This window comes from Pantoea sp. FN0307 (genome assembly GCF_050113815.1).
GTDB lineage: Bacteria > Pseudomonadota > Gammaproteobacteria > Enterobacterales > Enterobacteriaceae > Mixta > Mixta alhagi.
On the sequence record NZ_JBNJSO010000002.1, the window covers coordinates 229,709 to 338,395 of the forward strand.

General features: G+C 53.1%; 125 protein-coding genes, 2 tRNA genes and 3 pseudogenes (2 of these 130 only partly in view). 85 read left to right on the top strand and 45 right to left on the bottom strand.

From position 1 onward, the window contains the following. Together diaA and dolP are read left to right on the top strand one after the other, a co-directional pair. Positions 1-203, top strand: partial view of a DnaA initiator-associating protein DiaA gene (gene diaA, locus ACQE3Z_RS08545; protein ID WP_426973305.1) — the 3' portion only. 385 nt of this gene lie to the left of the window's left edge; only the last 203 of its 588 coding nucleotides appear in the window; its start codon lies off the left edge, out of view; it ends in the stop codon at positions 201-203. Positions 204-216: 13 nt separating this feature from the next. Further along, positions 217-789 carry a division/outer membrane stress-associated lipid-binding lipoprotein gene (gene dolP, locus ACQE3Z_RS08550; RefSeq protein WP_426973306.1) on the top strand — a complete coding sequence of 191 codons (573 nt, stop codon included), beginning with the start codon at positions 217-219 and terminating at the stop codon, positions 787-789. Between the two features lie 39 nt (positions 790-828). Here dolP and ACQE3Z_RS08555 read toward each other — a convergent pair whose 3' ends face one another. Continuing rightward, a complete protein-coding gene (locus tag ACQE3Z_RS08555) occupies positions 829-1,533 on the bottom strand; it encodes a pirin family protein (RefSeq protein WP_426973308.1) in 705 nt (234 codons plus the stop codon). A gap of 132 nt (positions 1,534-1,665) precedes the next feature. Here ACQE3Z_RS08555 and ACQE3Z_RS08560 point away from each other — a divergent pair, with 132 nt between their 5' ends. Beyond that, positions 1,666-2,565, top strand: coding sequence for a LysR family transcriptional regulator (locus ACQE3Z_RS08560; protein ID WP_085069943.1), 900 nt, complete (start codon positions 1,666-1,668; stop codon positions 2,563-2,565). An 80-nt stretch (positions 2,566-2,645) separates the two neighbouring features. Here the strand turns inward: ACQE3Z_RS08560 and ACQE3Z_RS08565 are convergent, their stop codons facing one another. From ACQE3Z_RS08565 to ACQE3Z_RS08610, 10 genes are all read right to left on the bottom strand, one after another. Then, positions 2,646-3,632: a glutathione S-transferase family protein gene (locus ACQE3Z_RS08565; RefSeq protein WP_426973310.1), complete on the bottom strand. Its 987-nt coding sequence runs from the start codon at positions 3,630-3,632 to the stop codon at positions 2,646-2,648. A gap of 69 nt (positions 3,633-3,701) precedes the next feature. Further along, on the bottom strand, positions 3,702-4,094 hold the full coding sequence (locus tag ACQE3Z_RS08570) for a DoxX family protein (RefSeq protein WP_426973312.1): 393 nt from the start codon (positions 4,092-4,094) through the stop codon (positions 3,702-3,704). A gap of 204 nt (positions 4,095-4,298) precedes the next feature. Next, positions 4,299-4,586 carry a YqjK-like family protein gene (locus ACQE3Z_RS08575; protein WP_426973313.1) on the bottom strand — a complete coding sequence of 96 codons (288 nt, stop codon included), beginning with the start codon at positions 4,584-4,586 and terminating at the stop codon, positions 4,299-4,301. Beyond that, positions 4,583-4,981 carry a phage holin family protein gene (locus ACQE3Z_RS08580; protein ID WP_250650930.1) on the bottom strand — a complete coding sequence of 133 codons (399 nt, stop codon included), beginning with the start codon at positions 4,979-4,981 and terminating at the stop codon, positions 4,583-4,585. The genes ACQE3Z_RS08575 and ACQE3Z_RS08580 overlap by 4 nt, the downstream gene beginning before the upstream one ends. A gap of 2 nt (positions 4,982-4,983) precedes the next feature. Beyond that, complete coding sequence (locus ACQE3Z_RS08585; protein WP_085069951.1) at positions 4,984-5,289, bottom strand: DUF883 family protein; 306 nt, start codon at positions 5,287-5,289, stop codon at positions 4,984-4,986. 42 nt (positions 5,290-5,331) lie between these two features. Beyond that, on the bottom strand, positions 5,332-5,703 hold the full coding sequence (locus ACQE3Z_RS08590) for a DUF1090 domain-containing protein (RefSeq protein WP_157130164.1): 372 nt from the start codon (positions 5,701-5,703) through the stop codon (positions 5,332-5,334). 185 nt (positions 5,704-5,888) lie between these two features. Beyond that, a complete protein-coding gene (gene mzrA, locus ACQE3Z_RS08595; protein WP_426973315.1) occupies positions 5,889-6,263 on the bottom strand; it encodes an EnvZ/OmpR regulon moderator MzrA in 375 nt (124 codons plus the stop codon). Then, positions 6,263-6,940, bottom strand: coding sequence for a DedA family protein (locus ACQE3Z_RS08600; protein ID WP_426973316.1), 678 nt, complete (start codon positions 6,938-6,940; stop codon positions 6,263-6,265). Before ACQE3Z_RS08600 ends, mzrA begins: the two co-directional genes overlap by 1 nt. A 339-nt stretch (positions 6,941-7,279) precedes the next feature. Further along, positions 7,280-8,050 (bottom strand): transcriptional regulator ExuR, encoded by a 771-nt coding sequence (exuR, locus tag ACQE3Z_RS08605; RefSeq protein WP_426973317.1) that lies wholly within the window; start codon positions 8,048-8,050, stop codon positions 7,280-7,282. A 161-nt stretch (positions 8,051-8,211) separates the two neighbouring features. Then, on the bottom strand, positions 8,212-9,516 hold the full coding sequence (locus ACQE3Z_RS08610) for an MFS transporter (protein ID WP_426973319.1): 1,305 nt from the start codon (positions 9,514-9,516) through the stop codon (positions 8,212-8,214). A 421-nt stretch (positions 9,517-9,937) separates the two neighbouring features. On the opposite strand from ACQE3Z_RS08610, the gene uxaC reads away from it, so the two are divergent. Genes uxaC through ACQE3Z_RS08625 form a run of 3 tightly spaced genes read left to right on the top strand, consistent with a single transcriptional unit; the run spans position 9,938 to position 14,310 of the window. Continuing rightward, a complete protein-coding gene (gene uxaC, locus ACQE3Z_RS08615; RefSeq protein WP_426973320.1) occupies positions 9,938-11,347 on the top strand; it encodes a glucuronate isomerase in 1,410 nt (469 codons plus the stop codon). Between the two features lie 14 nt (positions 11,348-11,361). Further along, complete coding sequence (locus ACQE3Z_RS08620; protein ID WP_426973322.1) at positions 11,362-12,807, top strand: tagaturonate reductase; 1,446 nt, start codon at positions 11,362-11,364, stop codon at positions 12,805-12,807. Between the two features lie 12 nt (positions 12,808-12,819). Further along, positions 12,820-14,310, top strand: coding sequence for a UxaA family hydrolase (locus ACQE3Z_RS08625; protein WP_426973324.1), 1,491 nt, complete (start codon positions 12,820-12,822; stop codon positions 14,308-14,310). Between the two features lie 60 nt (positions 14,311-14,370). Here the strand turns inward: ACQE3Z_RS08625 and sstT are convergent, their stop codons facing one another. The 3 genes from sstT to ACQE3Z_RS08640 form a co-directional block, all read right to left on the bottom strand. Further along, on the bottom strand, positions 14,371-15,609 hold the full coding sequence (sstT, locus tag ACQE3Z_RS08630; protein WP_426973326.1) for a serine/threonine transporter SstT: 1,239 nt from the start codon (positions 15,607-15,609) through the stop codon (positions 14,371-14,373). Between the two features lie 243 nt (positions 15,610-15,852). Then, on the bottom strand, positions 15,853-16,830 hold the full coding sequence (locus tag ACQE3Z_RS08635) for a TerC family protein (protein ID WP_426973328.1): 978 nt from the start codon (positions 16,828-16,830) through the stop codon (positions 15,853-15,855). 260 nt (positions 16,831-17,090) lie between these two features. Continuing rightward, the gene (locus ACQE3Z_RS08640; protein WP_426973329.1) at positions 17,091-18,083 is read right to left on the bottom strand and encodes a Gfo/Idh/MocA family protein; all 993 of its coding nucleotides are present in this window, start codon (positions 18,081-18,083) and stop codon (positions 17,091-17,093) included. 158 nt (positions 18,084-18,241) lie between these two features. On the opposite strand from ACQE3Z_RS08640, the gene ACQE3Z_RS08645 reads away from it, so the two are divergent. Further along, entirely contained in the window at positions 18,242-19,927 is a 1,686-nt protein-coding gene (locus ACQE3Z_RS08645; RefSeq protein WP_426973331.1) for a chloride channel protein, read from the top strand. Here the strand turns inward: ACQE3Z_RS08645 and ACQE3Z_RS08650 are convergent. Continuing rightward, entirely contained in the window at positions 19,924-20,427 is a 504-nt protein-coding gene (locus tag ACQE3Z_RS08650; RefSeq protein WP_426973333.1) for a M48 family metallopeptidase, read from the bottom strand. The genes ACQE3Z_RS08645 and ACQE3Z_RS08650 overlap by 4 nt on opposite strands. Positions 20,428-20,511: 84 nt before the next feature. Here ACQE3Z_RS08650 and rlmG point away from each other — a divergent pair, with 84 nt between their 5' ends. After that, positions 20,512-21,630, top strand: coding sequence for a 23S rRNA (guanine(1835)-N(2))-methyltransferase RlmG (gene rlmG, locus ACQE3Z_RS08655; RefSeq protein WP_426973335.1), 1,119 nt, complete (start codon positions 20,512-20,514; stop codon positions 21,628-21,630). A 15-nt stretch (positions 21,631-21,645) separates the two neighbouring features. Here rlmG and ACQE3Z_RS08660 read toward each other — a convergent pair whose 3' ends face one another. Continuing rightward, the gene (locus ACQE3Z_RS08660; protein ID WP_426973337.1) at positions 21,646-23,661 is read right to left on the bottom strand and encodes an FAD-dependent oxidoreductase; all 2,016 of its coding nucleotides are present in this window, start codon (positions 23,659-23,661) and stop codon (positions 21,646-21,648) included. A gap of 180 nt (positions 23,662-23,841) precedes the next feature. After that, on the bottom strand, positions 23,842-27,405 hold the full coding sequence (locus ACQE3Z_RS08665; RefSeq protein WP_426973338.1) for an ATP-binding protein: 3,564 nt from the start codon (positions 27,403-27,405) through the stop codon (positions 23,842-23,844). Between the two features lie 518 nt (positions 27,406-27,923). Here ACQE3Z_RS08665 and ACQE3Z_RS08670 point away from each other — a divergent pair. Then, positions 27,924-28,625, top strand: a complete 702-nt coding sequence (locus ACQE3Z_RS08670; RefSeq protein WP_426973339.1) for a response regulator — start codon at positions 27,924-27,926, stop codon at positions 28,623-28,625. Between the two features lie 75 nt (positions 28,626-28,700). On the opposite strand, the gene ACQE3Z_RS08675 is transcribed toward ACQE3Z_RS08670, so the two are convergent. Continuing rightward, positions 28,701-29,417, bottom strand: coding sequence for a polyphenol oxidase family protein (locus ACQE3Z_RS08675; protein ID WP_426973340.1), 717 nt, complete (start codon positions 29,415-29,417; stop codon positions 28,701-28,703). 665 nt (positions 29,418-30,082) lie between these two features. Between ACQE3Z_RS08675 and ACQE3Z_RS08680 the strand changes: the two genes are divergently transcribed. The 3 genes from ACQE3Z_RS08680 to ACQE3Z_RS08690 all read left to right on the top strand — a co-directional run bounded on the left by ACQE3Z_RS08680 (position 30,083) and on the right by ACQE3Z_RS08690 (position 33,862). Continuing rightward, entirely contained in the window at positions 30,083-30,727 is a 645-nt protein-coding gene (locus ACQE3Z_RS08680; RefSeq protein ID WP_426973341.1) for a carbonic anhydrase, read from the top strand. Further along, positions 30,724-32,199, top strand: a complete 1,476-nt coding sequence (locus tag ACQE3Z_RS08685) for a SulP family inorganic anion transporter (protein ID WP_426973342.1) — start codon at positions 30,724-30,726, stop codon at positions 32,197-32,199. The genes ACQE3Z_RS08680 and ACQE3Z_RS08685 overlap by 4 nt, the downstream gene beginning before the upstream one ends. A 229-nt stretch (positions 32,200-32,428) precedes the next feature. Then, the gene (locus tag ACQE3Z_RS08690) at positions 32,429-33,862 is read left to right on the top strand and encodes a diguanylate cyclase (protein WP_426973738.1); all 1,434 of its coding nucleotides are present in this window, start codon (positions 32,429-32,431) and stop codon (positions 33,860-33,862) included. A gap of 71 nt (positions 33,863-33,933) precedes the next feature. Here the strand turns inward: ACQE3Z_RS08690 and ACQE3Z_RS08695 are convergent, their stop codons facing one another. Then, positions 33,934-34,146 (bottom strand): hypothetical protein, encoded by a 213-nt coding sequence (locus ACQE3Z_RS08695; protein ID WP_426973344.1) that lies wholly within the window; start codon positions 34,144-34,146, stop codon positions 33,934-33,936. 309 nt (positions 34,147-34,455) lie between these two features. Beyond that, complete coding sequence (locus ACQE3Z_RS08700) at positions 34,456-35,880, bottom strand: PLP-dependent aminotransferase family protein (protein WP_426973345.1); 1,425 nt, start codon at positions 35,878-35,880, stop codon at positions 34,456-34,458. Positions 35,881-36,184: 304 nt separating this feature from the next. On the opposite strand from ACQE3Z_RS08700, the gene ACQE3Z_RS08705 reads away from it, so the two are divergent. The 3 genes from ACQE3Z_RS08705 to ACQE3Z_RS08715 are packed head-to-tail and all read left to right on the top strand — an operon-like array spanning position 36,185 to position 38,823. Further along, positions 36,185-37,528 (top strand): aminotransferase class III-fold pyridoxal phosphate-dependent enzyme, encoded by a 1,344-nt coding sequence (locus ACQE3Z_RS08705; RefSeq protein WP_426973739.1) that lies wholly within the window; start codon positions 36,185-36,187, stop codon positions 37,526-37,528. A gap of 32 nt (positions 37,529-37,560) precedes the next feature. Next, a complete protein-coding gene (locus ACQE3Z_RS08710; protein WP_426973346.1) occupies positions 37,561-38,163 on the top strand; it encodes a formyltransferase family protein in 603 nt (200 codons plus the stop codon). A gap of 33 nt (positions 38,164-38,196) precedes the next feature. Further along, a complete protein-coding gene (locus tag ACQE3Z_RS08715; protein ID WP_426973347.1) occupies positions 38,197-38,823 on the top strand; it encodes a LysE family translocator in 627 nt (208 codons plus the stop codon). A 584-nt stretch (positions 38,824-39,407) separates the two neighbouring features. Here the strand turns inward: ACQE3Z_RS08715 and ACQE3Z_RS08720 are convergent. Together ACQE3Z_RS08720 and ACQE3Z_RS08725 are read right to left on the bottom strand one after the other, a co-directional pair. Next, a pseudogene (locus ACQE3Z_RS08720) lies at positions 39,408-40,444 on the bottom strand (phage integrase). A 1-nt stretch (position 40,445) separates the two neighbouring features. Then, a complete protein-coding gene (locus ACQE3Z_RS08725; RefSeq protein ID WP_426973349.1) occupies positions 40,446-41,027 on the bottom strand; it encodes a phage repressor protein CI in 582 nt (193 codons plus the stop codon). A 140-nt stretch (positions 41,028-41,167) separates the two neighbouring features. Between ACQE3Z_RS08725 and ACQE3Z_RS08730 the strand changes: the two genes are divergently transcribed. The 6 genes and pseudogenes from ACQE3Z_RS08730 to ACQE3Z_RS08755 all read left to right on the top strand — a co-directional run bounded on the left by ACQE3Z_RS08730 (position 41,168) and on the right by ACQE3Z_RS08755 (position 44,734). Next, complete coding sequence (locus ACQE3Z_RS08730; protein WP_426973351.1) at positions 41,168-41,389, top strand: regulator; 222 nt, start codon at positions 41,168-41,170, stop codon at positions 41,387-41,389. Positions 41,390-41,419: 30 nt separating this feature from the next. Then, positions 41,420-41,524 (top strand): annotated as a pseudogene (locus ACQE3Z_RS08735) (phage regulatory CII family protein); the annotation flags it as partial. Positions 41,525-41,564: 40 nt separating this feature from the next. After that, positions 41,565-41,990, top strand: a complete 426-nt coding sequence (locus tag ACQE3Z_RS08740) for a hypothetical protein (RefSeq protein ID WP_426973353.1) — start codon at positions 41,565-41,567, stop codon at positions 41,988-41,990. Further along, on the top strand, positions 41,987-42,271 hold the full coding sequence (locus ACQE3Z_RS08745; protein WP_426973355.1) for a hypothetical protein: 285 nt from the start codon (positions 41,987-41,989) through the stop codon (positions 42,269-42,271). Before ACQE3Z_RS08740 ends, ACQE3Z_RS08745 begins: the two co-directional genes overlap by 4 nt. A gap of 158 nt (positions 42,272-42,429) precedes the next feature. Further along, a complete protein-coding gene (locus tag ACQE3Z_RS08750; protein WP_426973356.1) occupies positions 42,430-44,472 on the top strand; it encodes a replication endonuclease in 2,043 nt (680 codons plus the stop codon). Between the two features lie 73 nt (positions 44,473-44,545). Continuing rightward, a complete protein-coding gene (locus ACQE3Z_RS08755) occupies positions 44,546-44,734 on the top strand; it encodes a hypothetical protein (RefSeq protein ID WP_426973357.1) in 189 nt (62 codons plus the stop codon). Here the strand turns inward: ACQE3Z_RS08755 and ACQE3Z_RS08760 are convergent. Continuing rightward, a complete protein-coding gene (locus ACQE3Z_RS08760) occupies positions 44,731-44,994 on the bottom strand; it encodes an ogr/Delta-like zinc finger family protein (RefSeq protein ID WP_426973358.1) in 264 nt (87 codons plus the stop codon). The genes ACQE3Z_RS08755 and ACQE3Z_RS08760 overlap by 4 nt on opposite strands. A 1,144-nt stretch (positions 44,995-46,138) precedes the next feature. Here ACQE3Z_RS08760 and ACQE3Z_RS08765 point away from each other — a divergent pair. From ACQE3Z_RS08765 to ACQE3Z_RS08860, 20 genes are all read left to right on the top strand, one after another. Further along, positions 46,139-46,615: a phage tail protein gene (locus tag ACQE3Z_RS08765; protein WP_426973359.1), complete on the top strand. Its 477-nt coding sequence runs from the start codon at positions 46,139-46,141 to the stop codon at positions 46,613-46,615. Between the two features lie 166 nt (positions 46,616-46,781). Continuing rightward, complete coding sequence (locus ACQE3Z_RS08770; protein ID WP_426973361.1) at positions 46,782-47,936, top strand: DUF2586 domain-containing protein; 1,155 nt, start codon at positions 46,782-46,784, stop codon at positions 47,934-47,936. Positions 47,937-47,938: 2 nt separating this feature from the next. Then, positions 47,939-48,394: a phage protein gene (locus ACQE3Z_RS08775; RefSeq protein WP_426973362.1), complete on the top strand. Its 456-nt coding sequence runs from the start codon at positions 47,939-47,941 to the stop codon at positions 48,392-48,394. 4 nt (positions 48,395-48,398) lie between these two features. Next, a complete protein-coding gene (locus tag ACQE3Z_RS08780; RefSeq protein ID WP_426973363.1) occupies positions 48,399-48,689 on the top strand; it encodes a holin in 291 nt (96 codons plus the stop codon). Continuing rightward, complete coding sequence (locus ACQE3Z_RS08785) at positions 48,686-49,027, top strand: M15 family metallopeptidase (RefSeq protein ID WP_426973365.1); 342 nt, start codon at positions 48,686-48,688, stop codon at positions 49,025-49,027. Before ACQE3Z_RS08780 ends, ACQE3Z_RS08785 begins: the two co-directional genes overlap by 4 nt. After that, entirely contained in the window at positions 49,027-49,389 is a 363-nt protein-coding gene (locus ACQE3Z_RS08790) for a hypothetical protein (RefSeq protein WP_426973366.1), read from the top strand. Before ACQE3Z_RS08785 ends, ACQE3Z_RS08790 begins: the two co-directional genes overlap by 1 nt. Next, positions 49,334-49,507, top strand: coding sequence for a hypothetical protein (locus ACQE3Z_RS08795; RefSeq protein WP_426973368.1), 174 nt, complete (start codon positions 49,334-49,336; stop codon positions 49,505-49,507). Before ACQE3Z_RS08790 ends, ACQE3Z_RS08795 begins: the two co-directional genes overlap by 56 nt. A 1-nt stretch (position 49,508) precedes the next feature. Continuing rightward, the gene (locus tag ACQE3Z_RS08800; protein WP_426973369.1) at positions 49,509-49,775 is read left to right on the top strand and encodes a putative phage tail assembly chaperone; all 267 of its coding nucleotides are present in this window, start codon (positions 49,509-49,511) and stop codon (positions 49,773-49,775) included. A 47-nt stretch (positions 49,776-49,822) separates the two neighbouring features. Beyond that, positions 49,823-49,963 carry a DUF6890 family protein gene (locus tag ACQE3Z_RS08805; RefSeq protein ID WP_426973740.1) on the top strand — a complete coding sequence of 47 codons (141 nt, stop codon included), beginning with the start codon at positions 49,823-49,825 and terminating at the stop codon, positions 49,961-49,963. 74 nt (positions 49,964-50,037) lie between these two features. Further along, the gene (locus ACQE3Z_RS08810; protein WP_426973370.1) at positions 50,038-51,942 is read left to right on the top strand and encodes a phage tail tape measure protein; all 1,905 of its coding nucleotides are present in this window, start codon (positions 50,038-50,040) and stop codon (positions 51,940-51,942) included. After that, on the top strand, positions 51,939-52,268 hold the full coding sequence (locus ACQE3Z_RS08815; RefSeq protein ID WP_426973371.1) for a DUF2590 family protein: 330 nt from the start codon (positions 51,939-51,941) through the stop codon (positions 52,266-52,268). Before ACQE3Z_RS08810 ends, ACQE3Z_RS08815 begins: the two co-directional genes overlap by 4 nt. Beyond that, positions 52,265-53,449, top strand: a complete 1,185-nt coding sequence (locus ACQE3Z_RS08820; protein ID WP_426973373.1) for a baseplate J/gp47 family protein — start codon at positions 52,265-52,267, stop codon at positions 53,447-53,449. Before ACQE3Z_RS08815 ends, ACQE3Z_RS08820 begins: the two co-directional genes overlap by 4 nt. Beyond that, positions 53,442-54,014 carry a phage tail protein gene (locus ACQE3Z_RS08825; protein WP_426973374.1) on the top strand — a complete coding sequence of 191 codons (573 nt, stop codon included), beginning with the start codon at positions 53,442-53,444 and terminating at the stop codon, positions 54,012-54,014. The genes ACQE3Z_RS08820 and ACQE3Z_RS08825 overlap by 8 nt, the downstream gene beginning before the upstream one ends. A gap of 9 nt (positions 54,015-54,023) precedes the next feature. Continuing rightward, positions 54,024-55,973: a phage tail protein gene (locus ACQE3Z_RS08830; RefSeq protein ID WP_426973375.1), complete on the top strand. Its 1,950-nt coding sequence runs from the start codon at positions 54,024-54,026 to the stop codon at positions 55,971-55,973. Further along, entirely contained in the window at positions 55,973-56,410 is a 438-nt protein-coding gene (locus ACQE3Z_RS08835) for a tail fiber assembly protein (RefSeq protein WP_426973376.1), read from the top strand. Before ACQE3Z_RS08830 ends, ACQE3Z_RS08835 begins: the two co-directional genes overlap by 1 nt. After that, positions 56,400-57,122, top strand: a complete 723-nt coding sequence (locus ACQE3Z_RS08840) for a hypothetical protein (protein ID WP_426973378.1) — start codon at positions 56,400-56,402, stop codon at positions 57,120-57,122. The genes ACQE3Z_RS08835 and ACQE3Z_RS08840 overlap by 11 nt, the downstream gene beginning before the upstream one ends. Beyond that, complete coding sequence (locus ACQE3Z_RS08845; protein WP_426973379.1) at positions 57,094-57,660, top strand: hypothetical protein; 567 nt, start codon at positions 57,094-57,096, stop codon at positions 57,658-57,660. The genes ACQE3Z_RS08840 and ACQE3Z_RS08845 overlap by 29 nt, the downstream gene beginning before the upstream one ends. Continuing rightward, entirely contained in the window at positions 57,647-59,293 is a 1,647-nt protein-coding gene (locus tag ACQE3Z_RS08850) for a hypothetical protein (RefSeq protein WP_426973381.1), read from the top strand. Before ACQE3Z_RS08845 ends, ACQE3Z_RS08850 begins: the two co-directional genes overlap by 14 nt. A 490-nt stretch (positions 59,294-59,783) precedes the next feature. Beyond that, positions 59,784-60,104 (top strand): hypothetical protein, encoded by a 321-nt coding sequence (locus ACQE3Z_RS08855; RefSeq protein WP_426973382.1) that lies wholly within the window; start codon positions 59,784-59,786, stop codon positions 60,102-60,104. After that, positions 60,101-61,051 carry a glycosyltransferase gene (locus tag ACQE3Z_RS08860; protein WP_426973384.1) on the top strand — a complete coding sequence of 317 codons (951 nt, stop codon included), beginning with the start codon at positions 60,101-60,103 and terminating at the stop codon, positions 61,049-61,051. The genes ACQE3Z_RS08855 and ACQE3Z_RS08860 overlap by 4 nt, the downstream gene beginning before the upstream one ends. Before the next feature lie 163 nt (positions 61,052-61,214). On the opposite strand, the gene ACQE3Z_RS08865 is transcribed toward ACQE3Z_RS08860, so the two are convergent. Continuing rightward, a tRNA-Ile gene (locus tag ACQE3Z_RS08865) sits at positions 61,215-61,299 on the bottom strand. A gap of 363 nt (positions 61,300-61,662) precedes the next feature. Here ACQE3Z_RS08865 and ACQE3Z_RS08870 point away from each other — a divergent pair. Further along, on the top strand, positions 61,663-62,706 hold the full coding sequence (locus tag ACQE3Z_RS08870) for a hsdR (protein WP_426973386.1): 1,044 nt from the start codon (positions 61,663-61,665) through the stop codon (positions 62,704-62,706). Between the two features lie 130 nt (positions 62,707-62,836). Here ACQE3Z_RS08870 and ACQE3Z_RS08875 read toward each other — a convergent pair whose 3' ends face one another. Genes ACQE3Z_RS08875 through ACQE3Z_RS08885 form a run of 3 tightly spaced genes read right to left on the bottom strand, consistent with a single transcriptional unit; the run spans position 62,837 to position 65,051 of the window. Further along, a complete protein-coding gene (locus ACQE3Z_RS08875) occupies positions 62,837-63,409 on the bottom strand; it encodes a hypothetical protein (RefSeq protein WP_426973388.1) in 573 nt (190 codons plus the stop codon). Between the two features lie 11 nt (positions 63,410-63,420). Next, positions 63,421-64,437, bottom strand: a complete 1,017-nt coding sequence (locus tag ACQE3Z_RS08880) for a phage integrase (RefSeq protein ID WP_426973390.1) — start codon at positions 64,435-64,437, stop codon at positions 63,421-63,423. Positions 64,438-64,445: 8 nt separating this feature from the next. Beyond that, a complete protein-coding gene (locus ACQE3Z_RS08885; protein ID WP_426973392.1) occupies positions 64,446-65,051 on the bottom strand; it encodes a phage repressor protein CI in 606 nt (201 codons plus the stop codon). Between the two features lie 89 nt (positions 65,052-65,140). On the opposite strand from ACQE3Z_RS08885, the gene ACQE3Z_RS08890 reads away from it, so the two are divergent. The 11 genes from ACQE3Z_RS08890 (at position 65,141) to ACQE3Z_RS08940 (ending at position 70,619) form a co-directional block, all read left to right on the top strand. Continuing rightward, complete coding sequence (locus tag ACQE3Z_RS08890) at positions 65,141-65,377, top strand: regulator (RefSeq protein WP_239315397.1); 237 nt, start codon at positions 65,141-65,143, stop codon at positions 65,375-65,377. A 35-nt stretch (positions 65,378-65,412) separates the two neighbouring features. Further along, positions 65,413-65,922 (top strand): phage regulatory CII family protein, encoded by a 510-nt coding sequence (locus tag ACQE3Z_RS08895; RefSeq protein WP_426973393.1) that lies wholly within the window; start codon positions 65,413-65,415, stop codon positions 65,920-65,922. Positions 65,923-65,929: 7 nt separating this feature from the next. After that, complete coding sequence (locus ACQE3Z_RS08900; protein ID WP_426973395.1) at positions 65,930-66,121, top strand: phage filamentation protein Fil family protein; 192 nt, start codon at positions 65,930-65,932, stop codon at positions 66,119-66,121. Next, entirely contained in the window at positions 66,085-66,426 is a 342-nt protein-coding gene (locus ACQE3Z_RS08905; protein ID WP_426973397.1) for a DUF5347 domain-containing protein, read from the top strand. Before ACQE3Z_RS08900 ends, ACQE3Z_RS08905 begins: the two co-directional genes overlap by 37 nt. Before the next feature lie 68 nt (positions 66,427-66,494). Next, on the top strand, positions 66,495-66,725 hold the full coding sequence (locus tag ACQE3Z_RS08910; RefSeq protein WP_426973399.1) for a DUF2732 family protein: 231 nt from the start codon (positions 66,495-66,497) through the stop codon (positions 66,723-66,725). Beyond that, entirely contained in the window at positions 66,725-66,952 is a 228-nt protein-coding gene (locus ACQE3Z_RS08915) for a TraR/DksA family transcriptional regulator (protein WP_426973401.1), read from the top strand. Before ACQE3Z_RS08910 ends, ACQE3Z_RS08915 begins: the two co-directional genes overlap by 1 nt. Beyond that, positions 66,949-67,263 carry a DUF5405 family protein gene (locus tag ACQE3Z_RS08920; protein WP_426973403.1) on the top strand — a complete coding sequence of 105 codons (315 nt, stop codon included), beginning with the start codon at positions 66,949-66,951 and terminating at the stop codon, positions 67,261-67,263. Before ACQE3Z_RS08915 ends, ACQE3Z_RS08920 begins: the two co-directional genes overlap by 4 nt. Next, positions 67,256-69,259, top strand: coding sequence for a replication endonuclease (locus ACQE3Z_RS08925; RefSeq protein ID WP_426973405.1), 2,004 nt, complete (start codon positions 67,256-67,258; stop codon positions 69,257-69,259). The genes ACQE3Z_RS08920 and ACQE3Z_RS08925 overlap by 8 nt, the downstream gene beginning before the upstream one ends. A 100-nt stretch (positions 69,260-69,359) precedes the next feature. After that, positions 69,360-69,548 carry a hypothetical protein gene (locus ACQE3Z_RS08930; RefSeq protein ID WP_316551918.1) on the top strand — a complete coding sequence of 63 codons (189 nt, stop codon included), beginning with the start codon at positions 69,360-69,362 and terminating at the stop codon, positions 69,546-69,548. Between the two features lie 316 nt (positions 69,549-69,864). Continuing rightward, positions 69,865-70,332 carry an STM2901 family protein gene (locus tag ACQE3Z_RS08935; protein ID WP_426973406.1) on the top strand — a complete coding sequence of 156 codons (468 nt, stop codon included), beginning with the start codon at positions 69,865-69,867 and terminating at the stop codon, positions 70,330-70,332. After that, positions 70,326-70,619, top strand: a complete 294-nt coding sequence (locus ACQE3Z_RS08940; protein ID WP_426973407.1) for a DUF1493 family protein — start codon at positions 70,326-70,328, stop codon at positions 70,617-70,619. Before ACQE3Z_RS08935 ends, ACQE3Z_RS08940 begins: the two co-directional genes overlap by 7 nt. An 18-nt stretch (positions 70,620-70,637) precedes the next feature. On the opposite strand, the gene ACQE3Z_RS08945 is transcribed toward ACQE3Z_RS08940, so the two are convergent. Next, the gene (locus ACQE3Z_RS08945; RefSeq protein WP_426973409.1) at positions 70,638-71,684 is read right to left on the bottom strand and encodes a phage portal protein; all 1,047 of its coding nucleotides are present in this window, start codon (positions 71,682-71,684) and stop codon (positions 70,638-70,640) included. Beyond that, a complete protein-coding gene (locus ACQE3Z_RS08950) occupies positions 71,685-73,451 on the bottom strand; it encodes a terminase ATPase subunit family protein (protein ID WP_426973410.1) in 1,767 nt (588 codons plus the stop codon). It abuts the gene before it with no gap. Positions 73,452-73,593: 142 nt separating this feature from the next. Between ACQE3Z_RS08950 and ACQE3Z_RS08955 the strand changes: the two genes are divergently transcribed. The 11 genes from ACQE3Z_RS08955 to ACQE3Z_RS09005 all read left to right on the top strand — a co-directional run bounded on the left by ACQE3Z_RS08955 (position 73,594) and on the right by ACQE3Z_RS09005 (position 79,029). Next, positions 73,594-74,427, top strand: a complete 834-nt coding sequence (locus ACQE3Z_RS08955; protein WP_426973411.1) for a GPO family capsid scaffolding protein — start codon at positions 73,594-73,596, stop codon at positions 74,425-74,427. Positions 74,428-74,443: 16 nt separating this feature from the next. Next, a complete protein-coding gene (locus tag ACQE3Z_RS08960; protein ID WP_426973412.1) occupies positions 74,444-75,499 on the top strand; it encodes a phage major capsid protein, P2 family in 1,056 nt (351 codons plus the stop codon). A 3-nt stretch (positions 75,500-75,502) separates the two neighbouring features. Continuing rightward, positions 75,503-76,153: a phage terminase small subunit gene (gene gpM, locus ACQE3Z_RS08965; protein ID WP_426973413.1), complete on the top strand. Its 651-nt coding sequence runs from the start codon at positions 75,503-75,505 to the stop codon at positions 76,151-76,153. 100 nt (positions 76,154-76,253) lie between these two features. Beyond that, a complete protein-coding gene (locus ACQE3Z_RS08970) occupies positions 76,254-76,718 on the top strand; it encodes a head completion/stabilization protein (RefSeq protein ID WP_426973415.1) in 465 nt (154 codons plus the stop codon). After that, the gene (locus ACQE3Z_RS08975) at positions 76,718-76,921 is read left to right on the top strand and encodes a tail protein X (protein ID WP_150034663.1); all 204 of its coding nucleotides are present in this window, start codon (positions 76,718-76,720) and stop codon (positions 76,919-76,921) included. Before ACQE3Z_RS08970 ends, ACQE3Z_RS08975 begins: the two co-directional genes overlap by 1 nt. A gap of 4 nt (positions 76,922-76,925) precedes the next feature. After that, positions 76,926-77,141, top strand: coding sequence for an HP1 family phage holin (locus ACQE3Z_RS08980; RefSeq protein WP_426973416.1), 216 nt, complete (start codon positions 76,926-76,928; stop codon positions 77,139-77,141). After that, positions 77,122-77,634: a lysozyme gene (locus ACQE3Z_RS08985; protein ID WP_426973417.1), complete on the top strand. Its 513-nt coding sequence runs from the start codon at positions 77,122-77,124 to the stop codon at positions 77,632-77,634. The genes ACQE3Z_RS08980 and ACQE3Z_RS08985 overlap by 20 nt, the downstream gene beginning before the upstream one ends. Then, on the top strand, positions 77,634-78,059 hold the full coding sequence (gene lysB / locus ACQE3Z_RS08990; protein WP_426973741.1) for an Rz-like lysis system protein LysB: 426 nt from the start codon (positions 77,634-77,636) through the stop codon (positions 78,057-78,059). Before ACQE3Z_RS08985 ends, lysB begins: the two co-directional genes overlap by 1 nt. Continuing rightward, the gene (lysC, locus tag ACQE3Z_RS08995; RefSeq protein ID WP_426973418.1) at positions 77,950-78,192 is read left to right on the top strand and encodes an Rz1-like lysis system protein LysC; all 243 of its coding nucleotides are present in this window, start codon (positions 77,950-77,952) and stop codon (positions 78,190-78,192) included. The genes lysB and lysC overlap by 110 nt, the downstream gene beginning before the upstream one ends. After that, complete coding sequence (locus ACQE3Z_RS09000) at positions 78,155-78,580, top strand: phage tail protein (RefSeq protein WP_426973420.1); 426 nt, start codon at positions 78,155-78,157, stop codon at positions 78,578-78,580. The genes lysC and ACQE3Z_RS09000 overlap by 38 nt, the downstream gene beginning before the upstream one ends. Continuing rightward, entirely contained in the window at positions 78,580-79,029 is a 450-nt protein-coding gene (locus tag ACQE3Z_RS09005) for a phage virion morphogenesis protein (RefSeq protein ID WP_426973422.1), read from the top strand. The genes ACQE3Z_RS09000 and ACQE3Z_RS09005 overlap by 1 nt, the downstream gene beginning before the upstream one ends. A 298-nt stretch (positions 79,030-79,327) precedes the next feature. On the opposite strand, the gene ACQE3Z_RS09010 is transcribed toward ACQE3Z_RS09005, so the two are convergent. Continuing rightward, on the bottom strand, positions 79,328-79,726 hold the full coding sequence (locus tag ACQE3Z_RS09010) for a hypothetical protein (RefSeq protein ID WP_426973423.1): 399 nt from the start codon (positions 79,724-79,726) through the stop codon (positions 79,328-79,330). A gap of 144 nt (positions 79,727-79,870) precedes the next feature. Then, positions 79,871-80,524 (bottom strand): hypothetical protein, encoded by a 654-nt coding sequence (locus ACQE3Z_RS09015; RefSeq protein ID WP_426973425.1) that lies wholly within the window; start codon positions 80,522-80,524, stop codon positions 79,871-79,873. Between the two features lie 143 nt (positions 80,525-80,667). On the opposite strand from ACQE3Z_RS09015, the gene ACQE3Z_RS09020 reads away from it, so the two are divergent. The 5 genes from ACQE3Z_RS09020 to ACQE3Z_RS09040 are packed head-to-tail and all read left to right on the top strand — an operon-like array spanning position 80,668 to position 84,289. Further along, a complete protein-coding gene (locus ACQE3Z_RS09020; RefSeq protein WP_426973427.1) occupies positions 80,668-81,246 on the top strand; it encodes a phage baseplate assembly protein V in 579 nt (192 codons plus the stop codon). Beyond that, on the top strand, positions 81,246-81,599 hold the full coding sequence (locus tag ACQE3Z_RS09025; protein WP_426973742.1) for a GPW/gp25 family protein: 354 nt from the start codon (positions 81,246-81,248) through the stop codon (positions 81,597-81,599). The genes ACQE3Z_RS09020 and ACQE3Z_RS09025 overlap by 1 nt, the downstream gene beginning before the upstream one ends. Beyond that, entirely contained in the window at positions 81,586-82,506 is a 921-nt protein-coding gene (locus tag ACQE3Z_RS09030; protein WP_426973428.1) for a baseplate J/gp47 family protein, read from the top strand. Before ACQE3Z_RS09025 ends, ACQE3Z_RS09030 begins: the two co-directional genes overlap by 14 nt. Beyond that, entirely contained in the window at positions 82,503-83,117 is a 615-nt protein-coding gene (locus ACQE3Z_RS09035; RefSeq protein WP_250650645.1) for a phage tail protein I, read from the top strand. Before ACQE3Z_RS09030 ends, ACQE3Z_RS09035 begins: the two co-directional genes overlap by 4 nt. After that, a complete protein-coding gene (locus tag ACQE3Z_RS09040) occupies positions 83,114-84,289 on the top strand; it encodes a phage tail protein (protein ID WP_426973430.1) in 1,176 nt (391 codons plus the stop codon). The genes ACQE3Z_RS09035 and ACQE3Z_RS09040 overlap by 4 nt, the downstream gene beginning before the upstream one ends. Before the next feature lie 206 nt (positions 84,290-84,495). Here the strand turns inward: ACQE3Z_RS09040 and ACQE3Z_RS09045 are convergent, their stop codons facing one another. Together ACQE3Z_RS09045 and ACQE3Z_RS09050 are read right to left on the bottom strand one after the other, a co-directional pair. Continuing rightward, a complete protein-coding gene (locus ACQE3Z_RS09045; protein ID WP_426973432.1) occupies positions 84,496-84,930 on the bottom strand; it encodes a tail fiber assembly protein in 435 nt (144 codons plus the stop codon). A 3-nt stretch (positions 84,931-84,933) separates the two neighbouring features. Next, positions 84,934-85,287: a gp53-like domain-containing protein gene (locus ACQE3Z_RS09050; protein ID WP_426973434.1), complete on the bottom strand. Its 354-nt coding sequence runs from the start codon at positions 85,285-85,287 to the stop codon at positions 84,934-84,936. Between the two features lie 389 nt (positions 85,288-85,676). On the opposite strand from ACQE3Z_RS09050, the gene ACQE3Z_RS09055 reads away from it, so the two are divergent. Continuing rightward, positions 85,677-86,213 carry a hypothetical protein gene (locus ACQE3Z_RS09055; RefSeq protein WP_426973435.1) on the top strand — a complete coding sequence of 179 codons (537 nt, stop codon included), beginning with the start codon at positions 85,677-85,679 and terminating at the stop codon, positions 86,211-86,213. Between the two features lie 51 nt (positions 86,214-86,264). Continuing rightward, positions 86,265-86,606 (top strand): hypothetical protein, encoded by a 342-nt coding sequence (locus tag ACQE3Z_RS09060; RefSeq protein ID WP_426973437.1) that lies wholly within the window; start codon positions 86,265-86,267, stop codon positions 86,604-86,606. Between the two features lie 304 nt (positions 86,607-86,910). Here ACQE3Z_RS09060 and ACQE3Z_RS09065 read toward each other — a convergent pair whose 3' ends face one another. Further along, the gene (locus ACQE3Z_RS09065) at positions 86,911-87,504 is read right to left on the bottom strand and encodes a hypothetical protein (protein WP_426973439.1); all 594 of its coding nucleotides are present in this window, start codon (positions 87,502-87,504) and stop codon (positions 86,911-86,913) included. A gap of 394 nt (positions 87,505-87,898) precedes the next feature. On the opposite strand from ACQE3Z_RS09065, the gene ACQE3Z_RS09070 reads away from it, so the two are divergent. The 9 genes from ACQE3Z_RS09070 (at position 87,899) to ACQE3Z_RS09110 (ending at position 95,661) form a co-directional block, all read left to right on the top strand. Then, positions 87,899-88,531 carry a recombinase family protein gene (locus ACQE3Z_RS09070; RefSeq protein ID WP_426973743.1) on the top strand — a complete coding sequence of 211 codons (633 nt, stop codon included), beginning with the start codon at positions 87,899-87,901 and terminating at the stop codon, positions 88,529-88,531. A gap of 36 nt (positions 88,532-88,567) precedes the next feature. After that, on the top strand, positions 88,568-89,740 hold the full coding sequence (locus tag ACQE3Z_RS09075) for a phage tail sheath protein (protein ID WP_426973440.1): 1,173 nt from the start codon (positions 88,568-88,570) through the stop codon (positions 89,738-89,740). A 10-nt stretch (positions 89,741-89,750) separates the two neighbouring features. After that, the gene (locus tag ACQE3Z_RS09080; protein ID WP_426973441.1) at positions 89,751-90,266 is read left to right on the top strand and encodes a phage major tail tube protein; all 516 of its coding nucleotides are present in this window, start codon (positions 89,751-89,753) and stop codon (positions 90,264-90,266) included. A 57-nt stretch (positions 90,267-90,323) separates the two neighbouring features. Then, a complete protein-coding gene (locus ACQE3Z_RS09085) occupies positions 90,324-90,647 on the top strand; it encodes a phage tail assembly protein (protein WP_426973443.1) in 324 nt (107 codons plus the stop codon). A 14-nt stretch (positions 90,648-90,661) separates the two neighbouring features. Continuing rightward, a complete protein-coding gene (locus tag ACQE3Z_RS09090; RefSeq protein ID WP_084971544.1) occupies positions 90,662-90,784 on the top strand; it encodes a GpE family phage tail protein in 123 nt (40 codons plus the stop codon). After that, positions 90,777-93,803: a phage tail tape measure protein gene (locus ACQE3Z_RS09095; RefSeq protein ID WP_426973444.1), complete on the top strand. Its 3,027-nt coding sequence runs from the start codon at positions 90,777-90,779 to the stop codon at positions 93,801-93,803. The genes ACQE3Z_RS09090 and ACQE3Z_RS09095 overlap by 8 nt, the downstream gene beginning before the upstream one ends. Next, positions 93,800-94,285 (top strand): phage tail protein, encoded by a 486-nt coding sequence (locus ACQE3Z_RS09100; protein ID WP_426973446.1) that lies wholly within the window; start codon positions 93,800-93,802, stop codon positions 94,283-94,285. The genes ACQE3Z_RS09095 and ACQE3Z_RS09100 overlap by 4 nt, the downstream gene beginning before the upstream one ends. Next, a complete protein-coding gene (locus tag ACQE3Z_RS09105; RefSeq protein ID WP_426973448.1) occupies positions 94,282-95,379 on the top strand; it encodes a phage late control D family protein in 1,098 nt (365 codons plus the stop codon). The genes ACQE3Z_RS09100 and ACQE3Z_RS09105 overlap by 4 nt, the downstream gene beginning before the upstream one ends. Before the next feature lie 63 nt (positions 95,380-95,442). After that, on the top strand, positions 95,443-95,661 hold the full coding sequence (locus ACQE3Z_RS09110) for an ogr/Delta-like zinc finger family protein (RefSeq protein WP_426973449.1): 219 nt from the start codon (positions 95,443-95,445) through the stop codon (positions 95,659-95,661). A 29-nt stretch (positions 95,662-95,690) separates the two neighbouring features. Here the strand turns inward: ACQE3Z_RS09110 and ACQE3Z_RS09115 are convergent, their stop codons facing one another. Then, entirely contained in the window at positions 95,691-96,065 is a 375-nt protein-coding gene (locus ACQE3Z_RS09115; protein WP_426973451.1) for a hypothetical protein, read from the bottom strand. A gap of 124 nt (positions 96,066-96,189) precedes the next feature. Further along, a tRNA-Ile gene (locus ACQE3Z_RS09120) sits at positions 96,190-96,265 on the bottom strand. A gap of 213 nt (positions 96,266-96,478) precedes the next feature. Here ACQE3Z_RS09120 and mug point away from each other — a divergent pair. Beyond that, positions 96,479-96,997: a G/U mismatch-specific DNA glycosylase gene (gene mug, locus ACQE3Z_RS09125; RefSeq protein ID WP_426973452.1), complete on the top strand. Its 519-nt coding sequence runs from the start codon at positions 96,479-96,481 to the stop codon at positions 96,995-96,997. A 132-nt stretch (positions 96,998-97,129) separates the two neighbouring features. Here mug and rpoD read toward each other — a convergent pair whose 3' ends face one another. From rpoD to rpsU, 3 genes are all read right to left on the bottom strand, one after another. Next, on the bottom strand, positions 97,130-98,974 hold the full coding sequence (gene rpoD / locus ACQE3Z_RS09130) for an RNA polymerase sigma factor RpoD (protein ID WP_426973453.1): 1,845 nt from the start codon (positions 98,972-98,974) through the stop codon (positions 97,130-97,132). A 278-nt stretch (positions 98,975-99,252) separates the two neighbouring features. Further along, positions 99,253-100,998: a DNA primase gene (gene dnaG / locus ACQE3Z_RS09135; RefSeq protein ID WP_426973454.1), complete on the bottom strand. Its 1,746-nt coding sequence runs from the start codon at positions 100,996-100,998 to the stop codon at positions 99,253-99,255. A 121-nt stretch (positions 100,999-101,119) separates the two neighbouring features. Beyond that, positions 101,120-101,335 carry a 30S ribosomal protein S21 gene (gene rpsU / locus ACQE3Z_RS09140; RefSeq protein WP_001144069.1) on the bottom strand — a complete coding sequence of 72 codons (216 nt, stop codon included), beginning with the start codon at positions 101,333-101,335 and terminating at the stop codon, positions 101,120-101,122. 301 nt (positions 101,336-101,636) lie between these two features. Between rpsU and tsaD the strand changes: the two genes are divergently transcribed. Next, on the top strand, positions 101,637-102,653 hold the full coding sequence (tsaD, locus tag ACQE3Z_RS09145) for a tRNA (adenosine(37)-N6)-threonylcarbamoyltransferase complex transferase subunit TsaD (RefSeq protein ID WP_426973465.1): 1,017 nt from the start codon (positions 101,637-101,639) through the stop codon (positions 102,651-102,653). Between the two features lie 314 nt (positions 102,654-102,967). Here the strand turns inward: tsaD and ACQE3Z_RS09150 are convergent, their stop codons facing one another. The 4 genes and pseudogenes from ACQE3Z_RS09150 to plsY form a co-directional block, all read right to left on the bottom strand. Beyond that, entirely contained in the window at positions 102,968-103,177 is a 210-nt protein-coding gene (locus tag ACQE3Z_RS09150; protein ID WP_426973467.1) for a hypothetical protein, read from the bottom strand. 391 nt (positions 103,178-103,568) lie between these two features. After that, positions 103,569-103,673, bottom strand: a pseudogene (locus ACQE3Z_RS09155) (hypothetical protein); the annotation flags it as partial. Positions 103,674-103,678: 5 nt separating this feature from the next. Continuing rightward, on the bottom strand, positions 103,679-103,966 hold the full coding sequence (locus tag ACQE3Z_RS09160; RefSeq protein ID WP_426973469.1) for a hypothetical protein: 288 nt from the start codon (positions 103,964-103,966) through the stop codon (positions 103,679-103,681). A gap of 356 nt (positions 103,967-104,322) precedes the next feature. Further along, positions 104,323-104,922 carry a glycerol-3-phosphate 1-O-acyltransferase PlsY gene (plsY, locus tag ACQE3Z_RS09165; RefSeq protein WP_426973471.1) on the bottom strand — a complete coding sequence of 200 codons (600 nt, stop codon included), beginning with the start codon at positions 104,920-104,922 and terminating at the stop codon, positions 104,323-104,325. Between the two features lie 107 nt (positions 104,923-105,029). Between plsY and folB the strand changes: the two genes are divergently transcribed. Continuing rightward, complete coding sequence (folB, locus tag ACQE3Z_RS09170) at positions 105,030-105,404, top strand: bifunctional dihydroneopterin aldolase/7,8-dihydroneopterin epimerase (RefSeq protein ID WP_085070019.1); 375 nt, start codon at positions 105,030-105,032, stop codon at positions 105,402-105,404. Between the two features lie 152 nt (positions 105,405-105,556). Continuing rightward, positions 105,557-106,375, top strand: coding sequence for an undecaprenyl-diphosphate phosphatase (gene bacA / locus ACQE3Z_RS09175; RefSeq protein ID WP_426973473.1), 819 nt, complete (start codon positions 105,557-105,559; stop codon positions 106,373-106,375). Between the two features lie 52 nt (positions 106,376-106,427). Here bacA and ACQE3Z_RS09180 read toward each other — a convergent pair whose 3' ends face one another. Both ACQE3Z_RS09180 and ACQE3Z_RS09185 read right to left on the bottom strand, forming a co-directional pair. Next, positions 106,428-107,663, bottom strand: coding sequence for a multifunctional CCA addition/repair protein (locus ACQE3Z_RS09180; protein WP_426973475.1), 1,236 nt, complete (start codon positions 107,661-107,663; stop codon positions 106,428-106,430). 190 nt (positions 107,664-107,853) lie between these two features. Continuing rightward, positions 107,854-108,474 (bottom strand): TIGR04211 family SH3 domain-containing protein, encoded by a 621-nt coding sequence (locus ACQE3Z_RS09185; protein ID WP_085070024.1) that lies wholly within the window; start codon positions 108,472-108,474, stop codon positions 107,854-107,856. A gap of 208 nt (positions 108,475-108,682) precedes the next feature. Here ACQE3Z_RS09185 and ACQE3Z_RS09190 point away from each other — a divergent pair, with 208 nt between their 5' ends. Beyond that, positions 108,683-108,687, top strand: partial view of an inorganic triphosphatase gene (locus ACQE3Z_RS09190; RefSeq protein ID WP_426973477.1) — the start only. It continues 1,300 nt past the right edge of the window; 5 of the gene's 1,305 nt are visible here — the first part of the coding sequence; it begins with the start codon at positions 108,683-108,685; the stop codon falls past the right edge of the window.

A 108,687-nucleotide genomic window follows, 5' to 3' on the forward strand; every position in this document is an offset into this window, starting at 1 on the left:
TAGAAGCGGCGGTCACACGCGATATGACCATCATTGCCCTGACCGGCTATGATGGCGGCGAGCTGGCTGGACTGCTGGGCCCGCAGGATGTGGAGATCCGCATTCCATCACACAGAAGCGCCAGGATTCATGAAATGCATATGCTTACCGTGAACTGCCTGTGTGATTTGATCGATAACACTCTGTTTCCTCATCAGGAATAAACAAGGAGATGTAATGAAGGCATTATCTGCACTGGCAGTGATCTTTGCTGCCCTGTTATTACAGGGCTGTGCCGCCGTTGTGGTGGGCAGCGCGGCGGTAGCGACCAAAAGCGCAACCGATCCGCGTACCGTAGGAACCCAGGTAGATGACAGTACGCTAGAGCTGCGCGTCAGCAACGCGCTGGCGAAAGATCAGCAAATCAAGAAAGAGGCGCATATCGTGGCCACCGCTTATCAGGGCAAAGTGCTGCTGACCGGTCAGGCGCCGAGCGCGGAATTAGCCGATCGCGCGAAGCAGATCACCATGGGGGTTGATGGCGCAGCGGAAGTGTATAACGAAATTCGTCAGGGGCCGAAAGTGACGCTGGGTACCGCCTCTTCCGATACCTGGATCACCACCAAAGTACGTTCACAGCTGCTGGGCAGCGATCAGGTGAAATCTTCCAATGTGAAGGTCACCACTGAAAATGGCGAAGTGTTCCTGCTGGGTCTGGTAACCCAGAGAGAAGCCAGCGCGGCGGCGGATATCGCCAGCCGGGTAAGTGGCGTGAAGCATGTCACTACCGCTTTTACCATTCTGAAATAATCTTGCCGGGGCGGTGTTAGCGTCGCCCCAACTTTCTGCTTAACTCATCAAATCCACTATCAGCGCGCGCAGTGGCGTTTGCGCCTTCAGGCGAATGCTGGTTTCATCGCAGATAAAAGCGCCATCGCCGCAGCCCAACGCTTCCTGTTCGCCATTTGCCGACATCGCCTGAAATTCACCATGAATCGACTGTAGCCAGGCGCGCGAGCCTTGCAGCGGCTGATGCCATTCCTGACCAGGTTCCAGCGTGATCTGATGGATCCAGACCTGCTGGCGCACCTGCAGGCTGCTGTTCTCGCCATCGGGCGAGGCGAGCAGCTGGTGGGGTTGATTTAACGCCAGCGGCAGCTGCTGCACCACGGGATTTTCACGTTGCGGACAAGCGTCCAGCCAGAGCTGAATCCGGGTCAGCGGCGCATCGCGGTTCACGTTTTGCTCGCTCCAGGTGACGCCAGGCTGCGTCGCCAGCAGCAGAGCATCGCCTGCGCTGGCGCGGCAATAATTGCCTTCACTATCGCGATATTCCGCTTCGCCCTGCAGGATCAGGTTAAGGATATCCACGCGTGGATAAGTGCGCGGCTGGAAGGCGGCGCCGGGCGCGAGGACTTCCTGATTCAGTACCCGCAACGAGGCATAACCCAGAAGTTTTGGATCAAAATAGTGGCCAAAGGAAAATGTATAACGCGCCTGCAGCCAGCCGTAATCGGCCTGACCGCACTGTTTCGCAGTACGTGGTTTCATCATTGTAGATTACCTCTCCAGCGCTGGTTTATATCGCCAGGTCATCTGTCAGGTTTCTATGGTAAATATCTGGACGGCGGATTGTTAGCCAGTTAATCTGCCAGGCATATTCAAAATTACTGACAGAGACGTGTTATGGCAAAAGATCGGGCCCTGACTTTGGAAGCACTACGCGTGATGGACGCTATCGATCGGCGCGGCAGCTTTGCTGCAGCGGCTGACGAACTGGGCCGCGTACCTTCCGCCCTCAGCTACACCATGCAAAAACTGGAAGAAGAGTTAGATGTGGTGTTGTTCGATCGCTCTGGCCACCGCACTAAATTCACTAACGTAGGGCGTATGCTACTGGAGCGCGGGCGGGTGTTGCTGGAAGCAGCCGATAAACTCACCACCGATGCGGAAGCGCTGGCGCGTGGCTGGGAAACTCATCTCACCATCGTTACCGAGGCGCTGGTGCCTACTGAAACGTTATTTCCGCTGGTGGAAAAGCTATCGGAAAAAGCGAATACGCAAATGTCGTTAATTACCGAGGTGCTGGCAGGTGCCTGGGAACGGCTGGAGCAGGGACGGGCCGATATTGTTGTGGCGCCGGATCTGCACTTTCGTGCCTCCGCCGAGATCAACACCCGCAAACTCTATAGCATTATGAGCGTGATTGTCGCCAGCCCGGATCATCCGATTCATCAGGAACCGGAGCCGCTTTCTGAAACAACACGCGTGAAATATCGCGGGATTGCGGTAGCGGATACCGCCCGTGAAAGGCCGGTGCTGACGGTACAGCTGCTGGATAAGCAGCAGCGCCTGACGCTCAGCAGCATGGATGATAAGCGCCGCGCCTTGCTGGCGGGCTTAGGTGTGGCAAGCATGCCTTATCCGCTGGTGGAGCAGGATATCGCCGAAGGCCGTCTGCGCGTGGTTAGCCCTGAAACCACCAGTGAAATTGATATTATCATGGCCTGGCGGCGCGACAGCATGGGCGAGGCTAAAGCCTGGTGCCTGCGTGAAATCCCGCGCCTGCTGGCCAAAAAAGGGTAACCAGAGCGCCTCGCGAAATAGTTACCCCGAAAATCGCCATCTGGCAGGCGAGCGGTCATTAACCTTACCCCAGTTGCCAGTCAGGAAAAGCGTTCGTCGCGCCCGTGCGGCTCATCCCAGTCAAAAGCGGGCCCTGTGGAGATCACGCCGCTGGGGTTAATGGTTTTATGACTGCAATAGTAGTGATGGCGGATATGTTGCAGGTTAACCGTCCCGGCAATGCCCGGCATCTGCCAGATATCGCGTAAAAAGCCGTTCAGATTGAGATAGTCGCCGATACGATGCCTGTCGCATTTAAAATGGGTAACGTACACCGGATCGAAGCGCACCAGCGTGGTCCACAACCGAAGATCCGCTTCGGTAAGCTGATTTCCGGTCAGCCAGCGATGCTGACCCAGGATCTGCTCCAGACGATTTAACGAGCGAAACAGCGCCTCTACAGCTTCGTCATACGCTGCCTGTGAAGTGGCAAAACCCGATTTATAGACGCCATTATTCACCGTATCGTAGATCCAGCCGTTCAGCTCATCGATCTCCGCACGCAGTTCAACGGGATAGTAATCCCCGGCGCGTGCGCCGACAGCGTCAAAAGCGGTGTTAAACATACGGATAATATCGGCAGATTCATTGCTGACAATGGTCTGCTGCTGTTTATCCCACAGCACGGGCACCGTTACCCGACCGCTATAGTCTGCATCGGCATGCTGATAAAGCTGATAAAGAAAGTCATGCTGATAAAGCGTATCGCCGGTGGCCGCCGGGAAATCGGTAGCGAACGTCCAGCCATTTTCCAGCATCAGCGGATGTACCACCGAAACGGAAATCATCTGCTCCAGCCCTTTTAACTGACGCATCAACAGCGTGCGATGCGCCCACGGGCAGGCAAGGGATACATAGAGATGATAGCGATCGCGCTCGGCAGTAAATCCCGCTTTTCCCGTTGGTCCCGCGCTACCATCAGCGGTAACCCAGTTACGAAACGCGGACTCGGAGCGCTTAAAGCGGCCGCCGTTTGATTTAGTGTCGTACCAGGTATCCTGCCAGACGCCATCAACCAGTTGTCCCATAAAGCCTCCAAAATCAAAGGGGCGAGAATGCACCATTCTCGCCCGTTGAGAGTTAAGTATAGCCAGCGCTTACCACTTTTTACCAGGCAGGCGGTCGATGCTGTAAGCGCCCGGACCGCTGAGCCCCAGCAGCAGGAAGCCACCCGCGATCGACAGGTTTTTCATGAACATAATTGCATTAACGCCCTCAGCGAAATTGCTGTGGAACAGGAAAGCGGTCAACACCGTAAAAACTGCGGTAAACAGTGCGGTAAAGCGCGTGAGAAAACCGATCAGAATTGCCAGCCCACCGCCCAGCTCAAGCAGGATAACCAACGGCAGAATAAACGCCGGTACGCCCATCGCCTGCATATACTGCGCGGTACCATCATAGCCAGTGACTTTACCCCAGCCAGACACGATAAACAGGATCGGCAGTAGAATCCGTGCTACCAGCAGGCCAATATCTTCGAATTTTTTCATGATGTTTCCCAGCGTTGTTTTTTCTCAGGCCAAAAGCGCCTGAGCAAGTATTTAGTGTGATTGCAGGCGATTACGCGCTGCTCTCGGTAACTGAGGAGGATAATAAGTGGGCGGGGAAAGATTTGTAAGCAAGATAAACTGTCAAAGAGGTTCAATAAAATTGATATTGATTGCCTGCGGGTCGGCAGGCAATCAAAGGAAGCGCTATTTCTTACGCGGCAGATTGGATTTTATCAGTCGCAAGGTGCTCCATAAGCCCAGACCACGCTTCGCCCAACGCATCAAAAAGTTGGGGTTACGTACCGACCAGATCGCTAATGCACTGCTACCGATAGCCAGATAGCTACGCAGACTAAGCAGCGTCATCCAACCGCGATCGTAACGGGCGGTTTCCAACAGCCATTCACGGCGCGCCAGACTAAGATCGAGGCGCTGCTGGTGAATAGTTATTAGCAGATCCGCTTTACGTCGTTCACGGTCAGCACGCGTCATGGGTGGCGGTCCTCCAACATTTGACGGTCAGAAGAGAGCTCTTTCCGTGTATGGTGAAGCAGCGTGGATTTACGTGACTTACGTAGCGTCCAGAGGCCAAAAAACAGCGCCAGCACAAACAGAACGCAAGTTGTAATACCAATGACCATCAGGCGATACTGTGCGTCAACCGCCCAGATAATCAACACCATCAGGCTCATCAGACCAAACGCGGTAAACAGCATAGTCAGGCCAATCATCAACAGCATCTGTATCAGATTAGCCTTTTCCTCTTCCAGCTCGACCACAGCAAGGCGTACACGGGTTTCTACCATGCTAACCAGCGTAGTGACGAGACGCTGTCCGATGTTTATGACCCCTTTGCCCGGGCCGTGGCTCTGCTGAGAATCGGCCATAATTAACGACGCGAAATCAGCATGCCGATGGCCAGCCCGATGGCTGCGCCAATCCCTACGCCGTGCCAGGGATTTTCACGCACGTAATCATCAGCGTGGCTCACCGCTTCACGGGTTGTCTGCGACAGGCGGTCGCCGGTTTCACCGAGACGCAGGCGCGACTCATCCAGCGCGGCACGCGCTTTGCTACGCAGTTTATCCATTTCTGATTTTGATTTATCGGTGGAATGGCTAAGCACTTCTTCCAGCGTATCCGCCAGATTCTTTAGCTCGGCGCGCAGGTGTTCTGACGTAGTATCTTTTGACATGAAACACTCCTTTATTCTCAGGCAATGTACGCTGTAAATGGGTTACCAGGGAGCAGACTGAAGCGCTTTAAGCTCTTCGCGTTCTTCCTGTAATTTTCGTTGGCGTTTAGCGATTTTTTCCTTATCGCCATCTTCTTCGGCATCTTTTAAATCTTGCTCTCGCTCTGCCACTTCCCGCTTTTTCGCGTTGATGTTTTCCTGATGAGCCGCTTTGAGCTTTTCATCAGTGCAGCTGGCGCGGACTTCCGTCAGAGCGCGCTCAAGACCGTTCACCCGGCGTTGATTATCATGTTGTTTAGCAACTGCGATCTCATGCTCAATGTTTTTCTCTTTCTGCAAACAGAGTACGCCAGCGGCGTGGGTAAAGCCGGAAAGGGAAAAAAGAGCCAGAAAAAGCGAGGTACGAAATTTCATCCGATCATGACCTTCCATTGTTAAATTCAGCCGTTTCCTGTGAACGGTAAAGATGCAGCAGCTATAAGGCTGGCAGCCATGCCGCCTCATAACCTTTTGTAAGAATAGACACTCTTTCCGGAAAGCTCAAAAGTGTTGAGGAAGAAAGCCTGTTTTGGGAACAGGAATGACGCTGTGGAACGAGGTTAACCTACAGATTGCGGGCGCAGCGAGATCTTATTCAGCCAGCCACCGCTGTTTTCCATCTGAGCGATATCAAACCCATGCGGCAGAATTTTAAGCAGGGCACGCTGTGCCGCCAGGCTCTGTTCCTGCGACTCAAAGCGCAAAACCAGCGAATCCTGGGCGGGCGTAATACTTTTTACCTGAATCCCCTGGGCGTTAAGCCGCTGCCAGACATAAAATCCATCCGGCAAGGTCACGCCCTGTTCGGCAGCGCGAATTTGCAGGGCGTTCTCATGGCGAAACAGGGCCGGTACCAGCGCAAAGGTAATGATCGCCAGTAATCCAACCAGCAGCCAGCGCAGCGGCTGGCGTACAAGAGACTGTAACCATTGCATTATGGTTGACCTTTTTGCTTGCCGTTACTGTTCCGTTTACGCCACAGTACCACCAGCGAGCCTACCAGCCCAAACACCAGCAGCACCAGCGGCAACAGCATCAGGCAGAACATCAGTTCATCTTCATAGCGGCGGAAGATCGGCGTTTTACCCAGCGCAAAGCCCATCACCGTCAGGATCAACACCCACAAAAAGCCGCTCATCCAGTTAAAGAACTGAAAGCGCGCGTTGCTCAGACCGGAAAGGCCGGCGATGGTGGGCAGCAGCGTACGAACGAAAGCGATAAAGCGACCAATTAACAGCGCAGAGAGGCCGTGGCGGTGAAACAGCTGATGGGCGCGCTGATGATATTGCGCAGGCAAATGGGATAGCCAGTTTTGCACCGTAGGCGTATTGCCCAGCCATCGCCCCTGAATATAGCTAACCCAGCAGCCAAGGCTGGCTGCGGTGGTAAGGATAAACAGGGTAAGCGGAAAATTCATTGTGCCTTTGGCTATCAGCACGCCCACCAGAATAAGCAGGCTGTCGCCGGGAAGAAAGGCTGCGGGAAGCAGGCCATTCTCCAGAAACAGAATCATAAACAGTACGCCATAAATTGCCCAGACCAGCGTCGGATCGGCCAGGGTCTCAAAATCTTGTTGCCATAATGCTTGCAACAGCGCTTTTAAAATATCCATTCATTGTTCCTGAACTTCATTGTTAACACTGGCTCATCGATAAAGAGGCCGGGAGGGCGGATGGGTCGTTTTTGTTAATTGTAGTCGCCGCTACCGCAGGCCAGGTAATCGCCTTTTTGCCTGGATGGCTGATAAAAAACGATGCATTCTTCTTTCCCGCTGCGAAAGGGTAAGAAAAGGTGGATAACTGTAACAAAATCCACCCTGACGAGACAGGGAAAGTTACCACTGACTAAAAGTTTTACCGTTGAAAATCACTGGCTGAAAGGAGCTTTACACTGGCTGACACTAAAGTAAATTAGCTGACTTTAGACGCTTTGTTAGCCAAAGCGTCTGTTTTTAGCGGGAAGAGGAGGTATCGGGCAGGATAACCGGGTTTTCGGCAAACATATAACGGTCAACGTTGAACTCAAAATCGTCGGTTGTGGCGTTAAATAACATCTGGCGGGTATTTTCCAGATGCTGCCACATCGCCAGCTTGGCGGCGGCCGGATCTTTACGCATTAACGCTTTCAGAATCATATCGTGGTCGTTGCACCAGCTGCCAATAGCGCGTTCATCTATATGTTCATGCAGCTTTAGCCAGTAAGGATTATGCGTGCGGTGCAGCCACATTTTTTCCACAATCGCCGCCAGCGCGCTATTTTGCGTCGCCATGGCGATTTGTACATGAAAACGCATATCCCATTCGGAATCGCGAAAGCGATCTTCTTTGCGCGCCTCCTGCTGGATCTCCATAAGCTGCACAATGTCCTGCCTGGTCACACGCGTCGCGGCGAATTCCGCCACGTTACTTTCAATAAGCTGACGCGCCTGTAGCAGTTCAAAAGGGCCGAAATTCGCAAACTCCAGCTGGCTGTTGGTGATAATGCGCGGGTTCTGCTGGCTGGAAATAACATGAATGCCGGAACCCTTGCGCACTTCCACGTAGCCTTCCACCTCCAGCATAATGATCGCCTCACGCACCACGGTGCGGCTGACCTGCATCTCTTCAGCGATTAAACGTTCTGCTGGTAGCTTATCGCCAACCTGATACTGCCCCGATTCAATGCGATTTTTTAGCTCTGAGGCCAGCTGTTGATAAAGACGACGCGGTTCGCTGATTTCCATAATCCATTTCCTGCTGGTGTGTTCTGTAAGTTGTTATACCACTTAGCGGCATGAAGGCCAATCACTCCAGAGGGTAAGAAGAGGGAAATGCGTTGTTGGTCAACCAAGAAAGAAGGGGAGAACAGAGAGGCGCGCATCTGGCGATGCACGCCCTGAAGCAACTAACTACGTACCGGCTCGGCAGCAGGCGCGGCAGGCGTCTGCGCCAGTTCGGCGGCCGGTTTGTTTTTCAGCACTGTCCAAATCACTAACGCACCCAGCAGATCGAATACCGCCAGCGCAGCAAACAGCGGGCTGAAGCCCAGCGTATCGGCCAGCGCGCCAACCACCAGCGCAAACATGGTGCTGGCGGTCCAGGCGGCCATGCCGGTCAGCCCGTTGGCTGTAGCCACCTCATTACGACCAAACACATCAGAAGAGAGCGTAATCAGCGCGCCGGAAAGCGCCTGATGTGCAAAGCCGCCGACGCACAGCAGGGCAATCGCCACGTAGGGACTGGTAAACAGGCCAATGGTGCCGGGCGCTATCATCAATACCGCGCCCATTGTTACTACCAGCTTGCGTGAAACAATCAGGTTAACGCCAAACAGCCGTTGAAATAGCGGAGGCAGGTAGCCGCCAACAATGCAGCCGAGATCGGCAAACAGCATCGGCATCCAGGCAAACATGGCGATCTCTTTCAGATTAAAGCCGTAGGTTTTGAACATAAACAGCGGGATCCAGGCATTGAAGGTGCCCCAGGCGGGTTCCGCCAGGAAGCGAGGCAGGGCAATGCCCCAGAACTGGCGGTTACGCAGGATCTGGCCGGCGCTCATTTTTTTGCCGTTGTCGAGCTGATGGTGCGATTCCTGACCGGAAAGAATATAGTCGCGCTCGCTATCACTGAGTTTTTTCTGCTGCCTGGGATGTTTATAAAATACCAGCCAGCAAAGCGCCCAGATCAGGCTGAGGACGCCGGTAATAATAAACGCCATTTGCCAGCTATGGGCGACGATAGCCCATACCACCAGCGGCGGCGCAACCATTGCGCCAATCGAGGAGCCAACATTGAAATAGCCCACCGCAATAGAGCGCTCTTTTGCCGGAAACCATTCGCTGCTGGCTTTCAGGCCGGCGGGGATCATGGCCGCTTCGGCGGCACCCACGGCGGCACGCGCAATCGCCAGACCGCCCCAGCTGTTTGCCAGTGCGGTTGCGGCGCAGAAGATTGCCCACATAATCGCAAACACGGCATAGCCGACCTTGGTGCCAAGGATATCGAGAATGTAACCGGCCACCGGCTGCATAACGGTATAGCAGGCAGAGTAGGCGGCTACGATATAAGAGTATTGCTGCGTGGTGATATGAAGCTGTGCCTCAAGCGTTGGCGCTGCTACGGCAATGGCGTTACGTGTCAGGTAACCCAGCACGGTACCGATGGTCACCAGACCGATCATATACCAGCGTAGCCCTTTTATTTTACGCATGTCATACCTCTTCCAGTTCTGTTTGCGGCTGTGCCGCTGTTGTTTTTTATTGCGGGTCTGCCGCGGTCAACTGCGTACAGAAAGCATCCGTGAGCAAGACCTTGCCTTTGCCCTTTTCCATTCCTTACCTGTGAGAGAAATTTCTGCTCATCAAAATCTGACCGGCAGACGATAACTTGTCATACCGATTTAAAAGTTGAATGCCATCACAAAACCCATTTTTGCAATGTGGGATACTCAAACCCAAGAAATGTCAGGTGATTACTGGCTTGCAAGGCAGTTGGCCGTCAACCAACGGGCGCGACGTTGTCTGATATGTGAGCTGTATCGCAAAATAATCGCTGCTATCGCTTTAATTGGTATGATAACTTTTTGCCATCAGGTGAACGCATCGATAACGTTCATGTAAAAGGAGATCGGAATGTCCCGTTTTATGACCGAAGATTTTTTGCTGGATAGTGAGTTTGCCCGCCGTCTGTATCATGACTACGCGGCCGATCAACCGATCTTTGATTACCACTGTCACCTGCCGCCGCAGCAGATCGCTGATAACTATCGCTTTAACAACCTGTACGACATCTGGCTTAAGGGCGATCACTATAAATGGCGCGCCATGCGCGCTAACGGCGTGCCGGAAGCGCTTTGCACCGGCGATGCCAGCGATCGTGAAAAATTTAACGCCTGGGCACGCACCGTTCCGCATACCATCGGCAATCCTCTTTACCACTGGACGCACCTTGAGCTGCGCCGTCCGTTTGGCATCACCAATGTGCTGTTGTCAGAAAAAACCGCCGATCGCATCTGGGACGAGTGCAACGCATTGTTGGCGCAGGATGACTTTAGCGCACGCGGCATCATGCAGCAGATGAACGTGCGAATGGTGGGAACCACCGATGATCCGGTAGACGATTTACAGCATCATCATCGCCTGGCGCAGGATGAAAGCTTCACCATTAAGGTGTTGCCGAGCTGGCGTCCTGATAAAGCATTCAATATCGAAGCCGAAGGCTTTGCTGACTATATGCATAAGCTTGGCGCCGTCGCGGATACCGATATCCGCCGCTTTGAGGATTTACGCCGTGCGTTAAGCAAGCGCCTCGATCATTTTGCCGCGCACGGCTGCAAGGTTTCCGATCATGCGCTGGATGTGGTGCTGTTTGCCGAAGCGGACGATGCCACGCTGGATGAGATTCTGGCGCGTCGCCTGCAGGGAGCGCAGCCTTCGGAACAGGAGATAGCGCAATTTAAAACCGCAGTGCTGGTATGGCTGGGCGCAGAGTACGCCCGTCGCGGCTGGGTGCAGCAATATCATATCGGTGCGCTGCGCAATAATAACCGCCGTCAGCTGCAGCTGCTGGGGCCGGACGTCGGTTTCGACTCCATCAATGATCGTCCGCTGGCTGAGCCGCTGGCGCGTCTGCTTGATGCGCAAAACCGCAATAACGCCTTACCGAAAACCATTCTTTACTGCCTCAACCCGCGCGACAACGAGGTGCTGGCGACGATGGCCGGCAATTTCCAGGGTGAGGGCGAGCCAGGCAAGATGCAGTTTGGTTCCGCGTGGTGGTTTAACGATCAGCTGGATGGCATGCAGCGTCAAATGACGCAGCTGGCGCAGATGGGTCTGCTGAGCCGCTTTGTCGGCATGTTAACCGATAGCCGTAGCTTCCTTTCTTACACGCGTCATGAATATTTCCGTCGTCTGCTCTGCCAGATGATTGGGCGCTGGGTAGAAAACGGCGAAGCGCCGGCGGATATCGATCTGTTGGGCAACATGGTGAAAAACATCTGCTTCAACAATGCCCGCGACTATTTTGGCATTGAGCTTTAATCCGGGGAAATGTCATGCAAACACTGAATCGCAAAAATTTTCCTGGAGCGCAATATCCAACCCGCATCATCCAGTTTGGCGAGGGTAACTTTCTGCGCGCCTTTATCGACTGGCAGATCGATCTGCTTAACGCCCACAGCGATCTGGCTGCGGGCGTAACGGTCGTCAGGCCGATCGATCGTCAGGTCGACTATACGCTTAACCATCAGGACGGACTTTATACCGCCCTGATCCGTGGGCTGAATGCGCAGGGGGAGGTGGTGAGCGAGCCGCGCCTGATCCGCTCGATAAACCGCGAGATCCAGCCGTATCGGCAGTTTGATGAATTTATCGCGCTGGCGCAGGACGCGCATATTCGCTTTATGTTTTCCAATACCACCGAAGCGGGCATCGCTTTTAACGCCGACGATCGGTTGGAAGATCGCCCGGCGCGCTCGTTCCCTGGCAAGGTTGCCCAGCTATTGTGGGCGCGCTGGCGGCATTTCTCCGGCGCGGCGGATAAGGGCTGGATCATCCTGCCCTGCGAGCTGATCGATAATAACGGCGACGCGCTGCGCGAGCTGGTGCTGCGCTATGCCGAGTGCTGGCAACTGCCAGCGGATTTCAGCGCCTGGGTGAAGCAGCACAATATTTTCTGCAACACGCTGGTGGATCGCATCGTTCCCGGCTATCCGGCGGCAGAGGCTGAAGCGCTGTTTGTGGAGCTTGGCTACCGCGATCCGATGCTGGTGGCGGGTGAGGTGTTTTACCAGTTTGTGATTCAGGGCCCACAGCAGGTAGCCGATGAACTGCGGCTGTCGGCGCTGCCGCTTAATGTCCGGCTGGTGGAAGATATCAAGCCGTGGAAAGAGCAGAAAGTGGCGATCCTTAACGGTGCGCATACGGCGATGGTGCCGGTAGCCTGGCTTTCCGGGTTGGGTACCGTCGGCGAGGCGATGAGCGATAATGGCATTGCACATTTTATCGATGCCATGCTGCGCGAAGAGGTGATCCCAACGCTGGATCTGCCTGCGGAGGATCTTCACCGCTTTGCGGATGCGGTGCAGGGCCGTTTCCGCAATCCTTTTATTCACCATCAGCTTTCGTCGATTGCCTTAAACAGCATGACTAAATTCCGCACGCGTCTGTTACCGCAGCTGCTGACCAGCTATCAGCAAAACAACCGCTGGCCAACGCGCATCACATTTGCGCTGGCGGCGCTGCTCGCTTATTACCGTGGCGAACGCGACGGCGAGCGTTATCCACTACAGGATGATGCGCGCTGGCTGGATCGCTTTGCCACGCTTTGGTCGCAGCAGGCGCAGGGCACTATCTCGCTGCCGCAGCTGGTTGCAACGGTGCTGAGCGATGAGCAGCACTGGGGAAGCGATCTCAGTGAGCAGCCTGGCCTGGTGGAGGCCGTTACCCAACACCTGCAAAACATCACCGCTCACGGCATGCGGGCGGCGTTACCACAATGAGGAATACCGGCTATGCAACAAGCGATTAAAATAGCGCCGCGCGATAATGTCGCCGTTGCGCTCAGCGATCTGGACGAAGGTAGCGTGCTGACGCTGGAGCAAGTGACCGTCACGTTGCGTCAGCCGGTAGCCCGCGGACATAAGTTTGCGCTGCGGTCGATCGCCGTCGATGAACACATTATTAAGTATGGATTGCCAATCGGGCACGCCACGCAGCCGATCGCGGCGGGTGAGCATGTCCATGCGCAAAATGCGCGAACCAACCTCAGCGATCTGGACGAATATCAATATCAGCCCGATTTTATAACGCTGCCGCCGCAGGCTGCTGACCGAGAAGTGCAGGTTTACCGGCGCGCTAACGGTGAAGTCGGTATTCGTAATGAGTTGTGGATCCTGCCGACCGTTGGCTGCGTCAACGGCATCGCCCGTCAGATCCTGCAGCGCTTTTTGCGTGAAAGCGGCGACGCTGCCGGTATCGATGGCGTTCATCTGTTCAGTCATCCTTTTGGCTGCTCACAGCTCGGTCAGGATCATGAGAATACCCGCACCATGCTGCAAAATATGGTGCGCCATCCCAATGCCGGCGCGGTGCTGGTGATTGGTCTGGGCTGCGAGAACAATCAGGTTGATGCGTTTCGCGATACGCTGGGCGGCTATGATAGCGATCGCGTCAGCTTTATGATCTGCCAGCAGCAGGAAGATGAAGTCGAGGCGGGGCTGGAACGCCTGCATCAGCTTTATCAAACCATGCGCCACGATCGACGCGAGCCGGGAAAGCTAAGTGAGCTAAAATTCGGACTGGAATGCGGCGGCTCAGATGGTTTCTCCGGCATTACCGCCAACCCGCTGCTGGGACGTTTTTCCGATCGCATGATCGCTAACGGCGGAACCACGGTGCTGACCGAGGTGCCGGAGATGTTTGGCGCGGAACGCATTCTGATGAGCCGCTGTCGCGACGAGGCGACGTTTGAAAAAACGGTCGCGATGATTAACGACTTCAAACGTTATTTTATTACGCATCAGCAGCCAATTTATGAAAACCCGTCGCCGGGCAATAAAGCGGGCGGCATTACCACGCTGGAAGAGAAATCGCTGGGCTGTACGCAAAAGGCTGGCCAAAGCCAGGTGGTGGATGTGTTGAAATATGGCGAACGTCTGCGTCAACCGGGGCTTAATCTGCTTAGCGCGCCGGGCAATGACGCGGTTGCTACCAGCGCGCTGGCGGGCGCGGGCTGTCATATGGTGCTGTTTACCACCGGGCGCGGTACGCCTTACGGCGGCTTTGTGCCAACGGTAAAAATCGCCACCAATAGTGAGCTGGCAGAGCGTAAGCCGCACTGGATTGATTTCAACGCCGGTCCTCTGGTGCTGGACACGCCAATGGAAACGCTGCTGGAGCACTTTGTTGATTATATCGTTGAGGTGGCGAACGGCAGGCAGACCAACAATGAACGCAACGATTTCCGCGAGCTGGCGATCTTTAAAAGCGGGGTCACGCTGTAAAAGAGGCGGCCTGATGGCCGCCTCTGTAATTGCGCTTTTTTGCTCAGAAACCCTCAGCGGTCAGCTAAGGCTCTTTGATGCAGTGCGCTGTTCTTCCGCCTGACAAACGGCAGCGGTAAACAGAATATCGGTGGATGAGTTCAGTGCGGTTTCCGCTGAATCCTGTAATACGCCGATAATAAAGCCAACCGCCACTACCTGCATGGCGATGTCATTAGGAATGCCAAACATATTACAGGCCACCGGAATCAGCAGCAGCGAGCCGCCAGCCACGCCGGATGCGCCACAGGCACACAGTGAAGCGACCAGGCTGAGCAGTACGGCTGTGAGCACATCAACCTGAATGCCCAGCGTATTTACCGCCGCCAGCGTCAACACGGTAATGGTAATGGAAGCGCCCGCCATACTAATGGTTGCACCCAGCGGGATGGAGACCGAATAGGTATCTTCATCCAGATTCAGTCTCTTCGCCAACGCCATATTCACCGGAATATTGGCTGCCGAGCTGCGGGTGAAGAAAGCGGTCACGCCACTTTCACGCAGGCAGGTAAACACCAGCGGAAAGGGGTTGCGGCGGATTTTCCACCATACCAGCAGCGGGTTAAACACCAGCGCCATCAGCAGCATACAGCCAATCAGCAGGGTAAGCAGATGCGCATAATTCCACAGCGCGGAGAAGCCAGTTGACGCCAGAATCGAGGCAACCAGACCAAAGATGCCCAGCGGCGCGCAGCGGATCACCATGCGTACCACCCAGGTCACTGCATGGGAGGCATCACTAAGCAGTTGCCGGGTATTGTCGCTGCTGTGGCGAAATGCAATGCCCAAGCCAATTGCCCAAACCAGGATGCCAATATAGTTAGCGTTCATTAAAGCAGTAAATGGATTCGCAACCATGCTCATTAGCAGGCCGTTTAATACCTCAGCGATGCCGGATGGCGGGGTAATTTCCGTTTGCACCGCGCTCAGGGTCAGCATCTGCGGATAGAAATGACTGCAAACCACCGCGACTACTGCCGCAAAGAAAGTGCTTAACAGATACAGCAGGATGATCGGGCGGATATTACTTTTTTGCCCATGTCGGTGATTAGCAATCGAGGAGATGACCAGCACCAGCACCAGCAACGGCGCTACGGCTTTCAGGGCGTTAACAAAAAGCGAGCCGAGTAAGCCCACCGCCAGCGCTGCATCTTTGGAGAACCAGGCAAGCGCAATACCGGCCACCAGGCCTACCATAATTTGTTTTACCAGACTGCCGCCGAACAGACGCGCAATCAGCGTGGAAGAACTTTTTTCCATCGTGAGAACCAGTAATAGTTATTGTGGCCGTCGCCGCCTTATCAGACCACGAGCGGCATGAGTGTTTGCCTGGAGGAGTATAAGGAAATGCGTTGGCAGGAAAAGCAGAAATTATGGCTATCAGGGCGGGATCAACTTTTTTTGTTTCTGTTTATTGGAATTGTGACAGTGATTCCAATTGCTCGATGTTGTTTGAGCGGAATAATTAACGGGGCGCTAAGCGCCCCGCAGCATATTAATTTGTTACTCTGCTTTGCTTATTTTATTGCGATCGTTTCGGTGATTAACCCAGGCGTTGATCAACAGCGTCAGGCCAAGGATGGACCCAACCACAGTCAGTGAAACTGAAACCGGAATATGCCAGATATCAACAATCAGCATCTTAATACCGATAAATACCAGCACAATCGCCAGGCCATACTTCAGCATAGAGAAGCGTTCTGCCACGCCCGCCAGCAGAAAATACATGGCGCGCAGGCCAAGGATCGCAAACAGGTTAGAGGTCAGCACAATAAAGGGATCGGTGGTAACGGCAAAAATGGCCGGGATACTGTCGACGGCAAAAATCACGTCGCTCAGCTCTACCATAATCAGTACCAGCAGCAGCGGCGTGGCATACAGCAGGCCGTTGCGACGAACGAAAAACTTCTCGCCTTCCAGATTATCCGTCATACGTAAATGACTGCGCAGCCAGCGCACCACCGGTTTATCACCGACAGAATTTTCATCTTCCTCTTTGCTGAACGCCATCTTGATACCGGTAAGCAGCAGAAAGGCACCGAACAGATAGAGGATCCAACTAAACTGAGTGACCAGCCAGCTACCAGCGAAAATCATAATGGTACGCAGGACAATGGCGCCCAGCACGCCGTAAATCAGCACCCGACGCTGATAGGCAGCCGGTACGGCGAAATAACCGAACAGCATCAGCCAGACAAAAACGTTATCCACGGCCAGCGCTTTTTCCAGTACATAACCGGTCAAAAAAGCCATGGTTTGGGTATTCGCCATTTCACGGCCGGCAGAGCCATCGAGATACCACCAAAAAGCGGCGGAGAAGAGCAGGGAAACAGAAACCCAGACCAGCGACCAGACTGCCGCTTGTTTAAGCGTCATGGCTTGTGCGCCGCGCCGTCCCTGTAAAAAGAGATCGATCGCCAGCATGATTAGCACGACAACGGCAAAGCTGCCCCAGAGTAACGGTGTGCCAACGGTTTGCATAAATAATATCCTGTCAGTAAACAAAAACGGCCAACGTCGGAAGACGTCAGCCGCGCTGTTTATCGCAAGCAAAACCCCGCCTTCCGGCAAGGTCTCACTTACAACGCAGAAATAATTCCGGGTTGCCCGATGACCGGATGCATAACGCATCGTAATGACGATCGATCGGCTAACAAGTTACTCCCCTTTGCTGCAAAGAAAGATAGAAGAGCACCAGTCAATAAGCAACGTATCTAAAGTAATATTTTGAAATATTTACACTAAGTGGATCTGATCGCTTTATCAGCCGGAAAAACCACACCGGTTTGCCGACGGATCTCTGACAACAGGCGCGCTGTGCTGCACGCCAACGACAATCCTGCATGCTCGACGTGCCGCTTAGCGACCAGCTCTGCGAAATGCTCAGCTTCATAACGCATCGTGTTACTGTGCTGCGCTGGCGTCAGATCCTGCGCTGCGCCGCCGCGAGGGATAAAGGTAATGCGTTGGACTTCAGAGAGTTTTTCTATCACCAGCGAGCCCGCCTCGCCCTGAATTTCGCTGGGAATATGCGAGTCGCTGACTTTGGAATGCAGCAGCGTGACATCGAAATCGCCGTAATGCATCAGCACCGCACCGTGCGCATCAACGCCGCTTGCCAGTAGTGCGGCCTGCGCCTGTACCCGTTGCGGCTCGCCCCATAGCGCCAGCGCGCTGGCCAGGCAGTAATAGCCAATATCCATAATGGAGCCGTTAGACCAGCGCGGATCGAAAGTATTGGGATGCTCGCCGTTCAGGTAACGCGGATAGCGGGAAGAGTACTGACAATAGTTGAACAGCGCCTTACGCAGCCTGCCAAGCTGCGGCAGGGCCTGTTGGATCACCTGAAAACCCGGCAGGCAGGCAGTTTTAAACGCTTCAAACAGCACCACCTGATTTTCAGCGGCGCAGGCGATCATCTGTTCAGCTTCCTGAAGAGTAGAGGCGAGCGGCTTTTCACAAATCACATGCTTGTTATGACGCATGAACAGCAGCGCCTGCTCACAATGCAGGGCATTAGGGCTGGCGATATAAACCGCGTCAATCTCAGCGCAGGCTGCCATCTGCTCCAGTGAGATAAAGAGGTGATCGGCCGGACAATCTTTAGCGAACGCCAATGCCTGTTCCAGCGTGCGCGAGTAAATGGCGGTCAGCTTCATGTTGCCGGTTTCATGGGCAGCCTTCACAAACTGCCGGGTAATCCAGTTAGTGCCTACAATAGCGAAGCGAATCATAAAAATTCTAACTCCTGAGCTTGAGTGCAGAAGGGCAGAGTAGCATGCGCGTTGGGTTGCGCTACGGCAAAGCGCTACTGCTGATTTGATCCTGCGATCCGCCTTCCAATATCATGGCTTCTTTCCTGGATGCAGGAACCGTAACAGAAGGATGCGATGTGAGCGTTAAACATGTTCTTAACTGGACCACTATTCTGGTCGCGATCCCGGTAGGCTGCGCGGCATCGCTGGTAACGCTAGGCTTCCGTCATCTAATTGAATTGATTAATCAATTACTGTTTCATAGCGATCGCGATATTACCGTGGCGATGACCGTCTGGCCCTGGTACTGCTGGCCGCTGATTGTTGGGACAGGCGGCATTATTGCCGGTTTTTTTCTGCGCTATGCCGTCAGTCTCGAACAGCAGCAAATCAGTAAAACCGACTATCTGGATGTCATCAACGCCCGGCTGGATGCGGTGCCGACCAGAACTTCATTGTTTCGTGCGATCTCATCAATTGCCAGTATTGGCAGCGGTGCCTCTATTGGTAAAGAAGGGCCGATGGTGCAGCTTTCGGCGCTGTGCGGCAGCCTGATGGGGCGTTTTTGCTTTAAATCGGTCGCTATCAATAACAGTGAAATTGTTGCGATGGCCGCCGCCGCCGGGCTGGCCTCGGTTTATCATGCTCCGCTGGCCTCGGCAATTTTCGTGGCGGAGATCGCTTTTGGCATCACGGCGCTGCAGCGGCTGATCCCGCTGATTATCGCGGCCGCCACGGCGGTCATGACCATGTGGTCGCTGGGGCTGCGCAATGCGCTTTATCCCTTTGCCGAGGTCGCGTTTCAGCTGGATCCGACCACGCTGCTGTTGACGGTTGCCGTTGGCCTGTTATCCGGCCTGCTTGGCTGGCTGCTGATTAAAATGATCGGCCACAGCAGGCAGCTTTTTTCTCATGTTCGGTCGCTGCCGCTGCGTCTTGGATTAGGGGGGCTGCTGGTGGGCACGCTGGCGCTGGTTTCCACCGATATCCTTGGCAACGGCTATGAAGTGATCGTGAAGATTATGGCCGGACACTATCTGCTGCCCGCGCTACTGCTGCTGCTGGCGTTGAAAATGAGCGCAACGGCGTTGTCGGTGGGATCGAATGCGGTGGGCGGATTATTTACGCCCTCGCTATTGGTAGGGGCGCTATTGGGCGTAATCATCGCTACGCTGGCGCGACAGGCCGGGCTGCCGGTAAGCAACACGCTGCTGTTTGCAGTGGTGGGCATGGGGGCAGTGCTGGCTGCGGTCAGTCAGGCTCCCCTGATGGCGATGCTGATGGTGCTGGAAATGACTTTAAACAGCAGCCTGCTGTTTCCGGTAATGATCGCTACCGTGCTGGCGGCAATGGTCGCCTGGCAGCTGCAGGCGACCAGTACCTATCCCGTGGTAACGCAGCATTTTAATCGCGCTGATGCCAAGCTCGATTTTGATAACAGTATTATCGAGCAGCTGATTGTACCCGGCGCCGCGCTACAGCCGCATGAATCGGTAGGGCGCGCGCTGGCGGTCAGCTCGCTGAAAAAAGAGCGCTATGTCTATGTAATTAACGACCTGGGGCATTTTCTTGGCGTGGTTTCGATTCACGATATTTCGCGCAAAATTCTCGATCATGAAATTACGCTCGATTCGCCGGTGATTCTGGTGATGGATGCACAGTTTCCCTGTGTGTTCCGCAATCAAACGGTGCGCGAGGGATGGGAAGCTTTTGCACAGGTCACGCTGGAGCGTCTGCCGGTATTAAATAATCCACAGGATCGTAAATATCTTGGCGTATTGACCAAAACCAGCCTGATTAGAAAGGCGAAAGCGTTTATTTAATCGGGGTTGCCCAACTGAGCCTGATGAGTTAGCCACAGTCGGGTATCGAACTCCAGTTGATGATAATCTGGCTCCATGTGGCAGCAGAGCTGGTAAAACGCTTTGTTGTGCTCTTTCTCTTTGATATGCGCCAGCTCATGCACCACGATCATGCGCAGAAAGGCTTCCGGTGCCTGACGGAACAGCGTGGCAACACGAATTTCCGCCCGCGCTTTCAGCTTGCCGCCCTGCACCTGTGAGACAGCGGTATGCAGGCCAAGCGCATGTTTTATGACGCGGATTTTACTGTCATAGATCACTTTATTCAGCGGCGCGGCGTTGCGTAAATAGCGGTTTTTAAGCGCCTGCGTATAGTCATACAGCGCTTTGTCACTGGTGATATTGTGCATGGCGGGATAGCGCTGTTGTAGCACTTCGCCAAGGCGCTGCTGATCAATAAGGGTCTGGACCTGGCGCAGCAGCGTTTCAGGATAGCCCTGCAGATAAATTAACGACGACATGACGCGGCTCGAATAAAAAGGCAGTATACTGCGCCCCCGCTTTCGGGGCGAAAAGATGCGCAATAGTACCACGCCGAGGAATCCATGAGCCAATTAGAACTGAGCCAACGCACGCTGACCTTACACCGCTTCCCGCGTATGCAGGAAGAAAACCCACTCCAGGCGTGGGATTCGGCCGATGAGTATCTGTTGCAGCAAACGCTGCCGGAGCAGGGACCACTGCTGGTATTTAACGACAGCTTTGGCGCACTCGCCTGCGCGCTGGATCGCCCACTCTACAGCATTAATGATTCATGGATTAGCCAGCAGGCGACGCGTCAAAATCTGCGTGACAACCAGCTGGATGAGGATCGGGTGACCCTGCTTGACAGCATGGCACCGCTGCCTGCTGCCCCCGCCTGCGTGCTGATTAAGATCCCCCGCACGCTGGCACTGCTGGAGCATCAGCTGCGTCAGCTGCGTGAAGTGGTGACGCCGGAAACCGTTATTATTGCCGGTGCGCGCGCGAAAGATATCCATACCTCCACGCTGCAGCTGTTTGAACGTATTCTTGGCCCAACGAAAACCTCGCTGGCGTGGAAAAAAGCGCGCCTGGTTTACAGCACTTTTGCCGCGCCGGAACTCAAGCCGCAGGCGGAGACGCTGAGCTGGCCGCTGGATGGCACCGCGTATCAGATTCATAATCATGCCAACGTCTTTTCCCGCAGCGGGCTGGATATTGGCGCGCGTTTCTTTATGCAGCATCTGCCGGATAATATCACCGGCGAGATTGCTGATCTTGGCTGCGGAAACGGCGTGATTGGTCTGCTGGCGCTGGAGATGAATCCACAGGCGGAAGTGCATTTCATTGATGAATCCTGGATGGCGATCGCTTCCAGCCGCATGAACGTTGAGCTTAACCGTCCGCAGGATATGGCGCGCAGCCATTTTCAGGTCAATAACGCGCTGAGCGGTTTTCCGGCCGATCGTCTGCATGCGGTGCTCTGTAATCCTCCTTTCCATCAGCAGAGCGCAGTGACCGATCATATCGCCTGGCAGATGTTCCGGGACGCGCGCCGCTGCCTGCAGTATGGCGGCGAACTGCGTATCGTTGGCAACCGCCATCTGGATTATTATCGCAAAATGAAAAAGCTGTTTGGCAACTGCACCACCGTGGCGTCAAATAACAAGTTTGTGGTGCTGCGCTCGGTAAAGCTGCGTTGAGATTGCCAGCGTGGATCAGATGGCCAGCGCCAGTTCCGTTCCCTGGGCGATAGCGCGGCGCGCATCCAGCTCCAGCGCCACATCCGCGCCACCGATAATATGCACTGGCTTACCTGCCGCCTGCAAGGGAACCGCCAGTGTCCGGTCAGGCTCCTGACCGGCGCAGATAATCACGTTATCCACCGCCAGCGTGAGCGGTTGGCCGTCGCGCAGGATATGCAGCCCCTCATCGTCAATGCGCTGATACTGCACATTGCCCCACATCTCTACGCCGCGCGCCAGCAGAGTGCTGCGGTGGATCCAGCCGGTGGTTTTCCCCAGCCCGGTGCCCGGCTTGCCCGCTTTGCGCTGCAGCAACCAAATCTGACGCGGGCTGCCGACGGGCTGCGGCGTGGTTAACCCGCCGCGCTGCTGCAGACTTTTATCGATCCCCCACTCCTGGCAGAAGGCATCAATATTCAGGCTGCTGGCATTATCGCTGTGGCTGAGATAGCTGGCGGTATCGAAGCCGATGCCGCCAGCGCCAATAATCGCAACGCGTGCACCCACCGGTTTTTTATCGCGCAGCACCTGCAGATAGTTCAGCACCTTGCTGTGCGATATGCCTTCAATCGCTGGCGTACGCGGCACGATGCCGCTGGCCAGGATCACCTCGTCAAAATCGTGCAGCATTTCCGCGTCGGCACGGCAGTTCAGGCGGGTCTCCACGTTGTAGCGCTGTAGCTGGGTACGGTAGTAACGCAGCGTTTCATTAAATTCTTCTTTGCCAGGGATCTGGCGCGCCACGTTAAACTGACCACCGATAGCGCTGGCGGCATCGAACAGTGTGACCTGATGGCCGCGCATGGCGGCATTTACCGCAAACGCCAGACCAGCGGGGCCTGCGCCAACCACCGCCAGCTTTTTCTGCTGGCGGGCGGGCGTCACCGGCATCAGTGTTTCATGACAGGCGCGTGGGTTAACCAGACAGGAAGTCACTTTGCCCGCAAAAATTTGATCGAGGCAGGCCTGATTGCAGCCGATGCAGGTATTGATCTCGGCAGCGCGGTTGGCCTGCACCTTAGCGACAAAAGCAGCATCCGCAAGGAAAGGCCGTGCCATTGAGATCATATCCGCACAGCCCTCATCCAGCAGTTGCTGCGCTACCTCCGGCTGGTTGATGCGGTTGGTGGCGATCAGCGGCAGCGTCACATGCTGTCGCAGAAGGCGCGTGACCCAGCCGAAAGCAGCGCGCGGAACCGAGGTAGCGATGGTAGGAATACGCGCCTCATGCCAGCCGATACCGCTATTGATCAGCGTGGCGCCCGCCGCTTCGATAGCCTGCGCCAGCGCGATTGTTTCTTCCAGCGTATTGCCCTCCGGCACCAGGTCGAGCATCGACAGTCGATAAATAATAATGAAGTCAGGTCCGGTCGCAGCGCGTACCGCCTGCACAATGCGTACCGCAAAACGCATACGATGCGCAAAATCGCCTCCCCATTCGTCGCTACGTTGATTAGTGCGTAGCGTCAGGAACTGATTGATCAGATAGCCTTCCGAACCCATGATTTCCACGCCGTCATAGCCCGCCTGCTGGGCCAGCGTCGCACAGCGCGCAAAGTCCTCAATCAACTGCAAAATGGCCTCATGGCTCAGGGCCTGCGGCATAAAAGGATTAACAGGCGCCTGTAGCGGCGAAGGTGCTACCAGCGCAGGCTGATAGCTGTAGCGACCGGCATGCAGGATCTGTAAGGCGATTTTCCCATCGTGCTGATGGACCGCGTCGGTAATGATGCGGTGATGCGCCAGCTGCGTTTCAGCGTTCAGTACCGAACCGCCAGCAACCACCACCCCTTCCGGGGAAGGGGCTATGCCGCCGGTAACGATCAACGCTACGCCGCCCGCGGCGCGATCGGCATAAAAGGCGGCAAGCCGCGCTGCGCCGTCAGGCCGCTCTTCCAGACCGGTATGCATCGATCCCATTAGCACACGGTTTTTTAGTTGGGTAAAGCCAAGATCGAGCGGATCGAAAAGCGATGGCGTGATCGACATAAAGCTACTCACCTGAATGTTAAATTATTATTAAGTGGTCGGATGAGTTGACTGTAGCGCTCAGGTTAAGAAAGAAAAGCGGCAGCGGGTCAGCCTGTGAGATACATCAAAAAAGTAGCGGGCCTGAAGCCGCCTGCCCGACAAGCGGGGCAGACGTTTAAGACAGAGCCTGAGATCGGGTCAGTCGCGGTTTAACGATCGCAGCCGGGTAAGCAGCATGGCCTCCAGTACCTGCACTTCATTAATCACTTCCTGACACAGTTCATCAAGATGGACATCATCGCTTTCGCTGTCTTCTAACTGCTGGCACAGCTTTTCCAGCCGCATCGCATTAAGCAGGCGCGCTCCGCCTTTTAATGTATGGGCCAGGGTAATGATCTCAGCATGCTGATGACATTGCTGTAGCTGAATGACCAGCTGGCGATGGCTATCAATTGCGCTGGTAATCAGCCTGGCGCAGGCATCAGGATCAACATCGATCAGTTGCTCAAGCAGCCCGTTACCCGGTACTGCGGGCGCGTTCACGTAAACAGAGGTAGAGATAAAGCTATGCAGGGTGTCGATATTCGCTGGTTTAAACAGGCAGCAATTCATACCGGCATCGATGCAGCGTTGCTGGATCGTCTTTTCTGCAGCGGCAGTCAGGCCAACGATCGGTACCGGCTGCAGCCCCAGTTCCGCTTCACGCTGGCGCAAAGTTTGGGCAAAGATAAAACCATCCATATCAGGAAGATTGCAGTCGGTAATGATTAAATCGATGGCGTTTCTCTGCTGCTCCCAACAAACCAGCGCCTCGCTGGCCCGCTCTGTTTCAATAACCTGATGGCCCAGATAGATCAGCTGCTGGGCCAGCAGCAGCCGGTTCGGGGCGTGATCTTCCACGATCAAAATGCGCATAACGCCGTCGCCCTGATGCTGTCCGTGGTTCTCGTTGACTGGCATATTTTCTTCGCATAGCGGCACACAAAAGCTAAAAATAAACACGGAGCCTGTACCCGACTCGCTCTCTACGCTGATTTCTCCGCCCAACAGATGTGCCAGATGGCGGCAGATACTCAGGCCGAGACCGGTTCCCGCCTGTTGGCTATGTCGATCGCCTACCTGAACAAAGGGATCGAAAATTTTATGCAACTCATGAGGGCTAATACCGCAGCCGGTGTCACTCACTTTCAGGATATAGCGGCCGCGCTTATTTGCCAGCTCGGCGGCGTCCGGTTGCTGATACAGCGTAATTTCTACCTTACCCGCATGGGTAAATTTCAGCGCGTTGCTCAGCAAATTAGCGACGATTTGATTAAACATGGTGGCATCAATCAGCACGCAGGGATGTACCACGCTGAGCGCTTTGCGAAAGAGCAGGCCGCGCGCTTCAGCTTTGCTGTGGAACAGAGCAAACAGCTGTTCCACAACCGTCACCAGGTTGGTGGGCATCGGTTCAGGCTCTAAAATCCCCGATTCAATTTTCGATAAGTCCAGTACATTACCGATCAGATTTTGCAGCGTAGTGGCAGCGTCATAAGCGGCTGTGATGTTCGGCCCAAGCGGTTGCGGCGAGCGCCGCATTTCCAGCTCCAGCAGGCCAATAATCGCATGTAACTGGGTGCGAATATCATGGCTGGTATTTGCCAGAAAGCGGCTTTTAAATTCGTTGGCGCGGTCGGCTTCCTCTTTGGCTTTTTCCAGGGCGGTAAGCAACTCATAGCGCTCGGTAATATCCAGCCAACCGCCAATAACGCCCACGATATTATCTGCATGATCGCGATAGGGCAGCGCCCAGTGCAACGCGTAATAGTCGCGCCCCTCATAATGCATGTTGAGATCCTGCACCAGAGGTTTTCCTTCTTCAAAGGTCTGTTGATAAATTTCCTGAAACCGTTGCCTGATAACAGACTCTGTTGGCAGCACATCAAGCGCTGTACCCAACAGCTGTTCACGTGGAATATGCAGGAAATCGACGTAGGCCTTGTTGCAATGCAGCAGGCGCATCTGTCGATCGCGGACATACATCACTACCGGCGACTCATCAAACAGCGTATTGGTAAAGGTTAACTGGTTTTTTAAGGTCTGTTCTGCACGGGTGCGCTCGCGGATAATGTGCTGCAGATGCCGGTTCCAGAGCAGGATCAGTAGGGCGAGCAGGCCGATCCCCAGCGTAATTTTAATAATGGTGCTGCGGTAATATTGCCAGTAATTATAAGTATCGACGTGACGGGCGTTTTGCCAGCGCAGCACGATTCTTTCCCGCGTGTCACGCGAAATGTCCAGCAGGGCTTTATCAATAATATGCATTAACTCCAGATTTTCAGTCTGGGTGGCCATAACGAAACGCGCAGGCTTGCTGTTCAGGGTGCGGCTGATCCGCAGATGACCGGCATACTGATTATTTAACTGATAATCGGCGATAATTTTGGGTTGAATAATGGCATCAACTTCGCCTCTCGCTAACAATTCAAAAGCCTGCTGCGCATTCTCCACGATACGTATTTTAGTGCCGGGATACTGTTGCTGTAGCCATTTGCGCACAGGACTACGTGCTTCTATCGCCAGCTTCCTGCCTGGCGACGCCGAAAGGGACCAGGCTGGATCGTTATTGTTTTTCTGCACCATTACCCATGGCGTAACGATATACGGGCGTGAATAAACAAGATGAGGATCGGGATGTTCCGGCTCCAGTTCTGCCAGCCGCAGCGCCAGAATATTATTATCCCTGGCGGCGAAAGGCTCAGGATAAACAAACTTCACGCCGGTGCGTTCACTAATCAGTTGCAGAAGCTCTGCTTCAATCCCGGCAGGCTGGTTATCATAATTGACCATTGAAAGCGGGGCGATGTTCCAGTTTGGTACCACGGGAATCACTGGATGTTGACGCAGCCAGATCTCATCCTCTGCATTGAGCTGTAACGGATTGGCTTTAAGCACAAACGTCGAGTCCAGCCCCCAGTTGGTGGCGATGCGCAGGCGGCCCGCCAGGGGTATCTGCTGCAGCGCGATATTAATTGCTTTAGCCAGCTGTGGCTGTGCTGCGGACACGCCAAAAGAGAGATTCATATCAGGAACCGAGCGGCTGGCGCTCAGGTTAATTCGACCGCTGTAGCCATAGCGCCGAATGAATTCGATGCTGGCAGCGCTGCCCCACATGGCATCTGCCTGACCGAAGGCAACGGCAGCCAGCGCCATTTCTGCATCGCGATAGTGCTTCAGGCGCGCGTTTGGAAAGTAGTGTTGCAGTTGCTGGCTAAAGCCAGGGGCTTCAGCCCAGGCCAGCACCGGCTGCATGGCGCTATTGAAGTTAACCGGGGCGCGCTCATTTTGGGCAATAATCGGACGATCCAGCAGCCAGGGTGGGGTAGCGATAATGCCGTCTTCGCCATAGAGATAGGGATTATAAAAAGCCAACATATCCAACTGCTGTTTTCTGAGCGCCTGGATTGCTTCCGCTGGCTTAGCGTAGGAGACGATCTGCAATTCAACATCCAGCATCTTTTGCAGGGCGCCAAGATAATCTGCAGCGATACCAGCGAATTTTCCTGGTTCCATATTGTTGTAAATAGGGGGATGCGGGGAACCCGGTACGCCAACGCGCAGCCGTTGTGGATAATTAAGCGTTTTTAATTCATTAAGCTGTTCTTTCGGCGGCAATACAATGTCGGTATGTACCTGTAGTTCTAATTGCGGCAATTGAGCGAGGGCAGGAAAATTAACAATAAATAAAACCAGGTAAAAATATAAAGTCCTTTTTATCATTAGCGTTATCCTGAGATTTTTATGTTGCAAAAATAAAACCTGGCGGGGAGTAACTTCTTATCTTGGTGTAGTTTTTATATGCGACTTTACTGAGTATAATAGGTTTTTTCCTGCGTAAAAAATAGATGATTTATCGTTTCGTTATTATTTTGAGACGTTTCTTGTATTAAGAAAAATTTTTTGTCATTCATTGAGTGCCGCGTCAGCACGAGAGAAACAGGCTATCAGTATGTTTTTTTTTATGCTAAAAATATCAGGAATTGTCTCAGGTCTCCATGCCTTGTTTAGGCCTCACGCCTACACGGCAAGCTGAGGATAGGGGCCTGGCATTAATCAGTTCCGTTATTTTTATGCGCGTCTGCTCAATCAAGGAAGGGTTAGAAAAGGCGTTTAATAACCAAGACGATAACGACAGATATTAATAACAATCAGGCCAAAACATTACGCCCGTTCTACAACAGCGCGTAACAAATTAATTTATGCGCTTATTCATCGATAATGATTCAAGGAGTGAAGAGATGACGAAAACGATCGCCCGGCCTTTACGGGTAGCGTTACTGGACGATCATCCCATGATTCGCACGGCATTTGAGATCTGCATAAACGCCGAGCCGGATATGATGTTGATCAAGGCTTTTGGCTCCAGTCAGCAACTGTTTACCGAACTGCCGGATTTACAGCTTGATGTATTAGTACTTGATTTCTTATTAGGCGAAAAAGAACTGGATGGCCTTGCCCTGGTCAAGCAGTTGCGTAATCACTATCCACGCTTAAATATTCTTATTTCTTCAGCGATGGAAAGCCCGGCGGTTGTAAAAATGGTGCTTAACGCAGGCGTGAAAGGCTTTATTGGTAAAAGCCAGGATATGAGTGAAATGATTCAGGCGATTCGGCAGGTCGGCTACGGGCGTCACTGGCTGTCACGTGATATGGCTTATGAGATTGAAGATTTATATGTGATCCACGAGGAACTGAGAAACCCGCTGGCAGGGAATAATCAAAAAGGCAGCCTGTATGAAAAGGTCAAGCTACTCAGCCCGCGTGAGGTGGAAGTTATCCGTTGTTTCCTTAACGGCATGAGCGTTTCTCAAATCGCCATTAAATTTAAACGCAGCCGTAAAACCGTTAGCGGGCAGAAACAGTCGGCCTTAAGAAAGCTGGGGCTGCGCTCTGACAATGAACTGTTTAAATACAGTAGTGATTTGCTGTCACGTTCCTGAGCCCGTTTTTCTGCGTTTACTTCTGGCGCTTAACAAACGACCACAACGCCAGTTTTACGCTTTACAAGGCTGCCGTTATGTCCGGCGCTGGATCCAGGAGTAACGCAAAGCGTATCCGTCAGAAAAATGCGCGTTTCGTCGATAGCTGGATTGCGGCTCAGCGCTGCAGTAAGTACATACCGGCAGCACCTCTATTTGGGCTGCCGGGATTTTCATATCCAGCAGCATTTGTCGTCCCAGCGCCGGAAGATCAAACCAGATCCCCTGGTTCTTTGCCTCTGCCTGAGGTCGTACCGCATGCGGATTTATGGGCTGGGTAGAAAACCATTGCGGCGCGGTAACACGCGGGTCGGAGGTTATCGTCCCCAGTACATCCTGTCCAAGCTCATAACAGCAGGGCGCAATGGCTGGACCAATCGCCACAAACAGGCTTTCAGGCGTAGCACCCAAAGCCAATAACCGATTCACCGCCGCAGGCAGCACGCCAGCCAACGCCCCTTTTAGCCCTGCGTGTACAGCTGCAACATGATACTGGCGCGTATCGGCAATCAGCACCGGCAGGCAATCTGCAGTATATACGGCCACAGGGCGTGAATCCGTAGCGATCACGCCGTCTGCTTCGCACTGCTTGCGCGGGAAAGCCTCTTCAGACATTACGATAGTAGGGCTATGTCGCTGATGACCACAGGCAGTCTCTTCTGGCGGTGCTATTCCCGCCGGCAAAAAAGCATGGTCCAGCCAGCCAAGCGAAGTGAGCAGAGCAGAGGTACGAACCGGAGCGGCGTTTTGCATAGAGCATCCTTACAGGGAATCAGCGACTGACCAGCGATATCCGTCATTAAACAGGATGAGGCTGGCCATGACTACCAGCAGCCTGATAAATTTTTTTCACTCTGTTAAGTAAATAAACGCAAATTCTTTACGGCAACAATGAATGTAATGATGCACCATAATAATGTTTGCCAACGCCGGTCTGATAAACGATTTATTAATTGCGTGCGTTATTATTTATCGCGCCTCAGACCAACAGGACCGGCGTTTATTAGGCTGTCATCGTTTTTTCTTATGATAAATAACCGGTGGTATGCTCCATAAAAATTGAGATGCCATGCTAATAATGAGATTGACGTCTATTTTATTATAACCTTTTAAAATGCATGGTTTTATTATTATCGTTTAAAATAAAGGAATTTTTATTATTTAACTAATTGTTTTTAATTGGTTTTTAAATTTTTTATATTTTATTGCCATTACAAGTGTCCATAATCCTATTTACTCATTTTATACATTGCCTTTAGATAAAATTACACTCCCACCCTTTCTGGAATAATTGTTTTTTCACAATCTGCACTTAATATAAAAAGTGGTACTACTTATTTGCCGGAGGCTTTATTTGGCTCTTCCGGTATTTCCTGATGAAGTTTAACTGTCGCCCAGGCTTGCCTGTATTTATCCGAATGGAGACGACGACTTTGACGACCCTGAAACCCCTGTTAGCAAAAAACCGTAGCTGGGCCTTACAAAAAACACAGCGTAACCCGCGCTATTTTGAACGCTATTTGCATCAGCAAAAGCCACACTCGCTGTGGATTGGCTGTTCTGATAGCCGTGTACCGGCAGAGGTATTGACCGGTGCCGATCCGGGAGAACTGTTTGTGCATCGCAATATCGCCAATATGGTGTTAACCGATGACGATAACTTTATGAGCGTGCTGCAATATGCGCTGGAGTACCTTGAGGTAAAACGCATCGTACTGTGCGGACACTATGGCTGTGGAGGCGTACAGGCCGCCGTCGCGCTGCCGGACAGTCCGCTGGCGCAGGAGAACTCCCCGCTGTCACGGCGTATTGCTGCCCTGCGCATGGCGCTTACGGATGGGCTGGCAGCGTTTCATGCCGCCGGCGAGGCGGACATTGCGCGCCATAATCGCCTGGTTGAGGCCAATGTACTGGCGCAGTTTGCTAACCTGGCGGTCAGCGCCCCGGTGCTGCAAGCCTGGCGTAGCGGTAAAGAACTGGATTTGTTCGGCTGCGTTTACGATCTGCAGTCAGGACATTTAACCGAGTTAATTCAGCAATCTGCAGAGGAAACATCGCCATGATTCCAAAGACGCTTCGGCAGGATCTGCCTGCCGGCCTTGTCGTGTTTCTGGTGGCGCTGCCCCTGTGTCTGGGCATTGCTCAGGCCAGCGGCTTGCCGCCGTTCGTTGGCCTGCTGACCGGCGTGATCGGCGGGCTGGTCGTCACCTCTTTTAGCCCATCACGCTTTGCCGTCAGCGGCCCGGCGGCTGGCCTGGTCACAATTGTCGTATCATCTGTTGCTTCATTAGGATCGTTTTCCGCCTTCTTGCTGGCGCTGGTGCTGGCGGGCGTGATTCAGGTCGTACTTGGCCTGCTGCGGGCCGGGCGCTTTATCGCGCTGGTGCCTGGCAGCGTGATCAAAGGGATGCTGGCGGCTATTGGTATTCTTTTGATTATGCAGCAGATCCCGGTTGCGCTGGGAGCCAGCGGCGATAGTGAACTGAGCGCGCTGTTTAGCGGTGAGTTTAGCTTCTCTGTGTCGGCCATCATTGTCGCTGCGGTCGGTCTGCTGATTTTGTGGATATGGACGACGCCGGTGGTGAAAAAAGTGAAGGCGCTAAGCTGGATCCCCGGGCCGCTTATCGCCGTACTGTTTGGCGGGCTGGCTACTCTGTTTGGCGAGCGGTTGCAGCCGGAATTTATCACTAACCTGCCGCGTATTTCCTTGCCGAAATTTGATAGCCTCAGCGCGCTCACTGCCGAGCTGGAAAGGCCTGACTGGCAGGCGTGGCGTAATCCGTCGGTGTATGTTGTTGCCGTTACGCTGGCACTGGTGGCCAGCCTGGAAACGCTGCTTAGCCAGCAGGCGCTGAACAAGCTGCGCCCGCAGAATCCGTCACCTTCGCCAAATAAAGAGATGGTGGCGCAGGGCATCGGTAATACCCTGGCTGGTTTTCTTGGCGCTTTGCCCATTACCGCGGTTATTGTCCGCAGTTCGGTGAACGTCAGCGTAGGCGCGCAGAGTAAAATCTCTATTCTGCTGCATGGCGTACTGCTACTGATCTGCGGCCTGTGGTTCAGCGAGTTGCTGAATGTGATCCCGCTGGCAAGCCTGGCGGCAGTACTGCTGTATACCGGTTATAAACTGGCTACGCCGCGTCTGTTTATCGATCAAATCCGCATGGGGGCGCAGCAGTTTGTACCTTTTATCACCACTATCGTAGGCATTATCGCTTTTGGGATGCTGGCCGGTATTGGATTAGGGATTGCTACCCAGATTCTGTACAGCATTTATAAAAGCCATCGTAACGCGATGCATCTTACTCGTTACGATGACCATTATGTTTTGCGCCTGCAGCAGAATCTGACGTTTATGCATAATCCGCGTTTGCAGAACCTGCTGGATGAGATCCCGGAAAACAGTGTGGTGATTGTCGATCATGATAATGTGGATTATCTCGATCCCGACGTAAAAGCGGTGCTGAAAGATTTTGGCGAAAAAGCGCCGCGACGCGGCATACGCCTCAATCAATGGCCGGTGGCGGTAAAATAATCTGCCAGCTCTTGCCGCATTGTAAGCGGGTTAGTCTCCTCAGGCACTCAATGAGTGCCTGTTTTATTTTTACCGGCTGAAGAAGATTCATCCTGCCGATGGAACACACCATGATAAGATGCGCCGCTTCGCCAGAATGACATTGGCGCTCCAGATAATATGCCGCCTTAATGAATTTGCGATGGATACTCTGAAGACGGCAAGAGCAACGCAACAGGTACGCCCGGTTATGCAATTTACGCTTTTTGATAAAAACGGACCGCTCAAAAATGCCCTCATTCTGTTTGTTTTCACTCTGTTCTTTTGTTTTGTTGGCGGACATTTACGTCTGCCCGCTGAGCTGTCGCTGTTCTGGCCGATTAATGCGTTGTTGACCGCTATTTTTGTGCGTTTCTCCTGGCTGCATCGACCGCACTACTATCTGGTGTGTTATAGCGCGATGGTTCTGAACGACACCCTTTTTTCCGGCTGGGCGATACCCGCCTTTACCCTGAACGGCGCTAATCTGCTGTTTATCCTGGTGGCTGTCTCCATGCTGATCCAGAGACCGGGGCTGCTTAACGCCTCGGGTAGAGTAAAAAGCGCGTTGAACATTTTCCCTGCCTGTCTGTTGGCTTCGATTGCCTGCGCCACCTGGGGGGCGCTGGCTCAGGGGCTGCTTATTAGCGAGCGCTTCCTGCCTGCCTGGAGCGACTGGCTAAGCGAACAGTTTTCTACCGGCGTCCTGCTGCTGCCGTTTCTGCTGACGTTGCCGCGAAGGCCATCATTGCTTTCAACGCTGCGGCGCTGGCGGAACTGTCTGCCGATAGCATCGTTAATACTGTCGCTGAGTGCGGCGGTGGTGATTGGCGGCGGCGGCAGTCTCTCGTTTCCCGTACCGGCGCTGATTTGGTGCGCCATCAGCTATCCGCTCTGGCTGACCAGCGGCCTTACGCTGATAACCGGCATCAGCGAAATTGTTTTGGTTATGCATGGCTTGATGAATATTCAGGGGGACGATAGCCTGTTGCCGCTGGGACATCTGGCTTCAGCGAGGCTGGGCGTGGCGACGGTCGCGATCAGCCCGCTGATCGTTGCCGTCAGTATGGATGCCATCCGGCAGCTTAATCATCAGCTGGCGCTGCGCGCTAACCATGATTTCCTTACCCGCCAACTGTCACGTTCAGGCCTGTACGAACAACTGCATCAGCTGGAAAAAACCAGCGATCTGCGCGCGCGCGTAGCCGGTGTGCTGTTGATCGATGTCGATTATTTTAAATCCATTAATGACAACTACGGACATGATGCAGGCGATGCGGTGCTGTTTGAGGTTGCGCAGCGTATGCAACAGGCGGTAGGGCAGGAGGGGCTGGTTTGTCGTTTTGGCGGAGAAGAGTTTTTGGTACTGCTTTTCGGGCTAAGCGATGGACAACTGCTGGAGAAAGCGGAGGCGATTCGTCACCGCATTATGCAGGAAAAAATCATGCTGCGCGGCAGTGGTGTTGCCGTTACCGTCAGTATCGGCGTAGCCAGTGGCGTTCTTGAAACTAATAACGTAAGCGAGTCGTTTAACCGGCTGGTTTCTGCCGCCGATAAACAGCTGTTTATCTCAAAACGCAACGGGCGCAATCAGACAACGTCCTCGCTAACAAGCGAAAACGCGGTATTCCACACTCTTGCATAGCTTGCATCAGAAAAAACCGCAGCAGCTAACCTGCACTGTTGCGGGGTCAGAATTAAGTATGGGTTTGGGCATTAAGAACGGATATAGCTACGAATCACATCGGCGATGGCTTTGTTCGCTTCCCGGCCATTACGGTGTTCAACTTCACTTGCCAGGTTTTCCAGATATTTATTCAGCTTGCCGCCGGTGGGGACATTGCCGAAGGTAATCAGCATCTGGACGATTTGACGCAGAGCCAGCAGCTCCAGCGACAGGCGTTCAACAACAGGATCTTTCTCAGACATACAAACTCCGGCGGATACGTTTCTTTTCTGGAAAGCATCATACGGTGTTGTGCATTTTTCAATCGGCTAAACAGAGGTGATAAGCGGTGGTATTTTGCGCCACCCTCATAACGGATTTCCCTGCGGAAGCGTTATTTTGCTAAGGTTTCGACATTTATCGATCGCGGGCAAATGGAGGTGCGATTTCTGTTAAGCGCTGCCTTTCATGGCCAAGGCTACGGCAGAATCGCAGGAGACCATCTGCCAGGCTAAGCCTACCGCAACGGTTAACACTGGCACCTGGCATCGAAAGCGGTGCTTCATTTGATGTCACAGACCAAATGTAGAGCTTTTTACCTCGGTAAGACACTGCCTGACTGATTGCGCCAGCGATTCAATCATCTCGTCAGCATCGTACAGATGCAGCGAGGAATAACTCAACCGTAGTGATGAAGTGAAACGCTTTTGTGGTGAAAATAGAGTGCCTGGCAAGATTTTAATTTTCTTCAGTTCCAACTGAGCGCATAGTTCGCTTATCTGAATTTCATTTGGTAAGTTAATCCATAAATGATAGCCGCCCTGCGGCGATATAAAATGTGTTCCCTTGGGGAAATACGCTAACACTTTCTCTTGTGCTATCGCCAGGTGTTTTCGATAGAGTAGGCGCATTTTACGAATATGCCTGGCATAATGTCCCTGCTCAATAAAATCAGCGATAGCCATCTGCGGCGTTATTGCTGTTACACCGGAAGTCATTAGTTTTAAATTAAGTACTTTTTTCTGCTGGCGATTAGCAAATATCCATCCGGTTTTCATGTCAGGCGTTAAGGTTTTAGAGAAAGAACTGCATAATATAACGCGGTTTTCGCTATCCCAGGATTTTATGGGCCTTGGCCGCGGCAACAGATAGCTAAGTTCACTATAGATATCATCCTCAATTAAAGTGATATCATATTTATTCGCTATATTAAGTAACTGGCGCTTGCGTACATCTGACATGGTATACCCTTGCGGATTGTTGCAGTTTGGTGAAAGGTAAACCGCTTTAATCGGCAACGTTTCCAGCGCAACAACAAGAGCCTCAAGGCTTAAGCCATGCACCGGATCGGCAGGTATTTCCACTGGTGTAACACCAGCAATTTTAAGTAGCTCAAGAATACCAAAGTAGCAGGGGGATTCTATAGCCACTAAATCGCCAGGCTCACAGCTGGCTTTCAAAGCAATGAACAGCGCTTCTTTGCATCCGTTAGTGATAATGACATCGTCTGTCCGACTCTGACAGCCGGCATCCAACATCAAATGTGAAATATGCTCGCGCAAAGCCAATAAGCCTGAGGGATGCCGCCGGGTCTGTGGGGACTGCACGTAATTTTGTGCCTGACGATGTAAAGCGGTAAACAGCGGAGCCATAGAAGGCGCATTCATACAGGGATAACCTGTTCCCAGTAGCAGTCCGGGGTGCTCCATGTAGTACTCAAACTCCACGCTGTTTTGTGACTCCACAGGCTCTGTTGAGAAAGCCTTGATATCATTTGCTGCCATAGGGCGAGGCAATACCGGTATCGTTTTAACATAATAGCCAGACTGGGGTTTAGATTCGATTAAACCATCACTTTCGAGTTGGCGGTAAGCCAGCTGGACCGTAGTTACGCTTACCCCATGATCGCTGCTCAAGGTTCGTACTGAAGGCAAACGCATACCGCTGGAAAAAATGCCCTTTTCAATCCTTTCGCGCAGATGCGCTGCTACGCTCATATAAAGTTTCATGATGAATGAGGTGAACCTGAAAGTGGATGGCTGTAATATTACTGTACTGAAAAAAAGCACAGTTTGACATCGTTTATCCAGCTTTAAATGTTAATCCCCGCAGCAAAATCATGAAAATAATTAATATTTGTATCTTTTGTCTTGTAGACTGACGTGGTTAACTAATTCACGGTTATTAACTAAGTGAGCGAGTGTAGCGGTAACCATGAATCGTCAAAGCCTTATTCCTTATATGAAAGAATATGAAGAAAAATTTACCGATAGTGGGCTGGTAAGATAGCTGCCTTACTTGATGTATTTTCATCCAACCTCACATATTTCCCCTGTTGTTAATACCGATAGATTTGGCTTCAGGTATACCGAAAAAAATAAAAGAGCTTTCTCAGTTGCTGAACATAATGGCGAAAAGGGATACAAACTGTTAGCGGGAAGTTCGACCGTATTTGGTATTGGTGCCAGCCACGATCGCTGGACATTATCCTCCTGTATGAGCGAGCGCGATCCGGATGGCGGGCGATGGCTCACTTTGGCGGGCGCCGAAGCACTGGCAGACTGGCTGGTTATGCGTTCTGGCGGCATGGCGAAAGCGCAGTTCCTGTCTGGTGGTTCAGAAGCGATGGAGCTTGCGCTTAAAGTGGCCTGGCAATATCAACATGAACGAGGCAAGTTTCAAAAGACTCATATCATCGCACGTCGGCAAAATTATCACGGCAGCACGTTCAACATGCTCGCCATTTCCGGAAACAGTCAACGCAGAGGAATTTACGATCCTTTGCTTCCTGCGGTGACGTTTGTCTCGCCTTGTTATGCCTTTCGCGACCAGCGAGGCGAAGAAACGGATAAGGCATACACCGACCGCCTGGCTCAGGAGTTAGACGAGCACATCACGGCTCTCGGCAGTGACAATGTGTGTGCGTTTGTCGCGGAGACAGTCATCGGTTCCACTGCCGGTGCGGTACCTCCTGTCGTCGGATATTTCAGGAAGATACAACAGGTTTGCCAACGGCATGATGTGTTACTGATTCTGGATGAAGTGATGGCCGGGATGGGGCGAGCTGGTAGCTATTTCGCCTATCAGGATGACGGGATTGTGCCAGACATGGTGGCGGTGGGTAAAGGACTGGCTGCGGGTTATCAGCCGATTTCAGCCTTATTAATCAATGCCAATATTCATCAGGCTATTGCTGATGGTACCGGTGTTTTAGCCAATGGTCAGACGCATGTAAATCATCCTTTTGCTTGCGCGATTGCGCTGGAAGTGCAGCGAACGCTTGAAGAGGAACAGTTACTTCCCCGCGTTGTTCGGGCCGGAGAGTTTTTCCGAACCATGCTGAAAGAGTCGCTGTCTGGCCTTGATTATGTGGGCGATATTCGGGGGAGGGGGTTGTTTTGTGGCGTTGAATTTGTCACCGACCGATACAGCATGAACCCATTAGCACCTCATCAACAGTTCGCGGCACGTTTAAAAACGGCAGGACTTGAGCAGGGGCTGCTGCTCTACCCTGGTACCGGTACGGTCGATGGTATTAACGGACAACATATCTTGTTTGCTCCACCTTTTATTGCCGGTGACGACGAACTGGCGCAGATGGTCGAACGGTTCACCGCAATACTTTCAACCTTAAAGATGAAATGAAAAGTCGAAATTTAACAAAAAGAGGATGAATAATGTCTGAAGATTTACGCTGTAAAGATAAGGTATTACTTTCAGTTTGTACGATGGACTGGTGTGACCTTGGCGTTGAATTTGCCAAAACGATTTTTTCTGATGTCGAGGTATTTTGCTGGGATCCAGGTGATGCCTGGCCAGAGCATTTAGAGAATTGGGAAGGCGACTGGATTATTTCGTATCGCGGTGATTTTATCTTCCCAGAGCGTATTTACAAAAAAGCGCGTAAAGGGGCGATTAACCTTCATCCAGCTCCACCTCGTTACCGTGGCCTGGGTAGCCAACACTATGCGATTTATTATGGCGATGAGACCTATGGTTCAACCTGCCACCATATGGCTCCATCAGTAGACAGTGGGCAGATTATCGATGTTGCCAATTTTGCTATTGCACCGGGCGCCACGGCCTCTTCACTGCGCATGCATGTTGGTATCTCCTGCCTGCAACAATTCGCACGACTCATGAGCGATTATATTGTTCAGGGTAAACCGCTGCCGGTTTCTGAGTATCGCTGGGGAGATAGACTGTACAAACAATCAGAACTGAAAGACTGGATGTTAACCATGCGGGAAAACGAACCGGATCACCGTTGCTTCAAGTGATACGCTCAGACATGTTTTTGGTCAGGTGAATGTATGTGGGATATGTCTTCGTTTTTAGCGGCATTGCTGGTTTACAGCATTGGTACGGCGTCGCCGGGGCCGGGTAATCTTTCCATCGCCAATGCCGCGATGAATTATGGTCGTAAAGCGGGTCTGGTTCTGGCAACCGGTGTGATTTCAGGCTCTATCTGCTGGGGTATGTTAACGGCGCTTGGTGTATCAGCCATTTTGATCTCTTCACAGAGTTTTATGATCTGGCTGAAGCTGTTAGGGGCTGCCTATTTACTCTGGCTGACGTATAAAGCGTTACGCAGTGCGTTTCGCCCCGGCGATCTTTCTGCACGAACAACGCAACAGCATCAGAATTTACGAGGCTATTACCTTCAGGGCTTAGGGTTACACTTAAGCAATCCTAAAGCCGCATTAACCTGGTTTACCGTCACCAGTGTGGGAATAACAGGTAGCGCCCCGCAATGGGAGAGCTATTTCCTGGTGGCGACTTGTGCGCTTTTAGGTGTAATGATATTTGGTCTGTATGCGCTGATTTTCGCCTCGCGTACCGCAGAAAAATATCTGAACCGCGCCCGTCGTAGTTTTGATCTGATCTGTGCGGGTTTCTATGCCCTGGTAGCGATTGGGTTTCTGGTTTCACTTTGGTAACCAAAGCCCCTCTTTTTAACTGATCCCCTAAAGTTGGATAGTTAGATCACAGGGTTGGTTAAAACGTGAATCCGGTATTCTACCGGGCTCATGCCATTGAGTCTCAGACTAATTCGTTCTGGCTGTTATTACCGTTTCTGTTACAGGCAAAATGTATCGAGTGCTATCAAGGCCTAGGGGAAATTGAAGCTTTTTAATAGTGATGGTCAACTTTTTCAAAGCTATGCATACATAGAACGCATACTTTTGCTTGCGTTCTCCATCCCTGGTTTGATGTTACTGGCCTGTACTGGCACGGTTTTGATGCTATCACCAATCTGGTGCCACTTGTTAAAGCCCAACAAAAAAGCCACCCCGAATGAATTGCACCCCAAAAGTTGGACACTCAACGATTAAGGGTGCAGTTCACGAAGAGTGGCTTTAATGAGCTTACCTGGCAGCTAAAATCTGGTGGCCCCTGCTGGACTTGAACCAGCAACCAAGCGATTATGAAAACGATGTACCACCATTAAAAAACAATAATTTATCTTAAAAAAAGAAAATTACCGCTCGGATGCTGCTGGATGTTACTGAATGTGTGAGTCTTAAGGGGAGAGAAAAGGGACATTTTTCCTCAATGGGTTGAGCGTAATTGCTTGCTGCAAGTGGCTTGGGGTGAAATGCGCATAACGCATGGTCATCTTAATGTCCGTATGCCCCAGTATATCTTTAAGCACCAGGATGTTTCCTCCGTTCATCATAAAGTGACTGGCAAAAGTGTGACGCAGCACGTGAGTTAGCTGGCCCGGTGGTAGCTCAATTCCTGCCCGTTCTAACGCTGAGCGAAAAGCATAATAGCAGGGCGAAAATAATGCCCCATTCTTTTTAGGTAGTTCTGCCAATAGCTTTGCATCGACAGGAATTGATCTATTTCTTTTACCCTTTGTTTTAACAAAGGTAATTTTTCCTGCTGCTACCTGAGAGCGTTTGAGGGATTCCGCTTCGCTCCAGCGTGCGCCAGTAGCCAGGCAAACTTTGACCACCATTTCTAAATCTGGCGCAGAGCTTTGGCGGCATTCAGTCAGCAGGCTATCTATCTGTTCTCGCGTCAAAAAAGCCATTTCACTTTCATCCGTGCGGAACTGGCGCACGTTCTCCAGCGGGTTGGGCGGTGACCATTCGCCCAGTCTTTTGAGTTCATTAAACACTGCTAAAAAATAAGCGTGTTCCAGGTTCATTGTACGCGGCGAAACTTTGCTAATACGCGTTGTCCTGGCGAAATGGCCATCTAACCTTTTTGCACGGTAAGCTGTAAAAAGTTGCGCAGTAAACTCACTAGCCAGCGGGTGTCCCATGCACTCGGCAGCCCAAAGCATCGCTTTTTTGCGCTTCTCTCCATCCCGCAAAATTATACCGTGCCGGTCATACCAAAAATGCATTAAATCAGACAGGCGGCGCTTAGCTTTTCCGTCACCCGGCCAGGGAGCATCCTCAATCTTTTGTCGTGAGTCATTTTCAGAGGCCAGCGCTTCACCTTTGGTGGCGAATTTTTGCGTCTTCGCTTTTCGCTGTTGCTGTTACCACGGTTAACAGCATAAAAATCGGCTATCCACTGGCCGTTATTCAGTTTTCTAACCGCCATATCATTGGATGGTCAGAATCACTCGCCCAATGACCTTGATGTCATCAATTCCACAATCAAATGCCATGCCAACGCCGCTAACGCGAACTTTCTTTACTGGGATCCGGGTTAGCGTGCGGATGCTTGCTTTGCCTTCAATTTCCACCAGCCAGGCATCGTCATAAATTTCACTGAAATCCTGCTCGATAATGTACTGGACTATCCCTTCGATAATACAGGTGGGATTGGCTGGCAGGGGCTTGCCCTGAAGGAATGAAACCTTATCCAGCATAAATGTCCCTGCTTCATACAGTTGGCCATCAACGATTTTTTGGCGCGGCATTTTTAAAATGTCTAATTCTTCATCTTCAAATTTTGTGCCTTGCCCGGTAGCCAGCCATTCCAGAGATGCTCCCGTTTCCGCTGCACACCTGACAACCATATCGGCAGGAAACGTCCCACGGCGATATCTGCCGGAAAGGCTACTTGAAGCCATATCAAAATGCTCAGCCAGTGCAAGTTTGGATGTGAAGCCATACGCCTCAACTATGCGATCCAAAACTTTTTCACTGGAATCTGCCTTTTCAAAAGGAAACTTAGGCATGGTTTTTCTCTCGCTTTTTGAGAAATGCTATTGCAATGTTTCGTTTTACGAGATAGCATTGCTTATAATGTTTCATTATACGAATTTTGATGATTTTAACCCTGTATTTACCGTACAGGATAACCGCTGGAGTTTGCCTTATGCGTCCTGATATTACAATTGTCATCCCCGAAACTTCCTTTCCCTTAGATAAGTATTGCTGCCGTACCGGAACCAACAAGGACATAGATAACCTTTTGATTAAAATGATAAAAGTAGGTGTTGGGCCTAAAGGGAGGCCAAAGAAAGGGATTATTGAAGTCACCATGGCTGCGCTAACAGTCATGACTTTAAGAGCCTGTAATATTTCGCTTAATGCGTAATTCAGCTGACTGACTTCGGTGAGACTAACTATGTTTGATTATCAACGGTCTAAACATCCTCATTTTGAAACAGACTGCCGTGCATTTGCTCAGGCTCACAACCGCGCAGAAGTGGCTAATGCTGTTGGTATGCACCCGTGGTGGCAGCGTCTGCTAAAAGTTATCGGGGGACGCTATGGCAGATAACAAAACCTGGCTGGAGCGGATCCGCAAACAGCTGGATGCCAGCCATTCTGCAGCTGCTGATTACTGGAATTCACTTTTGCCAGAATGGCGTGGCGTCGTACTGCACGCTGCATCTATCCATAACACCGGCACCTTTAAACCTTACCTGGCTAACTACAGCTGGAATGAGCTGTATGCGCATATCGGATGCCGGGGAATGACTCTGTTGCGTACCGGCATTATCCGGGCACGAAACATGCTGAATGAGTTTGGTCCGCTAGGGCGTAGTGAATTTACCCGCCGTACCGCGAGCCGCCAGGAACCTTCTCGCCCAAATATCACACCGGGACAGGAGATGGTAATTGCACCGGCATTACTGGTGCAGCTGGAACAACAGCTGGCGAACAAACAAAGCAAAAGGGAGGCAGGGCAGTGAAACAAATCTCAGTACCAACAACCGGATTGCGTGAAGACTTTAATAACTGGCGCGTGCCGGCCGATTATGTTGATGCCTTTTTAGGGAAATGCGACGGCAGGGATGGGTGTGTAACCCTGCGTCCATTCGCTTTTAACGATACGGAACATCTGACGAATCAGCGCCACTGGCTGGCAGCTAACGCTGCGTTCTGGTGCCGTGCCTGCCGTGAAGCGGAAACTGGCTGTGAGCAAGCAGAAACGCTGGCATCTGTCCGGGCCGTTTTAAACCTCGCACTTTAATCCATTAACCCCTGAAATTTTGCTGGTCACCTTTACCGTGGCCGGGCTTTCTGCACCCTGGAGATAGCAAATCATGCATATGACTCGTCAGGATATACCCAAAAACTCTGCAGACGTTGACCTGTTGGCGCTGATCTTTTGGCTACAGGCAATTCGCAGTGAGTGAAATTCAGTACCCTGCTGGCCACTATCACACAGTCGATGCCTGGCGGCGTGAACATTTTGCGTCTGACGTTCCGCGTGATGTTACGCTCATCGAGCGCCGCCTGTGGCACGTAAATCCGGCAGATCACAGCTGGCGCGAAAAATATTTGCACGAAATGCCCAACTGGTTAGCCGGATATTTTGCTAACCGCTATGAGCAGCTTTTCAATAATCCCCATAATGGCCGCCGCCTCGCCAATACGTTTTTGCGCCAGACGCTTGGGCAGAACGTATTACCGCGCCTGAAGATGGTGAAGAAAAAATATACGTTACCTTCATCGGCAGCGCATGAGTTGCCATTCATTAAACAACTGGAATGTCTGCCAACGCTGGGCCACCTCAAAATTCGCGATTTGGCGTACCGCGTTGCGTCGTTCCTTTCTTATAGCCTGGTTGAATTTACTGCCGCCGTTTCCATGCCTGCTGATTCTGATGAAACGACGGTAACCATAACGGCATATCGTTATCTTGCTGAGCTGGCCGCGCTGACCGGCACTACACCCCCATACTGGGCCAGATTCCATGCTGAAGACGGTGTATTGCCACTGCGCCAGGCACAATCCGGCCTACTGCGTATGATGGCCCCAGAGTGGTGGCGTGGACGCCTGAAAAGGATGCGTGACCTGCAGCGGGAGCATATGGCCATCGCTGTAGGGCAGGTACAGAAATCAGCATCGGCGTATGTTTCACGCAGTACGCTGGGCGAATGGGTAGAGCAGAAAAAACGTAACCGGGAGTTTTTCAAACGCTTTGACCTGATAAACGATGAAGGTTACCGCATTGCGTTGGAAGAGGTGGTGAACCACAGCAACGCTAATCCGGCAATACGCCGTTGTGAACTGATGGTACGTATGCGTGGCTTCGAGGATATTGCCAGCGAAACCGGCTGCGTGGGGGATTTTTACACCATCACCGCCCCATCAAAATATCATGCCGTTCACAGTAGAGGCGGCTTTGTTTCACAGTGGAACGGGGCCAGCCCGGGCGATACACAGCGCTATCTGTGCAAGGTCTGGTCTAAAATCCGTGCCAGGCTTTCTCGTGAAGATATGCACGTTTTCGGCTTTCGTGTCGTTGAGCCACACCATGACGGGACGCCACACTGGCATATGCTGCTGTTTATGCGCCCGGAGCATCTCGAGCGCGTGCGCGAAATTATTCGTGATTATGCGTATCAGGAAGACAGCGACGAGCTCACCACCGACAAGGCCCGCAAAGCCCGCTTTCATGCCGAAGCCATCGATCCGGCCAAGGGCAGCGCTACGGCCTACATCGCCAAGTACATTTCAAAGAACATCGACGGCTATGCGCTGGATGGCGAAATAGATGACGAAACCGGGGAGAGCCTGCGTGATATGGCCAAAGCCGTTTGCGCGTGGGCGTCCCGCTGGCGCATCCGCCAGTTTCAGCAGATCGGCGGCGCACCTGTTACTGTCTGGCGTGAGCTGCGCCGACTGCGTGATAAGCAGCTGCCTGACCCGAAGATGGACGCCGTGCTGGCCGCTGCGGATACCGGCTGCTGGGCATCCTATACGCAGGCGCAGGGTGGCCCGCTGGTATCCCGTGAAGATCTGGTGATCCGCCTTTGCTATGAAATCACTGAGCAGGGCAACGAGTACGCGGAGGACGTGCAGCGCATTCAGGGTATCTATTCACCGCAAATCCGTGGCTCTGAAATTCCCACGCGGCTGGTTAAGTGGGAAAAGGTCGCCAAAGCCGAAGCGTCAGCGGAGGCAGGTTTTTCTGGCGGCTCTGCCGCCCCTTGGAGTTCTGTCAATAACTGTACGCACGCGCAGCGTCACCGTTTGACGGGGGCATTGCAAAGACGAGGAGTCGCCGGTTCGGACAGAGATATTGCCGTGCTGATGCGCGGAGGTAGACTGTTAATAAGCGGTCGTAACTATCTTATTTACCGCAACGGGCGATTAACGGAAAGGATAAGTTGCACCATTAACGCGCGATACAGCTGTGATGAAGAGCAAGGCTCGCTAATATAAGCAGGAAAAATATTCCCCCGCTTGAGTAAATATGTATACTGTATTAATATACAGTACATGATGGAGGTTGCACATGCCGGATATGTTCCAGGAAGTGATAGTGGCTCAGCGGATGGAGTTGCTGCTGAAGCTTATTAACAAAGCGGGTTGCGATAATGAAAAAGAAATGGCGCTGGCCTTTGAATGGCTTTTTGAATTGATGGTGGACCATACGGAATCTTTAGCTTATAAAGAAGTTCATTCCTCTGTCGCTGGAACTTAGGCTTGTTTTTTCAAAAGCTCCATTAATTTTTGCCGGTCGTCATTATCAATATTTGACACCAGGCTTTTCAGCATATCATCTTTGTTTTTGGCGCTTGGGCTGATCGTATGGGAAAAGGTGACATTCATGACGAATGTATGGCCGCATTCATAATCAGTACAGGCGCAGTAAAGATCGGATAATTCCCGATGGTGACGAACTGTTTTTTTAATTATTGATTTTTCGCCGCAGGCAGGACATTCGATTCGCATAACGCGCATGATTTTTCTCCCTAATTAAGATAGCGTTATTTTACCCTGTTGCTGGCTATTATTCACTAATTCTCTGCTTATGATAAAAATAAAATGACATAAATTTTCTTGCTTGAGAGCGCTGAAAAAGGTTTTTCACTTTCTGCGTTGGCAGCCTGTTTTGGCAGTCTGCGCATCGTTCAGTGTCTTACTTATAGAAATGGCAGTGGTCTTATTCTGCCGGAAAAGATCATCGGTAGTCGGTTCTCCGGGTCTGGATAAATGACCATCCAGAGATTTATTCGCCAAGTTAATCAAGTGGTTGTTTATATTAGAGCATCAGTCAGGCGTATGCGGCCATCCATCCACGGCGTTAGCGGCGTCTCAGGTTTGCCGCCAGCGCTGCGACAAACCTCACGTGGCGCGTTCGGCGCTGAGGAAGCTCAGTAGCCACCCGTAATAAACCTGTTTTATATTCTTCACTCTCCCCGGGTAGAAATTTATATCAGCATGACCTCTTCCCATGCATCAATCTATATCAGCACAATCCCTTTCCGCTATAGCGTGCGATGTTTTATCACGCTGGCGCTTAATGTGACCGTTTTTATAAGAACTTTTATCGATGTTGCGTCATCGCTTTTTGTAATGCGGAGCAATTTATCCGTTTCATTCCCCTTTCGCTATAAAGCCATACCAATGATATCTTTCCTCGCACAGCTCCAGGGTGCGATTTTTATCATCGAAATAAGATTTCTTCATCACTAATGGTCATCGGGATATTTTATTTTCGGCATTCTTCGGTAATGCGTCATATCCGAATCGCGCTGGATGCGGTGCGGTAGGAAATTAGCGATACTACACATGCAGCAGGAAAGGAGGCCGTAATAGCTGTTCGCGCCGCCCGATAACTCTCATTTCCTTACATTAAGGGAAAGAAGTGGGCGACTACCTGAACAGGCGATAAGGAATATCTATCGCTGCGGAAATAAGCTTAGCCAAATGGCGCTGGCAACGAAGACATGAAATATCTGAACTTGCTATAGCCAATGAATAAAAGCTGAGCTGAAAAAAGCGGTAATAAGGATGACCTGGTTCATTAACCAAATTAATTGAGGCAGGCGCAGGGATGCCATTTTACAGAGCATTTGTACTCAGTTAACGCCAGGAGGATTGAATGAGCCCGTTGGAAAGCCTGACGGCCTTTATCACCGATGCGCTGTCGGCAAGCCTGATGGAAGGCTTCAGTAGCCGGATGGAAAGCATGAAACCGATCGCCGCACAGCGCGACATGGGATTGGGACAGTATCGGCTCGCCATTATCCGCTATGACGTCACGCTGAGCTGGGCACGTTTTCCGTACCGGGAACAGGATCCGAAACTTCTGATGGCTCTGCTTCTGGCCTGGCTAAATCAGGAAGATCGCAGCCTGTATGAGGAGATCGGCATCGATACGGAGCTGCCCGTTTTCACCGTTTCCATGAACGACGACGGTACCGCGGCCATCGTGGCAAAGCTTCCGCTAGTGGAAGCGTTGGATTTGGCGCCGGACGGAAAGGGGCCGATTCCTTTCGATGGTCAGCGCTGGAGGCTGGAGGACGCGCAGATATGGATCGCGGAAGAGGCAGAAGTGACGTCGTCGGTCAGGCCGTAATACCCAGCGTGGCAGGGGAAGAAACAGCAGGAATTTCAGGGAAAACGGGCGTAGCCATACGGCGGTTTTCCTGAAAAGCAGGGAAGTTTTAACAAGGCGTCTGTCCGTCGGCAGCAGCTGACGGCGCAGACTGGGATGTTGATGTAGGAGATGTAAAGGAAAAATTATGACGTGGCCTTCTGTACAGATTAACCAGATTAATCAGCTTCAGGGCGAAACTGATGAAATTGAGCGCGTTCTGCTGTTTGTCGGAACTGGCGGTAAAAACGCCGGGAAAGTATTGCCTGTCAACACGCAAACCGATTTTAACGCCCTGCTCGGCGAGGGCGACAGCACGCTGAAAAGCATGCTGAACGCGGCGATGCTTAACGCCGGGCAAAACTGGAGCGCCTATGTGCGCGTGTTAGGCACCACCGAAACCGGCGATGGCGACAATAAAACTGTGGAAACGGAATCCTGGGCGCAGGCCGTTCGTGACGCGCAGACCGTTGCCTCCGTGGAAGGGGTAGTGCTGACCGACGCTATTGCGAATAAAGCCGCGATCAACGAAGCCGCCGTGCTGCGTGACGAGCTGCTTGCTAAGTTTGGCCGCCGCGTCTGGTTCATCCTGGCGGTGCAGGAGCCGCAGCAGGGCGAAGCCTGGGCGGATTACGTAGAGCGTCTATCGGCGCTACAGGAAAGCATCGCCGCGTCATCGGTGCAGCTGGTGCCGCGCCTGTTCGGCAATGAGCCGGGCGTGCTGGCCGGTCGACTCTGTAATCGTGCGGTCACCATCGCCGATAGTCCTTGTCGCGTGGCGACGGGTGCGCTACAGGCGCTGGGCCGCGACGATCTGCCAGTCGACGGCAACGGCACGGTATTGGATCTGGCGACGCTGCAAGCGCTGGAGGCGAAACGTTACAGCGTGCCGATGTGGTATCCCGACTATGACGGCTTTTACTGGGCCGACGGTCGCACGCTGGATGTGGAAGGCGGCGACTATCAGGTGATCGAGTATGTGCGCATCGTCGATAAAGTCGCGCGTCGCGTCAGGCTGCAGGCTATCGCGAAGATCGGCGATCGTTCACTGAACAGCACGCCAGGCAGCATCGCCGCGCATCAGTCGCTGTTCGCCAAAACGCTGCGCGAAATGGCGCGCGCCGGGCAGATTAACGGCGTCACCTTCTCTGGCGAAGTCAAACCGCCGCAGGATGACGATGTGACCATCAGCTGGCAGTCGAAAGAAAAAGTCGCGATTTATATCGTGGTGCGTCCTTATGAATGTCCAAAAGACATCACTGTCAGCCTGCTGCTTGATGCCAGCCTTACGGAGAGCAATTAACCATGGCGAAAAGAATTTCCGGTCAGTCCGTTGACGTCCGTTTCGATGGCGACCTTATCCATATGGAGAAAATCTCCCTGGATATTACCGACAACACCGCCGCCGCGCAGTCTCGCGGCGTGCCGGACGGTTGGGTGTCGGGCGATGTCTCCGCCGAGGGTGAAGTGGAGCTGAGCAGCAAAGCGTTTCAGCAGCTGACGGCGGTGGCGCGCCGTGCCGGCAGCTGGCGCGGTATCGAACCGGTCGACATCATGTTCTACGGCAGCGCGGGTAATGAAGAGCTGAAAATCGAAGCGTTCGGCTGCAAGTTCTCAGTCAGCAACCTGCTTGACAACGATCCTAAAGGCGGCGCGGTGCTGACCCATAAGATCAAGTTTGTAGTGACCAGCCCTGATTTTGTGCGCATCAACGGCATTCCTTATCTGTCCGACGATGACGTGCGCGACCTGATCGGATAAACGCATGATGCAGGAGCATGAAAAGAGCTTTTATATGCTGGTGCTGATGGGAGGCGTAATCGCCTTGGGGAAACTTTTGGCAGAGGGCGGCCCGATTACCTCGCGGGTGGTCTTCGGTCGCGTGATCCTGGGCAGCGCGCTGACCGTCGCGGCGGGAGCGGTGCTCTATTTCGTGCCGGAGCTGCCGATGCTGGCGGTGCTGGGCATTGGTTCGGCGATGGGCATCGCCGGCCAGCAGGGCGTTGAAGTCTGGCTGCGCCGCCGCATCGGCATCACGAAAGGGAATGACCAATGACCTTAAGCGAAAAACAGGCGCGCTTTGCAGTGATGAGCGCGCAGTTGATCCTCTGGGCACAGGCGCACGGCTACTGCCTGACCTACGGTGAGGCGTACCGCACACCGCAGCAGGCGGCACTGAATGCGAAAAGTGGCGCAGGCATCAGCAACAGCCTGCATACGCAGCGGCTGGCGGTCGACTTTAATCTGCTGGTAAACGGGGAGTACAAGACCCGCACGGAAGATTATCTGCCGCTGGGCGAATACTGGGAGTCGCTGGGAGGCAGCTGGGGCGGGCGCTTTGTCTCAAACCCGGACGGCAATCACTTCAGCCTGGAGCATAACGGGGTGCGCTGATGCGTTATCTGTGGCCGCTCGCCGTCATCGCCGCATTCGCTGCTGGCTGGAAAATATCTGGCTGGCAGCGCGACAGTACGGCGCTGGTGATTGAACAGGCGGCGCAGCGTGCCGGAAATAACGCGCTGCAGCAAATGCAAAACGCCTCCGGCCGGAATGCCAGAGCATTGGAAGAAAAGCTGGAGGCGTTGAAAAATGCCACGCCAAAAACGATCCATACCGATATCGTTAAGCCGGTATTTACTCACGTGTGCGTGTCTGATGATTTTATCCGGATGTACAACGCCACTGCAGAAAATACCGAACGTGCCTTATCAGGAAAACCTGAAAACAAAATGTCCGGTAAATATCCCGCGCCTTAACGGCGCAACCGGAAAAGTATTAGCAGAGCAGTTAATTAACTGGATGCAGCTCTATTCAGAATGCGCCGCGCGCCATAACGCGCTGGTAGATGAAATTAATCAACGTAAAGGAATATAACATGGCTAAAGCTGTACAAATCAAAATGAACGTGGCGGGCAAAGAACTGGTATTTGAGCCTAATACCATCGCCTATAATAAATTTATCAATGAAATGTCGATGGACAATAAAATTTCTCCTGCAAACAACTACCTGCGCCGCATTGTTACCGTCGAATGCAAAGAGGTGCTGGACGAACTGCTGGAGATGCCTGGTGCGGCGCTGCAAATTGTGGATGTAGTGAACACGCAATATGTACCCAAGCTGGAAATTGATTTAAAAAACTGACGGCGCGGGTACGCGCTATCGAGAATAACGGGCTGGAGCAATATCTGATATTACGGCGTCATTATTTGCCCCATGAAAATGACGATCCGGAAAATCTGGCCCGTGCCATATGGCTTGATAATCGTCACTGGGAAAATCAACGCGTCGCCGTGGCAAACGGAATTGCGTTGGCATTTAAAGGCGAGTAACGAAACAGATGGATTTGACATTAAGCCTGATTGAAAAAATAACGAGATCTTTTAAAAAGTCTCAGGAAGCGTTAGTGGTGTTTAAGGACAAAGGCCGAGAGGCCTTTTCCCAAATTAAAAACGGCGTTGACGACCTGAAGGGACTCGGCAGCGGTCTCCAGAGCGCGCTGGCACCGGCGATCCAGATGTTTAACGCGATGGAGGACGCCTCGACGCACGGCGTCAGCAACAACGCGCTGGCGCTGATATCGCAGCAGGCGCTGGATTTCTCCATGAAATACGGTACCGCCGCCGATGAGTATGTGAAGTCGTCGGCGCAGATCCGCACCGCAATCGACGGGCTGGACGACGGCGGGCTGGCGAAAGTGACTAACGTCGCCAGTTTAATGAATAAGGCGCTGGGTGCTACAACGGAAGAGACCACTAATTTCTATCGGCAGATGTTCAGCAATTTTCGCGCTGAGGCTGACATCGTCGGTCATGCACAGTTTGCCGAGCAGCTGGCCGGAAAAATGGCCTATATGCGCGGAGCTTTCGACGTCGGGCTGAATGACATCACCGCGATGATGAAGGGCGCGCAAAGCGCAGGAAGCAACTTTGGCATCAGCCTTAACGAGCAACTGGCGGTGATAGGTGATCTCTACTCTTCGCTGGGCGCAGGATCGGGCAGCGCCTATCAGGACTTTTTATCCAACGCGGCGAAGGGGGCGGAAAAGCTGGGACTCTCGTTTACCGATGCCAACGGCAGCCTGCTGTCGATGCCACAGATGCTGCAAGCGCTGCAGGATAAATATGGCGCGTCCATCGACGGCAATCTGAAAGCGCAGTTAGAGCTGGATGCGGCGTTCGGCAGCGGCGCAGGCGTCATAAAGCAGCTTTATGGGCATGTCGACGCGCTACAGGGACATATTAATGCGCTGGGCAGCAGCAAGGGAATGGCGCAGCTGCAGAGTATGGCGGAGAAACTGACCAGCCCCTGGGAGCGTTTATCTGCGATCTGGAATGTGATTAGCATCGCGGTGGGACTGACGATGCTGCCGGTGCTTTATCAACTTCTGAATACGCTGGTGGACAGCGGGCAGCAGATGGCTGACTGGATGAAAATGTTCCCGATTATCGCTCAGTTGGTGGGCTATGCAGCGCTGGCTGTGACGGCGTTTATGGCGGTCGGCTCGGCGGTGAATATCGTGATGGGTGCCGGTCGGCTGGTCATACTGGGTGTTCAGGCCGCCTGGTGGGCGTTGACCGCCGTCACCAAAATCTACACCGGCGCGATATGGCTGGCGCAGAAAGCGATGATGATATGGAACGTGACGTTACGTGCTATACGCGGCGTGCTGCTGGCGGTGCGCATCGCCGCCGTGCTGGCCGGCGTGTCGATCAACTTTATGTCGTGGCCTATCCTGCTGATCATCGGCGCTGTCGCTCTGCTGGCTGCGGGTTTTTACCTGCTGATCACCCACTGGAACGACATCAAAGCTGCGGTAATGAACACTTCCGCGTTCCAGTATCTGATGAGCTACATCAGCTACCTCGGTAATGTATTCACGACCATCTGGAGCGGTATTGCCGCTGGCTGGCAGTGGTTGTGTCAGCAGTTTCAGGGCGTTTCACCGCTGCAGGGCCTGACGGATATCGCCTCCAGCATCGGCACCTTGTTCAGCAAACTGTGGGACACGATAAAGAATACGTTTAGCAGCACTTACAACTGGATCGTAGACAAGCTCAACGTGCTGCCCGGCATCAATATTAAGGCGACGGCGATCCCGAATAGCCCGCCGCCGTCACCTCCGCCGCCGCCGCCAACAGCGCTGACGGGCGGACAGGTAGCCAGCGTCGGTAGCGGTGGGGGAATAAACCCTAACAACAGCTATCCAGGCGTAACGGACAACAGCAGACATATCGGCAGCGTGACCATTTATGTAAATAACGGCATGACGCCGGGGCAGCTAAGGGAATGGCAGGAGCTACAGGCATGACGGAGCCACTGTATATCGATTTATTGATCACCGAAGGTGATTTCACGCTCAACGCCGGCGCGGAGCCGGTGCTGTGCAATAACCGCGTGAGCATTGGGCAGGACATTGTTCACGCACTGATTGAAAGCGGGCTGGCTACGCGGCTGGTCGCCGAGCGCAGCCCGGTGTTGCGCGCCGATGTTATCACGCAAATGGTGCTGCTGGTGGAGGACGATGAACGCATTATTCCGGGCACGGTTTCGATTACCGAAGAATCGCCCACAAGATTATGGATCACGGCTGAGACCTGGGATTTTGGCCGCATTTCGCTGGGAGTGGATATATGACTGAGCGTCCTGTCGTCGATTTTGAAAAAGTGCTGGCCGACAACGGCATGCCGGTGACCGAAGCGGCGATCGCCGCAGAGTTTCAGGCGGTAGTGAAGGCCGAAGGGCTGATTACCAACACCTCGCGCATGTCGCCGTTCTGGCGATTGATCTCGACCACCGTCACCACGCCGGTGCTGTGGATCAAAGAGGCGCTGGTGAATGGTGTGCTGGCCAACACCTTTGTTGCCACCGCCAGCGGACAAATGCTGCGGCTACTGGCATGGGGCGTCAACCTGACGGCCAAGCCCGCGGTAAAAGCCAGCGGTGCGATCCGTTTTTACAAAACAGATGCGAAGCAGGCGGTAACGGTGAACGCCGGCACGCTGATTCAGACGGAGCGCATCAATGGCGTGGTTTACGTGCTGAGCGTGACGGCGGACACCACTATCCCGGCGGGTGCGGCTGACGCGCTGGTTCCCGTCGAGGCGGAGCACGCGGGCGGCGCCTGGAACCTGGCTCCGGGCTATTACCGTATTTTGCCGGTTGCCGTGGCGGGCATCTCTCATGCCGTTAATGAGGACGACTGGCTGCTGTCCCCGGGCGCTGACGAGGAATCGGATAATGAACTGCGCGAGCGCATCCGCAATCAGTTCAATCTGACCGGCAACTACCATACCGATGCGGTATACCGCTCGATGATCGCCGCCGTCGCCGGACTGAGTATCGACCGCATTTACTTCAGGCATGACGCGCCGCGCGGTCCCGGCACCGCTAATGCTTACATTTTGCTCGACAGCGGCGAGGCGTCGCAGCCGTTTGTCGAGGCGGTGAACCGCTACATCAACGATGAGGGCCACCACGGTCACGGCGATGATATGCAGTGCTTCGCTATGCCAGAAACGCTGCATGACCTGACCATCACGGCTTACGTAGTTAACCCGGATAACCTGAGCGATGACGAACGGCGTGCGCTTGCCGGTGGCATTGAAAATCTGGTGCGCAGCGCCTTCCGCGAGAATGGTGACTATGACGTTACGCGCACCTGGCCGCACAGTCGCTTCTCCTTCTCCCGTCTGGGGCAAGAGTTGCACGCTGCGTTCCCGGGTATCGATTCGCTAGCGTTCTCGCTACCGGACATCATCAGTGAACTGAACGTGCCGCGTCTGAAATCGCTGACGGTGGAGATTAAAGATGCCTGACTTTCAGAAACTGACGCTGCCCTCCTGGATGGACAAGGGCGAGCCGGCCAAACTGCTGCGCGCCTGCACGACGTTCTGGCAGCGCGTGTTGAACTGGGCGAACTGGCCGCTGAAGCAGCTCAACCCACTGACCTGCGCGGAGCCGCTGCTTAATCTGCTGGCCTATGAGCGCGATATTACGCGTTTCAACGGCGAGCCGTTGAGCCTGTATCGCAAACGCGTGGCTTACGCCTTCGTCAATGCGCGCGACGCGGGCTCGGTGGCCGGATTTATCAGCATTTTCGAACGGCTGGGTATCGGCTATGTGGAGCTGCTGGAGCGGCAGGAGGGCATCGACTGGGACGTTATCCTGGTTCGCGTCACAGATAACCAGGTTTCATCAAACGCCCAGCTGCTGCTGGAAATCATCAGGCAGTACGGGCGAACCTGTCGCCGTTACCAGTTTGAGGTGATGACGGTAGACGGGCTGGCGCTGCGGGCGGGCTGGAATCAGGGAGAGTACGTCTGCTATCCAGCAAGGCTGGCTGAAGCGGACGTTAGCACGGTATTTGGGGCAAAAATTTAAGGACAAAGAATGAGTCAGACAGTAATCACAACAGCATTTGAGCAGTGGAAAGCGCAGCAGGCCGTTAATGGCGGGGCGGTGGGGCTGGATGAGTTTGTTTTCGCCAACGTGCCGGACCTTGATACCGATGCGCCGATTGACCGCGCTGAAGATCTGCCGGATAAGGCGCAGATTGTGCATCGTCAGGCGGTTAGCCGCACGGGCGTAGTGAATGAAAATGCCGTGGTCTATTCAGTGGTATTGGGCGCGGAAACCGGTGATTTCTCTTTTAACTGGATCGGTCTGATGAACAAGGCCAGCGGCACGCTGGCGATGATTGTTCATGCTCCGCTGCAGCAGAAGATCAAAACCACGGCGGGACAGCAGGGCAACGTACTGACGCGTTCGTTTCTGATGGAGTTCAACGGCGCGCAGACGGAGACGGCAATCAGTACGCCCGCCGAGACGTGGCAGATCGATTTCACTGCACGCATGATGGGCATGGACGAACGCCAGCGGCTGGAGAATATCGATATTTACGGCCCCGGAGCCTTTTTCGGCAACGGCTGGCTGGTGGGCAAAACAGGCACGCAGTATTTCGTGACCAAAGGCGCGGGGTATGTGGCGGGCCTGCGGGCGGAGCTGGCGACGAACCAGAATATTACCGTTACCACCAAGCCGGTTAAAGTCTGGCTGGATGTCTGCTGGCGCGGCACGCTGACCAGTGCATGGACGGTTGAGCAAAAAGTCACGGTAGCCGCCAGCCTGTCAGACTATGAGCAGAACGGTGTTAAGCATTATGTTTTTGCGCTGGCCAGCATTGACGAAAATGGCGTTATCACTGACCTGCGGCCTAAAGGGGCACTGTCTGAGCAGCAAGCCAGCAGTGATTACATGCGCAAGGATAAAAACCTGCAGGACGTGGCTAATATTCCCGCAGCACGTAAGGTGCTGGACGTATACAGCAAAGCTGAAGCTGTACCGGCAACGCGCAAAATTAACGGCAAGGCATTAAGTGGTGATATTACCATTTCGGCCACTGATGCGGCTGCAATTCCTGACGGCGGCAATCTTGGCACAATTAATATCAATACTCTAACCGGTACTAAATTCGGCCGGTACGTACAGCCAGTCAGTGCTAACGCAACGGAGGCTAACGGCTATCCGCCGCAGGCAGGCGTCGCCGGTGCGCTGGATGTTATTCAGAATGCTGCAAATGGTTTTGAAGGCTGTACGCAAGAATTCCGGCCGTATAATTCTAATGTGTGCTATCGCCGCTTTTACAATGCTGCTAATAAAAGCTGGTCAGCGTGGCTGTTTGATATAAGCAGTGCAGGAGGGCAGGTTACTGGAGAATTAATGATAAATAACCCAGGGCTGGCACTGAGGTTAATAGCGCCAAAAGGTCGTGGAGTATATATACAGGCGAGAGATACGGATAATAACCCGCGATGGTATATTGGGGCAGGATCTGACAATAATGATGGATGTGCATTTCAGAATTATAAATACGATACAAATATCGTTTTAAGTAGCGTTATTACCTGTAACAAATCGGTAAATATTTCGGGTGCTGTAACACCTACTTCATATGTGAATTTTGATGCCCGCTATCAGGCGAAAGGCAATTATACACCCGCAGGCCAGGCATATACAAAAGCCGAAAGCGACGCGCGTTATAACTTAAAAAACAGTATCAGTATCAAAACCGCGAGTCGGCTTGTAACAAAGGACAGCACTACTGGTGTGATGGAGGTTGTTATGAGTGGCATAAGCGTTGGGAATAGGGTAAATGCCAATGTAACTTTCCCAGTGGCTTTCCCAAATGCTTGTGCAGGTGTAGTAATTTCTTATAACGGCGCAGGGCATGGAAATGATTCAGATTCAGCTATCTATGTTCCTTCATATAGCAAAACTGGATGTATTTTATATGCAAATAATGCAAACGGTATTTTTACGCTAATAGCTAAGGGGTACTGATGAATAATTATTTATACAGCGCTACTACAGGTGGTTTTTATCTAAAAGAGATGATCGATGTTTATAAAGATTCAGGCGATGGCTTACCTGATGATGTGATTGAAATCACAAGTGAAGACCAGCAAAAATTAATGGACGGTCAGAGTGAAGGAAAAGTTATTGTAGCAGATGATAATGGCTATCCTGTTTTGCGTGAACGTCCTGCGCCAACCCGCGAAGAAGAAGAAAAGGTTGCTCAGTTGGAAAAGGTGAACTCTATGAAGGTCGCGACAGACATCATAAATACGCTGCAGGATGCAGTAGAACTCGGCATGGCTACCGATGACGAGGCCGCTCTACTGACAGCTTGGAAAAAATACCGCGTGATGTTAAACCGGGTCGATACCAGCACAGCGCCAGATATCGAGTGGCCAGAGGCACCGGACGATGTGGCGTAAGGCAAAGATAGCTTTTACGGATGAAATGGCCGCGCTGAGCTGCTCAATCGTTCCGGCGCATCCGTGGATTTATGGGCTGGGCCAGTCTGCTGAAACCGGCGTTTACCTCAGTCCGCAGAACGCCGTAAATTATCTGGCCGGTAAGCTGTCCGGCCAGGCAGACTCTGCTGATGTGGTTGTTTTCATGGTGAGCGCTGATACGCAGTCGGAGTTTATGAGCAATCTGGATGCGCTGACTTCCGTGTTTCCGGTCCCGGCATTTACGCAGGTCAGGCGACAGGCCCAGGCGGCGGCGGAGCTGGCCGTTACGCGGATGCAGATCCCGGCAAAGGCGGCAAACGAACTGCCCGCCGCGCAGCCGCTGTCTGTATCAACCAGCCGTCAGGCGTTGAACGCAGCTCGGATTACAGCGGCGAAAGCAGAAGCGGGCGCGGGGGCCAGTCTGGCAGGCATGGCTGATGCGCTGACCAGCTTCAGCAAGGCTCGGGATACGGCGCTGGCCAGCATTAATGAAGCCCTGAACGAACTGAAAGGTAAAAGCGCGGATGCATGGGTTTTTACCGGCACCGGCAGTCTCAACACAACAGCCTCGGAGATGCTGCGGGATATTCCAGCGACATCCTCTGTTTACTGCGTGGCGATGATGTTCGTGGGTGAACTGGACGCATTAAGGACGATGATTTATGACGCAGATAATTACGCTGGCGCTTGATGGCGAAGCGGTGCCGCTCAAAGATATGAAAGTTACGGTTACCATGCAGTATCAGGAAAAAGACCAGTCCGGGCAGTCATCCAGCACCGCCCGTTCCGAGCAGGGCATCAAAGCGAAAGAGCTGCGTATCAGCGGGCTGGTGCCGTTCAGCAAGCCTGAAGTGCTGAGCCGGATTTTTGAGCTGGGGTCCGCGACCACTGACAGCGGAAAACTGAAGGTCTACCGTGTGGCTAATATGACCGCCACCGCCGTTAATCTTCGTGAGGCGACTTTCAGCGGCCAGATCGAAGCACCCCAGCAGGACGGGAAAATGGCCTGGACGGTTTCTTTCACGCTGCGCGAATACGTCAGCGTGCCGGAGAAAAAACAGGCCCGCGCCAACAGCAAACAGACGGCAAAGGCCCAGGGTCAAAACGGCAAGGCACAGGTAATCGACGGCGAAGGGGAAAAAGAGCGGACCTCATGGTTTGAGCGCAAGGTACTGCAGCCTATTGATATCGCATTAGGCAACACGGGGGACAGCGATGCGGTCAGTTAAACGTCTCTTTTTATCGATGGACGAAGTGCATCTTGCAGACCTGCAGCTGGTGCTGGAGCTGAGCGCCTGTGGGCGTGGCTTTATTACCGCGCAGACTGAAACGGACTATACCGGCAAGGTAGTGCGCATCGACGTCGGGTATTCCGACCAGCTGTACCGCTGGTTTACCGGTTATGTGGAACGAACGCAGCCGGCAGAAAACGGCTGTCAGCGCCTGTTTGTGCGTGAACTGGTCGGTATCTTTGACAAGCCGTGGCCGTGCAGCTTCCAGCATCCCACGCTGCGTACCATTACCGACTGGCTGACGGAGCAAAGCGGGCTGACCTTTACCCTGGCGGATGATGCTGCGTATGCCGATAAACCGATCCCGCATTTTACGCACAGCGGAACCGGCTACCAGCTGCTGGCCGCATTAGGTCCGTCGTTCGGCATTGATGACTGTATCTGGTATCAGTTGCCCGGTGGCGACGTATTTGTGGGCAGCGCAGCGCACGGCATGTTTGCCGGTAAGCCGGTGACCATCCCTGCCGAGTTCAGCCAGGGTGTGGCGGCAGGTGATTCTGTGACGCTGCCGCTGGTGCCGTCCCTGCGTCCGGGCGTGGAGGTGAACGAAAAACGCGTGCGCCAGATCCGTCTGCATAATGATGAAATGACGCTGACGTGGGAAACTGTTGCCAGACCGTTTGAGATAAAAAGCCCGCTGGTCAGGCAGATTGAAAGCGCGTACCCGGAGTTGGCCAGCGGTCAGCATTTGCCGAAATTTGCCCGCGTTGAAGCGCCAGCGGAGAACGTGGCCAGCGGTAATATTGCCGATCCCTTTCGTCCGCGCTATGCCGTGGATTTGCAACTGCTAGATGCAGACGGCAAGCCCGCAGCTAATACGCCAGTTTATCCCGCTGTGCCGCTGCCAGTGCCGATGGCCGGTAATGAATCCGGCATGTTTCAGTTTCCGCCACCTGGAACGCTGGTTGAAGTGGCGTTTACGGACGGTCGCCCGGATAAGCCCTTTATCCGTCAGACGCTGGCGCAGGGGAACAGTCTGCCGGACATAAAGCCCGGCGAGCAGCTGCAACAGCAGCGTGAGGGTGTCTCACAACGCGTCACCGTCGCGGGGGACTGGGAGCGGCAGACAGACCAGACTATTCGTGAATTATCCATGAGCCGGGTTATCACCGCCGATGATGAAACCCGCATGCTGGTCGCACGTGAAACCACGGTTCAGGCTACGGATAAAACCACGGTACTGGGAACGGCCAGCCTGATGGCCGGGGCTGTCCAGCATATAGCCAGCGGGGATTATGCGCTGGCCAGCGGTGGTAATCTGGTGACCACTATTGCGAAGGATGCCAGCTTGCAGGCAGGCGGAAGCCTGACGGAAAAAATTGCGCAGCTGCGGCAGAGCATTGCAGGCACACGACAGGAGGTTATTGCGCCGGTGGTGTGGGTTGGCAGTCAGTCCATCAACGTTATGCAGCTGATGCTGGACACGCTGGACATAATCCAGCAGCTGGCGCAGCAGACGGCCAGCCATACGCACAGCGGCACGGGAGCGCCGCAGAACGCCAGCGCCATCAGCGCTACCGGCACCAGTGCCGCAGGACTCCAGACGAAATATAAACCCGTTATTGGGTAAGCTTGCCAATAATCAAATCGCTTTTCATCATGCCCGCATTGCGCGGGCTTTTTTATGCCCGTAAAACGTAGCCAGCGCTTCTGTGCGGGGCGCTTTTGCTTACAGGCGGCACGGCGTGGCATTAAATGGGTCGTATCGCTGTGGAATCACCAGCGCAGCGGCAGCGCCACGAAATCACGAAGGAGGTGACGAAAATGGCACTACACCGCACCCGCCTGCGGTTTTCGTGTTGAAAAGTTATTTCAGTTTTCTTTTTTTACAAACCATACTGCCAGTTCGCGTCGTAACCAGGCTTCCGCGTAAAAACCGCAACTGAAAAGGTTTTTTCAGTAAACCCGATCGAGCGAGGAGTACAGTGATGATTAAATTAATGATAAATCAATGAAAATATTTTGGGTGAATCTAAAGCATGTTTCTAACAGCGCTGGAAATTTGTAACATTATTGGCAGAGCGCGGCCTAAGCGCGTAGGATAAACTGAAGTTCGTTGTATGGCTTTAATGTTTTTATATGGTGTTGTCAAGATTCTTCTTTATAAGCGCAGAGTGAATTTTGCAGCAGAAGATTATCGAACTCTTAGAGTTGTTGAATATATTTGTAATACGTTATTATTAACTTTAACGAAGTCTTATTTAGAAATGACAAATCACAAAATGATAGCCGAAAAATATTGTTCAAAATGCAATAAAAAAAGGAGTCTGTTGGAAAGGGTGACAGATACAGATCGAGATATGTGCGAAACCTGTTATCGAGTGTTTGTTAATGATATTAAAGAAAAATCTGATAAGGGCAATCATAGGTTTAAACAATGACGGAAATGGTTGACGCTTCTATTATTATCCCTGCCTATAATGCGCAGGAACACATCAAAACTGTCCTTGATTCCCTTCTTAAAGAAACTTCAAACAGTTTTGAAATCATCGTCGTGAATGATGGTTCTACTGATGATACGGCTGCTGTTCTTGCAACGTTTAACGATTCTCGTCTAAGGGTAATAACTCAAGAAAACATGGGGGTATATGCAGCCCGTAACGCGGCATTGTCGGTACATCGTGGCCGCTGGGTAATGTTTCTTGATGCCGATGATTCAGTTTCTCCTGATTTTATTGCTAACCGACTGAGGATCGCTGAACAGTCGGGAGCAGACGTTGTAATATTTAATGCTCTTCGCTCAGGAGGAGATATTACTAAAGCCAGGGCTGTTCATACCAGACAACCTTATAATACTATCATCAGTGGGACTTACTGGATTAATCACTCAGTTGATTGCCGGGAATGGCCACACTATCTCTGGCTGCAGACAATCAGCTCTGAGTTTATCCGCAAACATGGCCTGAAGTTTCAGACCGGCAGAAGCCATAAAGATATCCTTTGGACAGCAGAATTAGCAACTCACGGCGGCAGTTTCCTAATCCGTCCGGAGAAAGATTACATATATCATTTTAATCCTGCCTCTATAACAAATCGTAATGATTATCATGACTTCAGGGCAATAAGTTATATCGACGTAGTCTCATCTTTCCTTGAACTAGCCAACCGGCCTGAGAATCAAACAGTCAAATCAGCATTGATTCGGCATAGCCTCAACGAGTGCCGCCATTTTTTTGGCTTGTATAAACGTAAAGTACTAGACAGAAAAGGTCTGAAAGAACAGTTTCGAAAACGCATATCGCTACTGACCATAGCGCAAGGTATACGTACTCCTCGTGATTTGTTTTTCTTTCTTAAGTTGGCTCGTCAGCTATTAATCTCAATATAAAACAGCTAGTTAAACACCGAACAGCATAAGATTGTTTTAGTACATAGCTAAACTTGAATAGTAACATTTGACATTTTGGGAGGGCAGAAAGAGGCGATTGGCTTTGGAACAAAAAAGCCACTCCGAAGAGTGGCTCTAGGTTGCTGATTTAACAGCTAAAATTTGGTGGCCCCTGCTGGACTTGAACCAGCGACCAAGCGATTATGAGTCCCAATCTGAGGCGAATAAAATCAGTAACTTACTGATTTTTAAGTTTTCCTGAAGCCGAATAGTGATAGAAAGTATTGAATAGCGTTTCGCTCTGCTGCCACTTTGCTGCCAATCAATGGTGAATTCTCAATCCTCTATTTTTCTTTTTCTGCAAACAATAAAAGAACAAAAGATAAGGTTGAAGAGCAGGTTTGAGCGAGGAGCAGACGTTAACCAAATTTTCTTACCAATCAGTTAATGTTACACTTAACGGCCGAGAGTTGGATTTACTGGCTCTAGGATAATGGACTGAAGAAGATCGAGTGGTTCTTGCATTTATCAAAACGGGTAGCCGATATTACAACGTTATTGTTTTAAGAGTGTGAATGATATACGAAGAAAATGATAAGAGGCCTAGACTGATGCAGGATATTGAAGCGCTTATTAACAACGGACTGGATTTTCTGAATAAGGCGTGTGAGGAACTTCAGGCGGGACAGACTAAATTCTCAGTTGTAAGCTTCTGGACAGCTGTTGAAATCATGATTAAGGTGCCTCTGGTGAACGAACACTGGACTCTGGCCTGCTCTGGCAAAAAGATAGAGCGCCGGAGGTATCTTGCAGGTGACTTTCAGTCTGTAACCTATGATGAGGCCTGTGCCCGCTTAGCTGATGTACTGGAAAAACCGCTTGATAAGAAGACAGCAATTGTCTTTAACAAGGTCAAAAATCACCGTAACAGGGTTGTCCATTTCTACCATAATGAGCTTAGTAAGGGGGAGCAGCAGCAAGTGCTTACTGAACAGGCAGATGCCTGGTTTGCGCTTAATCGGCTTATTTGTGAAAAGTGGTCTTCGCTGTTCGGCTATGAGCTAAGCATGACGCTTGCAGAATACGAAAGGAGAATTCTGCACAACAGTGAGTTCTATGCGAGAGCAAAGTTTTTGCATCCACCCGTGCAGGAAAAACTCGCAGCCGCAATCAGGGAGGGTGAATCTATCAGTGATTGTTGTTTCTGCGGCTACGCTGCCGCACTGAAACAGATGCTGATACCTGAGATCTCTATTTATGACAAAACTTGCCTTGTATGTGATAAGCAAGATGTATTTCTGGACCTGGATTGCCCGCAATGCGGTGAAGCCGTAATGATGGAAACCGGCAATGATGATTTTAAGTGCGGCAGTTGCGGTTATAAATCTAGCCGTTATGAAGCGTTCAATCCAACTCCTGTCGATGACCGAGATGAATCCGATGCGGCGGGTTGTTCGATCTGTTTACGCATTGACTCTGTATGTCCCTTTACATCCCTATATTACAACTTTATCTGTACGGGCTGTTTTAGTGTTCATGAATATGTGGAACAGTGTGAACGTTGCTTACGCTGGAGCACTGATGTACCTGCACACAGTTTAACTGAGGGTTGCATATTCTGTAGTACTAATAATCTTTTGCACCAAGCAACTTAAATTTAATCAATCCTCCAGCCTAAGTTGAAGTGAGCGACACAAACCGACCATGATATGAGGGTGATTTCTGAACAACTAAAGTCCGCTCTTGGCACATAGCCGACAGTGATAATGAGTTTATAACGAAGCCCTAGCGTGCCAGAAGCCAAACCCAATCGGGGTTGCAGAGGATCCGATAGTAGGGCTTCACACGGCACCCCACAAAATCACGGATTTCTGACTCACTCATAGTTGAAGCTTTGGAAGGGTATTCAGGGCCCCAATCATCAAAAAGTTCTTCGTGTAAGTGATAATACTGCCAGGTAATTCTACTGGCTAAGCGGGAGTCTGAGCCTAACGGAAAGGCTGGGATTTGATGTAGCCTGAGTTCAATCTCTTGCGAAGACTCAACATGAAGTAAAAACCATGTTTTAATTCTCAGCCAAACAACTGAACTTTCGCCAAGCCCAGGCATATGAAGATTTTTTTCACGCATGTAAGCCGATAGATAACGTTCCACCTCATAGGGATCAGGTTCTTTATCTAAATTCAGTGAGGCGAGAATCAATAACGTATCTGAGTCATTGCCAGATATAATTTCTCTTTCCGCCCACACAGTGATCTCTTTGTCATAGTCATCAACCCGATAGGCTTCAAACGCTTCCGCATATGTCTTTAAACAAAGAATTTCGTGTAAATTATATTCGTATTTTTTATTTTCCATAAAAACCCTTTTCATTCCATTCTACTAAGGGGATTGAGCAACATAGCTTCAGCAAAATGATCTGGCGCAAAGTGTGCATACCGCATCGTTACCTTGATATCCGTGTGTCCCAATATCCGCTGAAGCACAAGAATATTGCCGCCATTCATCATGAAGTGAGAAGCGAAGGTGTGACGTAGTACATGCGTTAGCTGTCCTGCAGGTGTTTCAATACCGGCGCGCTGCATTGCTTTTCTAAAGGCCGAATAGCATGGTGTAAAGAGCGGCTGCGCCTTCCTGCTTGAGGGTAGTTCTGTCTGCAATTTTTCTGTTATCGGCACAGCCCTGTTTTTCTTGCCCTTAGTTTTTACGTAGATGATTTGACCAGCGCGGATTTGGTTTCCTTTCAAACTTTCAGCCTCACTCCAGCGCGCACCAGTAGCCAGACAAATTTTAACAATGGTTGTCAGGTCCTTCGAACGGCTTTTCTCACATTCCGAGAGAAGAGTGCGAATCTCGTCAAGCGTGAGGTAAGCCATTTCAGACTCACCAATTTTAAATTCGCGAACGTTTTCTAAGGGATTGGGTGCAGTCCATTCATCCAGGCGGCGTAATTCATTAAACATAGCTCTGAAGTAAGCCAATTCGAGGTTCACTGTGCGGGGTGTTACCGTCTTCACTCTGCTTGAACGCGTAATCTTTCCACTCAACCGCTGTTCCCGATAAGCAGCAAAGATTTTCGCGTTAAATTCGGTAGCAAGTGGATTACCCATCGCTTCACAGGCAAATGCCATCGTCGTTAGTCGCTTTTCACCATCGGCTAACGTAATGCCATGCGTATTGAACCAGAGTTCAACCAGATCGATTACGCGGCGCTTATCCTGCTTTTCTCCCAGCCACGGCTTATCCTGAGCCTGTTCTTTGATGAATTTTTCAAAAGAAAGTGCTTCGCCCTTTGTTGCAAACTGGCGGCGAATCCTTTTGCCGTCTCGGCCATTCGGAAAGACCTGCGCCTGCCATTTGCCGTTGGATAGTTTGCTAACCGCCATGCTTTGCCTTACAGATACTCAGTGCGGGCAACGACTTTGCCAAGTACTTTGATTTCATCGGCTTTGCACTCAAACGAGGCTTTGCCGTTCTCAACACGAATGCGTCCGCCGGGAAAACGATAAAGCTCTTTTACGCTAACCAGGCCATCAATTTCTATCAACCAAAGCCCATCCGTGATCTCAACCTCAGTTACATCCACGAGGTAGTTTTGTTTCTCAAAAATGATTAGCAATGGTGAGTTAACTTCACTGGGTAAGAGCTGAGAGTCGTATTCAACCCAATCTGATGATGAAAAATTCCCATTTGTGATTTTTTTGAGTTCAATTTTGGTTGCGGGCTCATCTTGTTTTGTGAAGGTAGGTTCGCCTTTTCCATAGGTTAGCCATTCCAAAGATGTGCCAGTTTCCATAGCGCAAATCAGTACCCAGTCAGCGGGAAAATTACCACGCATTATGCGGTTAGCCATAGTGCTTTGGGATACGTTCAGGTGACGACATAGCGCTTGGCGGGATGAAAAACCATATGCCTGAACGATACGCTCAATAGGATCTTTACCACCCTCTGGTAATGTTGGTGCTTTACGACTCGTAAAATCTCTAGTTGACCTTTCCAATTTGTGATCCTAATATTCACTCGTCGTATGATGACGTGTTTAATAGTGATAAATAGAGTTGACTAGAACTCAACAGAGGATAGTGCATCATGACCCGTAAACTTTCAATGCGCCCTTCAATTAATCTCGTAATTTCAGAGCCCTACATTACCGTAGAGGAGTTCTGCCGCCGTACCGGTTACAAAGAAGGAACTGTCCGCCAGATGTACCGTGAAAACCGCCTGCCGATCAGAAAGAAAGAAGGGGTTAACGGGCTTATCGAAATTAATATGGTGGCCTTAACGATAGAGGCGGCCGCTGGCTGTGAAATCACAATGCAAGGCTAATGGATTCCATATTGGGATAATGATAGGGAAAATTCATGTTTGATTTTAGCGTTTCCACACATAGCCATTTCGATGAAGCCTGCCGGGCGTTCGCGGCAAAGCACAACATCATTCAGCTGGCAAAGAAAGCGGGCCTTAACCCTCAAACCATCAGAAACAAGCTGAATCCGGACCAGGTGCATCAGCTTACGGTTCGGGAAATGCTGATCCTTACCGACCTGACTGAAGATGCCACGCTGGTTGACGGAATGCTGGCGCAACTGCAGTGCCTGCCTTGTGTGCCAGTGAATGAGGTGGCGCAGGAAAAGTTATCTTCATATGTCCTCAGAGCCACGGCAGAAGTAGGGCAGCTGGCCGCAACTGCGGTCGTTCAGGACACTATTACAACATCTTGCCGACGCGGCTTAATTCAGAACGTAAACAGCGGCATTCGCTGTCTGACGCTGGCCGCAATGGCCGTACAAACGCGCATCCATTCAAACCCGACGCTTGCCAGTACTGTTGACGCTATCAGCGGCCTTGGCGCCTCGATCGGTATCAGCTGAGGTAAGCATGGCATTTTCAGTGGCCCCCCTGCTGAAGCAGCAAAGCCCGTCACCCTCTTACGGTCATGGCTGGATAATAGGGCAGGACGGCAAACGCTGGCACCCGTCAAATAATCAGGCGGAACTGCTGGCAGGTTTAACCGGAAACAGGAGTAATAAAAAATGGCAATTGCAAGTGAAAACATTGCTGCGCAGTTAAGCGCCGGTCAGCGTGTTAATGGCCTGAATCATATTGCGACTATCCGTGCGCAATTATGGGGTGACAATTGTGGCAATGAGTTAAAGCGTTTTATGGCTGATATGCGAGACAAGCGCGATACGCAGTACGAGCAGAACAAAAGGGCATTAGGCGCAATTTTCTTTTTGGCAAATATCCGGTCAGAACGTCATGACGTTGAATTTGATGAACTGACGAGTGATGAAAAATATGCGCTGATAAGTGCGATGAACCATTTTCGTGCAGTCGTAAGTTTATTTCCCAAAAAACTGACGTTACCTAATTAATTAACCTGACGAAATTAAATGGCGTAAACCCGCCGGGCATTCCTTTGCCTGAAATCTGGAGACAAATAATGAATAACCTTTTTGAAGAAAAGAAAACTGAAGACTACGAACTGCCATTAAATGTAATGCTGCAGGACGCACGTATGGAAGAGCGTCGTGCCCGAGCTGAAGTGATGGTGTCTCGCCTTATTGTTTTGGCATGGAAGATCCGAAGCAGTCAGTTAAGCCATGTGGAAGCCGCTGAGTTACTTACCCAGGAAGCTGAAAAGTTTCAAAATCAGGCAGAGGAGCTGCACTGATGGCAGACGCAATGGACCGTGTGCAGGAGCGTGTGCAAGAAGAACTGTCGATCCACATTCACAATGCTATCCGCCGGCCGGTACAGGTCAGCGAGTTTTTCTGTCTCTCATGTGGTGAGGCCATCCCGGAAGCGCGCCGCCGCGCCGTTCAGGGCGTGACCCGCTGCGTGACCTGCCAGGGCATCAGCGAGCTGAAGCGTACTCATTACAACGGCGGTGCGGTATGACCACAAAACCGGTTATTGATGGCCGTTACGCCATTTCCGTAAAGCAGCAGAAGCAGCCGGGCAAGCCCCGGCTTATTGCCCTGGAGAAATTCAGCTGGCGGGAAGAGGAAGGCGTACGCACGCAGGTTTCGGAAGTTATGGCTCTTTACAACAACCCAGTGCTGCTGGTGCGTGACCTGGTATCCGATGCGATTGGGCATCAGGTGCTGCGTAAAGGAATGGAAACGGTCAGCAGCTATGTGGCTGAAACCCGCAGGCTGGCGGAGCTGGCCGAAATGGCGCTGGCTGAGCTGTGGGCCGCACATGACTGAAGCCGTAATGGAAGCCGTGCTGGGAGGATATCACGCCGTTAATCAGATGCGGCGTGAGTTCTTTGCGCCGGGTGCGCCGAAGGACATCACCCTGACGGAGCTGAGGCTGTGGCACCAGGACGCCACGGATCACGACTGGCGCAGCCAGTATCTGCACGATATGCCAGATTTCCTTGCTGGCTATTTTGGTGAGTGCTATGCCAGATTGCTGACAGACGGAAAACAGGGCCGTCGCCGTGCCAATACGTTTTTACGCCAGACTATCGGCCAGAACGTATTGCCACGCCTGCAGCTTGTCCGTAGCCGCTACAGCCTGCCCAAAGCGGCCGCAAGCGAATTGCCGTTTATCAAACAGCTGGAACGCCTGCCCACGCTGGACCGTCAGGACATCCGCGATCTTGCCTATAAGGTCGGCACCTTCATGGCGCAGAGTCTGGCTGATTTCACGACCGCCGTGACCCTGCCGGATGACGCCGACGAAGAGGCGATCACGCTGGTTGCCTACCGCTACCTTTCCGAACTGGCCGCGCTTACCGGTACCGCGCCGCCTTACCGGGCTGAATATCAGACTGGTCGGGGCACGCTGCCGCTGCGTAAGGCGCAGTCCGGCCTGCTGCGAATGATGGCCCCGGAGTGGTGGCGCGGACGCCTGAAGAAAATGCGCGATCTGCAGCGTGAGCATATGGCTATCGCCGTTGGTCAGGTACAAAAAACCGCTTCGCCGTATGTGTCCCGTGGCACCCTGGGTGAATGGGTGGAGCAGAAGAAACGCAACCGGGAGTTTTTCAAACGCTTCGACCTTATCAACGACGAAGGTGATCGCATTGCCCTGGAAGATATGGTTAACCGCAGCAACGCAAATCCGGCCGTTCGCCGGTGCGAGCTGATGGTGCGTATGCGCGGCTTTGAGGACATTGCCCATGAAACCGGATGCGTTGGTGAGTTCTACACACTTACCGCGCCGTCAAAGTATCACGCCGTATACAGTAAAGGCGGCTTCGTGTCGCAGTGGAACGGTGCCAGCCCCAAAGACACGCAGCGCTATCTCTGCAAGGTCTGGTCAAAAATCCGGGCCGCGCTCTCACGTGAAGACATTCACGTTTTTGGCTTCCGCGTAGTGGAGCCGCATCACGATGGAACGCCGCACTGGCACATGCTGCTGTTTATGCTGCCGGAACACCGGGAGCGGGTGCAGGAGATTATGCGTTATTACGCTTATCAGGAAGAAAGCGCGGAGTTGAAAACGCCAGAGGCGCGCCGGGCGCGATTCCATGCCGAAAGCATCGATCCGGCCAAGGGCAGCGCTACGGGTTATATCGCCAAATATATCTCCAAAAACATCGACGGCTACGCGCTGGACGGCGAAAAGGACGACGAAACGGGAGAAAGCCTGCGCGATATGTCGAAGGCCGTTTCCGCTTGGGCGTCCCGCTGGTCCATTCGTCAGTTCCAGCAGATTGGTGGCGCACCGGTTACGGTATGGCGTGAGCTGCGCCGGTTGCGTGATAAGCAGCTGCCTGATCCGAAGATGGACGCCGTGCTGGCTGCCGCTGACGTGGGTTGCTGGGCGTCCTATACACAGGCGCAGGGTGGGCCGCTGGTTTCCCGTGAAGATCTGGTTATCCGCCTTTGCTACGAAATCACTGAGCAGGGCAACGAGTATGCGGAAGACGTGCAGCGCATCCAGGGCATCTACTCACCGCAAGTCTATGGCTCTGAAATCCCCACGCGTCTGGTTAATTGGGAAAAGGTCGCCAAAGCCGAAGCGCCAGCGGAGGCAGGTTTTTCTGGCGGCTCTGCCGCCCCTTGGAGTTCTGTCAATAACTGTACGGGGCCGCAGCGCCGACGATTAGAGCTGGAGTTAAAAAGCCGGGGGTTCGATGGCAGTGATGAGGAAATAGCGCTGCTTTTGAGGGGCGCCAACCTCGATAGTGGGGCAAAAATGAAGCTTTTCTATCAGAACGGCAGGTTACAGGAGAAGCGTATCGGCAGCTGAGAGCATCAGATCAATCCCATTGAAAGTTAAAAAAAGTTTCACATCATCTGAAATTTTTTATACTGTATATATATCCAGTAAGTAGAGTGAAGGAGGCGACATGCAGGACTATCTTTTGGAGTCAGTAAAACTCCAGCGTATTGATTTCTTTTTAAAACTTGTTTCTGTCAGTGACTGTAGCGATCAGGAGAAACGTCTGGCAATAGAATGGGTATCAGAACTAACAGACGAACTGATGGCACGCCTGCGTAATCATGAATACAACCGTTCAATGCAGGTTTCTGAGTAATTGCTGGTAGTGCGGCGGTGGGAATCTGGCGTGCATGACTATGCCGCATGAATTCGCATGATCCCCAAAGGATCGCCAGCGTCGAAGCCCGCCAGTCCCGGCGGGCTTTTGCTTATGTCATGCACCTGCATGAAAACCACTACATAAAGCGGGCAGGCGTGGCGGGGGTACGAGCGCGCGCCAGCAGGTTTAGTGATTCCTTTCTGAAGCGCAGGCGACACTTTGAGGCCACGTACCAGATCAGCACGCATTACCCTTGCTTCAGCGTCAAACGCGTTGCTATGGTTACCGCTGGGCTTAATTCGAGGGATTGAAAGTGGATACTACAGAGCAGCTTGGTGGAACGTACTTCTACGGCGGACTGGCTAATTTGTCAGCCGGTGAGCTTTTTTTCTGGATCATGATTGATGTCACCGCTGAGCATTTTACCGGTGCAAAGGATGTGATCGCTGCCGCAGCGGTTTACAGTGGGGCTAACCAGGTTTCGGTTACGGGTAAATTTAAAGGCGCGACCAAAGGAACCAGCTACGCATCTCAGTACTCGCGCAAGATGCTGAAAAATATAATGCTGCCTTTTAAACTCCCTACATGGATTCATTCACCTACCCCACAAAACCCTTTTCGTATCAAAAAAATTATGACCATGAGGCTGGCAACATTTACGGGCCGGACTATACCGGTGATTGGCTGGCTTGTGCTGGCGACAGATGTTGCGCAGATAGCTTATGAGGCGACGGTACGGTATAACCGGATCGCTAATCAGGAGGGAGATAAGTTGTGGTAGATGATACAGAGAAGGCGGTATTTGCTCTGGTCGAAAAATTCAATGCGCCCAGCATTTTTACGTTTCGCCGTTTTAAGCTGAAACATGACACAGACCTGAATAATGATTTTCGTATGGACCCGCTGGACGCCTACGATTTAATGGAACAATACACGGAGCAGTTCGGCATTGAGCCCAAAGAAATCGACTTTGAACACTATTTTCCTGAGTACGGCGATGCACAGGATCCGCTTACTATCCAGCTGCTGATTGATTCCGCAAAAGCCGGACGTTGGCTGGGGAAATGATAAAGCGCCCGCAGGCGCTTATTCACTATCGTTATCCAGGCTGTATGGTGCGAAGCGGATCACTTCTTCACCCAGCCAGCTGTTTAATTCCTCCAGGCGTTTCTGCAGGGGAATAAGTTCATTGCGAACGAACACGCGGCTGGCCTTTTCCACATCTCCAAACCCGCCGGTGTTGTTCGGGATGATGCCCATCATCTGCGGCGGTACGCGGTGCGCGGCCATCATGTCATCCCGTGATACGTTCTTGATATTCAAAAACTCATCCTTTGCCGCTACTTCTGACAACGGGATAATCTGAATCCCGTCCTTCTTCCCGCTCGGCGAGTACATAAACAGGTTACGGAAATTGCCTGGGCCTTTCGCGCTGCGCATCGCCTTGCGCATGCTGTCCACGTCCTCCTGACTCTGCGCCGGATCGGTGACATACATGATGAAGCCCGCATGGCTGCCGTTAAGGTAATACTTCCGGCGGAACAGGGTGGCCGACTCGTTCAGCAGGGTAGAGGGAATGGCGGACAGGTATTCCGGCAGGCCGTAAATCTCCTGGTTTAAGTCCGGTTCCATCAGGTGGAAAACGCTGCCCGGCGTGAACTGGTAGGGCTGCGTGGTCAGGCCATATTGCACAAACCAGTAGGTATCCAAATCGGTGCCGCGCCGGGTATATTTTGCCAGCGCTGGCTCCAGCGACAACAGGCCGCCAAGGCGGTTAGTGCGCTTCTCCAGATAGGCATTACCAAACACCAGATAATCCTGCACGAAGCGGCTGAAAGCCTGCTGACTGAGCAAAGGATGCGGGATAAAGGTGCCGGTCAGAATATTGCGCTTCACGTTAATCGGTGAGCTGTGATGTACGGCGGCGCGGAACGTGCGCGCCAGCCCGTCAAAACTCACCGGCGGTTCATACCAGCGGTCCATCACCACGCATTCCACGTAGTCCAGCAGTTCGCGGCGATCGAGAACCGGCACTGGATCGCCAAACGTGAACGCTTCTGCCGCCGGTGCGCCGGTCATTTTTTCCGGCTGGCTTACCGGCTGCGTGCGGGCGCGGCTTTTTCGTTTGCTCATTTAACAGATCTCCATAATGTTGCGGGTGTGGGCCGCTTCGCCCTGCAGGGGTTCGTTTGCCAGCGCGTGCATGGTCGCCCAGGCGAGATCCGCGTGGCTGGCTTCCTCGCTGCGGCTGGCTTCATAGGTGGGGCGGTTGCCGCTGGCCGTGACGGCTTTGCGGATCGCCATGAATGACTGCGCGATGTCGAGGTGCCCGGCGTCAAACTCCAGGCGCTGATGACTGATAATGTCGTACGCCTTCAGTACCAGGGCGTTTTTTACGTTCGGGTTGTAGACAAACTCTTTCACCGCCGGAAAGAACATCTTCACATTTTCATAAACGCCCAGGCCGACGCCGGTGGAGTCGATGCCGATATAGGTCACGTTGTACTGCTGCGTCAGCTTTCTGATAGCCTCCGCCTGGGCGCGAAAGTCCATGCCGCGCCACTGGTGGCGCTCCAGGATGCGGAACTTGCCGCCCGGCACGGCAGGCGGGGCGATCACCACGCACCCGGCGCTGTCGCCGTTCTGCGTGCCTTTGGCCGGGTCGTAGCCTATCCAGACTTCCCGGAAGCCGAACGGGCGCAGGGCCAGCGCCTCAAAATCGGTCCAGACTTCCCAGCTGTCCACCATGCACGCCTGCAGCAGCGTGAGCGGGAACACGGACGCCAGGTCGTCCACAAACTCACACATCAGCAGGTTCTGGTATTCCGGCGGGCTGTACTCCAGGCGCAGCTGGTCAAGGTCGAACAGGTTACAGCCGCCGCGCACCGCGTCCTCCACGGTGACAATCTGGCGGAACTGGCCGTCATCGCAGAAACGGCCCGGCGACAGGTTCGGGTGCGTCAGGTCAATGTCCACGCGATCGGCTTTGGCGCGGCCCCGGTTGAACAGGGCGCCGGACCAGAACGGATAGGCGCTGTGGGTCAGGCTGGACGGCGTGGAAAAGTAGGTCTGCCGCCATTTCTTGTGCAGCGCCATACCGGACGCCACCTTGCGCAGTTCCTGAAACTTGGGTATCCAGAAATATTCATCCAGATACAGGTTGCCGTGATAGCTCTGCGCGGTGCGGGCGTTGGTGCCCAGAAAATACAGGCAGGCGCCGTTGCTGAGCGTCATGGGGTCGCCTTTCAGTTCCACGTCCACTTCTTTGGCAAACTCAATGATGTACTGCTTAAAGACGTGCGCCTGCGCCTTACTGGCCGACAGGAAAATCTGGTTGCGCCCGGTGGTCAGCGCATCAATCAGCGCTTCGCGGGCAAAGTAGAAGGTGGCGCCAATCTGGCGCGACTTCAGCACGTTGCGGATGCGGTGTTTATTACCGGCTTCCCACCACTGGCGCTGATAGCCGAACATCGAGCCGTGAAAAATCTCCTGCAGCTTCTCGATCTGTTCGTCTGAAAACACATTTTTTTCCGGCGGCTTACGCGGTCCGCTGTTGCGGTTCGCCACCTTCGGGTTCAGGTCCGCTTCGTTCCCGCCGTTGCTGAATTTGCCGATGCGGGCGTGGCGCTCGGACTGGCGCGCCAGCAGGTCAATTTCCTTGAAGTCTTTCCCTTCTTTCTGCTCCTTCATGATGAGCTGGCAATAACGCGCAGCCGTGGTGAGCTGCATCTGGTCAAGCGGGCCGTAGTCACCCCACTTGTCGCGCTTCTTCCAGCTGTGAACGGTCGCAGGCTTCTCTCCCAGCATTTCAGCAATGCGGGCGATACGGTATCCCTGAAAGTACAGGAGCATGGCCTGCCTGCGGGGATCGAGGTCGTCGGGCGTCATCATCGTAGTCATGGGCACAAAATACGGCCCCGCCGCCTGCTTTTCTGCCGCCGTGCTTTGTATGGTTTTTCACACAATGTTCCCGCGTTGTTTCAGACCCCCTTCCGCCGCAAACATAGGGCCTCACGAGATTTTCCTCAACGGAGCCTGACCTATGGCAGTGAAAGCAAAGCGTTTCCGGATCGGGGTGGAAGGTGCCACCACGGACGGACGCGAAATCCAGCGCGACTGGCTGGAAGAGATGGCGGCGAACTATGACCCGAAGGTCTACACCGCCGTGATTAACATGGAACACATCAAGGGCTATACGCCTGACAGCCCGTTCCGCCGCTTTGGCGTGGTGGATGCGCTGGACACGGAAGAAATCCAGGGCGGTCTGCTGGACGGCAAGCTGGGGCTGTTTGCCACCATTTCCCCTACCGACGAGCTGGTCACCATGACCGGGAAAATGCAGAAGCTGTTTACCTCAATGGAAGTCGCGCCGAAGTTTGCCGACACCGGCAAAGCCTACCTGATTGGCCTGGCGGTGACCGATGACCCGGCGAGCCTCGGCACCGAAATGCTGGCCTTCAGCGCCAGCGCCGCGCAGAACCCGCTGGCGAACCGCAAAAAGCACCCGGACAACCTGTTTACTGCCGCCGTTGAAACCGCCATCGAGCTGGAAGAGGTGCCGGACGACAAGCCGGGCCTGTTTGCCAGCGTCACCGCGCTGTTCCGTAAAAAGCAGCAGTCCGACGATGCCCGCTTTTCGGACGTGCATCAGGCGGTGGAGCTGATCGCCACCGAACACCAGGACTACAGCGCCCGCACCGATGCCGCCCTGCAGGAGCAGGCAGCGCGCACCGGCGAGCTGGAAGCCGAACTGAATGAATACAAAGCCGCTTTTGATGCGTTGCAGGAACAGCTGAGCCGTCAGGACAGCCGCAACGATTATCGCCAGCGCGCACCGGGCGGTGACGCACCGGCAGGCACCCTGACCAATTGCTGATGGAGCAACAGACCCAATGAAAAAGAATACCCGCTTTGCCTTTAACGCCTACCTGCAGCAGCTGGCCCGCCTGAACGGCGTGGAGATTGAAGAACTCTGCAGCAAGTTCAGTGTGGTACCGTCCGTAGCGCAGACGCTGGAAGACCAGATCCAGCAGTCCACCGCGTTTCTGACCCTGATTAACGTGATGGGCGTGGCGGAGCAGTCCGGCCAGCTGCTGGGGCTCGGCATCGGCAGCACCATTGCAGGCACCACCGATACCACCACCAAAGAGCGTGAGCCGACCGACCCCACGCTGATGGCGGGCGTGGAATACAAATGCGAGCAGACCAACTTCGACACCGTGCTGACCTACGCGAAGCTGGATCTGTGGGCCAAGTTTCAGGACTTCCAGGTGCGTATCCGGGACGCCATCGTGAAGCGCCAGGCGCTGGACCGCATCATGATCGGCTTTAACGGCGTGAAGCGCGCCAAAACCTCTGACCGTGCCGCAAACCCGCTGCTGCAGGACGTAAACAAGGGCTGGCTGCAGAAAATCCGTGAGGATGCGCCGGATAACGTGATGGGCAGCAGCACCCAGGACGGCGTAACCACGGCGGACCCGGTGAAAGTGGGCAAAGGCGGCACCTACGCCAATCTGGACGCGCTGGTGATGGATGCGGTGAACGAACTGATTGACCCGATTTTCCAGGACGATGACGGACTGGTGGTGGTCTGCGGGCGTGAGCTGCTGTCCGATAAGTATTTCCCGCTGGTTAACAGCGACCAGGCCAACACAGAGAAGCTGGCCGCCGACCTGATTATCAGCCAGAAACGCATGGGAGGACTGCAGGCCGTGCGCGCGCCGTTCTTCCCGGCGAATGCCGTGCTGATTACCCGTCTGGATAACCTGTCGATTTACTGGCAGGAGGAGACCCGCCGCCGCTCGGTTATCGATAATCCGAAGCGCGATCGCATCGAAAACTTTGAGTCGGTGAACGAAGCGTACGTAGTGGAAGACTACCGCTGCGCCGCGCTGGTTGAAAACATCACCATCGGCGACTTCAGCACGCCCGCTGATACCGGAGCGTAATGCATGAGCCTGAGTCCCGCACGGCAGCACCGCCTGCGCATTCAGGCCGAACAGGCCGCCCGTCAGGGCGGCAGCGTTCGCCATGCAAAGGGGTATGACCTGATGCTGATGCAGCTGGGTGAAGATCGCCGCCGCCTCAAGGGCGTCCAGTCCACAGTCAAGAAAGCCGAAATCAAGCAGGAAGTGCTGCCCGGATACGCCCACTGGGTGGACGGTGTGCTGGCCGCCAACGGCGCACAGCAGGATGACGTGCTGATGTACGTGATGCTCTGGCGCATCGATGCCGGGGACTATGCCGGGGCGCTGCTGATTGGCCGCCACGCGCTGAGGCACGGCTGGGTGATGCCGCAGGGCTTTAACCGCAACGTGCAGACGCTGCTGGCAGAGGAAATGGCCGACGCGGCAAAGGCGGCGCTGCTGGCTGACACTCCGTTTGATGCGGGGCTGCTGCTGCAGACGCTGGATGCCGTGGGAACGCTGGATATGCCGGACCAGTCCCGCGCCCGCCTGCACAAGTCGCTGGGCTGGCTGCTGCGTGAACGCGATCCCGCCACTGCCCTTAACCACTTAAAAACCGCCCTGCAGCTGGACGAGCGCTGCGGAGTGAAAAAAGACATTGAACAGCTGGAGCGCCGACTGCGCAACGCCAGCTGATAACCGGACGTGCCCACGCGCGGGGCGGCACGGGGTGGCGACAGGCATGGCCTTATCAAAACCCCGTCCACCGCCCAACTAATTCAGGAGAACCACGGCAATGAACTTTGTAGCGCCGGAGCAGGCACCGGACACGCCGGAAATTATCGAAAACACGCCGTTCTGGCCGGACCTTAACCTGGCAGATTTTCGCAGCGCCATGCGAACGGACGGCACCGTGACCGCGCCCCGTCTGCGTCAGGTGGTGCTGACCGCCATTTCTGAAGTGAACGCGGAGCTGTACGACTACCGCACCCGCCAGCAGCAGCTGGGCTATGTGTCGCTGGCAGCGGTTCCGGCAGAAAAGCTGGCCGGGCAGAGCCAGCGCGTTCATCACTACCGCAACGCGGTGTGGTGCTGGACGCGGGCGGTGCTGAACGAGCGTTATCAGGACTATGACGCCACGGCGGCAGGCGTGAAGCGCGGGGAGGCGCTGGAAGATGCCTCGGGCGATTTGTGGCGGGATGCGCGCTGGGCCATCAGCCGCGTGCAGGACCGGCCGCACAGCATCGTGGAGCTTATCTGATGAAAGTGCGTGCGCAGCAGTATGACACGGTGGATGCGCTTTGCTGGCGTCACTACGGGCGCACGCAGGGGCTGACGGAGCAGGTGCTGCAGGCGAATCCGGGGCTGGCTTCACACGGCCCCTTTTTACCCCACGGTCTGGAGGTGGAGCTGCCGGACGTTACGCCTGCAGCCACTGCGCAGACCGTACAGCTTTGGGACTGAAACCATGACAACAGAACGCATCAGCGCGTTTATCACCTGGTGCATCGCGTTGGCGATGGCCTGGCTGGGTGAGATGTCGCTGAAAGATATTTCCACCCTTGTGGGGCTGGCGCTGGGCGTGCTGATGACGCTTATCAGCTGGTACTACAAGCGCAAAACCTACCAGCTGCTGGAAAGCGGACGCATCAGCCGGAGCGACTATGAATCTGCAAACCGTTAAGCGCTGTACGGTAGGCGTGGTGCTGGCAATCGCCGCCACGCTGCCGGGCTTTCAGCAACTGCACACTTCGGTGGAGGGACTGAAGCTGATTGCCGATTTTGAGGGCTGCAGGCTGCGGCCGTACCAGTGCAGCGCCGGGAAATGGACGGACGGGATCGGCAACACCCACGGCGTGGTGCCGGACAAAGCCATCACGGAGCGGCAGGCGGCGGAAAGCCTGATTACCAACGTGTTGCGTACGGAGGCAGCGCTGGGCCGGTGCATCGTCACGCGGCTGCCGCAGCATGTCTATGACGCGGTGGTGTCGTTTGCATTCAACGTGGGCACCGGCAACGCCTGCGGCTCTACGCTGGTGAAGCTGCTGAACCAGCGCCGCTGGGCGGATGCCTGCCGTCAGCTGCCGCGCTGGGTTTACGTGAACGGTGTATTTCATCAGGGGCTGGATAACCGCCGTGGGCGGGAAATGGCCTGGTGCCTGAAGGGGGCGGCGTGATGCGCGCACTGGTGGCAGTGCTGCTGATGGCGATCGCGGCGATGTGCGTTCAGACGTGGCGGCTGGACAGGGCTGAGCAGCAAAGCCGCAGCCAGGAAAAGGAGCTGACTGCGCTGGAAGCGAAGCTGAACCAGAAAAACAGCCAGCTGATTGCCCTGAATATCCTGACGCAGACCAACAGCCGGGAGCAGACCCGGCTTTATGCGGCAGCCGAAGAAACCCGTGCGCTGCTGCAGACGCGCCAGCGCCATATCGAGGACCTGACCCGTGAAAATGAAGCCTATCGCCGCTGGGATGCTGCCCCTTTGCCTGCTGTTGCTGTCCGGCTGCGCCAGCGACCGGCCATCAGCGGAGGTCAGTCTTACCGTGACTGGCTGTCCCAGAATAACGCGCTGCCACCTGCCGGAAGCCGCCCCGCGCAGTAACGGCGATCTGATGCGCCTGCTGGATGAGACGGAAGCCGCCTGGGCGAACTGCGCGGACAAGGTGGACACCATAGTGAACTGTCAGGAAAAAGACGATGAACAAACCGCAGTCCTTACGCCACGCCCTGAATAAGGCGGTGCCCTACGTGCGGGAGAACCCGGACCGGCTGCACCTGTTTGTGGATAACGGTTCGCTGGTTGCCACCGCTGCCGCGTCCATCTCATGGGAGTACCGCTACACCCTGAACGTGGTGGTGACGGATTTCACCGGTGACCAGAACCTGCTGATGGCACCTATTCTCTACTGGCTGCGGGACAATCAGCCTGATGCGCTGCAGAGCCCTGACGAGCGGGGAAAGCTGTTTACCTTTGAGGTGGATATTCTGGGCAACGGTGCCTGTGACCTCAGCCTGAACCTGAAGCTGACGGAGCGGGTGCTGGCGCGGGAAGTTGACGGACAGATGCAGGTTGAAGCCGTACCGGAGCCGGACGAGCCGGAAGAATACTGGACGGGCCGCTGATGGATGAACTGCAAAAGATTGACGACTGGCTGGCCGCGCTGCTGGCAAACCTGGAACCGGCAGCGCGCACCCGGATGCTGCGAGAGGTGGCGCGGGACGTCCGGCGCATACAGCAGCAGAACATCACCGCGCAGCGTGCGCCGGACGGAACGGCATGGGAGCCGCGCCGGATGACCGCCCGGACAAAACAGGGGCGGGTTAAGCGCAAAATGTTTACGAAGCTGAAAACGGCGAAATACCTCAAAGCGCAGGCGAATGCCAGCCAGGCAGAGGTCCGGTTTACCGGGCAGGTGCAGCGTCTTGCCCGTGTGCATCACTACGGGTTGCGCGACCGGGTGAGCCGGGGCGGACCTGAAGTGAAATACGCAGCGCGTCCCCTGCTGGGCGTGGATGATGATGTGGAAACCACGGTGCAGGAGGCTTTGCTGCGCTGGCTAATTGACAATTGATTTAGGTTAAATACTGATAGCTTTTTTCTGCTTCTTTTTTATTATATTCAGTAATTTTATTTGTTATGTATACATCGACGATCATTGCAACACCCAACGACATAAAATAAATTAGTGAAAACAAAACTATAGGTGCCATTACCATTATTGTTAAGAAGTTTTTGTCTGCGTATTTTTTTATTTCTTCTTTCTTTTTTGGGGCTAACATGTAATCACATATAAAAGATTTTGTTTCTTCTTTGATTGCTTTTATTTCTTTAAGCTCATCTTTTTTTAAGCAAGTTTCAGCAGTTATTTTCTAAATGTTTTTATCTTCAGGGTTTTTAGCTTCGCCTGGTTTTATCCAGATTTTATCTTGGGTGGTTTTGTGCTTAAAATCAACCCATTGAATAGGGCCATTGATAAGTATTTTAGCAAAGCTATAAAAGAAGATTAGGCAAACTAAAATAATAAAGCCACCAAGTATAATTTGGGTATACTTTGAGGATGTTGTTTTAGCTCTTGTGTTTTTCTTATACTTACAATAAGTGATTCTAATTGTAGGTGCGCTGAAATTTAAATCATCAATTAAAAATTGTTCTTCTGGGTGAGTTTTGTTTAACCAACTCCAGCAAGACTTAATTGCACCGGCCAGCCATTTAAAGATAATACCGCCGATAGCAGTAGCTAAAAAAGCATTTAATTTATCAATGTCCACGATTTTTTCTCCTTTTCAGACGAAGTATCAGTATATGTACCAACTACCAAACAATGAAGATTAACTCCCGCAGACGAGCTTAGTAGGCATGATGTAGTTATGATCATACAAATCACCGAAATTATGCGCTTTATTATTAATATTTTACTTACATGATTTTATTAATTCTTTCAAAATCTTTATTTCTTGATCAATGACATTAAATCCTTTATCAACAGTCTCTCTGAGCTCTGCATCAATCGCTTTGATTTCCTGCGCATAATCAATCATTACTTCGATTTTTTTATCACGCAATCTTTTATACATCTCCTTATCTTTATTGTTATCGGCCATATCGAAGAGGATTCTTTCATATTCTACAGCAAGATCATTATTACCTTTAAAAGTCTGTATTAATGAGCGAGTATAAGTGTAGATATTAATTATTGAATCTCTTGGGTTATCATTTAATTTTGCAATGATATTTGCATTTTTTTCATAGAAGGTAAAATTATCGTCTCCAATAGGGAAAATAAAATCCAGCATTTTTCCAGGGCCGATATTATCAATGTGATGTTGCATCCTTTTATTATATAGGTTAATTAGAGTAGAAACTTCGCCTTTAACTCCTTTCAATACTGACAATTGTAACTCAAGTGACTCCCTTTCTGCTCCTGCCCGAGTAATCTTAGCCTCGCGATCGACACCTTTAAGAGTAAATACCCCCCCAACAAATGCGCCCATTAATGCAGTGATAAAGGATGACACCCATTCAGGAATGCTATCTAAGAAAACATTAACTTCACTCAAAAAACTCATTTATGCCGCCTCATGTTCATTCTGATTTAATTTAAAGCAGGTAAAATATCAGCTCAATGGGTCCGTACAGATAAATATTTGTATCACATCTCACACAATGCCTACTACTGCCTGTCAACCTTAGTTCATGGCAACCTTCCTTTATGAACGCACAACTCACCGAAATCATGCGCCTTATCACCAACCTGATCCGCACCGGCATTGTGTCGGAAGTGGACCGGGACAACTGGCTGTGCCGGGTGAAAACGGGCGACCTTGAAACCAACTGGATTAGCTGGCTGACCCTACGCGCCGGCAGCACCCGCACATGGTGGGCGCCTACCGTGGGAGAGCAGGTTGTCCTGCTGAGCCTCGGCGGCCATCTGGAAACCGCCTTTGCGCTGCCTGCTATTTATTCCAATACCTTCCCGCCACCGTCCGATTCAGAAGAGGGCAGCGTGACCGCATACCCGGACGGCGGCTGGTTTGAATATGACCCGGCCAGGCACCGCTGGCTGATTAAGGGCGTGCAGAACGTGGTGATAGAGGGGGCCGAAAATATGGAGCTGAACACGAAGCGCTTTGCGCTTAACGCTGAGCAGGCAGAAATCAACGCGGAAATGACCATTAACGGCGGCGTGACGCAGAACGGCGGCGCCATGAGTTCTAACGACGTGGTGGTGGATAAGCACAAACACGGTGGCGTGAGGTCCGGCAGCGATACGTCAGGAGGCCCGCAGTGATGTATCTCGGCATGAATCAGCAGACCGGCAGGGCGCTGACGGACACCGACCATATCCGGCAGTCGGTCCGCGACATTCTGGTAACCCCGCAGGGCAGCCGCATTGCCCGGCGTGAATACGGCTCAATGCTGTTTGCCCTGATGGACCAGCCGCAGAACGATGCGCTGAACCTGCAGCTGATGGCCGCCATCTACGCCGCGCTGAGCCGCTGGGAACCGCGTATCAGGCTCAGTGCCCTGCAGGTCAGCCGCAACTATGACGGCTCCCTGCAGGTGGAGTTAACCGGGCAGCGTGCGGACGGTTCGCCGCTGGGCATGAACGTCTCAACGGGAGGAAACAGTGGCGGTAATTGACCTTTCACAACTGCCCGCGCCGGAAGTGGTGGAGGTGCCGGACTTTGAAACGCTGCTGGCGGAGCGCAAGGCGGCGTTTATCGCGCTGCATCCGGCCGATGAGCAGGAGGCGGTGCGCCGCACGCTGGCGCTGGAGTCTGAACCGGTGGTTAAGCTGCTGCAGGAAAATGCCTACCGGGAAATCCTGCTACGCCAGCGCATTAACGAAGCCGCGCAGGCGGTAATGGTGGCCTATGCGCTCGGCAGCGATCTGGATCAGCTGGCGGCGAATTACAACCTGAAGCGCCTGACCATTACTCCGGCGGACCCGGAGGCTATCCCGCCGGTTGAAGCGGAGATGGAAACGGACGATGACCTGCGCCTGCGCGTGCCGGATGCCTTTGAAGGGCTGAGCGTGGCCGGACCGAAAGCAGCCTATGAGTTTTACGCCAAAAGCACAGACGGACGCGTGGCGGACGTATCGGCAACCAGCCCGGCCCCAGCGGAGGTTTTAATTACCGTACTGAGCCGGGAAGGGGACGGCACGGCACCGGCTGACCTGCTGACTGTCGTGGGCAGCGCGCTGAATGACGAAAGCGTGCGCCCGGTGGCGGACCGCGTGACGGTGCAGGGGGCTGAGATATTCCCCTACCGCGTGGAAGCCAGGCTGCATCTTTATGACGGTGTGGTGGCAGGTCCCTGTCTGGATGCCGCTAACGCGGCGCTGGCCGCCTACCTGAAAGAGCAGGCGAAGCTGGGGCGCAGCGTGCGCCAGGACTCTTACGGGGCAGTGCTGCGCGTGGCGGGCGTGGACTGGGTGGAAATGGTCGAACCGGCCCGCGACATCATCATGGACCGCACGCAGGCAGGTTATTGTACCGGCACGCTGATAACGGTGGCGGGTGACGTTGCAGGGGGAACGGTATGAGCCTGAATAACAGTCTGTTGCCGCCGGGTTCGTCTGCCACTGAGCGCAGGCTGGCCGCTGCCTGCAGCGATCTGTCCGGGCTGAAGGTGCCGCTGCGTGAACTGTGGAACCCGGCAACCTGCCCGGTAAAGTTTTTGCCGTACCTTGCATGGGCATTTTCGGTAGACCGCTGGGATGAGAGCTGGGCGGAGAGCGTCAAGCGCAAGGTGGTACAGGATGCGTTTTACATTCATCAGCATAAGGGAACCATCAGCGCGGTGCGCCGTGTGGTGGAGCCGTTCGGTTTTCTTATCCGCGTTATTGAATGGTGGCAGAACGGCGAGGCACCCGGCACCTTCCGGCTGGATATTGGCGTGCAGGACCAGGGCATTACGGAGGAAACCTATCAGGAGCTGGAGCGCCTGATAAGCGATGCCCGCCCGTGCAGCCGTCACCTGCTGGGCATGTCTATCAACCTGCAGGTGAGCGGCGAAACCGTTATGGCTGCAGGCAGTTATGACGGTGACGATCTCACCGTTTACCCGTACACACCTGAACTGATTACCGTCAGCGGACCGCTTTATGGCGGCGCGGCGATCCATGTTATTGACCTGATGGAAGTGGGACCATGACACAAAAATATTATGCAATCGTAACCAATCTCGGCGCCGCAAAGATTGCCAACGCCGCCGCGCTGGGCACAAAGCTGAACATTACCCAGATGGCCGTGGGTGACGGCGACGGCTTATTGCCCACGCCGAACGCCAGCCAGACCCGGCTGGTTAACGAAGTGCGCCGCGCTGCGATTAACTCCCTGAGCGTGGACGCGGCCAACGCCAGCCAGATTATTGCTGAGCAGGTTATCCCGGAAACAGAAGGCGGTTTCTGGATTCGTGAAATGGGGCTCTTCGATGCAGAGGGGACGCTGATTGCGGTCTGTAACACGCCGGAAACCTACAAGCCCGCGCTGCAGGAGGGCAGCGGCCGCACACAGACCGTGCGCATGATCCTGATTGTAAACAGCACCGATGCCATCACGCTGAAGATTGACCCGTCCGTGGTGCTGGCAACACGGAAGTATGTGGATGACAAAGCGATCGAGGTGCGGGCCTATGCTGACAGCCTGATGGCGAAACATCTTGCTGCCGCCGATCCCCATTCGCAGTATGCACCAAAGGCCAGCCCAACATTCACCGGCACGCCGAAAGCGCCGACTGCAGCGGCAGGCAATAACTCCACGCAGCTGGCGAACACGGCATTTGTGCAGGCGGCGCTGGCCGCACTGGCAGGCAGCGCACCGGCCACGCTGGACACGCTGAAAGAGCTGGCCGACGCGCTGGGCAATGACCCGAACTTCTCCGCTACTGTGCTGAACAAGCTGGCCGGGAAAATGGATATTGCGAAGAACGGCAGCGATATTGCCGACGTGGCGGCGTTTCTTAAAAACCTTGGTTTGGGCGAAGCGGCGAAACGGGATATTGGTACAGGGCTGAATCAAATCCCGGACATGAGCAGTTTTGGCAGCAGGAAAGGCGCGGCATGGTATCAGCAGCATCCATCTGGCTTAATCAGCATGGGCGGAACATTCGGTACCAGCGGTTCGGCACAATTACAAAAAATCACGGTTAATTACCCCATACCGTTTCCCAACTTTTGTACCGGAATATGGTTTACATTCCAGACTGAAGACCCCAGCCAGCGATTTTGCGGAATACTCGATCGCCATTCCAGTCTGTCATCGTTTGTTGCGTCTGTGGTCACGCCTACGGTGAATACAATTTATTTTCGAGCGGAAGGATACTGATATGATTTTTTTATGGTCAGCAAAAAATAATGCGTTTATACCGGACGCAATGCGCAGCCAGTATGAAGCGGCAGGGTGGGACTTATCGGACTGTATACCAGCAGGCGATCATTTGGTTGCTGAATATATGGGGGAAGCGCCTGCCGGACAGCTGCGAGTAACAGGCGCTAACGGGATGCCTGCATGGGGGGACATCCCGCCTGATACTACACTTCCGGCGGTACAGGCCAGTTGATAACTAATGTGCTGGAGGTATCAATTACTTCCAGTGCATCCAGATAATCAAGCCACAAATTATATGATTCTTTCTCCTGACTGGTAAGACGCCCCATTACAGCTTTACCAGGCCATTGCTTATTGTTAATGTATTCGTTCGCCTGACTGATATAAACCTGCCTCTTAATAGCATTGGATCTGATAGCCTCTTCTTGCGATGGTGGCGGTGCATCGATCCATATCGGGAATCCACTATCGTCTATCCCGATAACTTTGCCGGGCTGAGCATCAGCCATAAATCTCCGGGCAACCTTATTGTCAACTTCAATAATATCACCCGGCAACGTACCTGCATTTTCATATAGTGGCAATGTAGCTTTTATGAAGAATGTTTTTTCAGATGCAGAAAAAAAGAAGTCACTCATTTTTTATACTCCAATGGCAATATATAAAAAAGCTTTATTAGGAAGTGTTGAGCTGATTGAAACAGCAGTCCTTCCTGCATCTGTCCAGAAGGCACTATAATTAGAAATACCGGATGGATTACCCATAGAACTATTGAAATTCACGCCTGAAATGGCAAGAAGGCGATTCGGAAAAGGCACAGGGAATATCATTGTCCCTGTATATTCCGGCGCAGTATATTTTCCGGTTTGTAGAACCATTCCGTTTGGAAAAGTGAAAATATGTGTATTGCCGTCTATAACGGTATGACTGAAAGACGTCATATCAGGGATCTGATTTGCCCCTGTTCCTACATCTCTTTTTCCTGCTTCCTTCAAACCAACGTTAAAGAGATAAATAGCAATGTCTTGGCGTCCTCAGTCCGCTATGTGCCAGAAGCGGACGTTTCCAACAACTGCATGCACTAATCGGTGGAGAACAGAGATCACTGCATAGCCATGCAGACGCGCAGAAATCATCCGGGCCGTTTTCCAGGGTTTTGGACAAGGTAAAGTGCCGGAAACGGCCTGCCCGCGCCAGGATCGCGCTGAGGGCCCCTGCGGGGCGCGCAAGAGATGTTATGGTAAATCCGAGTGGTATTCAGTTTCGCTAAGAGCATCGCATTCCTACAGGTCTAAAAAATACTTACGAATACTTTATATATACTATTGTTGACTTTGTATTTCATAAGTATATAGTGTGCTTCATACTTTCAAAGGAGATGCACATGAATGATTCGGCTGTAGTGGTTTTTACCGCACGTGGTTTTGACCGTTTGTTAAGTGATGGAGGCTCTAGCTCATGGGTTCTTAACGAGAAGCGCGCCTCTCGCTGCAAGTACGTCGTCTGTGTACAGAATAGAGATCCTGCTGATAATCATAATAATGATTGGGGAAGTGTCTCTGACCCTCATAAAAACGCATTTTTCATCGGCAAAATCTCCGATGTTGTTGTTTCCCCAGAGTGGGATGGGTCACGTCCAACAAGGTGGCTGATTAAAGTTAGTGAGTATGCAAAGGTTGCATACCCTAACATGTGGGATGGAGCAAGGAACCCCGTTGCTTACTCATCATTAACTGATTTAGGTATTGATGAAAATTCATTAAATTTCAAAGCAATGCCAGATGTTGACGTTAAGTCTCCAAAAGTCGTACAGGAAGAAGAATCTTACCCAGATGGAATCTCCATTCAGCAAGCTAAGATACTTTTATCTAGAAAGTATGAGGTTTCCGAAGAAAGTATAGAGATAATTATCCGGGCGTAACCACATCTTTCTTTTTGGCTTAGGACATCGTTTAAATTGGTTGGAGGCTGTATGGATAAGGCATGGGGCGGTAATTTTCGCGAAATTCCGTTAGATCACTTCGAAAAAATGAAGTCAAAAGCACGTGCGCTAGCTGAGGTGAAAAGAAGCCCTTCCGATGCAAAAGCGAATGATAAAAACACTTTCATCCGCATCGGGATGTCGGGCACTGGCGTCAGGCCTAACTATCAGGTTGAACTCCCAAATGGTTTTGTCATAGCAATTAACGGGATAAACCATGAAAGGTTTGGTGTAGAAGAGTTTGATAAACAATGGGTTTCTAAGGCTTATAGCATCGAGGAGCTGAACAACATGCGCATGTTTGGCGGAAATTTAGAAACTGAGAGCGCTTAGCTAAACCTACTATCCGATTCCCGCTTGGCTACAGTTCGGCGGCGGGTTGTTATGTTTAATATGGCAGAACTTTCCTGCCGCTATCATTTTGACGTCCGCTTTTCGCTCAAAGTAGACCTTTTGCGCTACGGGCTTTTCAGCTGAGTGACATAAGCGGAAAATGCTATCAATGTTGTGTTTTAATCAATAGGGGGCAGGTCATAACTGCTCCCTCATTTTGGCCATAGGTAAAAGTCGGCCAATGTGAGCAAGCTGTTAACTTGACTAGCCTGAATGCATAAGAATTGATCCTGTCCTTGAGACTTTATTCTGCGACGGAAAAGTCGGAATTTTTACATGTATTAGATTGCAGACATTTATTTGCTGGTACCCAAGGTCCCTGAGGTTCAATCGCATCGAGCCGGTAGATTGTTACTATGCCTGCATTGTAGCTGCCCGGCACGCCGGAAAAAGCCACTTTGTCTCCGTCACTAAGTCTACCCTCGTATACCTTGACGCCTTGGCCATTTTGAGGTGAAAGAGTTATGGAAATCCGACCAGAGGGTCTGCAAGCGATATGCATTATTACGTTCGTTTTATACCCGTTAGCCGACTCTTCAAAAGGGCGTACAATGTTATGTCCATTTGATGCCAAGCATAGGGAACCAGGTATCGTTGCTGATACTCCTTCCGCATATGCTTCTCCAGCATCAGCAGAAGATAAATAAAAGGTGAGATTGATGCCAATAAGCGCGCTGCTCGGGATAGGGGATAACCGATCCTCTAAGAAATTTCTTGCTGACACCAGTACTAGTTCAAAATTGTTCTTAATAAGATCTGAGCTTGCCTCCAGACAGGCGCCTCCCACTGCTAGAATGATTGCGATAAAGCCTTTTGCTATCCATTTTTTTAACGGCATTCTTTTCCTCGATTTGTGAAACTCAATATTCCTCCCATGAGATTGTGGACCGTAAGCTCGCTGAGTTCAAAAACTAGCGTTCTATATAGAAACTTCGTTTCGAAACTTAACAATAGTCTTAAGTAACAACACTCTAAATTTATTTTACGCTATTCATTGATACATCACTCTCGTTCCCTGTTGATTAACATGCGCCATCAAATGCGGGAGCAATTGCAAACGTCCGCTGCTCGCTCAAAGCAGACACATTTTAGTGGCAAGATCTCTATCATTCTCACGGCTGTAGCCTGCTGGATTTGGCTCCTTTCGACGTACCAACCCAAAACAAAAAGAAACTCCTGGCCCCGAAAAGTGCATGGCTGGCAAACTCCACGTCTTTTACGCGGGGTTTACCATGCTCATTGGCTACATCAGGGTATCAACAAATGACCAGAACACCGATTTGCAGCGTAACGCACTGCAAAGTGCAAATTGTGAACTGATTTTTGAAGACAGAATAAGCGGAAAAAAGGCAGAAAGGCCGGGACTGAAAAAGGCGCTGCGCTGTTTGCAGGAGGGCGACACACTGGTGGTGTGGAAGCTGGATCGTCTTGGCCGCAGCATGCGCCATCTGGTTATGCTGACTGAGGAACTGCGCGAAAAGGGAATAAACTTCCGCAGCCTGACCGACAGTATTGATACCAGCACACCGATGGGCCGTTTTTTCTTTCATGTCATGGGAGCGCTTGCAGAAATGGAACGCGAGCTGATTGTGGAGCGTACCCGCGCCGGGCTGGCGGCGGCGCGTGAGAAAGGCCGCATAGGCGGGCGCCGCAGGATAATGACAGAAGATGTGACCGAAAGAGCCAGGCGGATGTTACGTAACGGTGCGACCCTGCATCAGGTGGCGCTGGTTCTGGATGTTTCGGTTAAGACACTGTATCGCTACATCCCGGCAGCAGAGCAAAAGGAACTGAAAAAAAGCCAGTCGTCCGTTGTGTCAGACCTCATACAACAGCAAGGGCGTGAATCAACCGGAGCCACGTAACACCATAGCAAAACCCCTTAACCGGAGATTTGCTACATGGCAGACGATTATCATCACGGCGTGCGCGTTACGGAAGTTAACGAAGGCACCCGCACCATTTCAACGGTAAGTACCGCGATTGTGGGCATGGTCTGTACCGCAGACGATGCCGACGCGGTAACCTTCCCGCTGAATACCCCCGTTTTACTCACAGACGTGCTGACTGCCAGCGGCAAAGCCGGAGAGTCCGGCACGCTGGCGCGTTCGCTCGATGCGATCGGCGACCAGGCCAAACCCGTGACCGTGGTCGTGCGCGTGGCGCAGGGCGAAACCGAAGCGGAAACCACGTCCAACATCATCGGCGGTGTGACCGCTGACGGCAAACGCACCGGCATGAAAGCGCTGCTGACCGCACAGGCCAAATGCGGCGTCAAACCACGCATCCTCGGCGTGCCCGGACACGACACGCAGGCGGTGGCAACGGAGCTGTTATCCGTGGCGCAGAGCCTGCGCGGCTTTGCCTATCTCTCTTCCTACGGCTGTAAGACCGTGGAAGAGGCTATCGCGTATCGCGCCAACTTCAGCCAGCGTGAAGGCATGCTTATCTGGCCGGATTTCATCAACTTTGACACCGTGCTGAACGCGGACGCCACGGCCTATGCCACCGCCCGTGCGCTCGGCCTGCGCGCCAAGATCGACCAGCAGACCGGCTGGCACAAAACCCTGTCCAACGTGGGCGTGAACGGCGTCACCGGCATTTCCGCAGACGTCTTCTGGGACCTGCAGGACCCGGCAACGGATGCGGGCCTGCTGAACCAGAACGACGTCACCACGCTGATCCGCCAGGACGGCTTCCGCTTCTGGGGTTCCCGCTGCCTGAGCGACGATCCGTTGTTTGCGTTTGAGAACTACACCCGCACCGCGCAGGTGCTGATGGACACGATGGCGGAGGCGCAGATGTGGGCGGTGGACGGCGCCCTGAACCCGTCGCTGGCCCGCGACATTATCGAAAGCATTCGCGCCAAGCTACGCAGCCTGGTCAGCCAGGGCTATCTCATCGGAGCTGACTGCTGGCTGGATGAGAGCGTGAACGACAAGGACACGCTCAAGGCGGGCAAACTCACCATTGACTATGACTACACGCCGGTACCGCCGCTGGAAAACCTGATGCTGCGCCAGCGCATCACGGACCAGTATCTGGTGAATTTTGCCAGCCAGGTCAGCGCGTAAGGAGAACAACATGGCATTACCCCGCAAGCTGAAGCACCTGAACCTGTTTAACGACGGGAACAACTGGATGGGTATCGTGGAGTCGCTGACCCTGCCGAAGTTTACCCGCAAGTTTGAAAAATACCGTGGCGGCGGGATGCCGGGCGCGGTGGACATTGACATGGGGCTGGATGACGGCGCGCTGGATACGGAATTTACCATCGGCGGCACGGAGCTGTTGCTGTTTAAGCAGATGGGCGCAGTCAAAGCGGACGCCATTCAGCTGCGCTTTACCGGCTCCATCCAGACGGACAGCACCGGCGAGGTGCAGGCGGTGGAGCTGGTCGTGCGCGGCCGCCATAAGGAAGTGGACTCCGGCGAGTGGAAAACCGGTGAGAGCAACAGCACCAAAGTGTCCGGCACTAACAGCTACGCGAAGCTGACCATTAACGGCGAGGTGGTTTATGAGGTTGACCTGGTGAACATGGTTGAAATCGTGGGCGGCACCGATCTGATGGAAAAACACAAAAGCGCCCTTGGCCTCTGATAACTCCGGCAGGGGAAGCCCTGCCGCTGCATAACTTATTTTTCAGGACATAGAACGATGACCGAGATTAAACATGACGCCGTACCGCAGCCGCAGCAGAAAACCGTCACGCTGGACACGCCGGTAAAGCGTGGCAAAGAGCAGATCACCAGTGTGACTCTGCGCAAGCCGCAGTCCGGCGCGCTGCGCGGCACCCGCCTGCAGGCGCTGATGGATATGGACGTGAACGCGATGATGACCGTACTCCCGCGCATCAGCCAGCCCGCGCTGCAGCCACATGAGATTGCCGAAATGGACCCTGCCGACCTGCTGGCGCTGTCGGTGGAGGTGGTCACTTTTTTGTTGCCGAAGTCGGTGCTGTCGGATTTCCCGACGAACTGACGGTAGATGACCTGGTGGCGGACATCGCCACCATTTTTCACTGGCCGCCGTCCGTCACTGACGTGATGCCGCTTACCGAAGTGCTGGAGTGGCGGCATAAAGCGATACTGCGAAGCGGAGCCGGTGACGATGAGTAACACAAACCTGCGGCTGCAGGTGGTTTTAAACGCGGTGGATAAAATCACCCGTCCTTTCCGTAAAGCGCAGGCCGGTTCTAAAGAGCTGGCCGCCGCGCTGAAAGCCAGTAAAGACACCCTGAAATCCCTGAACGAGCAGGCCGGAAAAATCGACGGGTTCCGCAAAACCCGATCGCAGCTTGCCATCACCGAAAAGAATCTGGCCGGTGCCCGGCAGGAGGCGGCGGCGCTGGCAACGCAGTTTGCCGCCACCAACCGCCCCACTGCACAGCAGGCCCGGCTTCTGGAGCAGGCCAAAAACCGCGCCAGCGAACTGCAGCAGAAATATAACGTGCTGCGCCTGTCCGTGCAGCGCCAGCGTGAGGCGCTGAACGCCGCCGGTATCGATACAAAACAGCTGAGCGCCGCGCAGCGCCGCCTGAAAACCGACGCGGAAGCGGCCAGCGGTGCCCTTGAACGCCAGCAGGCGACCCTGCGAAAACTGGGCGAGCGCCAGCAGAAGCTGAACGCCATCCGGGCGCAGCGGGACAGGGGAATGGCCGCCCGGGACCGGCTGGCCGGAGGCGGTGCCACGATAGCCGCCACGGGTGTGGCGATGGGCGCGCCGGTGCTGGCCGCCGTAAAAGGCTATGCGGACATGGAAGATGCGATGAAAGGCGTGGCAAAACAGGTCAGCGGCCTGCGCGACAACAACGGCAACCGCACCGCGCAGTTTTATGACATGCAGAAGGCCATCAAGGCGGCCAGTGAGCAGCTGCCGATGGAAAACGGGGCCGTAGATTATGCCGCGCTGGTTGAGGGCGGCGCACGTATGGGCGTGACAAACCCGGCGGATTCCTACGAGAACCAGAAGCGCGATCTGCTGGCGTTCGCCTCCACGGCGGCCAAAGCCTCAACCGCCTTCGAGCTGCCTGCGGATGAGCTGGCGGAGGGGCTCGGGAAAATTGCCGGGCTGTATAAAATCCCCACGCGCAACATCGAGCAACTGGGCGACGCGCTGAACTACCTGGACGATAACGCCATGTCCAAAGGCGCGGACATTATCGACGTCCTGCAGCGCATGGGCGGTGTGGCGGACCGGCTGGACTATCGCAAGGCCGCCGCGCTCGGCTCCACGTTCCTGTCGCTGGGTGCCGCGCCGGAAGTAGCCGCCAGCGCCGCCAACGCTATGGTGCGCGAGCTGTCGATCGCCACCATGCAGGGCAAGTCGTTCATGGCAGGCATGGACCTGCTGAAGCTTGACCCGAAAAAGATTGAAAAGCAGATGACCACGGACGCGATGGGCACTATTCAGCGCGTGCTGGAAAAAGTGAATGCCCTGCCACAGGACAAGCGCCTGTCTGCCATGACCATGCTGTTTGGTAAGGAGTTTGGCGACGATGGCGCGAAGCTTGCCAACAACCTGCCGGAACTGCGCCGCCAGTTACAACTGACGGCAGGCAGTGCTGCCTACGGCTCCATGCAGAAAGAATCGGACATTAACAAGGATTCAGTTTCTGCGCAGTGGATGCTGGTAAAGGCCGGAATGGCTAACACCCTGAGTGGCCTGGGCGAAACGCTGCGCCCGCAGCTGATGGAAATGATGGATATGTTCAAGAAGGTGACCGGCAGCGTGCGGCGCTGGGTGGAGGAAAACCCGCAGCTTGCAGGCACCATCATGAAAATCGCCGCCGTGGCCGCGATCGTGACCACGGCGCTGGGCGTCCTCGGCGTGGCAATGGCCGCCGTGCTGGGGCCGTTCGTGATGTTCCGGTTCGGCGTCAGAATGCTGGGCGGCAGCGCCGGGTCAAAAATGGGCGCGGTGCTGGGCGGGCTGGGTAAGGCGTTTGAAAAGCTGGCACCGGGGATCGGCCTGTCCGCCGGTGGCCTGAAAAAGCTGTTCGGTGTTTTCACCGGCGGCGAGGCAGGCGAGTCGCTGGACGTTATCGGTAAAATTCGCGAGGCGCTGGGGTCGCTGGGCGGCGGTGACGACGAGGACGGCGGCGTGCTGGATGCCTTCCGCGAAGGGGCAATGGAAAAGGTAAAAGAGAAGGCGCAGGAAGCGGGCAGTGCGCTGGTCAGCAATTTTCGCCACCCGGTGCAGGCGGTTAAAGCGCTGGGGTCACACGTCCGGGGGCTGGCAACGGCACCGTTTGCCGCGCTGGGGTCAGCCCTTGCCGGTGTGCGTACCGCGCTCGGCGTGGTCGGCAACGGGATCGTGTGGCTGGGGCGGCTGATGCTGGCAAACCCGATTCTGGCCGTGGTGGGGCTAATTGCGATGGCGGCGCTGTATATCTGGCAGAACTGGGAAACACTGGGGCCAAAATTTGCGGCGCTGTGGGTCACCATCCGCGATGGTGCGGTTGGTGCATGGAATACCATCACCACCTGGATAAGCACCAAATGGAATGAAATCACGGCAGACCTCAAGGCGCTGCCCGCCCGCTTTCAGGAAGCCGGTGCGCAGATGATTGATGCCCTGATGGCGGGCATCAGCCAGAAATGGGAGGCACTGAAAAGTAAGCTGACGTCGCTGAACAGCTACCTGCCGGACTGGATGAAGCCGGATACCGCAAGCGGCAATGGCACAGCGGGTAAACCTGAGGCCCTGCAGAAAAGCGGCTTTGCCGGGCTGTATGACAGCGGCGGGTTTATTCCGTCCGGGCAGTTCGGCATCGTCGGCGAGAACGGGCCGGAAATCGTGAACGGTCCTGCCCGTATTACCAGCCGCAGGCGCACCGCCGCGCTGGTCGCCACGGCAGCGCTGGTTATGGGAAGTGCCGCTACGCCTGTCGCTGCGCGTCCGCTGCATCCGATGAGCCTGCCGGTTAAGTCCGGGGCAACGTTGAAGGCAGCCGGTGCAGGCAGCAGCGGGGCATCCCCTGTGACCATTCACGCCCCGATAACCATCGTCCAGCAGCCGGGACAGAGCCAGCAGGATCTGGTGGAAGAAGTGATGCGCAGGCTGGAGGCAAAAGAGCGGCAGGCGCGAGCCCGCGCCCGCAGCAGTTACCGTGACCGGGGAGGTTTTGACGAATGATGATGACGCTGGGTTTGTTTGTTTTCATGCTGAAAACGGTGCCGTATCAGGAGCTGCAGTATCAACGCAGCTGGCGCTTTCCCACCAACAGCCGCGTGGGTCTGCGCCCGTCCGCGCAGTTTCTGGGACCGGACACCGACACGCTGACGCTGACCGGCACGCTGCTGCCGGAAATTACCGGCGGCCGCCTGTCGCTGTTTGCGCTGGAGCAGATGGCGGAGCTGGGCAAGGCGTGGCCGCTGATTGAGGGCAGCGGCACCATCTTCGGTATGTTCGTGATCGAGAGCCTGAACCAGACGCGGGCTGAATTTTTCAGTAACGGCGCGTGCCGACGCATCGAGTTCACGCTGACGCTGAAACGGGTGGACGAGTCGCTGGGTGAAATGTTCGGCAGCCTGAGTGAACAGCTGGCAACCATGCAAAAAGCCGCGACCGGTGCGGCAGGAAAAGCGTCTGCCGCCGTGGGAGGGCTGTTCCAGTGAGCGCAATACAATGGATAACCGGCACGGCTAGCGCGCCAGCCTTTCGCCTGAAGATGGACGGCGCCGACATCACGCAGCGCATTGAAAAGCGGCTGATTAGCCTGACGCTGACGGATAATCGGGGCTTTGAGGCGGACCAGCTGGACATCGAGCTGGATGACGCGGACGGCCAGCTGCAGCTGCCACGCCGGGGCGTTCAGCTTAATCTGGCGCTGGGCTGGCAGGGCGAGCCGCTTATTTCCAAAGGTTCTTACACCGTGGACGAAATCGAACACACCGGCACGCCGGACCGGCTGATACTGCGCGCCCGCAGCGCGGATTTCCGTGAAACGCTCAATACCCGGCGCGAAAAGTCATGGCACAAAACCACCGTAGGCGACATGGTGAAAGAGATTGCCGCCAGGCACAAGCTGGATCCGGCGCTGGGTGAGGATATGGCAAAGATGGCGATCGATCACCTGGACCAGACCAACGAGTCAGATGCCAGTTTTCTGATGCGCCTGGCGCGCCAGTGCGGGGCGCTGGCCTGCGTGAAGAACGGAAAACTGCTGTTTATCCGGCAGGGGCAGGGCAGGACGGCCAGGGGTAAACCCCTGCCGGTTATCACGCTGACCCGTTCGGCGGGCGACAGTCACCGCTTTACCCTGGCGGACCGTGACGCCTACACCGGCGTGATTGCCAGCTGGCTGCATACCCGTGAACCGGCCAAAAAGGAAACCACGGAAGTTAAGCGGAAGCGGAATAGCACCACTAAGAAAAAGGAGCCGGAGGCAAAGCAGGGAGATTATCTTATCGGCACGGATGAGAACGTGCTGGTACTGAGCCGGACCTATGCCAGCCGCAGCAATGCAGAGCGGGCGGCTAAAATGCAGTGGGAGCGGCTGCAGCGCGGCGTGGCAACGTTCTCCATTCAGCTGGCGCGCGGGCGTGCGGACCTTTACACGGAAATGCCGGTGAAAGTCAGCGGCTTCAAAAAGCAGGTAGACGGCAGTAGCTGGATTATCACCACGCTGACGCACAGCCTGAGCAGTGACGGTGGGTTTACAACCAGTCTGGATCTGGAAGTGAAGATTGATAGTCTCGAAATGAGATGATTGCTATCTCAATATAATTGTTTTGTGTATTATACATCTCAAATGGGAATGGAGTGCGCAGCTATGATGAATTGCCCGCTGTGTGGAAGCGCAGCACATACTCGCAGTAGTTTTCAGGTTTCAAAGACAACGAAGGAACGCTATAACCAGTGCCAGAATATTAATTGCAGCTGTACTTTCAAATCTCACGAAACTGTCGCTGAAATTATCTCGAAACCCGGTACAGTGAAGCCTGTTCCCCCGCATTCGGACCGATCGCCACAGGGCACGCTTTGGTTATAGCCTTTCATCAGAACCCGCTCAGGCGGGTTTTATTTTTGAATAAGCGATTTTATGTATTTATCTGACTCATCCATATTCATAGGACCTAACTTTTTGCATTCCTGGCCGCCGCCGTTAAGCGTTATCTGCTGATCACTTGACGCATTTAACATCACTACCTTTTTTATCAGGTCGGGATTCCACGTCTTGCCAACGTATTGCGTGTCGCATATGCCCCGGAAAAATAGTACGGCCATATCTTCGTTTACGCTGGGCTTCTTAACTGCCATCGACAGAACGCCCTCATCAAGACCGAAAGAACCATGCTGATAGACGTTTATCACTTCTAAAATGGGCTGTGGAATTGCTTCAGCAAAGGCGTTAGATGTCATCAGGAGTGAAAGCGCAAAGAGAGTTTTTTTCATGAAAAGGGCCTCAGTTTAAGATTCATGCAAAATTCTGCTGCCATTTTGCTGCCAATGGCTGCCACACCAACAAAAAAGCCACTCCGAAGAGTGGCTCTAAGCAGCTGATTTAACAGCTAAAATCTGGTGGCCCCTGCTGGACTTGAACCAGCGACCAAGCGATTATGAGTCGCCTGCTCTAACCACTGAGCTAAGGGGCCTGTGGAGCGGGATTATAAAGGAACTTGGCGGGGCAATCCAGCAATCGCTAACCGGTTGGCGCTTTTTGCAGCAATTCAATCGATTGAAATATCTTCATTTCTTCTCTTGTCAATGATGCTACAAGATGCGTCGCAAAAGAGTACCTGTTACAGGCCTTGTTGATAATAATGAGCCACAATAAGCGGGTACTCATGAACTACAGGAGAGCAGGGATGAGTGAACACACCATTACCGATATTATTGCGCCCGGCCTGCGGGTGGTCTTCTGCGGCATCAATCCAGGTAAATCTTCGGCTCATACCGGTTATCACTTTGCTTATCCCGGTAACCGTTTCTGGAAAACGCTCTGGCTGGCCGGTTTTACCGAGCGTCAGTTAAAACCGGAAGAAGAGCTTAAGCTGCTGGATACCCGCTGCGGTATTACCATGCTGGTAGAAAGGCCAACTAAAGAGGCCAGCGAGCTTTCGTCGGAAGAGCTGCGGGAAGGCGGCAAATCATTGATTGAGAAAATTCAGCACTATCAGCCTGCCGCGCTGGCGGTACTGGGCAAGGAGGCGTTTAAAAAGGCGTTCCGCCAAAGCAAGGTAGAGTGGGGCAGGCAGGAGATCACCGTGGGTGAAACAGAAATATGGGTACTACCGAATCCCAGCGGGCTTAATCGTGCAACCCAGGAGAAACTCACGGAAGCCTATAAGGATCTGGAGCAAGCGCTGGCAGTACGTGGGCAGTAATTATATGCTGACAGGTACAGGGCGTCAGGCACACTGTCAGCTCTGTTTAAACGCGTTGGTTTACCCGCTGGCTGCAATGCCGCCCAATAAAAAAGGCCTCCCGTTGGGAAGCCTTTTTTGCCATCAGCGTGCTTAGTCGTCCAGGAAGCTACGCAGCACTTCAGAACGGCTTGGATGACGCAGCTTACGCAGCGCTTTCGCCTCAATCTGACGAATACGCTCACGGGTAACGTCAAACTGTTTACCCACTTCTTCCAGCGTGTGGTCAGTGTTCATATCGATACCGAAACGCATACGCAGCACCTTCGCTTCACGCGCGGTCAGGCCAGCCAGAACGTCATGCGTTGCTGAACGCAGGCTTTCTGAGGTGGCGGAGTCCAGCGGCAGCTCCAGCGTGGTATCTTCGATAAAATCACCCAGATGCGAATCTTCATCATCACCAATCGGCGTCTCCATAGAGATCGGCTCTTTAGCGATTTTCAGCACCTTACGGATTTTATCTTCCGGCATCAGCATACGCTCGGCCAGCTCTTCCGGCGTCGGTTCGCGGCCCATCTCCTGCAGCATCTGGCGAGAAATACGGTTGAGCTTGTTAATGGTCTCAATCATATGCACCGGAATACGGATGGTGCGCGCCTGATCCGCGATAGAGCGGGTAATTGCCTGACGGATCCACCAGGTGGCGTAAGTTGAGAACTTATAGCCACGGCGATATTCAAACTTATCTACTGCTTTCATCAGGCCGATGTTGCCTTCCTGAATCAGATCCAGGAACTGCAGGCCACGGTTGGTATATTTTTTAGCGATGGAGATAACCAGACGCAGGTTAGCCTCGACCATCTCTTTCTTCGCACGACGCGCTTTCGCTTCGCCGATCGACATACGACGGTTGATATCTTTCACCTGCTCAATCGTCAGGCCGGTCTCTTCCTCAATCTGCATCAGCTTTTGCATGCTGCGCTGCACATCGTCTTCAACGTCGCGCAGTTTTTCAGACCAGGGTTTGTTCATCGCCAGCGCCGCCTGGAACCAGGTTGGGCTGGTTTCATTACCGGTAAACAGCGTAATGAAGTTTTTCTTCGGCATTTTGCACAGTTCAACACACAGCTTCATGATGATGCGCTCTTGCGTACGCACGCGCTCCATCATTTCACGCATGTTGTTGACCAGATAGTCAAACTGCTTCGGCACCAGACGGAACTGTTTAAAGACTTCTGACAGCTTCTGGATCTCTTCAACCGCATCCGCGTGGCTGCGACCTTTCGCTTTGATGGTCAGACGCGTCGCTTCATATTGATCGCGTAGCTCGATGAATTTTTCACGCGCCAGTTCAGGATCGATGCTGTTGTCATCATCGCTGCTGTCGCTGTCATCATCTTCATCTTCGTCATCTTCATCGGCGCGCTCTTCTTCAGACAGCTCAGAGCCAACATGCGTCGCGGTAGGCGCCAGATCTTCTTCTGCGTTAGGATCGACAAAGCCAGTGATCAGGTCGGAGAGGCGTGATTCTCCCGCTTCGACGCGATCGTACTGTTCCAGCAAATAGGTGATCGCTTCCGGATATTCAGCTACGGAACACTGCACCTGGTTGATACCGTCTTCAATACGTTTGGCGATGTCAATTTCGCCTTCACGCGTCAGAAGTTCTACGGTACCCATTTCACGCATATACATGCGGACAGGATCGGTGGTGCGTCCGATTTCAGATTCTACGCTGGATAACACTTGAGCTGCCGCTTCAGCCGCATCTTCGTCCGTGTCGGCGCTGTTTTCGTTCAGCATCAGATCATCGGCATCAGGCGCTTCTTCTACCACCTGGATGCCCATGTCGTTGATCATCTGGATGATGTCTTCGATCTGATCGGAGTCGACGATATCTTCCGGCAGATGGTCATTGACCTCGGCATAGGTCAGATAGCCTTGCTCCTTACCACGGGTGACAAGTAGCTTAAGCTGTGACTGCGGGTTTTGCTCCATAAGACGGTATCCACACTTCTGTTAATTTGATTGGTGTCGGGTCGGCTATAAGAGCCAACAATAACAGTGAGGGCGTTTGGATTATTGCCGCTGCCCTCGTAGCGGCTGTCAGGGTCTGCCTGAGTATAAATCGGCACTTAAGCCGCTGAATTTACTGTTGAGACTGTCATGCTTGTCCTTTTGCACTCCGACCTGAGTAATACATTCTCGCCGCATCGGGCAGAATGAAATGCGTCGGCTGCACCAGCACGTCTCTTAATACTGGCGCGATCGCTTAACTATTTTTTTGCCAGCGCCTGGCTTAATGAGCGAACTTCTTCTCGCTCCTCAGGGCTAAGGCCATGCGTTCTGGAGCGCGCGATCAGGGTTTCCAGACGCTGCTCCAGCGCAGAGTCATACATTTTTGCCAGGGAATCCTGGAACATTGCCTCTACTTCTTCATCAACGATCATGTGGTTCCATGTCGCCAGAGTTTCAAGGTGCTGGCTAAAATTTGTTCCGCGATATAACTCTAGTAGCTGGCCAGTGGTCAGGCCAGGATTTGCCATGCAACTCTTTACCAGCTCCATAAAAAGCGATAATCCCGGCATATTGAGCTGTTCCAGCCCCTGCAGCGAGGGAACCATCGCCGCCAGCCTGGGATTCTGTACCAGCAACCCCACAAGTATACGCATAGTTGTGCGTTTTAGCTGTGGAGCCGCAGGCTGGGCGCTGCTTTCGGCCTGTTTAGGCAGCAGCTTTTCCAGCTGGCTGTCATCTAAAATGCCGAGCATGTTACCCAACTCCTGACGCAGATAAATCCGCAGCGTTTCGCCCGGGATCTGACCAATCAATGGCAGCGCCAGGGTGCTTAAACGCGTCCGACCGTCACGGGTGCTCAAATCGACCTGCGGCAGCAACGTATCGAACAGGAAGCTGGAGAGCGGCATGGCCTGCTCCATCCGCGCTTCAAACGCCGCTTTGCCCTCTTTACGTATCAGCGTATCGGGATCTTCACCGTCAGGCAGAAACATAAAGCGTAGCTGACGCCCGTCATTCATGTAAGGCAGCGCGGTTTCTAATGCGCGCCAGGCCGCTTCACGACCAGCTCGATCGCCGTCATAGCAACAAACCACGGTATCGGTACTGCGAAACAGCAGCTGGATATGGTCCGCGGTTGTTGAGGTGCCTAATGAGGCAACGGCATAGTCAATGCCAAACTGCGCCAGCGCCACCACATCCATATAGCCTTCGACAACCAACAGCTTTGCCGGTTCAGGATGCTGTTTTTGCGCTTCATACAGGCCATACAGCTGGCGGCCCTTATGAAAAATATCGGTTTCCGGCGAGTTCAGATACTTTGGCGTGCCGTCACCTAACACACGTCCGCCGAAACCGATAACGCGGCCACGTTTATCGCGGATGGGAAACATCACGCGATCGCGGAAGCGATCGTAGCTGCGACCCTGATCGTTAGTGACCAGCATGCCTGCATCCGTCAACGACTGACGATCGTCAGGATTGCGGCCAAAGCACTTCAGGGCATTATCCCAGCCGGGCGGTGCGAAACCGATAGCAAAATGCGCAATAACCTCATCGCTTAATCCGCGCTGATTGAGATACGTGCGTGCTGCGACTGCCTGTGGCTGAGTTAGCGCCTGTTGGTAGAATTCGGCCAGACCCGTCATGAGCTGATATAAACTTTGGCGCTGATGACGTTCCAGCTGACTGGGACCGCTGCCCGCTTCATAGGGCACTTCCAGTCCATGTTGCGTCGCCAACTCTTCAATGCTTTCGACAAATTCCAGACGATCGTAATTCATCAGGAAATCGATAGCGTTGCCGTGGGCGCCACAGCCAAAGCAGTGATAAAATTGTTTCTCACCGTTTACGGTGAAAGAAGGGGTTTTTTCGTTATGGAAAGGACAGCACGCATGGAAATTCTTACCCTGTTTTTTCAACTTAACGCGGGCATCAATAAGATCCACAATGTCCGTGCGGGCAAGTAAGTCATTAATAAAAACGCGTGGAATTCGTCCGGCCATAAGCCCCGTTTTCTTCGCTCATAAACGAAAATAAGCCGCGCTTCCTTCCGGAAAGCACGGCCTCTAACTTGACTCTGTCTGCGTTTAACACGCGGTGGAAGCGCGAAGCCTCCGAAGGAAATTAGTACAGACGAGTGCGGCGTGCGTTTTCGCGAGCCAGTTTCTTGGCATGACGCTTAACAGCAGACGCTTTAGCGCGCTTACGTTCGGTAGTCGGTTTTTCATAAAACTCACGACGACGAACTTCAGCCAGAACGCCTGCTTTCTCGCAGGAACGCTTGAAGCGACGCAGTGCTACGTCGAACGGCTCGTTTTCACGTACTTTAATTACCGGCATGTAACTCTCACCTCGATAAATTCGGTCTTTTGCTGACGTCAGCGTCAGCTCATTTCAAAATGGTGCGGAATTTTACAACAATCGCGGCTGCGTTGTAAAGCAACATTGCGCTTTTCAAACCAACAGAGCCCCAGGCGGCTGCCGGTTTTTTGCAGGCGAAGGAGTATACCGTATAGCACAGAGCTGCGTTTACTCTTTTTTGATTTCCTGTTCATAAAACCGGCGCTCGTTCCAGAAAATCGCCCCGGAGTGCTGGCTGGCTATGGTACACTGCGCGCCGCAACTGAGAGGTAAAGCAACCATGCGCGTTCTGGGTATTGAAACATCCTGTGATGAAACCGGTATTGCCATTTATGACGATGAAGCCGGTTTGCTCGCTAATCAACTCTATAGTCAGGTGAAAGTCCATGCCGATTATGGCGGGGTGGTGCCGGAACTGGCTTCGCGCGATCATGTGCGTAAAACGGTGCCGTTAATTCAGGCAGCGCTGAAAGAGGCCGGTCTGCAGGGCAAAGATATAGATGCGGTAGCCTATACCGCCGGGCCAGGTCTGGTGGGGGCTCTGTTAGTGGGCGCAACGATTGGCCGCTCGCTGGCGTTCGCCTGGCAGGTGCCTGCCGTGCCGGTACACCATATGGAAGGGCATCTGCTTGCGCCGATGCTGGAAGATAATCCGCCAGAGTTTCCTTTTGTTGCGCTGCTGGTTTCAGGCGGCCATACGCAGCTGATCGGCGTAACCGGTATTGGTGAATACACGCTATTGGGCGAATCGATTGATGATGCCGCCGGTGAGGCGTTTGATAAAACCGCGAAGCTGCTTGGTCTGGATTATCCCGGCGGCCCGATGCTGTCGCGTATGGCGCAGCAGGGCATTGCTGGCCGCTTCACCTTCCCGCGTCCCATGACCGATCGCCCCGGGCTGGATTTTAGCTTTTCAGGTTTAAAAACCTTTGCAGCGAACACCATCCGTGAAAACAGCAGTGATGCGCAGACGCAGGCTGATATTGCGCGCGCTTTTGAGGATGCGGTGGTTGATACGCTGGCGATTAAATGCAAGCGGGCCCTGGATCAAACCGGATTTAAGCGTCTGGTCATGGCTGGCGGCGTTAGTGCTAACCGTACGCTGCGTGCGAAGCTGGCTGAAGTGATGCAGGCGCGTGGCGGCGAAGTGTTTTATGCGCGACCTGAGTTTTGTACCGATAACGGGGCGATGATCGCCTATGCCGGTATGGTGCGTTTAAAAGGGGGAACGCGCGGAGAGCTTGGCGTTAGCGTGCGCCCTCGCTGGCCGCTGGCTGAGCTGCCGGCCATTGCCTGAGAAGAGTGTTTCTGTCACGACGGAGTCATTTTGATCTAGAGGGCTGGCTGATTCAGGAAAGTAAGCGTTTATTAGTGCTGGTTCGATTACCGGAGCGTATAAGTCGCTCCGGTTAACAAGGCCATTTTCTCATAACGTTGCTTAGTAATATCAGACGAGTGACCATTCGTATCGCTTGATTTAATCAGTTGTCGGCGTCAGTCCGATTAATTTCTGTTCTAACCATCTTTTTAAAGGATGGAATATATAACCGTATCGGCCTCGTATATAGTGGTAATAAACGAGGCCGTGTAAAAAATACCAATACGTTGGCTTTAAGGTTTGCCGATGCCTACCATGTAGCCAGGATGTGTCAGTTCGACGCCAAACAATTTAGCTATTGGGTTTAGAAATTGATAAACTGCGTTTTTAACGTTATCTAAAACTTGTTGCCATTCAGGTACTGCATTATGTAATTCTCCATCTTCGCCCAAGTAAAGACCGCCGCTGACATGGTTGATTTCACGTATAGTAAGATTTCTCATTTTAAGTCCCTTATAAAATGGTAGTGAATTGCTTATAAAGCAAGGTTACTTTATACAATGAACGGTAGAACAGGGATGCGACGTAGCGCGCTCACGTTGCTCGATTTTGCCATTGTATAATCCTACTTTAAAACGAAAATAAATTAAACGTCAATCTAATAGCCTGATCTTATGAGAAATAACTAGTTTCCTTTGTGTTTTTTATCCTTTTCCAGTTACCGGTTGAAGCTGATTAATAAAATTCAGAAGATATTTTATACGTTAATTGATCGTGGCCTGGTGCAGATTTCCGGCCAACTTATCTGCCAACTGAAATGACATATGCCAGAAGGTAAAATTAACTTCGTGATTTATGCTTTCTCTTCCAGATGTTCGTCTTTTGCCCACGCCACAGCTGCTGAATATTAGTGGCGTTGGGATTTCCTGAGCCGTTATGTCGCGGAGCGGGAAGGCCAGCGAGTCGGCAAACCAATATAAGAGACGCTCCGTCCAGCATACGGATTAATTGCCGAGCACTTTACCCAAGATGCCACCGATCACCGGAATTCTACTGAGTACATTTTCAATGCCGTTGCCAATTTGTTTTCCCAGGTTTTTACCCACATTACCACCGAGTTCAGGAAAGTATTCTTTAAAATTAAGCTTACCGATAATCGGTAACTGCACCGGTAGTTCCGGTAAAAAGGAGTAGATCGCCTCGCCAATAAAGTTGCCAATCGAACCGCCGATTTGAGAAATATAGCCTGCACCGCTTATCGCACTATATTCAACTTGCGTTAACTCTCTCATTAGTTAATCCTTTAATATTTTGTAGAGTATTTTCCCACGAGTGGAAGCAATAAATTGCCACGTGATGTTATAAAAAATTGATGAATAGCACAATGGTGGTTAACCCCGAGCACGAAGGGAAATAACATGCCTGGCTTCCGGGATGAATATTGCTTGCTGCATGCGAGATTTTTCCTTTCACCGGTTAGATGTTAACAATCATAGAAAAAGCGTTGTTGTCTTTTTGGTTAAAGATAAAATGATGAATATGAAAGTAATAAAATCATCAGGAGAATGACGTAACGTGGCAGCATTTAATTTATTAAACTGGGATCTCACTTGAAACAGGAATAATTAACCTCCTAATAATTAATTTATTAAGAACGTTTTTTATTTTTCCATATTTTCTTCTCCTGTCCACGCCATAACCGTTGGATATTATCGTGATGACGTAACAGGATCAGGCAGGAAAGCATGGCGACCGGGAAGGTAAACTGGGGTTTAAACCACCAGACATAGAAAGGTGCGATAAGCGCGCTGACTATCGCGCCTAATGAAGAGTAGCCGCTCAGCAACACGGTGAGCAGCCAGGTGCCGGTCATCAAACCGGTCAAATCCCAGCCGATGGGCGCAATAGCGCCAAAGGCAGTGGCGACGCCTTTACCGCCGCGAAAACGGAAAAACACCGGATAGATATGCCCAAGGCAGGCGGCAATGGCGGTCAGGCCAAGATAGATAGGCGAAATGCCCAGCGCCCAGGCAAGCCAGACGGGCAACATGCCTTTAAGAACGTCGAAAACCAGTACGGTTGCCGCAGCGCCTTTACCGCCTATCCTCAGCACATTTGTGGCACCAGGATTACCGGAGCCGTTATGGCGTGGATCGGGCAGGCCCGCGAGGCGACAAACTAAAATAGCGCTGGAAATGGAGCCGCACAGATACGCGAAAATAATCATACCAAGCGCGATTGCACTCATAACACCGTTCCGTTTCGTAAGGGTCGTTTTATTCTCATCATCTGTGGATAATACGCATAATTCGCCGGAAGTGGTATCCGGTTAACGCAAAAACAGAGAGTGCCCTCATGGATATCGTATTTATTGAACAGCTGTCGGTGATTACCACGATTGGCGTTTATGACTGGGAACAGACCATCCAGCAGAAGCTGGTTTTCGATGTCGAGCTGGCCTGGGATAACCGCAAAGCGGCAGCCAGTGATGATGTTAATGATTGTCTGAGCTATGCGGATGTGGCTACGGCAATTATCGAGCATGTCGGGCAGGGACGTTTTGCGCTGGTGGAAAGGGTGGCAGAAGAAGTCGCCACGCTGCTGATGGCCCGCTTTGCTTCGCCGTGGGTGCGCATTAAGCTCAGCAAGCCTGGTGCCGTAGCGCAGGCGGCTCAGGTTGGCGTGATCATCGAGCGCGGAACGCGTCAGCACCAGCGGGGACAATTCTGAAATAGATCCAATGTGATTGCTATCACAATGAAACCGAACCACATTATGGCTGTCAAAAACGCGGCGTTACGCTGAGTTGGCGCATTTTCTGGCGGCTACGTTCCCGACGTCCGCTTTTTTAATGGTTTAAACATTAGGGTAGAGGACATTTGATGGCAGATATTCATCAGCTTTGGGTGGCTGCAATCCTTGGCGTTGTTGAAGGATTGACGGAGTTTCTCCCAGTTTCATCCACGGGACATATGATCATTGTTGGGCATCTGCTGGGCTTTGAGGGAGATAAAGCAGAAACGTTTGAAGTGGTGATTCAGCTTGGCTCTATTCTCGCCGTGGTCTTTATGTTCTGGCGTCGGCTGTTCGGCTTAATCGGAATCCATTTCGGCGAAGTTAAGCATGAAGGCGTGGGAACCGGGCATCTCACTTTGATCCACATCCTGCTGGGTATGATTCCGGCGGTTGCTGTCGGCCTGATCTTTCACGATCAAATCAAAACGCTGTTTAACCCTATCAACGTAATGTATGCGTTAATCGTCGGCGGCGTGCTGCTGCTGGTGGCGGAGTTCTTTAAGCCAAAACAGCCAAAAGCGCCGGGTATCGATGATATTACCTATCTGCAGGCATTTATGATTGGCTGCTTTCAATGTCTTGCTCTCTGGCCTGGCTTTTCCCGTTCGGGCGCGACCATTTCCGGTGGGATGCTAATGGGCGTAAGTCGCTATGCGGCTTCTGAATTCTCTTTTATCCTGGCCGTACCGATGATGATGGGCGCCACCGTGCTGGATCTCTATAAAAGCAGAGGGTTCCTGACGATGGATGATCTGCCGATGTTTGCGGTGGGGTTTGTCACCGCCTTTATCGTGGCGTTGATCGCCATCAAACTGTTCCTGCATCTCATCAAACGTATCTCTTTCGTGCCTTTCGCCATCTACCGTTTTATCGTAGCGGCAGCTGTTTATATGGTGTTTGTATAACGCCATCACTAGCACGAAAAAAAGGAGGCGCCTGCGCCTCCTTTTTTATTGCTTAAGCCGGGTGGGCCTGATCCATTTGCCACTGCTGCAGCGCTGCAATGCGACGGCGAGTCAGCTCTTCACGAACCTGCACGCCTTTGAAACCGGACTCTACCACAGCTTTAGTGGGAACAGCCTGTACGATGCGAAACGCCTGATTCAGATACTCTCCCTGCGGATAGGGATTGCTTTCCCATCCGGCACGGCCACGCGCATCCGCCTCGCTGGTTTGCGCCAGCTGGTTAATGCGCTGCGGTTTACGCCAGGCGTCCATGCGATCGAACAGGGCCACCAGCCGCTCCGCCGTCTGGTTTTCAATGGTATGTACTACATCATGAAACTCCGCCACCAGCACGGCCAGATCGCGGATATGATTTGGCACGCGCAAACGACGGCAAATATTCTCTACCAGCGGCACGCCAGCAGGACCGTGGCCCGGATGGCTGGGCCATTTTTCCGGCGGCGTCAGGCCCTTCCCGACATCATGACAAAGCGTGGAAAAACGCACATCCACTTCTGGCGTCAGCTGAGCCGCGATAGCGACAGTCATCAGCGTATGAATGCCGGTATCGATTTCCGGATGCCATTTGGCCGGCGCGGGTACGCCGAAAAGATTGTCGATTTCCGGGAACAAAACCGCCAGCGCGCCGCAGTCACGAAGCACCTGAAAGTAGACGTGCGGATTGGGCGTGGATAACGCATTTTCTGTCTCTTTCCAGACACGCTCGGCGGTCAGGTGGGCCAGCTCGCCGCTGGCGGCCATCGCCCGCATCAACGCCATGGTTTCATCGGCAATGCGAAAGCTTAAGTGTGCGTAGCGGGCGGCGAAGCGCGCTACGCGCAGCACGCGTAGCGGATCTTCAATAAAGGCAGCGGAGACGTGGCGCAGCAGGCGTTTCTCCAGATCTAACCGGCCCTGGTAAGGGTCGATATAATTGCCAGCCTCATCCTGTGCGATCGCATTAATGGTCAGATCGCGCCGTTGCAGATCCTGCTCCAGCGTCACGTCCGGCGCAAACCAGGTGACAAAACCGGTATAGCCGCTGCCCGATTTACGTTCGGTGCGAGCTAAAGCATATTCTTCGCGGCTTGCCGGATGCAAAAAGACCGGAAAATCGCGCCCGACCTGTTGGTAACCCTGCTCCAGCATCATGTCAGGCGTGGCGCCTACTACTACCCAATCTTTGTCTTTGACCGGCAGCTTCAGCAAACCATCACGAACCGCGCCACCGACAAGGTATGTTTTCACTACGGGGTTTCTCCAGAGTTCAGAAAATTAATTATCAGGCGTGCCGGTATCAACCATTCAGACCGGCAAAAAGAGATGTCCAGCAGGAATATTCTGGCACAACAATAGCAGAATTACGGACACGACAGCAGCAGGGCGCGTTATTCACCCTGCTGCGGTTATGGCTGGCAAAAGAAAGCGCGGCGGCTTGCTAGTTCATCCAGCGATTATTTTGTTTGCGACGTGGGATCATATGCGGCAACAGCAGACCCAGCAGCAGGCCTACGCCCGCTACGCCACCGCCATACATAAACCACTGCATAATGATGGTGCGCTGTTTGTCATCAAGCTGCACGTTGGCGGCGTTAACCTTTTTCTGCGCCACGATCAGCTGGTTGCGCAGCTGCTGATTTTCTTCCTTCAGACCGTTAATTACGGTATCGCTGGCCGCTACTTTTTTTTGCATATCCGCCGTGCGCTGGTTCCAGCTTCCGTCGATGTTAGCCAGCTTATCGGTAAGATCTTTTACCTGTTGTTCCAGCTGCGGCACGCGCGTACGCAGGCTGGGTTCGATGCTTAGCTGCGCCAGCGGGATCCAGTTGGTTTTACCCTCTGCGTCGCGAATCTGGCCATACTGAGTCGCGTTATTGGTTTGCAGTAGAGTGACCTGCTCACCCGCGTTGAGTTTGCCAACCAGGCGATATTGATCGCCCGGACCGCTACGAACCCAGGTCGATAATTCATCAGAAATATACCGTTTTTCTTCGGCGTGGGCGGGAGCTGTAACGCTGAAAGCCAGCAAAGTCAGGCCAATAAAGTGTGATTTTTTCATTCGATGTCGTTTTTTCATCTGTTCCGGAAAAATTTTAGGGCACAGTCTGGATAGGCTGCGCAAAAATCTGAATGAGAACTATCCTGGTCTCAGACTGATGCGGCCAGGCTCGCGAAAGCATAATAAAGCAGAGACAGCAGCAGGTTATCTGCATTACTCTTCGGTTTATACCTGATATCTGTGCCAGTGAAAGATTGAATGAAAAATTATGAC

What these genes read in the sequence shown, in the direction of transcription:
- dolP (WP_426973306.1), top strand. Translation starts at nt 217, where the DNA reads ATGAAGGCATTATCTGCACTGGCAGTGATCTTTGCTGCCCTGTTATTA.
- ACQE3Z_RS08555 (WP_426973308.1), bottom strand. Translation starts at nt 1,533, where the DNA reads ATGATGAAACCACGTACTGCGAAACAGTGCGGTCAGGCCGATTACGGC.
- ACQE3Z_RS08560 (WP_085069943.1), top strand. Translation starts at nt 1,666, where the DNA reads ATGGCAAAAGATCGGGCCCTGACTTTGGAAGCACTACGCGTGATGGAC.
- ACQE3Z_RS08565 (WP_426973310.1), bottom strand. Translation starts at nt 3,632, where the DNA reads ATGGGACAACTGGTTGATGGCGTCTGGCAGGATACCTGGTACGACACT.
- ACQE3Z_RS08570 (WP_426973312.1), bottom strand. Translation starts at nt 4,094, where the DNA reads ATGAAAAAATTCGAAGATATTGGCCTGCTGGTAGCACGGATTCTACTG.
- ACQE3Z_RS08575 (WP_426973313.1), bottom strand. Translation starts at nt 4,586, where the DNA reads ATGACGCGTGCTGACCGTGAACGACGTAAAGCGGATCTGCTAATAACT.
- ACQE3Z_RS08580 (WP_250650930.1), bottom strand. Translation starts at nt 4,981, where the DNA reads ATGGCCGATTCTCAGCAGAGCCACGGCCCGGGCAAAGGGGTCATAAAC.
- ACQE3Z_RS08585 (WP_085069951.1), bottom strand. Translation starts at nt 5,289, where the DNA reads ATGTCAAAAGATACTACGTCAGAACACCTGCGCGCCGAGCTAAAGAAT.
- ACQE3Z_RS08590 (WP_157130164.1), bottom strand. Translation starts at nt 5,703, where the DNA reads ATGAAATTTCGTACCTCGCTTTTTCTGGCTCTTTTTTCCCTTTCCGGC.
- mzrA (WP_426973315.1), bottom strand. Translation starts at nt 6,263, where the DNA reads ATGCAATGGTTACAGTCTCTTGTACGCCAGCCGCTGCGCTGGCTGCTG.
- ACQE3Z_RS08600 (WP_426973316.1), bottom strand. Translation starts at nt 6,940, where the DNA reads ATGGATATTTTAAAAGCGCTGTTGCAAGCATTATGGCAACAAGATTTT.
- exuR (WP_426973317.1), bottom strand. Translation starts at nt 8,050, where the DNA reads ATGGAAATCAGCGAACCGCGTCGTCTTTATCAACAGCTGGCCTCAGAG.
- ACQE3Z_RS08610 (WP_426973319.1), bottom strand. Translation starts at nt 9,516, where the DNA reads ATGCGTAAAATAAAAGGGCTACGCTGGTATATGATCGGTCTGGTGACC.
- uxaC (WP_426973320.1), top strand. Translation starts at nt 9,938, where the DNA reads ATGTCCCGTTTTATGACCGAAGATTTTTTGCTGGATAGTGAGTTTGCC.
- ACQE3Z_RS08620 (WP_426973322.1), top strand. Translation starts at nt 11,362, where the DNA reads ATGCAAACACTGAATCGCAAAAATTTTCCTGGAGCGCAATATCCAACC.
- ACQE3Z_RS08625 (WP_426973324.1), top strand. Translation starts at nt 12,820, where the DNA reads ATGCAACAAGCGATTAAAATAGCGCCGCGCGATAATGTCGCCGTTGCG.
- sstT (WP_426973326.1), bottom strand. Translation starts at nt 15,609, where the DNA reads ATGGAAAAAAGTTCTTCCACGCTGATTGCGCGTCTGTTCGGCGGCAGT.
- ACQE3Z_RS08635 (WP_426973328.1), bottom strand. Translation starts at nt 16,830, where the DNA reads ATGCAAACCGTTGGCACACCGTTACTCTGGGGCAGCTTTGCCGTTGTC.
- ACQE3Z_RS08640 (WP_426973329.1), bottom strand. Translation starts at nt 18,083, where the DNA reads ATGATTCGCTTCGCTATTGTAGGCACTAACTGGATTACCCGGCAGTTT.
- ACQE3Z_RS08650 (WP_426973333.1), bottom strand. Translation starts at nt 20,427, where the DNA reads ATGTCGTCGTTAATTTATCTGCAGGGCTATCCTGAAACGCTGCTGCGC.
- rlmG (WP_426973335.1), top strand. Translation starts at nt 20,512, where the DNA reads ATGAGCCAATTAGAACTGAGCCAACGCACGCTGACCTTACACCGCTTC.
- ACQE3Z_RS08660 (WP_426973337.1), bottom strand. Translation starts at nt 23,661, where the DNA reads ATGTCGATCACGCCATCGCTTTTCGATCCGCTCGATCTTGGCTTTACC.
- ACQE3Z_RS08665 (WP_426973338.1), bottom strand. Translation starts at nt 27,405, where the DNA reads ATGATAAAAAGGACTTTATATTTTTACCTGGTTTTATTTATTGTTAAT.
- ACQE3Z_RS08670 (WP_426973339.1), top strand. Translation starts at nt 27,924, where the DNA reads ATGACGAAAACGATCGCCCGGCCTTTACGGGTAGCGTTACTGGACGAT.
- ACQE3Z_RS08675 (WP_426973340.1), bottom strand. Translation starts at nt 29,417, where the DNA reads ATGCAAAACGCCGCTCCGGTTCGTACCTCTGCTCTGCTCACTTCGCTT.
- ACQE3Z_RS08680 (WP_426973341.1), top strand. Translation starts at nt 30,083, where the DNA reads ATGGAGACGACGACTTTGACGACCCTGAAACCCCTGTTAGCAAAAAAC.
- ACQE3Z_RS08685 (WP_426973342.1), top strand. Translation starts at nt 30,724, where the DNA reads ATGATTCCAAAGACGCTTCGGCAGGATCTGCCTGCCGGCCTTGTCGTG.
- ACQE3Z_RS08690 (WP_426973738.1), top strand. Translation starts at nt 32,429, where the DNA reads ATGCAATTTACGCTTTTTGATAAAAACGGACCGCTCAAAAATGCCCTC.
- ACQE3Z_RS08695 (WP_426973344.1), bottom strand. Translation starts at nt 34,146, where the DNA reads ATGTCTGAGAAAGATCCTGTTGTTGAACGCCTGTCGCTGGAGCTGCTG.
- ACQE3Z_RS08700 (WP_426973345.1), bottom strand. Translation starts at nt 35,880, where the DNA reads ATGAGCGTAGCAGCGCATCTGCGCGAAAGGATTGAAAAGGGCATTTTT.
- ACQE3Z_RS08705 (WP_426973739.1), top strand. Translation starts at nt 36,185, where the DNA reads ATGTATTTTCATCCAACCTCACATATTTCCCCTGTTGTTAATACCGAT.
- ACQE3Z_RS08710 (WP_426973346.1), top strand. Translation starts at nt 37,561, where the DNA reads ATGTCTGAAGATTTACGCTGTAAAGATAAGGTATTACTTTCAGTTTGT.
- ACQE3Z_RS08715 (WP_426973347.1), top strand. Translation starts at nt 38,197, where the DNA reads ATGTGGGATATGTCTTCGTTTTTAGCGGCATTGCTGGTTTACAGCATT.
- ACQE3Z_RS08725 (WP_426973349.1), bottom strand. Translation starts at nt 41,027, where the DNA reads ATGCCTAAGTTTCCTTTTGAAAAGGCAGATTCCAGTGAAAAAGTTTTG.
- ACQE3Z_RS08730 (WP_426973351.1), top strand. Translation starts at nt 41,168, where the DNA reads ATGCGTCCTGATATTACAATTGTCATCCCCGAAACTTCCTTTCCCTTA.
- ACQE3Z_RS08740 (WP_426973353.1), top strand. Translation starts at nt 41,565, where the DNA reads ATGGCAGATAACAAAACCTGGCTGGAGCGGATCCGCAAACAGCTGGAT.
- ACQE3Z_RS08755 (WP_426973357.1), top strand. Translation starts at nt 44,546, where the DNA reads ATGCCGGATATGTTCCAGGAAGTGATAGTGGCTCAGCGGATGGAGTTG.
- ACQE3Z_RS08760 (WP_426973358.1), bottom strand. Translation starts at nt 44,994, where the DNA reads ATGCGCGTTATGCGAATCGAATGTCCTGCCTGCGGCGAAAAATCAATA.
- ACQE3Z_RS08765 (WP_426973359.1), top strand. Translation starts at nt 46,139, where the DNA reads ATGAGCCCGTTGGAAAGCCTGACGGCCTTTATCACCGATGCGCTGTCG.
- ACQE3Z_RS08770 (WP_426973361.1), top strand. Translation starts at nt 46,782, where the DNA reads ATGACGTGGCCTTCTGTACAGATTAACCAGATTAATCAGCTTCAGGGC.
- ACQE3Z_RS08775 (WP_426973362.1), top strand. Translation starts at nt 47,939, where the DNA reads ATGGCGAAAAGAATTTCCGGTCAGTCCGTTGACGTCCGTTTCGATGGC.
- ACQE3Z_RS08780 (WP_426973363.1), top strand. Translation starts at nt 48,399, where the DNA reads ATGATGCAGGAGCATGAAAAGAGCTTTTATATGCTGGTGCTGATGGGA.
- ACQE3Z_RS08785 (WP_426973365.1), top strand. Translation starts at nt 48,686, where the DNA reads ATGACCTTAAGCGAAAAACAGGCGCGCTTTGCAGTGATGAGCGCGCAG.
- ACQE3Z_RS08790 (WP_426973366.1), top strand. Translation starts at nt 49,027, where the DNA reads ATGCGTTATCTGTGGCCGCTCGCCGTCATCGCCGCATTCGCTGCTGGC.
- ACQE3Z_RS08800 (WP_426973369.1), top strand. Translation starts at nt 49,509, where the DNA reads ATGGCTAAAGCTGTACAAATCAAAATGAACGTGGCGGGCAAAGAACTG.
- ACQE3Z_RS08815 (WP_426973371.1), top strand. Translation starts at nt 51,939, where the DNA reads ATGACGGAGCCACTGTATATCGATTTATTGATCACCGAAGGTGATTTC.
- ACQE3Z_RS08820 (WP_426973373.1), top strand. Translation starts at nt 52,265, where the DNA reads ATGACTGAGCGTCCTGTCGTCGATTTTGAAAAAGTGCTGGCCGACAAC.
- ACQE3Z_RS08825 (WP_426973374.1), top strand. Translation starts at nt 53,442, where the DNA reads ATGCCTGACTTTCAGAAACTGACGCTGCCCTCCTGGATGGACAAGGGC.
- ACQE3Z_RS08830 (WP_426973375.1), top strand. Translation starts at nt 54,024, where the DNA reads ATGAGTCAGACAGTAATCACAACAGCATTTGAGCAGTGGAAAGCGCAG.
- ACQE3Z_RS08835 (WP_426973376.1), top strand. Translation starts at nt 55,973, where the DNA reads ATGAATAATTATTTATACAGCGCTACTACAGGTGGTTTTTATCTAAAA.
- ACQE3Z_RS08840 (WP_426973378.1), top strand. Translation starts at nt 56,400, where the DNA reads ATGTGGCGTAAGGCAAAGATAGCTTTTACGGATGAAATGGCCGCGCTG.
- ACQE3Z_RS08845 (WP_426973379.1), top strand. Translation starts at nt 57,094, where the DNA reads ATGACGCAGATAATTACGCTGGCGCTTGATGGCGAAGCGGTGCCGCTC.
- ACQE3Z_RS08850 (WP_426973381.1), top strand. Translation starts at nt 57,647, where the DNA reads ATGCGGTCAGTTAAACGTCTCTTTTTATCGATGGACGAAGTGCATCTT.
- ACQE3Z_RS08855 (WP_426973382.1), top strand. Translation starts at nt 59,784, where the DNA reads ATGGCTTTAATGTTTTTATATGGTGTTGTCAAGATTCTTCTTTATAAG.
- ACQE3Z_RS08860 (WP_426973384.1), top strand. Translation starts at nt 60,101, where the DNA reads ATGACGGAAATGGTTGACGCTTCTATTATTATCCCTGCCTATAATGCG.
- ACQE3Z_RS08870 (WP_426973386.1), top strand. Translation starts at nt 61,663, where the DNA reads ATGCAGGATATTGAAGCGCTTATTAACAACGGACTGGATTTTCTGAAT.
- ACQE3Z_RS08875 (WP_426973388.1), bottom strand. Translation starts at nt 63,409, where the DNA reads ATGGAAAATAAAAAATACGAATATAATTTACACGAAATTCTTTGTTTA.
- ACQE3Z_RS08880 (WP_426973390.1), bottom strand. Translation starts at nt 64,437, where the DNA reads ATGGCGGTTAGCAAACTATCCAACGGCAAATGGCAGGCGCAGGTCTTT.
- ACQE3Z_RS08890 (WP_239315397.1), top strand. Translation starts at nt 65,141, where the DNA reads ATGACCCGTAAACTTTCAATGCGCCCTTCAATTAATCTCGTAATTTCA.
- ACQE3Z_RS08895 (WP_426973393.1), top strand. Translation starts at nt 65,413, where the DNA reads ATGTTTGATTTTAGCGTTTCCACACATAGCCATTTCGATGAAGCCTGC.
- ACQE3Z_RS08900 (WP_426973395.1), top strand. Translation starts at nt 65,930, where the DNA reads ATGGCATTTTCAGTGGCCCCCCTGCTGAAGCAGCAAAGCCCGTCACCC.
- ACQE3Z_RS08905 (WP_426973397.1), top strand. Translation starts at nt 66,085, where the DNA reads ATGGCAATTGCAAGTGAAAACATTGCTGCGCAGTTAAGCGCCGGTCAG.
- ACQE3Z_RS08910 (WP_426973399.1), top strand. Translation starts at nt 66,495, where the DNA reads ATGAATAACCTTTTTGAAGAAAAGAAAACTGAAGACTACGAACTGCCA.
- ACQE3Z_RS08915 (WP_426973401.1), top strand. Translation starts at nt 66,725, where the DNA reads ATGGCAGACGCAATGGACCGTGTGCAGGAGCGTGTGCAAGAAGAACTG.
- ACQE3Z_RS08920 (WP_426973403.1), top strand. Translation starts at nt 66,949, where the DNA reads ATGACCACAAAACCGGTTATTGATGGCCGTTACGCCATTTCCGTAAAG.
- ACQE3Z_RS08925 (WP_426973405.1), top strand. Translation starts at nt 67,256, where the DNA reads ATGACTGAAGCCGTAATGGAAGCCGTGCTGGGAGGATATCACGCCGTT.
- ACQE3Z_RS08930 (WP_316551918.1), top strand. Translation starts at nt 69,360, where the DNA reads ATGCAGGACTATCTTTTGGAGTCAGTAAAACTCCAGCGTATTGATTTC.
- ACQE3Z_RS08945 (WP_426973409.1), bottom strand. Translation starts at nt 71,684, where the DNA reads ATGAGCAAACGAAAAAGCCGCGCCCGCACGCAGCCGGTAAGCCAGCCG.
- ACQE3Z_RS08950 (WP_426973410.1), bottom strand. Translation starts at nt 73,451, where the DNA reads ATGACTACGATGATGACGCCCGACGACCTCGATCCCCGCAGGCAGGCC.
- ACQE3Z_RS08955 (WP_426973411.1), top strand. Translation starts at nt 73,594, where the DNA reads ATGGCAGTGAAAGCAAAGCGTTTCCGGATCGGGGTGGAAGGTGCCACC.
- ACQE3Z_RS08960 (WP_426973412.1), top strand. Translation starts at nt 74,444, where the DNA reads ATGAAAAAGAATACCCGCTTTGCCTTTAACGCCTACCTGCAGCAGCTG.
- gpM (WP_426973413.1), top strand. Translation starts at nt 75,503, where the DNA reads ATGAGCCTGAGTCCCGCACGGCAGCACCGCCTGCGCATTCAGGCCGAA.
- ACQE3Z_RS08970 (WP_426973415.1), top strand. Translation starts at nt 76,254, where the DNA reads ATGAACTTTGTAGCGCCGGAGCAGGCACCGGACACGCCGGAAATTATC.
- ACQE3Z_RS08975 (WP_150034663.1), top strand. Translation starts at nt 76,718, where the DNA reads ATGAAAGTGCGTGCGCAGCAGTATGACACGGTGGATGCGCTTTGCTGG.
- ACQE3Z_RS08980 (WP_426973416.1), top strand. Translation starts at nt 76,926, where the DNA reads ATGACAACAGAACGCATCAGCGCGTTTATCACCTGGTGCATCGCGTTG.
- ACQE3Z_RS08985 (WP_426973417.1), top strand. Translation starts at nt 77,122, where the DNA reads ATGAATCTGCAAACCGTTAAGCGCTGTACGGTAGGCGTGGTGCTGGCA.
- lysB (WP_426973741.1), top strand. Translation starts at nt 77,634, where the DNA reads ATGCGCGCACTGGTGGCAGTGCTGCTGATGGCGATCGCGGCGATGTGC.
- ACQE3Z_RS09000 (WP_426973420.1), top strand. Translation starts at nt 78,155, where the DNA reads ATGAACAAACCGCAGTCCTTACGCCACGCCCTGAATAAGGCGGTGCCC.
- ACQE3Z_RS09005 (WP_426973422.1), top strand. Translation starts at nt 78,580, where the DNA reads ATGGATGAACTGCAAAAGATTGACGACTGGCTGGCCGCGCTGCTGGCA.
- ACQE3Z_RS09015 (WP_426973425.1), bottom strand. Translation starts at nt 80,524, where the DNA reads ATGAGTTTTTTGAGTGAAGTTAATGTTTTCTTAGATAGCATTCCTGAA.
- ACQE3Z_RS09020 (WP_426973427.1), top strand. Translation starts at nt 80,668, where the DNA reads ATGAACGCACAACTCACCGAAATCATGCGCCTTATCACCAACCTGATC.
- ACQE3Z_RS09025 (WP_426973742.1), top strand. Translation starts at nt 81,246, where the DNA reads ATGTATCTCGGCATGAATCAGCAGACCGGCAGGGCGCTGACGGACACC.
- ACQE3Z_RS09035 (WP_250650645.1), top strand. Translation starts at nt 82,503, where the DNA reads ATGAGCCTGAATAACAGTCTGTTGCCGCCGGGTTCGTCTGCCACTGAG.
- ACQE3Z_RS09040 (WP_426973430.1), top strand. Translation starts at nt 83,114, where the DNA reads ATGACACAAAAATATTATGCAATCGTAACCAATCTCGGCGCCGCAAAG.
- ACQE3Z_RS09045 (WP_426973432.1), bottom strand. Translation starts at nt 84,930, where the DNA reads ATGAGTGACTTCTTTTTTTCTGCATCTGAAAAAACATTCTTCATAAAA.
- ACQE3Z_RS09055 (WP_426973435.1), top strand. Translation starts at nt 85,677, where the DNA reads ATGAATGATTCGGCTGTAGTGGTTTTTACCGCACGTGGTTTTGACCGT.
- ACQE3Z_RS09060 (WP_426973437.1), top strand. Translation starts at nt 86,265, where the DNA reads ATGGATAAGGCATGGGGCGGTAATTTTCGCGAAATTCCGTTAGATCAC.
- ACQE3Z_RS09065 (WP_426973439.1), bottom strand. Translation starts at nt 87,504, where the DNA reads ATGCCGTTAAAAAAATGGATAGCAAAAGGCTTTATCGCAATCATTCTA.
- ACQE3Z_RS09070 (WP_426973743.1), top strand. Translation starts at nt 87,899, where the DNA reads ATGCTCATTGGCTACATCAGGGTATCAACAAATGACCAGAACACCGAT.
- ACQE3Z_RS09075 (WP_426973440.1), top strand. Translation starts at nt 88,568, where the DNA reads ATGGCAGACGATTATCATCACGGCGTGCGCGTTACGGAAGTTAACGAA.
- ACQE3Z_RS09080 (WP_426973441.1), top strand. Translation starts at nt 89,751, where the DNA reads ATGGCATTACCCCGCAAGCTGAAGCACCTGAACCTGTTTAACGACGGG.
- ACQE3Z_RS09085 (WP_426973443.1), top strand. Translation starts at nt 90,324, where the DNA reads ATGACCGAGATTAAACATGACGCCGTACCGCAGCCGCAGCAGAAAACC.
- ACQE3Z_RS09095 (WP_426973444.1), top strand. Translation starts at nt 90,777, where the DNA reads ATGAGTAACACAAACCTGCGGCTGCAGGTGGTTTTAAACGCGGTGGAT.
- ACQE3Z_RS09100 (WP_426973446.1), top strand. Translation starts at nt 93,800, where the DNA reads ATGATGATGACGCTGGGTTTGTTTGTTTTCATGCTGAAAACGGTGCCG.
- ACQE3Z_RS09110 (WP_426973449.1), top strand. Translation starts at nt 95,443, where the DNA reads ATGATGAATTGCCCGCTGTGTGGAAGCGCAGCACATACTCGCAGTAGT.
- ACQE3Z_RS09115 (WP_426973451.1), bottom strand. Translation starts at nt 96,065, where the DNA reads ATGAAAAAAACTCTCTTTGCGCTTTCACTCCTGATGACATCTAACGCC.
- mug (WP_426973452.1), top strand. Translation starts at nt 96,479, where the DNA reads ATGAGTGAACACACCATTACCGATATTATTGCGCCCGGCCTGCGGGTG.
- rpoD (WP_426973453.1), bottom strand. Translation starts at nt 98,974, where the DNA reads ATGGAGCAAAACCCGCAGTCACAGCTTAAGCTACTTGTCACCCGTGGT.
- dnaG (WP_426973454.1), bottom strand. Translation starts at nt 100,998, where the DNA reads ATGGCCGGACGAATTCCACGCGTTTTTATTAATGACTTACTTGCCCGC.
- rpsU (WP_001144069.1), bottom strand. Translation starts at nt 101,335, where the DNA reads ATGCCGGTAATTAAAGTACGTGAAAACGAGCCGTTCGACGTAGCACTG.
- tsaD (WP_426973465.1), top strand. Translation starts at nt 101,637, where the DNA reads ATGCGCGTTCTGGGTATTGAAACATCCTGTGATGAAACCGGTATTGCC.
- ACQE3Z_RS09150 (WP_426973467.1), bottom strand. Translation starts at nt 103,177, where the DNA reads ATGAGAAATCTTACTATACGTGAAATCAACCATGTCAGCGGCGGTCTT.
- ACQE3Z_RS09160 (WP_426973469.1), bottom strand. Translation starts at nt 103,966, where the DNA reads ATGAGAGAGTTAACGCAAGTTGAATATAGTGCGATAAGCGGTGCAGGC.
- plsY (WP_426973471.1), bottom strand. Translation starts at nt 104,922, where the DNA reads ATGAGTGCAATCGCGCTTGGTATGATTATTTTCGCGTATCTGTGCGGC.
- folB (WP_085070019.1), top strand. Translation starts at nt 105,030, where the DNA reads ATGGATATCGTATTTATTGAACAGCTGTCGGTGATTACCACGATTGGC.
- bacA (WP_426973473.1), top strand. Translation starts at nt 105,557, where the DNA reads ATGGCAGATATTCATCAGCTTTGGGTGGCTGCAATCCTTGGCGTTGTT.
- ACQE3Z_RS09185 (WP_085070024.1), bottom strand. Translation starts at nt 108,474, where the DNA reads ATGAAAAAATCACACTTTATTGGCCTGACTTTGCTGGCTTTCAGCGTT.